Raw genomic sequence first — 115,343 nt, 5'->3', positions numbered from 1 at the left:
GCTACCCGGATTTACGCGAAGCGTTGCTCCAGCTCAAACTATAGGGGCGCTGCAATGCGCCCTTTCGTTACGAATAAATTGCCCGACGCATTAACACCGAGCTTTGGATGGCAAGCAATTGCCGCAACTGCCACCAGCCGAGCAATGTAACCACCAGCATGCCAAAACCAGGACCAATCCACCACAGGTTCCAGTGCAACTGAAATGGCAATTCAAATAAGCGGAATTGCAATACGCCTAACACGGCTTCGGCCAGCACGGTTGCCAAAATACCGGCTAAGGCGCCAAGTGCAGCAAATTCCAACAACATAGCGTTACGTAAAAAAGCATAGCGGGCACCAAGGGTACGTAAAATCGCCAACTCTTGCTCTCGCTGTTCCATAGTAGCCTGTACCTGCGCCACCAATACCAAGACTGCAGCGGCAAAAACCAGCAACAAAATACTGCTGAGCGCTATTGTAACCTGGGCAATAATATCCTGTACTTGCTGGATAATGGCATCCACATTCAGCACAATCACCGTTGGGAATTCGCGGTTTAACTGGTTTAGCACCTGCGCTCGTTCAGCTTCCAGATAAAAAGCGCTCAAATAACTGGCCGGGAAATCGGCCAGCAAATCGGCACTTAAGATCATGTAGAAATTTGGCTGCAAGGTATTCCAATCCACCAGCCGGATACTACTGACACTGGCAGATACTGTGCGCCCGCCGATAGAAAATTCAAGTTCATCCCCCAGCTCTATGCCAAGACGCTCTGCCAGCTCGGATTCGACCGATACTTCAGCAGTCGTTTGTGCATCAAACCAACGTCCGGCAAGTACACTATTATTGGCCGGCAATTGCTCCGTCCAGGTCAGATTCAACTCTCGGCCAACACCAACCCGTTCTGTATCCTCCTCTTTGCTGGCCCTCTGACGCAGCTGTTGCTGATTGGTGGCCGTCAAACGACCGCGAACGATCGGATAAAAGGCATCCAGTTGCAGTTGATGCTGCTCAGCAAAGGCTTCTATGCCAGGTCGCTCAGCAGCTGAGATATTCACCAAAAACTGGTTCGGTGCACCTTCAGGGATTTGCTGCTGCCATTGATCCAACAATTCTACCCGAAGAAAATACAACAGTAGGGTTAAAAACAACGCCATACTAAAAGTCAGCAACTGGAAGCTATTTTGCCACAACCGTCGGCGCAAATTGGCCAATGCCAACTTAAGCGCCGAACTTTGACCTGCCGCCATTGGCTTAGCCACCTTTACCAGCACAGCAGCCAAGGCCATCAACACCAAGGCAAACACCACACAAGCAGCGAACAGTATAAGACTAAGCACTAGCTCTCGGCTAAATAGCCACATCAGCAACCAGACAGCCAGCGCGCCAGTTGCCAGATGCCAGACATCAAAACGCCATGCAGGCAACTGCCGTAGCACAGCTATTGCCGGCACCGCCGCCAATTGCCAAACCGGTCGGGCAGCAAAAAGTCCGGCACAAATCAATGCAGTAAGCAGCCCCATCCCAAATGGGCGGCTGCTAAATGCCGGTTGGTAATCCTCCATCCACAGTTGGATCCCCTGCTGAATAAAGACCACCAATACAATGCCAGTAGCTATCGCCAGCACTGAACTGAAAACACTTACCAACAGCAAGTGACTGCAATAGATTTTACGGGCAGTCGCTGTGGTTGCTCCCAGCGCTTTAATGACGGCCACTGCTTCTGCATGCCGCTGGCGGTAGCGATTGGCCGCTACCGCCGAGGCACTGGCTGCTAGTACAATACCGAGTAACCCCGCCAGCAGCAGGAAGCTCTCTGCCCGCTGCATCGCAGCACCTATGGCGGTTTCCGGGTCCAGCTCTTGCCACTGCTCATGCACCGACAACTGCGGATCCAGTTGCTGCCGCAGCTCAGCCAGTTGCGCAGCACTGCCGGCAAACAAGTAGCGATAGCCGATACGACTGCCAGGTTGTACAACTTCGGTTGCGGCTACATCATCCAGGTGCATCAGCACTCGTGGATTACCGCCAAATACATTGAGCGGCGCATCGGGCTCCGCTTCAATGACACCGGCAACCAGCAGCGATGCCATGCCAAGTTCCAGGCTATCACCGGGGCTGACCGCCAATAAACTCAGCAAGCGTGGCTCCAACCAGATCTCACCTTGACGGAAACTGGCAAGGTCGCCCTGCCCAGGCTGGCTACTACGTCGCAACAGCAACTCACCACGCAATGGAAAAGCACTGGAGACTGCTTTTACCGTCACCAGTTGCATTTCATCTGTAGAAAACAGCATGGAATCAAACAACATTTGCTGTGCTTGTTGCAGTTGTAACTTGTCGGCCGTATCGATTAATTCCGGCTGAAATGGCCTGCTGGAACGCAGCACTAGATCGGCAGCCAGAAAGCTGGCACTGCGCTGGTACAATGCGGAGCGCACACTTTCAGTAATGCCGGTCAACATCACCACTGAAAATACAGCCAAAAACAATGCAAAGGCAATCACCCACAGCTCACCGCGCTTTAGCTCACGCCAGAATAAACGCCAGGCAATACTAGCCCACATGCCGCTGCTCCTGAAGCTCAGACTGCAGTTGTTGCTCCAACTGGCCATGATGCATCAAATACTGTTGCTGACAACGCTCTGCTAACTCTGTCTTGTGTGTTACCAACACCAGGGTAGTTCCTTGTTGCTGATTCAGATTAAATAGTAAATCCTCCACCAGCAAACCAGTTCGTTCATCCAGATTGGCAGAAGGCTCATCTGCAAACAGGATTTTTGGTTGCGTGATAAAAGCCCTGGCAATAGCAACCCGCTGTTGCTCACCACCTGACAACTGTGTTGGATAAAAATCCCGCCGCTCGGCTAGCCCCACTTGCGCCAACAGCGCTAGACCCCGCTCTTTGGCATTACGAATTCCAGCCAATTCTGCGGGTAAGGTGATATTCTCCAGTGCGGTTAAACCTGGCAGCAATAAAAAGGACTGAAAAACGAAACCGATATGACTGGCCCTCAAACCCGCCCTGGCATCTTCATCCAGTTGATGCAGCGGCTGCCCGGCCAGAAAGACTTCCCCCTCACTGGCTGTATCCAGACCAGCCAGTATGCCGAGCAAGGTGGACTTGCCCGAACCAGAGGCACCGACAATAGCCACCGACTCGCCCCGCTTGATTGTTAAATGCAAATCATTCAGGATAGTCAGTGATCCTTCAGTGAGTTTCACCCGTTTGGTTAAACGGGTCGCTTTAATATCAATTTCAGGTGATAACGTCATGCGTGCATTCTTAATTCTATTGTTTGTTGTTTACAGTACCACGACTTATGCGCAGCCGAAAAGGTTGTTGTTGCTGGGTGATAGCCTGAGCGCGGCCTACAACATGCAGGAGCAACAAGGCTGGGTGTATTTGACACAGCAGTGGTTGGATACGCAGCAATTGCCGCTTACGATCATCAACGCCAGCATCAGTGGTGAAACTTCAGCCGGTGGCCTGGCCCGTTTGCCCGCCCTGCTGGAGCAACATCAACCAGATTATGTGTTGATTGAGCTGGGGGGCAACGATGGCTTACGCGGGTTTGCGGTAGCACAACTTGAACAAAACTTAACGCAACTGATTGAGCTAAGCCAGGCACAAGGTGCTGATGTGTTACTGATGCAAATTCGTATTCCTCCCAATCTGGGCCCGCGCTATACCCGCCAGTTCGAAGGACTCTACCCAGCACTGGCCGAGCGTTACCAACTACCGCTGTGGCCATTTTTTATGGAGCAGATTGCATTGAATGAGGATTTGATGCTACCCGATGGCATTCACCCCAATCGTGAGGCGCAGCCTATTATCAAGCAACAGATGAAAAGCTGGTTTGCTGGGCTGGTGGCAGAGTAGTGTTGAGTGTTGAGTGTTGAGTGTTGAGTGTTGAGTGTTTTAACTTAACACTTAAAACTAATAACTCAACACTAAAAAAGAAATGGCGTCCCCTAGGGGATTCGAACCCCTGTTACCGCCGTGAAAGGGCGGTGTCCTAGGCCTCTAGACGAAGGGGACTTAGGAAGTAGCTGACTGTAAATGGCGTCCCCTAGGGGATTCGAACCCCTGTTACCGCCGTGAAAGGGCGGTGTCCTAGGCCTCTAGACGAAGGGGACGCAATACTAACAGTAGCACAACTTGATAAGATTAATTGGCGTCCCCTAGGGGATTCGAACCCCTGTTACCGCCGTGAAAGGGCGGTGTCCTAGGCCTCTAGACGAAGGGGACGCACGAAAAAATCTTTGGTGGAGCTAAGCGGGATCGAACCGCTGACCTCTTGCATGCCATGCAAGCGCTCTCCCAGCTGAGCTATAGCCCCACACGGGCGTGTTCATCGCACTGGTTTATCGCTGAACACGGAGCGCATTCTAGGGATACCCCTCTCAGCTGTCAACAGTTTTTTCAGCACCTTGTTTTGTTCGCGTATTTTTTAAACGTGACGTTGAATTTTGCAGCAAATTACGGCCAGTGTTCACGCTTTCATGCAAAAGTGGTAGTATGCAACTTGCATCAGGAACTTTTTGCGATTTCACACAGGAATGGACTATGTACGAGAAGTACTACGGGTTTAAGGAGCGCCCTTTTCAGCTTACCCCCAACCCAAACTGGTTTTTCGCCAGCAAATTGCATAAAAGGGCCTTGGCTTATTTGCAGTACGGTCTGAGCCAGGGGGAAGGTTTTATCGTGATTACCGGAGATGTTGGTACCGGTAAAACTACCATTGCCAATCAACTAGTTAGCCAGTTAAATCAGGACGAAATCATTGCCAAGCAAATTGTGACGTCCCGTTTATCACCGGACGACCTAATTCGTATGATAGCCTCCAGCTTTAACCTGGTAGTTAGCGAGCAAAGCAAAGCTTCCTATTTAGACGCCATTGGTAGCTTTTTAAAGCGCCTGCACGCTCAACACAGGCGTGCACTGCTGTTAGTGGATGAAGCACAAAATCTTCCATTGGAAGCCATTGAAGAGCTGCGAATGCTGTCCAATTTTATGGCAGATGGCAAGCCGCTGCTGCAAAGCTTCTTGCTTGGACAAAATGAACTAAATGCCGTGATACAAGCTCCAGATATGGAGCAATTCCGCCAGCGCATTATCGCTTCGAGTAATCTTACACCTTTGCAGCTTGAGGATACCCGTGCTTATGTGGAATACCGGATCCGACAAGCCGGTGCCACTGAGCCTGTGCTGGCCGAAAACTGCTTCCCCTTGATCCAAGGATTTAGCCGTGGCATTCCACGTAAAATAAATACCTTGATGGACAGAGTGTTCTTGTACGGCTATTTGGAAGAGAAGCCTTTTATTGAAGCAGCCGATGTACAGGCAGTGATTGATGAAATTATGGATGAAGTGGCAAACTTAACGCCCATTTCTGCCACCCAGCCTACTCAAGAGCTACAGGCAACACCTCAGGATGGCAGCAAATCTGCAATGCTGACAGAAATCAATCAGCTACTCGACAGCTCATTGGAAACCAAATTAAAACTTGCCAAAGAGCTGGACCAACTGATCCAAAGACAGCAAAGCAGCTTGCAAAAAAAGCATCCACCGGAAGAAAATTAATTGAAAGCCCGTTACTGTCATTAACGGGCTGCTGAGGCTTTAAAAGCGATACATATAGCTTACTGACAAGCGGTTTTCACGGTAGTTAAAGCTCTCGACAGTTGAGCTTCTCCGGCTGTGTCGTGCTGTCAGGTTGATATCTGAAGCGGATGATAAATCCCGTCCCCAGCCGATTTCATATTGCCAGCTTTTATCGTCGCGATCGCTTGCACCAAAGCTGTACTTATAACCTCGTACATTTGTACGTAAACGGCTGTGTGGTGTTAAACGCCAGGAGGCCTGCAGCCTGGCATTGTGTCGCCTATCTACCCGATTTTGTTCCACATAGCGCAGCTCGCTGCTGGACAGCTCCAGGCTGCTAGTTAGCCGGCTCCTGTTGTAGCCAAGTGCAAAAGCCCCTTGCCGATTTAAAATCACATCATCCCGAATATTCAAATCAAGATCAAAGAACTGCTGCAGTCGTTCATTGGCAGCAGGCTCATAACCCGGACCAGGCAGGGTGAAACAATCGCCAATATCAGCCGCCCCATCCGGACAGACAAAAATGCCCAGATTCACCAACTCAGCCTCTAAAAAGCTACGGGCGGTCAGTTGATCGGTGTAGGATAAACGCATGGTCAAAAAGCGCAGACGATAATCACCGGCCAGTTGTACGGTACGGCCAAAATAGCGCTTATCCCAGGAACCAGATAAAGAAGAGCGACGCGAGGGTGCCAGATAAAAGTCAGCTCCGACAAAGTCGGCTTGCTCGCTATCACTTAATACAGTGTTGTAAGTAAAGTTAAGCCGAGAAACCCGACCAAAGTACCACTCAAAGCCAGTACCCACCGAGCTGAATTCATTGGTGAAGTCTGAGTTTTGAATGCTATTTTGCTCATAATTTCCTTTTAGCATCCATGCCAGTCCTGGCAATACCGGGATCCCAATCTGTAATTGGCCGTTATCCCTTATCAAACGATCTCTATCATCGCGGTGGGTTCGGAAAGCTGAGCCACCACCACGCCAGAATACCCCACCGTGTTGATGTGCTTTCGATGTCGTAAAGCTGACACCGAACTGCTCATTGTCAATATTTCCGAAGAGATCATCTTGCTCAGGCCGTCTTGATTCCAGTTTATTCGCACTCAAATTGAGTGCGAATTGTGCCTCTTTATGGCGGGCATTGCTAAATCGGAGATTGCTGGCATAGCGATTGGTTCGACTTAAACTTCCCACTGTTGTAATGCGATCCTGAAATAAACCAGCCCCCTCACCTCCCCCGCGAATTTGATGATTCTGACTGGCACTCAGTGTCCACACCAAACGACGGTCAAAGCCGGAGAGGCTATTGCTTGCATCAAACTCATTCAAGCTGTAGGGGCTACGTTGGCTATCCTTATACCAAACACGCTGATGGTTAAGATCCACCCGACTTTGCATCCTTGGTCCTTGATAGCGCCAGCCAATAGAAGGTACCACTTCCAATGCAGCACCTTTATCGGTTGCCATAGCGGGTGCTGATTTCAACTGATAGCCATGAGAGCTGAGCTCCAATGCCGGACTGAAGCTGCTATCAGCACGTAAAGCCGAAGGTAGACAGCAAATGGCAATGATCGACATTGCCAGCACATTGTACTTGAGTATGAACGGCTTAGTTGCTGTTACTGTAGTAATAGCCATATCCTTTGCCTTGATTACGATGCGCTTTATTGATGACAAAGCCGACCGCTAACTCCTCCGGCAGCAATGCCACAGCCTGATCAATTTCAGTAATTTTGGTTTGATTCTCTTCCACTACCACCACGGCCTGGCCGCACATCGCTGCCAATACTGATGTTTCATTCACGCCGAGCAAGGGTGGAGCATCAAAGATAACCACCCGATCAGGGTAGCGGGTAGCGAACTCTGTCGCAAGCTGCAGCATTTTCTCACTGGCAAGTAGCTCGGTAGATAAATGATGAGGCTTACCCGCGGAGATAATTTTCAAACGATCGATATTGGTGCTGAGTAATACATCCTCAACATTCAGATCATCTGTCGATAAGTAATCGGTTAAACCATTTTCGGTAGTAAAGCGTAAAGTTTTTGCCACCATCGGCCGCAGCACATCAGCATCGACCAACAGCACAGTTTTATCTTTTTCCAACGCCATGCTGAGCGCCAGATTGACCGCTGTGAAAGTTTTTCCTTCCCCCGGCCTCGAGCTGGTCACCATTATAAGGTTCGGATGCTTCAGACTGTTGCTCAAACCACCAAAAGCGTTGTTAAGTAATTTACGTTTAATGGAGCGGAACTCTTCATTAATAATACGCCGCTCAGGGCTAAGGGAGACAAAGTTCAGCGACTCCAAATGTTCTAAATCAAGCTGAATAGTGGCATTTGCCAGGTAGCTCTGCCGTACCATCTCTGCCTTGTCCGAGGCTTCGCGACGCAGATTTTTGTCTGCTCGCTCATCAGCAACTTTACTACTCGCTACATTCAACGCTTCCTGTGTGCTTTCGCTGCCTATACTCTGCTCTTGTTGTGCATCCAATTCACTTTGCTTTTTTACAGCTTTTTCAATGGTACTCATTGCAAAACCCTCGACAACATGGCTGCAGGTTGACCAACCAATATCTCATTTCCAATTAAAGCAAGATAAGCTGAAAACAACAAACCACTCAGTAAAACGAAGTACAAAAAGTGCAAACGAACCTGACGGACAATTGCATTTTTATTGGTGTGCGACACAACACCAAAAACCGGGTAACTTGAAATAGCTCTTAACTGCAATCTGTTGGTGAGAACCGGTGATAACAAATTTCGGAGTAAAGCTATACCAATACCAGCCCCAACCCCAAGCAGTAACACTGCGGTGTAGTACAGCAGGCGGTTTGGCCCGGCTGGCAACATTGGTACTCGGGGTGGATCAATGACACGAAATTGTAAATCCGACTCCGAAGCATCTACACGACGCGCCATGTCTGCAGCCTCCCGGCGGGATAACAAGGCTTCATAGTTTGACTTATTGATCTCATAATCCCGGTTCAAGGCGGCATATTCAGCTTCGATTTCAGGGATTAAATGCAATCGGCTGCGCAAGGTTGCAATCTGCTCTTGAATGGCGCCGGCTCTTAATTGACGGGATGCAATTTCACCTTCCAACTCAGAAATAGTGGTAACCAATCGCTCATACAAAGCACTCTGCATCAGCGCAGGGTTATTGCTGCCGCTGGTACTCAACTGGCGCAACATGGCCAGCTCTTCATCCCGCTGCTGCTGCAGTCGCTCAATTAAACGGCTGGTCTCAATCACATCCGGGTGATTTTCGGTAAAACGCATCAACAACCCATCCAACCGCTCTTGCTGCTCTGCAATTCTTGCATCATATTGGGTACTGGGTTGGCGCCCCTCACTGCTCATTGAGGTTAGATTAGCCAGCTCGCGTCGCATACCTTCCAACCGAACCTCTAACTCCTGGATCTCTAACATAGTTGCAGACAACTGCGATTCCTGATTGCTGATGCGGGCATAATAGCTAGCCTCCCCACCAGACAAAACATTCATTTGATTACGTCGAAACTCAGAGCGTTTGCGCTCCGCGGCAAGCAAACGGCGCTCGTAATCTGCAATTTGCTGATTTAAAAAGCGCTCGGCAGATAGCTGATCCGCTCTACTGGTCCCTAACCGGCTTTCAATAAAAACATTGAGCATTTCCTGCACAACACGCAAAGCCACACGAGGATCACTATTGGTGTAATGCAGAGTATAAATATTGTCGCTCTGACGCCCCCGGGCATTGAACCGAAGTGATATATTCCGTTCAAGACCATCAATCAAACGTTCAAACTCCTGTGCTGTAGGAGCATGACGGTCCAGGTCAGCCTGGCGAGCCACTTTTTCCAGGTTTGGCCGCGTCAATACAGTTCTGGCCAATGCCTGCACCTGCTGCTGTTGATTGGTAGACACCGTCAACCCACGTAACAAAGGCTCCAGAATGGTTTGGGTATCAAAATAAACTCTTGCTTCGGCTTGATAGACTGGTGGCATTTTGTACACATGGTACCAGCCAATAGGACATAACAACCAGGCAGTAATAATAATATAACGTCGACGGATCCAAATACCATGCAACTGGATCATCAATTGCTCAATCGCGAGATTCAGCTCCTTCATGTACAGCTCCCTGCTTTCGCGGATACAACCAATAATTCGATGTGATTTTCCATCAGATGAAAGCCCGGCTTAAAACCAGGCTTCAGGAATAATAACTATATCACCGGGCAAGATATCGACGTTGGCCCGAATATCACCATCGCGGATTAAATCATCCAACCGCACCCGATAACTCACCTGGCGGCCATCCACTGTGCGCACCAACTGAGCACGATTTCCACTGGCAAAATCAGTTAATCCGCCCACCTGAATCATTAAATCAAGCATAGTCATGTATTGGCGGTAACTGACTGCTCTGGGGTTTACGGCCGCACCAATGACTCTTACCTGTTCGCTGTAAGGACCAACGAAACCAGCAACAGAAACAGTGACTATCGGATCCCGGATAAACTGACCCAACACCTGCTCCATATCACGAGCGACTTGGGTGGGTGTTTTACCACTTACCGGTATATCTTCAACCAGTGATGTTGAAATCATCCCATCAGGCCGCACCAAAAAGGAACCGGATAGCTCCGGATTACGCCAGACAAAAATTGTTAAACTATCACCCGGACCGACCAGGTATTGGTAGTTTCCGACCGATGTTGTTAATGAGTCATGGACAGTAGCGGATGGCAAGCTATTGGAGCTGCCACAAGCGCTAAGAAAAAACGTGACTGCGGCCAACAATAGACCGCGAATTCCTTGTATTCGTTTTACTTTCATGGATTTGGTCCCTCGATTCCCTAACCAGGCGCTACTACTATAACGTATTTTTTTAGCTGTGATGTAGGAAATGCAAAAAATTATTTCCGTTTCACAGTGGAAATAGTATACTTAGTGAGCTAGATTTTAAAGCCTGCAATTTACCTCGCCAGGTTCTGATGTATTAAATGCATAGGATGCACAAGGACGATTAATTATGAACAAGGCTACCGGTTACGGAAAAAATTCGCTTGCTGATCATTTGTTTTTGCTCGGTGAGTTAGCTCTGTTGCTACTTGCCAGCTTTGCTGCCAGCTACCTGTCCCAGCACTTTATCAGCCCTATCCCTTTTGATGTACGCCTGATTAATGCCGCTATTTTCGCATCTGTGGTTATGCTGTGCGCGCTCTCTGTAGGGCTTTACGACCAGCAGCTCAGAGAAAGTCATCGCGGTGTTTTGAAACGCGTTATCATCACCATGTTGTTCAGTGCATTTCTGCTCGAAGTCGTGGTGTTTAACCTATTTGACTCCATCGCAATTAATAGCTGGTACATGCTGATTGCTACCACGATTTCGATTGTCCTGATCAGCAGTTTCCGGGCCTTTTTTCACTACCATGATGTCACGCGGATAAGTCGTCGTCGGGTGCTGATCCTGGGTGCGGGTGAACGTGCCTCCATCATCGAAAAACGCATGCGCCGCACAGTAGACAGACGGAATTTCGAGATTGTTGGTTTTGTCCGGGTTGATGGCGATAAAGATGGTGCTTTGCAAAATGAAACCATTCTTGACTTGAACGTACAAGAAGACCTCTTTCAATTTGTGATGGAGAATGCCATTGACCAGATGGTGATTGCTTGTGACGAACGACGCAATATGCTGCCGGTGGAGCATCTTTTTAAGTGCAAAACTCGTGGTATTGATGTAGTAGAAATTTTGGATTTCATTGAGCAAGAAACCGGGCAGATTGCGGTAAACCTGATTTACCCAAGCTGGGTGATATACTCCAATGGGTTTGATAACAAAAAGTGGTTAAAAACCAATCTTGATTACCGTCTTAATTTCCTACTTGGACTATTCGTATTAGCCTTAACCTGGCCGATTATGGCTATTACTGCTCTACTCATCTATTTAGAAGATGGTCGTCGTACTGGCGCGCCTATTTTTTACAAGCAAGTTCGGGTTGGCATCGATGGAAAGCCTTTTCATATCATTAAGTTCCGTAGCATGCGGACCGATGCGGAAGCTGGTGGAGCCAAGTGGGCCACCAAAGACGATGATCGTGTCACCCGGGTGGGTCGTGTTATTCGCAAGTACCGCATTGACGAATTACCACAGCTTTTTAATGTGTTCCGTGGTGAAATGGGCTTTGTCGGTCCCCGCCCGGAGCGCCCGGAGTTTGTCTGTGAGCTGGAAAAAGACATTCCTTATTACGCACAGCGCCACAATGTAAAACCTGGCCTGACCGGCTGGGCTCAATTAAAATACCCCTATGGCTCTACTACTGAAGATGCGCTGGAAAAGCTAAAGTTTGATTTGTATTACATCAAACATCGTAGTTTGTTACTGGATCTGGTGATTCTGGTGCGCACCGTTGAGATAGTTTTGTTCGGTAAAGGCCGATAACGATAAAAATAAACTTAGGGCGTTATTCTTGAAAGTATTGCACATACTCGAATACTCACGACCAAATATCAGTGGGTACTCACTTCGTTCAGACGCCATTATCCGTCATCAACGTATGCTGGGCATTGAAACAGTCCAGCTTACCAGTCAGCGCTACCAAGAATTTTCAGCGTTGTCAGAGGATGTGGATGGTGTTTGCTATCAGCGTACCCCGGCTTCATCATCTTTCTTACGTCGCATACCCTTTGTCAATTATATGCACCATGTCAGTTACCTGGCTAAGCATATTGATGCGATGGTGCAACAACACAAACCAGATATTATCCAAACGCACTCTCCCATGTTTAATGCACTGGCAGCTTGCAGAGTAGGAAAAAAATATGGCATTCCGGTGACCTATGAGGTTCGGGCTCTCTGGGAAGATGCGGCCGTTGATACAGGTAAAACCAAAGAAGGTAGTCTACGTTATAAACTGATTAAGCACATCGAACAGATGGCGTTTGAGCGGGTAGATGCCATCAGCTGCATTTGTGAAGGTTTGCGCAGTGACTTAATCCAGCGGGGCATTCCCGCAGAGAAGATTTTTGTGACGCCAAATGCCGTTGATATTGAACGCTTTAAGCCCTTGACTGAAGCAAATTTACTGCTGCAACAGCAGCTTAAGTTGACCGGTAAAAAAGTGCTTGCCTTTGTCGGCTCATTCTTTAAATACGAAGGTTTGGCTACGGCTGTAGAGGCCATGGCCATTATCAGCAAACAACGTCCTGATATACATTTACTATTGGTGGGGGGCGGAAATGAGCAGGCCGCATTAAAACAGCAGGTCGCCCAATGCAAACTCCATGACGTCATTACCTTTGTAGACCGTGTGCCATTTGAGCAAGTCAGTCACTACTACAGCCTGGCTGATGCGCTTATTTTCCCGCGCGAAAGTATCCGCTTAACCGAGTTGGTGACACCATTAAAACCTTTGGAAGCTATGGCGCAAGGCAAAGTTGTCTTTGCTTCCGATATAGGTGGACATCGTGAACTGATTCGTCACCAGGAAACAGGTTTATTATTTAAAGCAGATTCAGCCGGGGATCTGGCCAAAGCTATCTTAGACCACATTGATCAAGCAGCTCTCTTTGAGCAGCTCATCAGCAATGGCCTGGACTTTGTCCACAATGAGCGCAATTGGCTGAACACAGCAAATGCTTATTTGCCAGTTTACCGGAGCTTAATCGGTGAGCGATAAGCCTATTTCCATCCTGGCCATTACCAATTTGTACCCTGTGCCCTGGGCGCCTCACAGAGCCAGTTTTAATAAACAACAGTTTGAGCTGTTGGCGCAGCAGGTAGCACTGCGAGTTTTGGTCTTAGTGCCTTGGCGTGAATGGCTTAAACACCGTCATGAATGCCTCGAAACCGAGAGCATTAGTTATGCGCCCTACTTTCAGCTTCCTGGCTTTGGTCGCTCACTGACACCATGGTTCCAACGATGGGCGATTGCCAGAAAGCAATATTGGATTGACCAGGAAAAACCAACGCACCTGCTTGCTTCCTGGGCGTTTCCTGATGCGGTCGCTTGCCTGATGTATGCCAAAAACAAGGCGCTCCCTGTTCTGGTTAAAGTTCATGGCACTGATGTCAACGAGCATACTCTGTATCCGAAGCGCCGGCATCTGATGACAACCTGGCTAAGCCAGGCAAAAGCCATATTCTGCGCCAGTCAGGCTCTGCAACAAAAGCTAATTGCCATCGGGCTAGATAAAGATACCGTTTGTACCAATTACAATGGTGTCCATGCTGAGCTGTTCTACCCGGAACCAACAGGGGCAACTGATAAAAAGATTTTGTTTGTTGGTAATTTACTCGATACCAAAGGTGTTTTCGAGCTGGTGGATGCCTTTCACCTGGCGCATAAAGAAACGGATTGTGATTTGCATTTTATTGGCCAGGGCCCGGCAACCGATGCACTGAAAGCACGGGTTCTGCAGCATGGTCTAGCTGAACGGGTAACCTTTCATGGTGCTTTACCCATTCATCAAGTTGCAGAACACATTCGTAAAGCACAACTGCTTGTCCTTCCCAGCTATCGGGAAGGTGTTCCTAATGTGCTGCTTGAAGCCTGCGCCAGTGGTACCCCCGTTGTTGCAACACGTGTTGGCGGCATCCCGGAAGTGGTCACAGAGCAAACCGGGATCTTAGTTGAACCACAAACCAGTACGGCTTTAGCTGAAGCTATACTTGCTGCGCTGACCAAATCGTGGCAAAAAGATGTTATTGTACAACATGCTACCCGGTTTAATTGGCACCAGAATATTCAGAACGTTCTGGCCAGGATTTGATATGAAAACTTTTTGGCTGGATCTTCGTCAAAAGCAGAACTTTATGCAGCAGCAGGGCTATCAGGTATCCATGCTGCGCACCCTGCTCAGCGATGGCAGCAGTGCCAACTTCCTTTACCGTCTTACTTCTGCGCTTATCCGCTACCGGCTTACCCCATTGGCTTTTATCACTCTCTGGTTGAATAAGTTTATCAATGGATGCGTGCTCGGGGCTGGTTGTCAGTTTGGCAAAGGACTCATTTTGATGCATCCTTGCGGCGTCGTCATCAACTCCAAGGTACGGGGTGGCGACAATATTGTCATTGAAAGCGGTGTAGTCATCGGCGATGAAAAAGGCAAAGCTCCGACACTTGGCCACAATATTTTCATCGGTGCAGGGGCAAAGATTATCGGTGGTGTCCGCGTCGGGAACGGCGTTAAAATTGGCGCCAATGCTGTAGTGGTGAAAGATTTACCGGATCATGTAACCGCGGTTGGCATACCGGCCAGAATCATCAAACAGGAAGATCACCCATGATGGCCGCAGTGTTCTGGCTTGCTATTTTTTTGCTGGTGTATAGTTATTTTTTGTACCCACTCTTACTTAAGCTGTTCATCACCCCGAAAACTCCGACACAACAGCAGCCTGAACATTGGCCAAGTGTGGACGTGATCTTATCGGCATTTAACGAAGAAAGTTGCATCGCCGAGCGGCTGCATAACTTACTGCAGCAAGACTACCCCGGGCCTCTCAATATCCGCGTTGCCTCTGATGGCAGCAAGGACAATACAGGTGCTATCATTCAGAGTTTTGATGACCCAAGGATTCAAGCCGATGTGCACACCGAAAATCGGGGGAAAGTTGCTGTTTTAAATGATCTGGTTGCCCAATCTAAAGCTGATATTCTGGTGTTTACCGATGCAAATACCTTTTTTGCAAAAGATGCTATCCGCCAATTGGTAATGAGCTTCCAACAACAGATAGGCGCGGTTTGCGGTGAACTCCATCTGCACACAGACGATGGTAACGCTAATTCGGATGGTCTTTACTGGCGCTACGAACAATTTTTAAAAAAAAGCGAGTCAGCATTAGGCGCTTTACTCGGTGCCAATGGCGCTATTTATGCAATCCGCCGCACGCTGTATCAACCCTTGCCAGCCAGCACCGTAGTGGATGACTTTTGCATCGTGATGAATATCAAACGCCAAGGGTATGACGTTGTTTACACTACGAATGCTCAGGCATCCGAAGAGGTTGCACCATCGCTGCAGGATGAGTATGGCCGGCGGGTACGGATTGGTCTCGGCAATTATCGGGCTTTTCGCCAGCATCTTTGGGCGCTTTCCCCATTAAGAGGCCCTCTAAGCTGGTGTTATTGGTCGCATAAAGTCCTGCGTTGGTTTGGACCACACCTGATGCTGCTGGTCTTGCTGAGCAACTTATTTTTACTGTCTTCTGCCTGGTATCAGGCGGCCTTAGCCGGCCAGTTACTTTTTTATGGACTGGCCTGGGTGGGTCACCTCAGGATCCAACAAAAACAACCCACCCCATCCTGGCTGGCGATCCTCAGTTTTTTTGTTTCAATGAATGTGGCCCTGGCCCAAGGTTTCTTGCGTTTTTTGCGAGGCAACCAACAGGGGGCATGGAAGCGTACCGCACGCCATGGAGATGCTAAATAATGCTTATCATGATTGTATCTGTTCTGCTGCTTTTGTTTATTGGGCTCTTTGTATTGGTATTGCGCAAAAAGCATATGCATCTGTGGCTTGGCAGTTATCTGCGCCAATGCCTGACACCAAGACCTAAACACCAGGGACCAAAACACATTTTGTTTTGTTTCGTCGACCACTTTGAACCGCAGTGGAAAAACAAAGATTTAGCACGCGAGCGTGCCAGAGTGGACCGCTGGTATCACGACTATCCGGCGATGGCCAGCCAACATCAGGATGCGGATGGTCAACCTCCGAAGCATACCTTCTTTTATCCGGAAGAAGAGTACCGGCACGAACATCTGGCAAAACTATCTGATCTGTGTGCCCGCGGCTACGGTGAGATTGAAATTCATCTGCATCATGATGATGATACGGCAGAGAACCTGTATAAAACCCTCACAGAGTTTGCCCAGGTCCTGCACCATGAACATGGCGCTCTGCCCTTGCACCCGGAAACAGGCCAAATTCAGTATGCTTTTATCCATGGCAATTGGGCGCTTGATAATTCCTTACCTGGTGGCAAACACTGCGGCGTAAACAATGAATTAAAGGTCTTAAAAGACTCAGGCTGCTATGTAGATATGACGCTGCCTTCAGCACCAAGCCCGGCCCAAACCCGTAAAATAAATAGCATTTATTACGCTACAGGCCGGGATGGTCAGTGCAAATCGCATGATAGCGGTGTGGATGTGGAAGTTGGTAAGGCCGCCAGCGGCGATTTAATGATACTGCAAGGCCCACTCGGGCTTAACTTCAGCTGGCGTACCCAAAGCGGTATGCCGCACATTGAAAACAGCGATGTGCGTAAAACCATGCCTCTCCTCAAAACCCGTATTGATCAGTGGGTGAACAGCAATATTCACGTGAAAGGCCGCCCTGAATGGGTGTTTATCAAAGTACATACCCACGGTGCTCAGGAAGGCGATATGGATACCTTGCTTGGCGAACCCCGCCATTTTTTGCATGGCTATCTGGAAGAGCAATACAACGATGGTAAGCAGTATGTACTGCACTATGTATCTGCCCGTGAGATGTACAATATAGCCAAAGCAGCTGAAGCCGGAAAAAGTGGCAACCCGAATGACTATCGGGATTACTTTTTACCGCGCCCACAGTTTAAAGCCCTGGTTAAGGCGTCAGAGCAATGAAGCGACGTCTAGGCCAACTGCTTAGAGATTATCTGAGCAACTCATCCATTGTCAGCCGGCTGTGGCAACGACTGCCGCATGGCATCTATATTTTTAATTACCATCGAATAGGTAATAAATTCGAATGCCCTTATGCTCGTGATGTATTCTCATGCAGTGCCGATGCCTTTGAAAAACAAGTTGAGCAAATAAAATCAAACTTCCAGGTTTTAAACAGCCAACAGCTTTCAGCTGTGCTGGATGGTCAGCATTTATCAGAGCGGTACGCCATGATTACCTTTGATGATGGCTACAAAGACAATTTTGATACCGCCTTTCCTATTCTTCAAAAACACCAGTTACCTGCACTTTTTTTGATCCCAACAGACTTCATTGATACTGATGCTATTCCGTGGTGGGATGAGCTAAGCTTTATTTTGCGCAATAATATCGGTAAAACTCTGGTCACACCTGCCAGTGGCGAAGCATTGCACTTAACACAGGACTCCATTGAGCACCAAATAAGGATCTTCACCCGGCAAATCAAGCAAATACCCGAAGAGGAATCCTTAGCATTCATGGCCCGATTGCGTGATAGTCATGCCGGACTTTGCGAACAATTGCGCGAGCGTCATCAAGAGTTGTTTGTGAACTGGCATGATCTGCAAGTTATGCATTCAGCAGGAATGGATATTGGCTCTCATACCCGCAGTCACAAAATCCTTTCCAAACTGCCCGTACTTCAGCAAGCAGAAGAGCTGCAAACCTCCAAGCAAATCATCGAAGAAAAGTTGGGAGCCAGCATTGTCGCAGTTGCCTACCCGGTTGGTAGTAAGCATTGCTATACCAGTGAAACAAAACTCCTCGCCCAAAAAGCGGGTTACCGGTTGGCGTTTAACAACACTTCAAGCATTAATAACCTGCTCAGCGATCGACATGACATGAACAGGATTTGTGTTATTGACGATGAGGTAAACAAGCTGAAAGCTACTACGGTATTCCATGCATACCTAAGAAAAAGAAAATGAAAGTTATACACTTTACGTCAAGCCTTAACTTAGGAGGAGCAGAGCGTTTTGTGATAGATTTAGCACATACGCAACTGCTTCAACACAACGTGACTCCTACAATCGTGAGTTACGGTACCATGGAAGACAGCCTTAGCTCAGAGGCGCACAATATCGGTCTTAGCTGTTACCATCTAAACAGCGGTGCAGGCAGGCTGAGTCTATTACGCCGACTGCATGCACTACTCAAGCGTATAAAACCTGATGTGCTGCATGTGCACAGTCCTGCAGTGATGAAGTCTCTTGCTTTGCTGTTATGGCTTCAGCCCAAACAATACCAAGTTATTTACACCCGCCATGGTGCCAACCCATATACCCATGGCAGCTGGAAGCTGATGCACAAGCTATTTAAACCAGTGACTGACGTTGCTACTTTTGTTTCTGATGATGCACGAACGAGCTTCTTGCAACACCACAGCTGGGCACCAGAACGTTGTATCACCGTATGCAATGGCGTTTTTGTACCTGCTATCACTGCGCGTGCAAAAGCCGATGAAACCAAATTGAACATAGGTGTGGTTGGCCGGCTCGAACGGATAAAAAGCACTGAGCATCTTTTTGAAGCGCTGAAGATACTACCAGAGCGATGTCAATCTGATATTACAGTTCATATCTTTGGTACTGGCAGTCAAAAAGAGCCTTTGCAAAAGCTGGCGGCAACTCTGGGGCATATCAAAACTGAGTTCCATGGTTTGGTGCTTGATCGGGAAAAAATCTACCAGACCATTGATGTGCAGGTGGTCTGCTCAAAATCTGAGGGCCTTTCGTTGGCGATCATGGAGGGGTTAGCTCGCGGAGTCCCATGCATCGCAACCAAGGTTGGCGGTAATCCTGAACTGATACGCCATGGAGAAAATGGTTACTTATACGACTATGGTGACCAGCAAGCCCTGGCAGAGCATCTGCGCAAATTCTTACTGAATGACTATCCATATCATCAACTCAGTCATCAAGCTCAGCACCGTATCTCTGCCAATTATTCGCTGACCAACACCCAGAGACAGTATACTGAGCTGTATAGCGTCAAGAGGCCACATCAAGCTTAGAAATCGTGACCCGGTGTTTACCACTGGCGGTTAGAGCAATAGCGTCTACATAATGAAAGAACACACTGAGCTCTTGCCCCACAACAGCTTTCACTGCGGATTGAATGCTGTGCTCCATGGCCGCGCTATCCAGCCCAGGCAAGGCCACAATGTTTATTTCTATCCTATCAAGGTGTTCCTGTACCACTTGATAACGTTCCACTTCACGCATTTCACGGAACAATCTGGGGAAAAACTCTCCAGGTATGATTTTCCCCTCCCGGGTAACGATTTTATCCAGCTTTCGACCTTCCACACTTTCTAACAACGGAAAAGGTAAATCACAACTGCAAGAGGTTTGCTTCAGTTTGCCAAGATCGCCATTGACGAAACGAATCAACGGCATGCCATAATTATGCAAATCGGTGATGGTCATATTACCAATACCTTGCGTACCCTGGCCAAAATCATCCGTCACTTCAACCACCAAATGATCTGTATTCAGATGAAGGCCTTGCTGATGGGAACACTCAGCACCAATTAAAGTAAACTCCCGGCAGCCATAGGTATTGAATACCTTAGTAGCAAAGGCTTGCTCAATGATTTCACGCTGACTTTCATAAAGCGGCTCTGCTGCCGAAATAATCCAACCAAGTGATGGTACTTTGATGTTTTTCTCAAGGATATACTGGGCTACTTCAAACAAGGGGGATGTGTACCCTACAATCCCGTGCGGCTTGAAACTGAAGATCTCATCCACAAAACGATGAATATTGTCTTTATCCATGTAAAAAACATTCAGGACATTCCGCCCCAGCATCATATTGTAGAGCTTATCCTTCAAAGCTGCTTTCTTGGCTACACGGCCAATGGCGCCTCCCCAATAGTACAAGGACTTATCACCTAACTCATAACCTGCCCAACCGTAACCTCGCCAGGCGACCCCTTGCCGACGATCATAGTTCTCTCTGTCATGTTCAAATCGAAAGGGCTCCCCCGTTGAACCACCCGTGGTTTTGGTGATGTTTTTACCACGAAAATTAGAAGCGATGAGCTCATCGTAATGCTGTCGCACCAGGCTTTTGGTCAATAACGGTAGTTGATTAAGATCAGCGACAGATTGCACACTGGCAGGGTCAAACCCAAGCTCACGCCAGCTTTTCTGATAATAAGGGACATGCAACTGGCAGTGATGCAGCAAGGCTTTTAATTTTTGCAATTGGATGGCCGCAATTTCATCCGGAGTTTTGTGTTGATTTGCCAGGTATTCTCGATAGTAAAGATGCGTTTTTCTACCACGCAACGATTCGTACAATGGGTACAGGTGTTTGCTTAGAAATGAAAAGTACAGCATAGTCACGCTCCCTGTCAGTAAATGCTATCCTAATGAATATTGTAAGCGAAGGCGCACGCATAAGATACAAGATTCATGGCTGACTGGAAGGAGGAAACATTGGTTAAAAGTTGCATAGCACTCGTACTCGTCTGGAAAGTAGTACTGGCGGATGCGCTGGCGCAAGATATCCTGCTCACACTGCATGCGGATCCTTATATCACACCCAGCCAAAAAGAACTGGTCACCTTTGGTCTCCCGCTGGCACCAGGAATACTGACCGATCCTAGTCAACTTCATATATACCAAGATGGGCAACCGCTGGCAAGAGCGGCAAGGGCGGGCTTACTGTGGCATTGGCGCGATCAAAGCATACGTTCCTTGATTATACAGCTCCATCAGATGGATATGACTCAGGGCGCTGTACAGCTCACACTTACAATAAAAGCATCTCCGGTTGCAGCAGACCTTATTGTTGAAGAACAGCCACATTCTCTTGGCTGGGCTAAAGCCGATCCCATCAATTCGGGTATCTTCCACCCGCGCGTCTATGCACTTCACAGCCCGGATTATTTAGCAACGACAGCTTTGATCCCTCCTTATGCCCCAATCTCAGGACACACCCACCTCACTGAGTTCTTGTCCGGTCAGTTCAGCCACTGGGCCGGCTCACTGAACTACCAGGAATCACGTGCTGCAGACTGGCTGTTTGACCGGCCAAGCGCTTTTTTTAAAGCCTACATGGCCAGCGGAGAGTTGCGTTATTTAAGGGAAGCTTTTTTATCCAAACAATTTTATTTTCAATATGTTCGCAATGACGGGAGTCTACCAAGCCGCGGTGGTGGCTCAGGCTGCTGGACCTTTAAAACGGTATCTTGTGCCGATGGTAAATACATTTACGCTCAGCCAGCAAAGCTTGCATTGGCGCTCAGTGGCGATGACTCACAATGGGATCCTCCCCTAATCGTGAATATGGCCTTGCAAGCAGATCTGGGTAACCATCAACCCAATACCCGACAACGAATTTATCGAGAGAACCAGCCTTTTACCGAGCGTGCCGCTGGACTGGTGGGATTAACAGAGGTGCATGCCTTTGAAATCACCGGTGAAGAACGCTTGCTGTATCACTTCAATGAACGGCTCGACCATTTGTATGCAATGCAGAACGAAACAACCCGATGGGAGCGTTTTAATAACTGGCTGCCTAAAAGCGGTGCCTTTGTTCATGCCTGGAGCGTGCATGAAGGGCATGAACGGGAAGCTCAAGCGGCTACCGGCCAAACCGATAACCGTCGTTTCTCCCCCTGGATGTCAGAAAATATTGCCGACTTTTTATGGCACAGCTTCCAAATAACCCAAGACGAGCGGATACCCGGGATGCTAAAGCGCCTGGGAGATGCCATTGATCGTTACGGTTTTCGCAGTCGGTATCTGAGTGGTGAGCAGTTGGAAGCTCAGTACGAAGCCAGATTCGATGCACAGGGCAGACGAGCCTGTACAGGTGCCTCTGATTTGGCCACCGATTTACTGTACTCCGCCTCCCCTTTTGCTTCCGATAAGGCCATGATCGCAGCGCACGAACAGTATCACTGGACTGACAAACATAACATTCAAATCATTTTGCCACTGGCTCTGGCCTATCACTTTTCCGAGGATACGTCAGACAGAAAACGTTTAGCCGCCCGTATAAGCCACATTCAAGCGCAGTGGACACAAAATGAAAGCCAGAACTGTGCAGGCGTATTTGGCAATACCTATCGAATGTGGAATTGGCAACATCGTTCGAACTCGCTTGCCACCTGGTTGTGGGTACAAAACCACTAACGCTGCTTCGAGATAAGTTCCTGCAAGCTGGCTTGCAACCTGCCTCGAAGCGGAGCTCGAATGAGCGAGTAGTAACATACCAGGGCCGCGGTAATCACAATGACCGGAGCTTTTACCAAAAACTCCAGCCAACTGGCTTCAGGGCGCCACAGAGGCAGATGCATGCTTAACAAAAACGCCAGGGTGAATAACACGGACAAACTTAACAAACCAGGCAACATTGCGGTCCATGGTAATTGCAATATTCTGTTTGCCTGCACACACAAGCCTGCCGTAAACACCAACGCATTGATCACAACCGCAGCCCAGGCTATGCCCATCAGACCGAATAAGCTCCCCAATAACAGCATAAAGCCAACTTGTAAAACCGCACCTATCAGATGCAGCGGCACCAGTTTATGATGACACGCATGAGCGATAAACAACTGGCTGAGTGGTATGGTATATACTTTAAACAAAACCGCCAGAAATAACACAGGCAACAACTGCTGTGATTGCCCAAAGCCCTGCCCCAGCCACAGCTCAATGAAAATCGGGCCACAAACCAGGCCTGACAGCAACAACACACCGTGAAAAAACAAACTTAACTGAATGCTGTGTGCTGCGATCTGTTCAGTGAGCATACCGCTATGCTGCTTACGAATTAAAAATGGCTGTAAAGAGCCGAGTACCGATCGGGTCAGCATCTCGGCCTGCCGAACTAATCTATCGGCTACTGCATAAAAACTTACGGCACTGAGGTTTAACAAGTGACTGATTAGCAGTGGCTCTGAGTTGGTACGAATAATCCTGCTGGCATCCAGCAAAAAGACATGCCGGCCGAATACATACAACTCCTTGATTGCACGCCAACTCACCAACTGCCATGAACAACGTAAATCCGGTTGTAGCCTGTATCCGAGCACAAATCGAGCAATATGCGCCAACAAGTCTGTGCCAAGAGTAGCGAATACCAGCGTCATTAAACCAAACTCAGTGACAAACACAACCATCAATACTGAGCGTAGAATGGTCTGCACGATGGAAATCTTAGCATCTAAGTCAAATCGTAAGTGACCACTGTAGATCCCATGCATTGCATTTGCGATCATATCGGTGACGACTTTGATTAATAGGATTAGCAGGGCAAAGGTCGCTAATGCCCGGAAATCAGGCTCTACCCCTAGCCAAGCAGGATTAGCAGCCAACAGAAAAGTGCAGAGTAACGCAGGGACAGCTAGACCGGCAAACAGCAGCATCCCGGTTGAAAACAAGCGCTGAATTGAGCATGCGTCCTGTCGTTCAATGGCCTGTGCCATAGCTCGTTGAATTGCAGTAGCAAAGCCAAAATCAAATACCGGGAAAATAAAGATAACGGACAACAGCAACAGCCATAAACCATACTGGCTGGTCCCCAATGCCGCAAGCAGGATGGGAGTCAGCAGCAAGGCAGTGGCAACGTTTATCAGGTTTTCAAGCACCCGATAAAATGAACTACCAATCAGCTGGCGCTTCATACCGGCTCGCTGCAACTTTGACTCATTACAACGACACCTTCAAGGTGCCATAGACCATGAAGACCAAAATCCAGGATGCAAGCCCGCAATAAAGCGCTGTTTTATAAGTGAGTAAGGCCTTAATTTCAGGCGCCCATTTCATTACCCGGTAATGTGCAGCAATATTCATACCTATAAAGATGAATAGCAACAATATGTAAGAGCGGCTTAGGAAAAAAGCAGTGACAAGATAAGCAATCATCGAGAAAAACAAAGCCGTACTGATTTTAATTTCATTCAGGATCAGTTCTTTTTGAGGATGATTGGCAAAACGCTCTACTGGTAGTTTAAAAATTTTATAACCAATATAAACGGTTAATGCTAAAGCCCCTCCCCACAAGGTATAACCCAAAGTTCCTAACTCGGAAGCAACGAGGATGTAGGAGTTATGGGCCGTCCGGCCATGCCAGTCCATAAAATTGCCTTTACCGATACCAAACACCGGGTTCCCAAGCAGATAATGTACACCATCGTACCAAGCATAAAGGCGGGAGCGAGCCGAAGCCTCATCAGAACTTAATCCACCAAACTGGGACAACAAGGTCGCCACAACAGGGCCAAATGTAATACCTGCCAGAATCATTCGAGTGCCACCGTAGCGCAATAACAGATAAAAGCCAAACAAGGCGGCTGTGCCCAGTACAGTTCCACGGGAGCCTGTAATATAAACACCATACATAAACACCGCAAAAACACCCAGGCAAAGTAACTTCATCATCACCCCGCCCCGGTGAAAAAAGTAGGCCACGAAAGGAAGGTTCATCACGATCAGCATGCCTAAATCATTCGGATCCTGGAAAATTCCAACGTAAACAATACGGCGCAAATCACCAGCAACAGCCTGGGTACCCGTCCAGCCAAAAGCATCATAGCTTGTGTACTGAACCCAGCCATTATGAATCATGATTAAGGAAGCCGTGATAGACAACAGCATCAACTTGGTTTGCCGCGAGGCAGTACTTACGACTGAGGCAAACAGAAAAAGAGGCAAAATCGATGATATCAGCATACCCTGGGACTCAACCAGTCCCTTGGTACCCCAACCATTGAGCAAAGCAGAAACGCTGATCACAGGAAGCATCAGCAATAACATGGTTTGCTGTATGCTCCAGCGTAAAGGCCGGTGCACCAGCAAAGCAGTAGCGGTTGCCAAAATGGTAAAAATCATAATAATCGGAAAACCGATTAAAAAACCGATGAATTCCTGTGGCCGAATCAACACGAAAGTGGCATATAGAAACAGGAAAAAAAACACAATGGACGAGCTCTGCTCTTGTGGCAAAGTTTGTTGCTGCGCCTGTTGGACAGCTTGTACCCTAACGTGCGTCATATCGTCGCCTTAATAAATCCGCTTCTTTGCAAAGCTGCCCTACCATTATACATCCTGGGCATGATCCAGGTATGTTTCTACCAAAGCCGCAAACTGTTCACCAACTTGTCGGCGTGTGTACCTGAATCTATCTACCGCCACAACCTGATGCTGACTCGCCTGCGCAATCCCTTGCCGGATGGATTCTTCATTGCCGTATTCCGCAAACACGACATTCGGTTCATGCTTTAAAAGCTGGTGGGTTGCACTGCCCTGATTGGTGATTAAAAGTATTGTTTTTTGCAGCGCAAGATACTCAAATACCTTACCTGGCACCTGGTTTTCAAACAAGTCTCCCTGGATTACCACCAGCACAGTAGTTTTAGCAGCATAACTAAGTGCATCAGCTGCAGGCATGTATGGGGTAAACCCAACAAAGTCAGTATTCGGCAGTGTTGCCAACAACTCTTTGGTAGATTGATACGGCGGGTCGCCTATAAAGTGCAGCTTAATGCCAGGCTGCATCTTGCTTACAACCCGAATAAGCGCATTGATATCCCGTCCAACTTCATAAACCGAGCCAGTATGCAGCAGTTCAATGTTGCCATCGACTGGCAATGAGGTCTGAATACTGGCTGCGATGTCATCACAACCATTGCTGATGACCTGCACAGAATCAGGCAAGATGCCAAGCTTTTCACAAATCAAGGTCTTACTTCGCTCTGTGGTAGTGATGGTCTTCACACTGTACTTTGCAAAATCAAAGAACTCTGGCTGAATTCTGTGTTTGCTACTGTACATCCACCAGGGCGGATCCCGGTAGTCGGCAATCCACGGTAAACCAAACTGTTTTGCAATGCTGTATGCTACGGCATGATTGGAAAAAAATGGATAGCTGGATATCACCAAATCAAAAGACGCTTTCCGGTGCAAGTTATTGGCTTTTTTTACGGCAAGGTGACGCCAGAGGAAAAACCGGTCTGCCGGATTAAAAGACTTAATCAGCGTTCGAATTCTGCGGATCCAGTGTCTGAGCTCGGGCGTCCATACTTGAATGACAGCAACCTTTGCATGCGGTGCAGGGTAGGAAGGATCAATAAACGAATAGCTGTTTGCCGAAGCACACAAAACTACGACCTGATGCCCTGCCTGAGCAAGCGCATTGGCAGCAGTATAGGTTCGGCCGACGCCGCCGCCGCCGCCGGGAGGAAACTCAGCAGTAATAAATAAAATCCGTTTTGGATGCATAAGACTCACCTGATAATGCTTTGCTTAACGTTTTTCAGTTGCCGCACGAGTGACCATGCTTCTGAAAATAAGCTACCTGCCGGCGCGACAACATGTTGCAGCAACAGGATCGCCAGATAAATAAAAGCCCCTATCATGACTTTCAGCAATAGCAACAACCATAATGGCTCTACAAAAGCAGCCGTATAATCCCCCAGAACCCTTACCCCAAAGAACATCAGAATCGCTGCGCCTAAAGGCAGGGCATACACACGCAAAACGGAAGTTAACTTAAACTGCAGCAAGTGTGCCAGGAAGCTATAGGACACCACAGAGTAAACAATCGCATTGGCTATCATGACATAGGCGATCCCTTGAAGGCCAGCAAACTGAAATGCCAGGTACAAACAGGGAATATAACCAAGCGTTAAAACGAACATGATAAAAAAGCACAGTCTTGGCCTGCCTAACGCAACAAAAATACTTTCTACATTCTGGCTGCCGGCCCTGACAAAGCCATAAATAGCCAATAAACCCAGCAATGGCGCAGCAGACATCCACTGACTGCCAAGCAAAACGGCTACCAACTGTTCTGAAACAGCCGCCAGGCCAAAAGAAACCGGAGCAACCACCAGCACAATCAAACGAGACATTCGAAGAAAAAAACGGCTTAACTCGGCCGGCTTTTCGTTCAATTTCACATAACCAGGGTAAGCGGCCCGCGAAAGAGGATAAAGCAGCTCGGTCGTTGGCAAGTTGGACACCTCATAGCTTATCGAATAAAAACCAAGCTGTTCAGGCGTTGATAAACGGCCAATCATTAAAGCGGGTGCATTGGTATTAAAATACACGGTCACATTTCTAAGGAGCAACCACTTTGAAAATGAAAACAACTCTCGGGCTTCACGAAGACAAAACCATGGCCGATACGGATGCATCCAGAAACTAAGCACCAGCTTTGCCAGCACATTACTGTATATGCCAAGCAAAAGGGCCCAGTAACTTTGCATCCATAATGCTAAGCTCACAGTGACTACAAATGATACCGCTTTCGCATAAGCATCGAGTTTAAACTCACTTTTCAGGTCCAGCTCTTTTCGATACAGCACAAAGCCAATGTTCTTTGCACTTTTTAATAAGGGCAATAAAGCAATTGCTTGCACTACCTGTACAAGCCGGGGGTCGGCAAAGTAAAGAGCAATCGCATGACTACCAAAGAACAGCAACAAGGTTAAAACGAGACCTGACAGCAACTTACAAGTCCAGGCACTGTTTAAGGTGGTACTTGTCACCTCTTTTTTCTGAATAATGTTGATATCAAAGCTAAAGTTAAAAAGGATTTCCAATAAGCCAACCATGATCATGGTTGCAGCAATCACACCAAAGTCATCAGGTGCCAGGATCCGGGCGAGGATAAGAATACTGATAAAACCAAGACTTTTAACAATGAAACGACCCGCTATCGACCAGATCGTTCCTACTGCCACTTTGCGACCTAACTGATGCTCTCCAGAACTCAAAATTTGTGCTCCGATCCTGTGAAGGCAGCAATTCTGTATAGGGATAAGGCTTCAGAGCAGAGAATCACAGTAATTTCCTCCATGAAATAAGCTTGTGACGAAATAATGGCAATAGTAAGCTGTGTCCAAAGCTAGGAGCAACAATTGTGAGCAGGTTATCCTAAAGCTTTGTGGTAACTATGATGCCATGAGCCCTCAAATTGAACAACTCTCTTTCGCACAATGAGCCGCTAAATGACGCAATTGATATGCCAGATTGTCCACTCACGTACTGAATTTACTTCGGTCATGCAGCAGTTGGAGCTTTTTCTTGGAAGTCAGCCAGAGTACCCGCTGTGTTGCTCTTTGGATTGGCTGGATGCATGGCTGCAGCATTACTCCATGGGTGAAGATACATTGTGGATGCAGTTGCATTACGCGAGCGACCAACTGGTTGCCTTCTACCCATTGTATTTAAAAAAAACACCACTTGGGACTGAGCTCAGATTTGTAGGAACCGGAGAACCTGAAATCGCTGAGGTCTGTAGTGAGTTCCAGGACTTTGTAATTACCAAAGGTTTTGAGCAATCCAGTTTGACGCTATTCTCTGCCAGCCTGAAACCTATAACATCCATTAAAAGAATCATCTTTGACAATGTACTGGCAAATTCGATTAGTCTTCACTGGTTGCAACAGCACCCTCCTAAGAACTGGCACTACCATCAACAGTATCACGGTGAGCGTTTTGTATTACCCATTCTGGCGGAGCAGCACCAGCAAATTGACGCACTGCGGCAAAGTACACTACGCCGCTACGCCAGACGTTTTTTTGAGCAAACCGCCATTGAAATGGATGTCTGTACTGAACATAAGGATATCATGCTTTTCTTTGCCGACTTGACCCGGCTGCATCAACAGCAATGGCAACGTAGAGGAAAGCCGGGCGCATTCAGTACGGATGTGTTTCAGCAGTTTCATCAGGTTCTGGCTGCACAACTTCTGGAGCGTGAACAGCTGCTGTTATTTCGTATTCATCTACACGGCAAGTGCATCGCAGCCTATTATGGTTTTTACCATCAGGAATGCCTTTACTACTACCAGAGCGGTATTGAGCCGACGCCAGGCCTCCAGAACATTGGTGTTGGCATGCACCTGTTGGCCATGTCCCATGCTCGCAATAAAGGATGTAGCCATTACGATCTGATGCGGGGTAATCCTACCGGCTACAAAAAAAACTACAGCAATCAGACGCAGCAAGTTTATACCGCAGAGGCAACAACAGCCATACTGAGCACACTTCGCACCTGGAAGAAGCAGTTAAAACAGATTTGCCACAAGATACTGCCTTGATATAATGCAGCAACCGTGCAGATATGAAATCTGGAAGTGCTCGGAAGCATGCGTGCAGCGTCCGACACCCCTTAAAAGGAATTTATGAAGACTCGTTTGCAACAGCTACTGAATAGCTGGAAACTGTTTAAAGCCATGCCGGTGGTCACCATTTCACTGCAACTGGCTGCAACAGATAACACCCATGCCTTTTACCGGACTATTACCGAGCAGTTTTTTAAAGATGCCAATCGTCGGCATCGAAAGTTTCCTTTATTTAAAAGCATGGTACATGGTGTCGCCATGTGCGATATCTCGAAAGGGTTTGAGCATTACCTGAGCAGTATCGAGAGCTCAGCCAGGCGCAACTATAAAAAAGCCTTGCGCAACGGCTTCACCTCCCGCCCTATTGATTACAACCAGCATCTGGATGAAATCTGGGCTATCCGACGCTCGACCCCGGTGCGCCAAGGCGAGTTACCAGACTCTTTCTTGAACACGCCCCCAAAGAAGCGTACCGACCCAGCCAGCACCAGCCCCACCCACGATTATCGTTACTTTGGGGTGTTCGACAAAGAGGGTAAGTTAGTTGCCTATGCGGGTTGTTTCATTGCCGGTGAGCTAATGATGATTGAACACATCTATGGTCACCACGAATTCCAGCCTTATGGTGTTGTGCCAATGTTGCTCATCGCCATGGCGCGTCATGCAGAAGAGGAGCACCCCTCCGTGCGCTATTACGCCTACGGCACTTTTTTTGGTGCCAGCCAGAGCATGCAGCGATTCAAAAAGAAGTTTTGTTTCTACCCGCATAAAGTCAGCTGGCAACTGTAAAATTTCAGCGCGTGAAATAACCGATAGCCTCAGGAAAGCCAGACTTTCGAATGACCTGCTGCATGGGGTGATTGAGCTCGGAGGTATCAATATAAACGGCTTGGCATTGGCGCTCAGTGAACAGCCAATGCACGGCTGCTTTCAACGTTTTGGTTGCAAGTCCTTTGCCTTGAAAAGAGGCCAGAGTATTGACAGGGCCAATGACGGCATCGGTGTTATCTACCTGATATAATTTACAATAACCAAAGGTAATGATGCCGTAACTTTGGATCTGGCCGGCCTGCTGGTAAAAATAAATCGCTTTGTCACCGCGAAGCAACTTAATAGCAAACTTACAGAACTCTTTCGTACCTAGTACCCGTAGCAACGACGGGCACCATCGTACAAGCTGGCCAAACGAAGTCAGAACCAGCACAGGCTCAACTTCAGCCGCTGACCACGCCTGTTGACGCACACAGTAAATAAACTGCTTCATGGCAAAGCTATAACTGCGACTGCAAGCTAAACTCCTGCAGGATTTTTGGCATGGTCAGTTCCAACGGAATTGGTTCCGCGACTTTCTGATGACTTCGCCCCTGTTGCGATACCCAAAACACACCATGCGGATGGTGCATGCCACTCTTTAGGCTATCCGCCAGGTAGAATACCTGATGAAAGGACTGACTACGCCCATCCTGCTCAAAGGTAGCTTGCTCAGGTACCAGGGTAGAAATACGACAACCACCAAACACATCATGGCCTTCAAGCCGTAATGAAAACAAAGGTCCACCATTGAACGTCATGGCTTGCAAGCGCTCAAAGTTTGCTTTCGCTGAAGCGGCATCATCACACAGCAAATGAAATTGATGCGACATCACAGGGCTTACTTTTTGCACACCGCTTAGGCCAAACACTGCTGGGATTTTCTGCATATCGTGTGGCCGGTAGAAACGCTTGCCACCCTCTTCATCTTTCAAGGTGTAGGGTTGCTGGCTCAGAGCTGAAGATAAAATCACCACGGTATCTTTATCCGCCAGCTTGAGTACCTCACCTATCAGCGCATCGTGATTTTTGTAAGCATAAAGCACTGCTCCACCGTATTTTTTTATCTCGGTGTCAGAGGGCTTTAGTGGAAACTTTTCTGGCTCCATGTAACGCCAAAACTTGTGCTGAAAATGCGCCGTACTGTTGGAAAAGAAGGTAGCAAAGTGTGGCTTTTGCCGCTGATACACGTGTTTAAACACATCGAACTGCAACCAGTCGAGCACCGTGGCTTTTTTCCAGCGGTCTTCGGCTTTGGTCAGTTGCTTCCACAGCATGCCTGCTAACTTTTTGCTGGTTGTTAAGCTCAGACCATGGCGCAGCATAAACCACAGAAAACGCACATAATCACCGGCAGATAACTTAAAGTTGGTATTGCTGTGCTCCTGCACATTGGCACGAACAAATTGATAAAATGGCTGCAGGCTGTGCGGCGATGCCATCACATCGATGCTCCATGGGTCAGGCAGCGCTGTGATCTTAGTATCACTGGCATCCCATTTGGTATTCATGCTACCACACAGCCAACTGGTTTTATTGTGCTTGGCCAACACATCCCAAATAGAGTCATGCTGTAGATTTTGTGCTTGCCCTAAGCGAAACACCTGATGCTTTTCATATGGCAAGCCAGTATGCAGTGTTACCCATTGGATCCATGGCTCTAAATATTCCACATCGCATTTGGCGTCGGTCACATAGACATCGGCACTTTGGTGCAGCTTAGAAAAGTTCGGTAACTCACCGGCTTGCATAAAGCGGTCAAGTAATTGAGGGCAAAGTTCATTGAATTCAAGCAGAATCACGCGCTTACTATCATCCATAATAGAGTCCTACTGATTTTTGTCATTTAGGGTGCACTTCATGGTTTATTTTACACCAATCAGCCCTGGATGCACCAAATACTGGCGCATTAAATAAGGAATCTTTGAGCTGGCGCAAAAGATACGTGGATTGATCAACAGACGACAGACACCAGCATTTAAGCTAGACTAGCTCTTTGACTATCCGGTTTCCAGAAGAGGCTGCTATGACCAGATATTTTTTACTGTCAATGCTTATTCTGACAATGATGCAACTTGCAAGCTGTACTGATGAGTCTGCACTTGCCGCTTCTACAAACACGGAGGTACCACCGTCAACAGGTGCCGAAGGTAATAACGGGAATAGTGAAACATCACCGGATTTTAGGGCAGATGCAGCAACTACTTTGTTCTTATTACCAAACCGAATCGACAGAATCAGAACTCTGATAACCAACGATGACAGTGCCTTAAGTGCAATGCAGCACTGGTTGGATACCTATCTGGGAAGAACGCCCTACAACAGCGGAGAATATGCCAAAGCCTATGCTCTTGGCTATCATCTGACCGGCAATGAAGCCTATCTTGAGCAAGCCAAAACCTTGCTATGGCAACGTTATTATGCGGATCCTGAAGTCGGCTGGGCTGAATACAAAAACCGCAATAGATTTCGTACCGATGGAAACAGAGCTGCTATCGGCTACGCCTGGCTTCGCTTTGCATTCTCAAACGAAGAACAAGCCATTGCAGAAGCACATATCGCAACATGGGTACAGCATTGGTTAGATTACACCCATCATAACAATGATTTTGTAGGATTGCGCATCACAGATACCGACGAAATTACCTCAATTGCAGGTAACCTCACTATGTTTGGCTACTTATTGCAACAAAGCCCTGCTCATGCTGAGCTGGGAGAGCTAAGCCTGGCTGTCGCTGATACCATGTTTGACCGCTTCATCGTCGATTATTACATGAATGATATTATGCAAGGTGGAGCCTGGGCTGAGGGGTCTGCCTATAGCCAGGGCACGCAAATCCACTGGATGCGTGCTGCTTTAATCAATAAAGATCTGCGCGGAAAAGAGCTTCCTTTGCATTATATTGAAAAAACAGCAGAAGCTTTACTGCACTTTAATTTAGCCGGCTTTACCGGTGTCTATCAGTATGGCTCGGTAGAACAGGGGCAAGACTATCAACCTGTCTTGCGGGATAAACGCTATCAGTTTTCCATGTATCTGTTAGAGCTCCTGCAGGAATCACCACTGCAAGCCACATTCCAAGACTGGCTTGAGCATCTCATAGAGCTGCAAGGCCATAAAATCACATCGTTGTACCCAGGTATAGAGCGAACTTTATTTTATCAGCCCCCGGGCTCAGGAGCCGTCCAATTAATACCAAGCATGCATCTGTCCAAAGGGGTGGGTTTAATTAGTGCCAGAACAGGCTGGGACTCTGATGCAACCAATCTATTCTTTATCAACCGAAGACACCGTGTCGATCACGAACATTCAGATGCACTTAATTTTGACCTGGCACACAGAGGTACTTGGATCACCAAGCAGGTCACAGCCTATAGTGCCGCTGGGGCTATTGGTAATGCCCATAACACCCTTTTGATTGAGAATGCCAGCCCTGTGGGCTCATCCAACCCGACCATGAGAGCTTTAGCCGATCCTTTTTATCGCAGTTTGCATCAGGATCAGAAGACGATTTTGATCTCGGCCGAAGCAGCCGGTGCTTACAATATGAGAGGCTACTTTGGCACTGTCTATGCGAAGTCCGTCAACCGACAACTGGCTTTGATTGGCGAACAGACCCTGGCGATCTTTGATACCGTGCATACATTGCCGGAACAAACTCGTGACCTGATACGTTACAAACCTGAGTTAGGGTTGCAAGAAGGCGATGAGTATATCCGGCAAGTAACAGTCAATCAGCTATTTCAGGGCCAACCGCTGCCAGAAACATCCCGGCTACAGAGCTTTCGTATCCAGACTAATGAGATGATCGGCTATTATCAGGTTGCCTGGCCAGAACAGGCTAGTATCCAAGTCATCGATGGTGAAGCATACTGGGCCAATGAGCCACAACACTCGGTACCAGATAATCAACGTAAGTGGCGTTTGAAAATAAGTCCATCACAACCTCAGGTCCATACGGAAGTTCTAACCTTCTTTGAATTCGAGGGAGGAGCCGGCAAAGCACCATCAATATACAGCAATGCCGCTAGCACTGAACACCTGTTGTTTGACACGGCGTTCCAACCACAAGAAAAATTCTTGCTCACCAGTGAAAATGGTACCCTTAATTCCGATCATTGGTTTGGAGCCGGTTTTGTGAACGAAGGCACGTTAATCTTGTTCAGCCGCCATCCCGACCAGCCTAAAGAAAGCTTTCTTCAACTAAGTCTTCCTGACGGTGTTTCGATCGAGTCGCTGTATATTCTTGGTTGGCAACCGGAGGCCATGATTCAGTTTGATGTCACTCAACAAGGGCGCATCATCGAAATCACACCTACAAACAGTCCAGCCAGCAACACCTATCAGGCCACAACAGATGGCTTACTCAGAATAGAGCTATAGGATGAACGGGCGGCTGCCCCTTTCCTAAGAAAAGCCAGCGGAAAGTAAGCAGCCGTCGCAGTATCAATAAACGGAATGAGTTAACGACTTAGTTGCAGGTACCAGCTCATCGCTTGCGCCAGCCCTTGCTGAACTTTGTACTCCGGCTGATAACCCAGCATTGTTTGTGCTTTGCTAATATCAGCCTGGGAGTGGCGCACATCACCAGCCCTGAAATCCCGGTACACCGGTGCTTTGCTATAGCCCACCCCATGTTGCTGTAAACTTTGCTGAATCGCGCTAAACAACTGATTCAAACTGGTGCGATCACCAACAGCCACATTAAATACTTCACTGCGCTCTAGCTGGGTCACTGCCGCCAGAATGTTGGCCTGCACCGCATTGGCAATAAAACAAAAATCGCGGCTGGTTTCACCATCGCCATTAATCGCCACATCATCGCCGGCAATCATAGCAGCAGTCCACTTCGGGATAACAGCCGCATAGGCACCGTTTGGATCCTGACGCGGGCCAAACACATTGAAATAACGCAGACCAGTGCAATGAAATTGATAAGTGCGGGAAAATACATCCGCATAGAGCTCATTGACAAATTTGGTCACGGCATAAGGAGACAATGGCTTGCCAATGGTATCTTCTACTTTGGGCAACGCCGGGTGATCGCCATAGGTCGAGCTGGAAGCAGCATAGACAAAGCTCTGCACCTTCGCATCGCGGGAGGCAATCAGCATGTTTAAAAAGCCGGTAATATTGGCAGCGTTGGTACGGGCCGGATCTTCAATCGAGCGCGGCACCGAGCCGAGCGCCGCCTGATGCAGCACATAATCCACTCCTTCACAGGCTTGCTGGCAATGATCTGGCTGGCAGATATCACCTTCGATAAATCGAAAACGCTGCCATTGCTCTGGTGTTACCAGCGCCTTAACCTGATCCAGATTGCGCTGATAGCCAGTCGCGAAGTTATCCAGGCCAACCACGTACTGATCATGCCGCAGCAACACCTCCAACAAATTGGAGCCAATAAAGCCGGCACAGCCTGTGATCAGCCATCGTTTCGGTGCTTGTTGTAAAGATTCCAGCGTTTCCAGATACACACTCATGGTTCTCATCCTTGGGTTAAAAGCGCAGTTCTACCTTGGCAGGGTCCAGCACGTATTTCAGGTCGTACAACACATGGTTATCTTTAGCAAAGCTCAGGATCTGCTCGGTTCCCATGTCTTTAAATGCCTGGTGGGCAACAGCCAGGATCACTGCATCATAGGCTGAATGCTGTGGTGTAGCACAAAGTTCAATGCCGTATTCATGCCGTGCATCCTCGGCGGACACCCAGGGATCGTACACATCAGCCTGCATACCATAATCCTGCAGTTCGTGCACCACATCGATGACTTTGGTATTGCGAATATCCGGGCAGTTTTCTTTAAAGGTTAACCCTAACACCAATACCCGGGCACCCTGTACCTGAATGCGCTTTTTCAGCATGGTTTTGACCAGTGAGGATACCACAAACTTAGGCATGCCATCGTTAATGCGCCGGCCGGCCAGGATCACTTCCGGATGATAGCCAATCGATTGTGCTTTGTGCGTCAGGTAATATGGATCCACACCGATACAATGGCCACCAACTAATCCCGGACGAAATGGCAGGAAATTCCATTTGGTCCCGGCAGCCAGCAAGACTTCCTCGGTATCAATATTCAACTTACTAAAAATGACTGCCAGCTCATTCACCAGCGCAATATTTAGATCGCGCTGCGTGTTCTCGATCACTTTTGCCGCCTCGGCGACTTTGATGCTGCTGGCCTTGTAGGTGCCGGCTGTAATGATGCTGGCGTAGACCTGGTCAATAAAATCAGCTACCTCTGGGGTAGAGCCAGAAGTTACTTTTTTGATGCTGGTTACCCGGTGCTCTTTATCACCTGGATTAATCCGCTCCGGGCTGTAGCCGGCAAAGAAATCCTGATTAAAACGCAACCCTGAAATACGCTCAATCACCGGCAGGCAGTCTTCTTCCGTTGCGCCGGGATAAACGGTCGACTCATACACCACGATATCGCCGGCTTTGATGACCTTACCCAGGGTTTCAGAAGCTTTAATCAATGGCGTTAAATCAGGCTGGCGGTGCCGATCAATCGGGGTAGGAACCGTGACAATAAAGAAGTTGGCTTGTGCCAGTGCAGCAGGATCGCTGGAAAAACTCAAATACTGAGCTTCGGCCAGTTCCGCTGTATCTACCTCCAGCGTATGATCAATCCCCTGCTGTAAGGCTTCAATCCGTTTCGGCTGAATATCAAAACCCAGGGTGCTAAATTTTTTACCAAACTCGACTGCCAGAGGCAAGCCAACATAGCCCAGACCAATAACGGCAATTTTCAGGTTTGCAAGTGAGAATCCGTGGTTCATAGTTCATCCTGATGTGGCAAAAATTACTAACCTGGCTGTACATTGCCGGCTTGATGTTGCTGCACGATAGCTTCAACAATCCGTTGGCAAGCTTGGCCATCACCATAGGGGTTGTGTGCTACACTCATTTGTTGATACCAGCTTGCATCATCCATTAACCGGGAAACTTCCCGAATGATGGTTTCTGTATCCGTCCCGACCAATACCACAGTTCCCGCTGTCACAGCCTCCGGTCGCTCCGTAGTATCACGCATCACCAGTACCGGCTTACCCAGCGATGGGGCTTCTTCCTGGATCCCACCTGAGTCGGTTAATACCAAATACGACTGGCGCATTAAATAAACAAATGGCAGGTAATCCTGCGGCTCTATCAAATGCACATTGCTTTGTTCGCCGAGTAAACGAAACACTGGCTCACGCACGTTCGGGTTTAAATGGACCGGGTAGACAAAATCACACTCTGGATAACGGCTTGCCAGCACTTTAAGCGCAGCACAGATATTTTCAAAACCAGAGCCAAAGCTCTCGCGGCGATGGCCAGTAATAAGCACCATCCGCTTTTGCGCTCCCCCCCATGGCAGTTGTTTAGCCAGTTCGGCAAAGTCTTCTGGGGTCTCATCAAACTTTGCCACCACGGATAACAGTGCATCTATCACTGTATTCCCGGTGACCCAAATGGTACCGTCGTCTTTGCCTTCGGCTAACAAATTCTGACGGGCAGTTTCTGTGGGGGCAAAATGCAGCTTAGTAATAACCCCGGTTAACTGACGGTTGGCTTCCTCCGGCCAGGGACTGTAAAGATTACCGGTACGAAGGCCAGCTTCCACATGACCGACCGCTATCTTTTCGTAATAACAGGCCAATGCTGTGGCAAAGGTGGTACTGGTATCGCCATGCACCAAAACCAAGTCTGGCTTGAACTCGCGCAACACAGCTTTAATGCGCTCAAGAATATGCATGGTGACATCAAACAAATCCTGCCCGGGTTTCATGATATTGAGATCATAATGAGGCTCTATTTCAAACAGAGCCAGAACCTGGTCCAGCATTTCGCGGTGCTGCCCCGTCACGCATACTCTGTTATCAATATGAGCAGCAGCATTGAGCGCATTGACCAAAGGTGCCATTTTAATGGCTTCCGGGCGGGTTCCAAACACAGTTAAAGTTTTCAACATCAATTCAGCTTCCTTGTTGGCGACTTGCAATCAGCCAGTCACAGATGTTAAAGGCTATCCAATTGATACAGCGGTAAGCTGTGCAAGGCATCTGTAATAGCTGTAACCAATTGATTGTATGCTTCTGACTCGATTGTATCAAAGTCTTCTCTAAAAGTATCGTAAGCAATCCCCTCAGGAAAGGCTCTGAAATCGGGCAATACATCAGCGTCGGTCAGATGTGTCGCCACAATAAAGCGCTGCAAGGCTGCTGCACTTTGCTCCGAACCAAGCGCAATTTCTGCAAAACGCACCCCTGCAATATCTGCCAGAAGATCAACAAAACTAAAGCCGCTACCGCCAGGGTTTGCATCCAGTAACTCTTTCATTTCTCCGGCTAAATACCCAATATCCTTGTTGGTAAGGGTTTTTATCGCGGCAGAATACACAAAGTGCTGCTGTAGATCGAGTCGACCAGCTAAAGTGACTCGTGGTGGTGCCGTTGCATAGCGATTGTTGCTTCGTATATCCCCTAATAAAAGCTCAAACTTGGATGTCCCAAAAAACACAGCCAGTGCCAGCAGTGCGGCCTGATTCTCGGCTACTGCCGAGCCTTGCTGGGCGCGCCTGGCGGCTTCGATAAACAGCACATTTAAATAATCAGACAAGTTTGCGCTCTCTGCATGGTGTCTCGCCAGGAGCTGATAATAATGTTGGATATGTTTAGGATCACCATAAGGTTGCCACTGCTCACGCAGCCTGGCAACTTGTCCAAGCTGCAATTGCTCTGGTAACTGGTAGCGGACCATCAAAACATCTTGCTCAAAGGATACTTCCTGAATGGCTGCAAGCAGCTGGGTTGCGCCAACTGGCTGCAGGTAATAATTACCAACCCACTCAACCAGACGCAATGTCAAAGCCCCCGAAAGCCGTAACTGCCCTATCCGCACCTCATGCACTGCAAGTCCTTGCTTTGATGGTAGCAACAACGCAGACACATTCAAAAACAGCCTGTCTTGCATCACTGGCATGCTGACAGCAGCCAACAATTGCTGGTTGCCGATATTCACCCGTCCATGAACTGCAGGGTAAAGTCGCCTGGCAATGGCAATTAAAGCATTGGCTTCATCCGAGGTGATTGTTAGCTCCGTCTTGCCATAAGCTTGACGTAAACGCAGTGCGAGTTGCTCCGCACTATGCGCAGTTTCCGGTGTAACACTATAACTACTAACGACCAAAGGCCTGGTTTGCAAAGCAAGTACCAACAGCGCCAACAGAGCAATCAATACAGCAAGAAAAAACCAGCCACAGATTTTGAGTAACTTATTCAAACATATGCTCCAGGCTCTAAATACATCTATTTGTTTGTCATTAATATACTTTCATGCCCGTTGCGACTACAAAGCACAGTGAATGTCTGAACGCTTTAACAGGGTTATCATTGACCTTTGACAAGCGATAGTTTAGCCTAATCCAACGCTGTTATTAAAGGATTAATACCGTGGTTCAAAAGGAGACTTCCAACAGTGCACCTCAGGCATTTGCTGTTCTCATCCCTGCTATCTGCATTTTCCTGCTTTTTTTCCTGGTAAACCCAACAATTCTGGCAGATTTTCGTACATACAGCTTTGATGATGGCACCTATTCACACGCTTACCTGATTCCGTTCGTGATAGCTTACCTGTACTGGCGGGCCTGGAAACAACAACAACTGGTACTAAGCTGGAACAGTGTTTTTTTTGCGTTGTTTATCAGCAGTCTTTTTGTGTTCTTGTTACTGCAATTAGCACAGCAAAACATTGTAAGCCGGCTGCTACTCCCTCTGGTGCTCATCTTTGCTTTGCTAAGTCTGTACCGACGAAATAGCAGTGTTATCGTACCTGCTGCTTTAGTTTGGTTTATTACGCCAATTTGGGGAGCTATTAACGGTATTTTACAAAAAATATCGGTAGTAGCTGTGACCGAAATTATGCGCTGGACTCATGTGCCAACCTTTGTCGACGGCAACTTCATCCATATTCCTGCTGGCACCTTTGAGATTGCAGATGGGTGCAGTGGCTTGCGCTACTTTATTGTTTCACTGGCACTTAGTGTTATTTTTTCATTTTTAAATTTAAAAAGGGCTCGCAGTATCCTGCTTTTTTTTACCGTAGCAATTCTGGGTTCATTAATCACCAATTGGATTCGCATTGTCTTACTGATACTGATTGGCGATTATACCGAGATGCAGAGCTCACTGATGGAGGATCATAATACCTTTGGCTGGTACCTCTATGTTCCCTTTATAGCATTACTTTTTTATTTTGGCAGTTTTTTGGACCGTGACAAGGCACTGCAGCCATCACCACAAGCTGCGTCAACTCTGACGCTGCAACGAGGTCACTATGTACTGCTATTTACTCCCTTGCTTGTACTTTCAACACTGATGGTGAATTTGGTGACACAATCGTCACCTTTGTATAGCGTAGCAGCTATTGATGTGACTGCAGAGCCACAAAGCCATTCGTTCAAAACCATTAGCCCACAGATTTTTGTAGCCGATCATCACGTTCATAAAGAGCAGCAAGCTGGTTTGCATAAGGTATTTTTCCAACACTACAGTTTTAGTGGCAGCGATGACGCGCGCCGCTCGAATTATTACCTTAACAACATGCTTCCTGCAGGCTGGAGGCAGCAAAAGTTGATGGCAACAGCAGAAGGGGCATGGCTATGGGCCCAAGCTCCATCTGGGCAGACTGGCCTGATCTATTACTGGCACCAAATCGGTAATCAAAGGACTGTTTCAGGATTAAAAATGCGGCTGTACCGGCTACAACAAGCACTCTGGTTGAATCAGCAAACAGAGTTATACTGGTATTTCATTTATTGTGACAATGACCAATGTGTGACAGAGCAACAGATCCTGTCGCAGCTGATTCAGTCATAGATCAAGTACGTATCATCGTTAAGAATAATTTTAAGGAGCAGTATCATGCAGTTAGTTTCGAAAGTGGCAGTTATCGGCTTAGGTTACATCGGACTACCTACTGCTGCTGTCATTGCATCGAGAGGCGTACAAGTCCACGGTGTAGACATTTCCCAACATGCTGTTGATACCATTAATCAAGGCAAAATTCATATTGTTGAGCCTGATCTGGATATGTTGGTTCAAGCTGCAGTATCGACCGGCAAACTGCGCGCTGCCACCACTCCTGAAGCAGCTGATGTCTTTATGATTGCAGTACCGACCCCCTTTAAAGGCGATAAGAAACCAGATTTAAGCTACATAGAAGCGGCAGTACAAAGCATTGCACCTTTTATTGAAAAAGGCAATTTGGTGATACTGGAGTCTACATCCCCGGTGGGGACAACAGAAAAAATATCGCAATGGCTGGCCGATCTGCGGCCGGATCTCACCATGCCACATCAGAATGCAGATCAATCGGATGTAGCCATTGCACATTGTCCTGAGCGAGTGCTGCCTGGCAGAGTACTGCAAGAACTGGTAAGTAATGATCGTATCATTGGCGGTATCAGTGACCGTTGTGCACAGCAGGCCATGGCACTCTATCAGCTTTTTGTTCGAGGGGAATGCTTACTGACGGATGCCCGTACTGCTGAGATGGCAAAACTAACAGAAAACTCATTTCGCGATGTCAATATTGCCTTCGCCAATGAGTTATCCATGATCTGTGATCAACTAAAAATTAATGTCTGGGATCTTATTCAATTGGCAAACCGCCACCCTCGGGTGAATATCCTAGCTCCCGGCCCAGGAGTCGGTGGGCACTGTATTGCAGTTGATCCCTGGTTCATAGTCGATTCAGCACCAGAACAAGCAAAAATGATTCGATTAGCTCGTGAAGTGAATGATACGAAACCACACTATGTGATAAACCGGGTGAAAAAAGCCGCTGATGAATTTAAAAAACCAGTGATTGCTTGCCTGGGCCTTGCTTTTAAAGCCGATATTGATGATTTACGTGAAAGCCCGGCTTTGGACATTGCAATTGAGCTCACTGAACAACAAGTTGGTGAGGTTTTATGGGTCGAACCGAATATCCACTCATTGCCCAAACACTACCAAAAATTTAGCCAACAAGTAGTGAGCCTGCATGAAGCGTTAGAGCGTGCACACATTCTGGTAGTATTGGTCGATCACAAACAATTTAAGTCGTTAAAACCTGGCGATGTAGCGGCCAAAGTCGTTATTGATACCAGAGGCTTGTTCGGATAACTGCCTCCCAAAGGAGAACACAATGAAAACAACAAGGTTAATCCCAAGTCTGGCACTGCTGGCCGTACTCACTGCTTGCAGCAAAAAAGACAGTGCAGAACATTACCTGGATGCACAAAACTACATTGCCAGCCATCAGTACAGCGCAGCCATCATCGAGCTACGCTCAGCTATTCAACAAGACCCGGATAATTACCGCTTCCGCTTAGCTCTTGGCCAGGCATTACTACTTAGCGGTGATGTCGCCAGTGCAGAGCGTGAACTGGAACGGGCACTGCGCTATGGCGCTCCGGCAGAAGAAGTCGCTTTTGATTTAATGCATACTCATTATTTGGTAGGCAATTATCCGGCGGCCATAGAGCTATTAGCGGAGAACCACGAATTATCTGCTCGCACCCGGGGCTTACTCGACAGCTTCCGAGCTTTATCTGAAGTCGAGTTAGGAGACTCGCCAGCTGGTTTATTGCATTTTGAGCAGCTATCCGGCTCGACCTATGCCGATATTGCTGCTTTTGCTAACGCCCATCTAAAGCTGGCTGCAGAGGAAACTGAGCAGGCGCTGACCCAACTGTTGGCTATTGATGATAGCAGTGAGCTGTATGCCGAAGCGCTATACCTGCAAGGTAAAATCCACCTCGCCAGCAATGATATTTTATCGGCCATTACCCACCTGAAGCACTATACTGAGCGCACGCCTACCGCTCACCTTGCTCGCTTATTGCTGGCCCAGGCTTATGTCCGGGATGGTCAGTTTGCCGAAGGCGAACAGCACCTGAAAAGTATTTTGCGTATTTTCCCTGAACAACCGATGGCCAACTATTTACAGAGTATTATCAGTTTTCAACGTGAAGACTTTGCCGCAGCCAAAGAGCAAAGTGAAAAAGCCATTCGTTCACCACAAATAAGTAGCAGAGCCCGTATTATTGCTGCCCTATCCTCCGTGCGTCTTGGCCTGGAGTCTCAAGCACTGAACTTTCTGACGCCCATTCGTGATCAGCTGCATTCGGTGCCAGATGCGCAGCGCTTGTATGCTGTTTTGCAGTTGCGTGTTGGCGAAACGGAAGAAGCGCGCAGGATCTTAGCCAGCTTGCCTGAGGAAGAACAAAACCTGCAACTGATTGCCAATACCGCTTTTGAACTGGTACGAAAAGGTGCGACAGATTCGGCGCAAGACTTAATCAGCCAATACGAGCAACACTCAGCACGCGATGCAGCCAGCTTAACCACATTGGGTACCATAAAACTTGGCATTGACGGACAACGCGAGGCCGGCATTCGCGATCTGGAGCAAGCTCTGACACTGGATCCATCGGTGAACCAGACTCGTCTGGTGTTAGCCATGACCTACCTGCAGCAAGGTGACTTTGACAAAGCATCTGAGCTGGCTGAGCAGTGGCTTGAGGATGAAGAAATGCAGGTTGCGGGTTATAACCTGCAAGCCTATGCGTTATTCCTGCAACAACGTTTTGATGAATCCTTAGCTCGCTCAGGCAAAGCTCTGGCGGTGAAGCCATTGAACCCTTTCTCCTCCTTGCTCCAGGCGATGGTCCGGGTGCAGGAAGGCAACCTTGAACAGGCGCAGCAACAACTAAGAACCATGCTGGATGAATATCCGGAATACCTGGCAGGATTAGAGCAGTACTATGCCATTAGCAGGGCGCGTCAAGACACGACCGATGCCACCCGGCGTATTGAGCGGTTATTTGCACAAAATGAAAACATCTACCCGGTCCGTTTATTGCGGGCTCGTGTGGCTCATGATCAACGAAATTTTCAGGATGTTATTCGCATCCTTGAAGGTGCCTCGATTCAAAGTCAGGATATCCCTGCCCTACACCATTTAATTTTGATCGAATCACAGCAACAACAAGGCAACTTGTCTGCTGCTGTCCGACTGGCTGAGCGCTGGCACCGCCAACAACCAGGCAATACTCAGGCTGGCTACGCTTATGCCAACGCGTTGGCGCTAAATAATGAGCGCGAGTCTGCACTGGAACTATTAAACCGTCTGCTGGTTGATCATCCGGGGCATCCCTCCCTGGTCGTCGCACAAATTACCTTACTGGCCCAGCTGGACAGGCTGGATCAAGCCATCGCAGTGATCAATAACCTACCGTCGGCAACAGCACAGAGCCCACAACTCCAGTTTGTCAAAGGCAGGCTGCTCCTGATGAAAGGCGACCGCCCCGCCTCACTGCAAGCCTTTCAAAACAGTTATGCAGCAACGCCTACCCATGAAACAGCTGTATTTATTGCGCTTAATATCGTTGCACTGCAATCAGAGCAACAGGCCGTGTCTTTTTTACAGCAACACATGGATCAACACGGCTCTGATCAGGGATTGGATACTTATTACGCCACTCTGCTGTTAAAAACAGATGCTGAGCGTTCAAAAGCAATGTATCACCAGTTATTACAGACTGAGCCGAATAACGTAGTAGCCCTGAACAATTATGCCTGGCTGCTCAGTGAAAACAATCAACCAGCCGAAGCAAAACCCTATGCTGAACGCGCTATGGAATTGGTGCCAAACCATCCGGATATCATAGATACTTACGGTAAAATATTGATGAAATTGAACCAACCCGAAAAGGCTCTGGCTCAATTTGAGCGTTCTTTGGATCTTCGGCCAGCTCATGCCGAAGTAATGCTTAATTATGCAGAAGCGCTGGGCAAAACCAATCAGGCCAGCAAGGCACGCGATGTGCTATCGCAAGTACAAAGTGAGGATCCAACCATCATTGAACGTAAGTCACAATTGCAGCAACAACTGCAGTAATCATTTACCCTTTACGTATTAGGAAAAGGGCCGCTTGGCCCTTTTCCTCTTCCAGCCAGCATGGTGTAGTTTTGCAGTCAGTCAGCGCGGTTTCTACGATTTAAGCAATCTCAAGAGCCAGTGGAGTTTCTGATGCCAGTTCAGCATCAACAATTTTACGCACTCTTTCAAAAAAAGGCTTGAACAGCGGCTTAATGTTTGTAAGTAAATCGTCTTTGTACAATATAAAGGCCTGCCGCGAGCCATGGTAATCAATCAGCTGTCCAGCTGGCTGAAAATAGATCCCAGCCCGGTTCAGATGCTTCATTAATCTGGGCTCCATCATCGCTATCATGGATTGAATGGCATCACACTGTTGATAAAAAGCGGCCAAAGCGAAATATAGGCAGGTAGCAATGTGAGGAAAGTTTACCCGTTCCTCCGGGCTGAAATGACAAACTCGTTGTTCCAGGTTCATCGGATGGTCAACAGGAATACACCGTCTAAATACAGCAGGAATCGCAATACGGGATACCTCAGCATAGTCACCACGTCGCAAGCCCATGGCTGTGATCACGCTTGGATCCAATGCGTGCCGACAAAACAGTTCCGATGGTAAGGGTTGTTTATGCCCAAACATATCAAAGGGCACAACACATCGGGCAGTACCAGCAGCAAGACCAGTACGCTTGTGGCGAATCAAAAAATGCTGTGAGTGCGGGTCAAAGCGATCACGCTCCAGTGGCTGCAAAAACTGGCTTTTATCTTCATAGCCAAGCTCATCGCAGTACACTTGATAGCGCACTTTGTAGACCTCACGCTTTAATGCAGGTGTCGTTGCCAACACCAGCTCAAAGCAATCAAAGAAGTTGCTAATAACTTACCCCTCAAAGAATTCCGTAAGTACCCGCTGAATAACTCGCTGCACCGGCACAATGCATAAAGCCAAAGCACCTTATCGGCCCGTTAGGTACCAAATCAGTCTCTTCCCTGAGGTTTCTTGTTGCGCTACTTTTATAAGAGGTCACAATATAACCTAAAGCTTTATATAAAAAAACACTTTTGATGGTTGCTTAAAACGTCTAATTTTTTTACACCTCCCACCCCAAACCCTATAATACTGCAGCAAAATCAAGCAATTAAATATTGGCACAGTGCATGCATTGTTATTAATGAAGTTCGGATAACTAATTTGTTCAGGAGAACACCATGAAATTAAAAATAGCTTTAGGTTTAGCTGCTCTGGTCAGCACCTCTGCCGCAGCAACCCCCTTCTTTCTTGATATGAATGTAGATTACGGCGGCAATGCCAATACTGCCAATGGTGCCACCACCACTGGTTGGCTGGACGAGCTGCAGTTTGCATACAACTCTTGGTCAACTGTCGTCGATAGTAACGGCAACGGTACCATTGATGCAGGTGATGTCATTACCTCTACCGGCGGTTTGCTGGGTAGTGGCTTTAACTTTGGTTCAGACTTCAGCAATAACATGTTCACCTCGTTATTGCCAGTTCAAACCGGTCCTATTGGCCCAAGCAACAACAACTACCTGAACTCATGGAACCTGGCTTTTGGTTTCAATGATCTGGTAGGTACAGTTCAGGGCGATGGCAGTGTAAACTGGAACTCTGGTACCATCTCCATGTTCGTGACCACTGACTTAGGTGGCTGCATCGGCAGTGCCAGCCTGAGTTGCTACACTCAGGTGTTCGATATGAACGTTACTTTTGGTGGTGATATTGGTAACGGCACCATCATTCAGGGCTACCTGGATAACTTTAACAAAACCGATCAAATCAATGGTGTCGATGCAGGCAGCATCTTCTGGACCGACTACCAGGGTGCCAATACCAGCTTCTCTGACATTTACGATGATCAGTTCCTGGCTGGTATGGCTGAAATGTTCCGCTTCATTGTAGACCAAAACACTCAGGCCCTGCCAAATGTGATTGGTTATGATGGCACCACCTTCACTTTGGCAAAAGCAACCCACAGTGGTCGTGTCTCTTTCTCTGTACCAGAGCCTACCTCACTGGCCATCTTAGGCTTGGGTTTATTGGGTATGGGTTTCCGTGGTCGCATGAAGCGCCGCGCTTAACGATTAAACTCCATTTCATGGTGACTATAAAACCCCGCAGTGCGGGGTTTTTTATTAGCAAGATGCCAGGTAATACAAAATGGCATCGCAATAAACATCTGATGGATAGACTTACAAATAACTGGCAAGCAACTGTAGACAGAGTTAGTCGTGACTAACCAAACGTTTCAAGGTACGGAACATAAACTTTTGCAGTGGGTTCCTGTTACCCCCTGGGCGCCAGGTTTTAATTAACTTATTTCGATACGCATCAAAGTGCAAACCACGAGGTGCATAGATCACATCACCACGCTGTAGCAACAGCTTTAATACATTGGTGCAAAGCACACCAGCAGCAAGAGAAATGCCCATACAAGTAGAAGGGACCTTTTTACGCAGGAAGTTGACTGAGGAGCGCTCAACCAAATAGTGGCGCTGCTGCAACGATGGCGACACCCCGATCACAAAGCGAATAATATTATCACGGAAAATCTCGTCCTTGCGCTGCTGACTATCACCGGGTTGAGGATCCTGAATATGAAAGTAATCATCAAAGCTCATACCGCCAGGCCTGAACACCAACATGGATGTTCCCATCCCCATAGGGGCGGCAGTGATCGCTGGAATGCCTTTTTCGTAGCAACGTCGGAAAACTTTACGGCGTATCTCAAGCGCAAAAATATCAAGGCTATCAATGTATACATCCACACCATCAAGAAAATCTTCTAAGTTGTCATCCGTTACACCCGAAGTAAAGTTCTTAATCTGGGCATCAGGGTTAATACCACGCAACGTTTCTTCCATTACCTCCGCTTTAGCACGACCAACGGTTGCCATGCAGGCTCCGGCCTGACGATTAAAATTGGCGATATCGTAGTGATCTAAATCGGAAATATGGAAGCTGCCAATGCCTAGCCGCGCACAAACAATCGCATGATCGCCACCAACGCCTCCCAATCCACCAATAGCAACTTTGGACTGACGTAATTGCTCCTGCTCTTGCTGTGTCACCCAGCCTATATTGCGGGAAAATGCTTCCTGATAGTTAAACATAGAGTCCTCTTTATTCGTTCACACGAAACGAAGCCTTCACGAAGGCGATAACCGCCAGCCTAAAGCCAAATCCCCCTCCGGCTGATTGAGTGTACCCGGCATTCCTCCACTCTGAATTAAGTCATGTTCCACCGACTCCAGTAGCTTGACATAACCACTACTAAGCGTATTAGGCAATTCACGCGCATCAATGTAATAAGGCGCCCGCTTGCCATGAAACTCAATCAACTTGCCGATGGATTGAAATTTAATGCCAACGAAGGTCAAGCTTCTGGCCAGCCTTGGCTCCATCATCACAAAAACATGGTGGCGTTTACTGCGAATGGCCATGGCCGTCGCCGCCATGTACAGACAAATCGCAATGTAAGGGAAACAACGCAGTTCAGTTTCGGAGAAAACCTGCTCGTTAATAGCACCGGTTGCAGCGCCTTTAAATTTATCAATGGCACGCTTTCGAAACCCCTCAGGCACAGCAAGTCTCGACATTTCACAAATAGAATCACGAGGAAAACACGAGGGTGCTAGTTCTGGATGATCAATCGCATGGCTGCAAAACTTTTCCAGAGGTAAAGGTTGGTGTTGATCCTGAGTAGTGATTAAGCGGACGGTACCGGCCATTTTTTTCGAGCTCAGGTGACGTATAAAGCAGTGTACCGCACGATCATCAAACTCGTCACACTCCTCATAGCTGTCTTTAATATCCTCAAAATGAAGCTCTTCGCAATACACCTGATGCCGTAGCTGATACACTTCGTGCTTCAGTTCGTCCGTGGTGGCTATTTGTGGCTTTAAATACTGCGAAAAATGCCGTGAAATGACTTTAGCATCATTACTTGCTAATGATGCCATCGCTTTTTTCACCACCCCACCAATCACAGGCTTGTCCGCCAGGCTCTTTAACTTTTTCATTGTCCGTAATTTGTGTTTTGCATTCAGTTAGGATTCATCTAAGTATGGCCTGAGTTTATTGCCGAAGCCAGTTTAATTTTACAGGAATAACATCCATCGTAGTCTGGTAGCCAAGTCGTAGCAAATGCAGCTTGGTTTCCAACGATAAACTAAAGTCGACCGATGAAACATCACCCGTATTGATCAGTACGGTACTGTGCCAGTACTCGGCGTGTACATACTCTCTGGACACAGCATTCATAAAGGTTTGGATTAGCATATTAATGTACGAAACGATTGGGAAAAGTCTATTCTTCTGGACCGGTTTTTCCTCAGCATCGCTTTTTAAACGAAAGCAAATTGCCGGGACATGACGGCCAGACCAATCTTTATGCAGCGCATCTTCAGACAAGATCACACCATCGGCCATCACATGATGTTGGAAATCTTTAAAAGAGAACAGCAGAGGTATCGACATGGAATAACGAATCGCCTGGGATACTTTAAGAGCTGGCGTCAGTGCTTTGTTAAATACCACAGGACCACCACCGTTAATATCAGTGGCAAGCACATGCAGATCCAGCTCCAGATCTGCGAAGGTTCTGCCTGCCAGTTTTTCATCCAGCCACTTTTCGAAGCGATTGCCATCAGACAAGCCTCCGGTCCGAAGCAGCGACCAGAAAGAGATTTCTTTAAATTGACGGAAATCGGTGTCCATGGCCAGCACTTTGATGGCATCCAGCTTCCAACCGGCAGCATACAAGGCGGCTACGATGCTGCCACCAGAAACCCCTACTAAATGATTAAAATGCAATCGCATCTCTTTTAAAGCCATCAGAATGCCAATGTAGCAACAAAGGCGGGTACCTCCACCAGAAAAAATGGGCACAATTTCACGCTCTAACGGCTGTACCAGCATGCTGACATCCTGACTTGGTGATGAATAATGTTGGTCTCTTTGGGCAAAAGTGACACAATGGGATACACTGTTCACTGTGTATCTGCATAACCAGTTTAGACCAAGGATGATAAAAATGCGTTTGCTGCTCGTTGGGATTTTTTTTATTAGCTGCTCGCTTCAAGCTTCGCAGTTAGTTGACCTCATACCTCAAGTGAAACCCTCGGTTGTTGCCATCGCCATTCATAATCCAACAGCCTCCCCCAGAGTCAACTTTATTGGCACAGGCTTTGTGGTGGGTAATGGTAAACAGGTAGTCACGAACTATCATGTGATTGGCAGAACCTTGGATGAGTCACGTCGCGAAGAGTACGTTGTCATTTCCGGCTCTGCGCGCGATATCACCATGCATCGCATGGTAAGCCGGCGCAATGCCCCACAGTACGATCTGGCAATTATGGAAATAGAACAAGCCTTACCTGCTCTGAAGCTTGCCAGTGATGCATTGCAACCAGAAGGCAGCCGCATTGCTTTCACCGGTTTCCCCATATCGAGCGTGTTAGGGATTTATCCGGCAACGCATCAGGGGATTATATCTGCCGTCACTCCCGTAGCTATCCCTGCAGACAACTCACGTGATTTGCATATTCAGGCTCTGCGGCAGTTACGGGAGCCATATTTGGTTTATCAATTGGATGCGACTGCCTACCCGGGCAACAGTGGCAGCCCACTGCTCCATCAGGATACCGGTGAGGTGATTGGTGTTATCAATATGGTGCATGTAAAGTCAACCAGAGAAGCCGTTCTGAGCGATCCCAGCGGGATCAGTTACGCCATTCCGGTGCAGTATGTCCGGCAATTGCTGCAACAGCCCTGAGCAGCGGGTTGCTTATGCAGGAGTTCTGGAGTCAGCTGGCGCTGGATAAAATTGGCTTTAGCCTGACCGCTGCCGGATATTTGTTCTTTTTCGCGTTATTACTATCCGTCAAAGCACGCAATGTACCCAGAACATTGCTGATTGGCTATACCCTGGTCACAGTCTGCTGGGCCTTGGTTTACGCTCTGGCGGCGCATGCCCCTTACCAATCAAGCTGGTCTATCTGGCTGGAAAACAGCCGACTGCTGTTACTGATTTTATTTCTCTACGCAGCCTTGCACAACACCCACGCTTTACTTGCCACCTTTTTTCAGCGGAAAGTGGTTTGGCTAAGTTGTCTGCTGCTTATTAGTTGGACCCTTCTGGCTCAGCTAGAAATCCTGCCACTGCATTTGTTGTTGAGCGGCCAATTACTGATATGTATTTTTGTACTGGCTTTGTTAGAGGCTTTGTACCGGCGATCGGGCGAAGCTCGCTGGCAATTTAAGCCTCTGATCATTGCACTGGGCGTCGTTATACTGTTTGATTTTGTGTTGCTGGCGGAAGGCAGCTTGTTCCGTCAGGTAGATGCTCAACTCTGGTCAGCCCGAAGCTTTATCCAATTGCTGATGCTGCCTATGCTGGTCATTGCTGTGCGTCGCATTAAAGCCTGGAATATCCGGGTGTATATTTCACGGGATATTGTGCTGCAAAGCTCATTAGTATTTGGTGCAGGCGCTTACCTGTGTTTACTGGCACTGGCAGGCTTTTATATTCGTTACAGCGGTGGTGCCTGGTCCGAGTTGCTGCAAGCAATATTTATTGTACTGGGATTTGCCTTACTGACAGCTCTGGTGCTGTCCGATGGCGTGCGACGAAAACTGCGGGTGTTTATTGAGAAACACTTCTTTGAAAATACCTTTGACTATCGGGTCAAATGGCTGGAGCTTACCCATCGGCTACGGCAAATCGATGTCAATAACGACAAGGTGCATCAGGAAACTCTGCAAGCATGGCTACAAGCTATCGGTTATACCCGGGGGATCTTATTACGGTTGGATCCTCAGCCTCGAGCTCTGGCCCGCATAAATCGACCGGAGTTAACGGCTGAAGAGTACCGTATCATAGACGGATATATCCGCGATCATCAGCACAGCAACTGGATCATTGATTTACAGCAAGGCCATGATCCCTTTGTTCAAGCGATGAAGCTGTCAGCAGCAAACATTGATACACAACTCATTATTCCTATCCGGGCAAAAGATGGTTTGTGGGGACTTTGCCTGTTGAATGCCGAAGCAAACCTACAACTAAAACTAAACTGGGAATTAAAGGATTACCTGATAGCAGTGACCGAGCAAATTGCCAGTTATTTGTTTTTACTTGAGGCCACCAAGCAACTGATGGAAAATGCCCAATTTGCAGCCTTTAGCCGGATGTCTGCCTTTGTGGTCCACGACTTGAAGAATATTACCGCACAGCTTGGTTTATTGCAGAAAAACGCCGAGCGGCACAAAAACAACCCGGAATTTATTGAAGACGCTTTCGAGACCATAGCAGCCAGCAAGCGCCGAATGGATAAAATGCTGGCCCAACTAATGAATAAAGAGCGAACGGATGAGACAGACTCACGTTTTGAAGTAGGTGAGCTGATTCAGCAGTTAATTCATAATCGCTGTCAGGGCCAACATCCTATTCCAACCCTGGCAGAACATGCTCCGGTTTCAATTAGACTGGATAAAGAGCGCTTTGCCAATGTGTTATTTCATCTGATTGATAATGCACAATATGCAACCCCAGAGAATGGCAGTGTCAGCATTGAACTAAGTCAGAAACGGGACTTCCTCGTTCTTACTATCACGGATACGGGCTGCGGCATGAGCCCTGACTTTATTCAGCAACGATTATTTAAGCCTTTTGACTCTACCAAGGGCAATGCCGGCATGGGCATAGGTGCTTACGATGCCCTGGTATTTGCCCAGCAATCGGGTGGTGCTCTGGAAGTACAAAGTGAGGTCGGCTTGGGGACTACCTTTACCATGCGACTTCCATTAAACTACTAGGTAATAAAGACAAGGATTGTGCAATGAAAACACTGTTAATCGTCGAAGATGATCTCGGTATTCAAAAACAACTAAAATGGAGCCTGCCCGATTACGAGTTGGTATTTGCTGAAGATCGAAGCTCAGCGTTAACTCAGGTGCGCCGCTACGAACCGGCTGTGGTAACCCTTGATCTTGGCTTACCGCCCGATCCCAGCAATGCCAGTGAAGGGTTAGCCTGTCTAACCGATATCCTGGCAATACACCCTGACTGCAAAGTCATTATTATCACCGGCAATACCGACAAAGAGCACGCATTAAAAGCAGTGAATCTGGGTGCTTACGATTATTACCAGAAACCCATCGATCCCGATGTACTGAATGTGATCCTGGCCAGAGCATTTAAACTAAGTACGCTGGAACAAGAGAATCGTTACTTGCGGCATTCCGGGCTGCATCAACAGGATATTATTGGCAACAGCGATAGCATCTTAAAAGCTTGTCGCATGGTAGAAAAGATTGCCCCAACTGAAATTACTACCTTATTGCAGGGAGAAAGTGGTACTGGTAAAGAAGTATTTGCACGCAGCATTCACAAACAAAGTCCTCGCGCTGAAAAACCTTTTATTGCTATTAACTGTGCTTCAATCCCTGAAAACTTGCTGGAAAGTGAGCTCTTTGGCTATGAAAAAGGGGCCTTTACCGGCGCCAATAAGACCACGCTGGGAAAAATTGAGTGTGCCAATGGCGGTACTTTACTGCTGGATGAAATTGGTGATATGCCACTAAGCCTGCAAGCAAAGATGTTGCGTTTTTTACAAGAACGGGTTATCGAGCGCCTTGGTGGCCGGCAGGTAATCGAAGTGGATGTACGGGTGATTTGCGCAACCCATCGCAATCTGGCAGAAATGGTGGCTGAGCAAACTTTCCGGGAAGATCTCTATTACCGTATCAGTGAAATGACCCTGTTTATTCCGCCATTACGGGACCGTGGCCAGGACGTGGTGATCATCGCCAAGGCCTTGCTGCATAAATTCAATCAGGAGTTTAAAACCCAGGTCCACTCGTTGTCGGAAGATGCCATTCAGGCACTGCTTAGCCACCGTTGGCCTGGCAATATCCGCGAGCTGCAGAATAAGCTGAAATCTGCCGTCATTCTGGCCGACAGCAAACAAATTACCGCAAGCGACTTAGGGCTATTACCATCGACAGAAGACCTGGCCCCAAGAACACTGCGCAAAGTACGCGAAGATGCCGAAACACAAGCCATTCGGGAAGCTTATGCTTTGAGTAACGGCAATCTGTCCAAAACAGCCGACTTACTTGGGGTCACCCGCCCGACCCTGTACTCATTGATCGATAAGTACCGGATGCTTGATCTACGCAACAGCGAAACTAATAATGAGCACTAACCACAACCATGCTTTTGCTTTTGAATAAAAAACCCGCCATTTGGCGGGTTTTTTATTCAAAAGCAAAAGGTTATAGGTTTACACCTTTTTGCTTGGCTTTTTCGCGAATGTAATCTTCCCAGCTACGGGCCTGCCGTGCTAATGAAGCATCACGACGGGCTTGTTGTGCCGATGCCAAAGCTTGCGGATACTGCTCCAGATAAAAATGGGCATTAACCAAGCTCATATGCACCCGAGCTGTATTTTCTACATTTAACTCCAGAGCACGATTAAACGCAGTGATCGCATTACGATAACGCTGAATATTCAGCAAAGCTTCGCCTTGACGACGGTATGCTTCTGCATCGTTCTCGAGCTGCCCCAAACGGCCATAAAACTCAGCCGCTTTTGCATATTCACGAGCTGCTTGATAGTTGCTGGCAGTTGCCAACAAAATCTGGCGATTCTCTGGAATAACACCGGCTTTCATTTTCTCTTCAAACAATGAGGCTGCCTTGTATGGCATTTCGTTGTTTGCAAACATCTGACCGTACATTTGAAAATGAGAACGGGAGTCGAGAAAGCCCAGGATATTCGCTACCCTTAATACAGAAAGAGATTTTTGAAAATCTTCCTGCAACTGATAGGTATTACCCAGGTAGAACCACCACTGACCGCTGTCTGGAAACAATGTTACCATTTCTTCCAGCACTGCCGTTGCCTCAGGAATACGCTGCCCTTCAAATAAAGCGGCAAACTTTAGCGTGTAGTAGTTTTCACGAGGTACATCAGACAACGCAATTGCACGATTGATCGGGCTGATCACATTGCCATATTGTTCCATTTGCTGATAAGCGGCAGCCATCCGGAAATAGACATCGTGTTTTTCTTCCCCAGTAAAATGCATCCATTGCTGGTACGCATCAATTGCTTGCTGATAAGCCTCATTCTGCAAATGCAATTGAGCAATGGTCTCAAGCAAACCAGCCTGATCATTAAAGCTTAAAATATCCGGCTTTGCGGCCCGTTGCAGGTACTCCAACGCTTTTTGATTATCTTCACCAATGTACAACTGGCCGATATAGCGATCAACGAAAGCCCGGTCGAAATCAGAACTGGTTCTGGTATCGAGCAAGACTCTCAAAGCTTCGGCAGTTTTGTCTTCCTGGTACAGATCAAAAGCATTCGAGACCGAACGGCCTGTGCGCTCACTGACGACCTGACTGCGACGATCTTTACGCTCCTGAATACGCTGTTGCTGTTGTGCAGCAGTTTCTGCCAGACTGGCCGGAACATAGAATGAGCCTGCCGTCAGTGCAAGAGCGATTGCCAGAGCTGAGCTGAGTTTTGTTAACTTAGTCATCATCAACCTCCGGCCATATCAAGTGAAAAGTCCAACTGTACCTGCAGACCATGCTGCTGCTGTGGACGACCATCAACAATCTTAGGTTGGTAGCGCCAACGACGAAGTGCACGAATGGCTTCACGGTCAAATACCCGGCGAGGCTCCGCTTCAATTACTTCGACATTATCGACACTACCGTCTTCCATAATGCTAAAGCTTAAACGAACCCACCCTTGCAAACCATCACGAGCCGCTTGCACTGGGTAACGAGGTTCAATCCGGACGATAGGCTGTGCATCACCATCACGCATCAATGAACCTGAAGGGTCACCAATACCACCGGTAGCACCACCTAGATCGATGCCAGGCATATTAAAGCCAACGGCTCCAGAAACATCGGTTTGATCCGGTGGCGTCTGTGGCGTTTGTGGCGGTTGTGCCGGTGGTGGTGGCGGTGGCGGCGGTGGTGGTCGCCGTACCTGCACATCCTGATCCGGCGGCGTGGTATTAATTTCTACAACAATCCGCTCTTGCTCGTTATCACGACGCTCCCCGGTCCCTTTGACCAGGGTCGCCATCAACAAGAACAATAGAAACGTTACCACAGCACCAAGAAATAGCGATGTTAGTAAACGTGCCATAGTATCACTGCTCCCCGGCGATTGTGATGATGTAATCACCTGCCGCTTTGATTTGATCCATGACTTCCATTACCCGACCATGCTGGGTTTCTTTGTCTGCCTGAATGATGATGGTATCAGTCGGCGACTCAGCTACCAGACGTTCGATGTTCGCAGCAACCCGCTCTACATCAACCATCCGGCGATCCATCCAGATCTCACCATTCGGACGAATGGCAATAAAGATGGTTGCACTTGGTCTTTGCTCTGCCTGAGTCGACTCAGGTTTATTGACATCAATACCCGCTTCCTTGACGAAGGAAGTAGTCACGATAAAGAAGATCAACATAATGAAAACGATATCCATCATCGGCGTAATGTCGATTTGGGCCTCATCGTCTTCACGAATACGTTTACGTGCCATAAAAATCTCTCTTTAATGATGCGGTAAGCTATCAATCAAGCTTGCTTTTTCCCGCTTTGCTCTGATCTCTAACCGCGAGCTGAAAAAGACCCCGGAAAGTGCAGCCACCATTCCTGACATCGTCGGGATAGTCGCCATGGAGATACCAGACGCCATGGTTCTTGGGTTACCTGTGCCCTGAGTGGCCATCACGTCAAAGACGGAGATCATCCCGGTTACAGTCCCAAGCAGTCCAATCAACGGACACATAGCGACCAGTGTCTTTATCAGCAGCATATTCTGGTCAATTTTTGTTGTAGCTTCAGAAATCCAGGTATCACGGATTTTATGAGCATACCAGGAGGTGGTGTCCTCGCGCGCATCCCAACGGGAAATAATGGCTTTCTTTTCCTTTGGAAACACCGCTTTCAGATACCAGTAGCGCTCTAACATCAGAAACCACATGATGAAGAGCACCAGGGCGACAATGTACAAGACATTGCCCCCGGTATGAATAAAATCCTGTACCGATTCCCACAGCTCAATCAGCTGGAGCATCATTAGGCTTTCTCCTTCTCCGCATGAGCAGCAATGATACCTGCGCTTTGCTCATCCAGAACGTGAAGTACAGACTTAGCTTTTGAAGCAACAATGCTATGAGCGAAGATCAGTGGCAATGCCGCGATCAAGCCAAGTGCAGTGGTCACCAAAGCCAGAGAGATATCACCTGCCATCAGTTTCGGGTCACCAGTACCGTACAGCGTGATGGTTTGGAACGTCATAATCATACCGATAACAGTACCCAATAGACCCATCAAAGGTGCTACTGCTGCGAACAACTTGATCATACCAATACCACGCTCAACTTTTGGTGTTTCACGCAGAATGGCTTCGTCCAGTTTCAGCTCCAGGTTTTCCACATCTGCAGTTTTGTTGCTGTGGTATACCTTCAGGATACGGCCCAACGGGTTGCCATCAGACGGATTAGACAGGTTCTTCAACTGAGTACGGATCTTACCACCGACCAGAGTCAATACGACAAAACGCTCAATCGCAATCAGCAGGCCAATTACCAGTAAAACAGTGATGAGGTAACCAACAGTTTTACCCTGGTGGTAGTATTCAGACAAAGTCGCGCGTTGCTGGTTCAAACGCAAAATGCTGTTGCCTTTGGTTGGGTCAACAAACAGGTTGGTCAGGTTACCGGCACGGGCACTGTGGAAATCAGATACTGAGTTGTGTACACGTGAAATAGGAGCACGACCTAAAGGTTGTAGCTGGTTGGTGTCGGTATTGAAATACAGATAGTCACGATCTGTAGTCACATGGAAAGCACCGAAACGTGTAACACGTTGCGTCGAGCTACCACCTTCCAGGTTCACAACTTCCGCATCAAAGCTGGCAATTTTTGCCGACTCGACCATCTCGGTCAGCAATGCTACCCACAGGTCTTCCATTTCTGAAATGGTAGGTAATTCAGTTGCTGCCGCCAGACCACGCAATGGCTCATCACGGCCTGGGTATTGTGCACTGATGATAGAGCTGGATACCAGACCAATGGCATTGCTGGCACTACCACGCACCATACCAAACAACTCACCCAGGGTACCCTGAGCAGCAATCAGTTCCTGTTCTTTTTGCGCAATCAAAATATCGTTATCGGCATATTCTTTTTGCAAACGCTCACCGCGAGCTTCCTGGTTAGCCAGCTCACGACGCGCTTCATTGAGCAGACGTTGTTGATCCTGGCGGGCATTGATAAAAGCTTGCTCACGCTGCTGATTAACACGGCCTTCCAGTTGACGCTCGCGCTTCACTTGCTCGAGAATTTCATCCAGCTTGGTGCTGGCAGAAACATTGAATGCCAGGCTGGCAGTAGCAGTTACCGCAACAGCAACGATTAGTGATTTAAATAAGGTTCTCATGTTCGTCTTACTCCGCTGCGATTAGTGGTACGCGTGCCATATCAGGGTTAATTTCCCGGCGCGCCATTTTGATGAAATCGCTAACACCATTTAAATAACTATCTGGCAGTTTATCCCAGCTGTTGGTTTGACGGTTCCAGTGCCAGGCATTGTTGCCATCCAGTGACATCGCCATCAGAGCCAGACGACCCAGGTGAACATAATCCACCGTCAGTTCATTGCCAGCCAGGTTCAGAGTACCCTGGAATGAAGCTAGCTCAGAACCGTAACCGGCCTCAATGCTGTAAGCTTCCATAATCTGGCGGTACTGCTCAGACAATTGCACATCAGAGCGGGCCATGGAATCACGTAAGCGCTCAACACGCTCCATACGGCGCTCAGTGCGAAGCGGAATATCGTTTTTAACGAATTCTTCCAACGCATCAATCATTTTAAACATCAAAGGTACCGTGCCACGGCGGGTATCTTCAAGGGTATCGATTTGACGTTGGATGGAGTTGATTTGACGCTGTTGATCATTGACCAGAGTCTGCAGGAAGTCATTGTATACTTTCAGGCTATCGGTTTGATCAACGACTTGACGATATTGGCCAAGCAACTCTTGGGTTTGTTCGTAGATGGTGTTGATGCGTTCCTGTGACCGCACTGCTTCACGGACGATCTGGCTATTTTCCTGATGAATTTGCTCTAAGCCGGAATTCGCCATCGCTCCGCCGGAAAAGGCGAAGACACCGGCAAAAGCCGATGCGATAAGACTTTTACTCATTTTATTGTTAAGCATAGTTCCCAACCAATAATTGCTGATTAACGTAACCTGGAGTTTTAGGGCTTATCTCATACTACCCTACAGTCAATGGCAGTAAGCACTTCAAGCCATTGCATCGACCACGAATAGAGAGCCCTGGTTAGAGGGTAAACCAACTGCATCATTGCAGCTAAAAAGCCCATTGTCAATACGACAACGGGCTTTGGCATGAATTCAAACAGTGCTTATTTATGCAGCTTTTAGCGTCATTTATGCGCTGTTAAAGCTCTGCTTTTTTTATTGTCAAACTTTATTAAATTAAACGAGCAAAAAAGCAGCGACCTACTATTTAATTGTAGAAGTCCACCATCTTTTCCAAACTGATGGGCTTGAGCTTGCTGGCGTTTCCTGCAGTACCAAAAGCTTCATAACGAGCCACGCAAATCTCGGTCATGGCTTTGGTGGATACCTGCAGGAATTTGCGCGGGTCAAACTCAGCCGGATGCTGCGCCAAAAAGCGCCGAATCGCTCCGGTAGATGCCAGACGCAGATCGGTATCGATATTCACTTTGCGCACACCGTGCTTGATACCTTCAAGGATCTGCTCAACCGGTACACCGTAGGTTTCCGGGATCTCACCACCAAACTCGTTGATGACTTTCAGCCACTCTTGCGGCACCGACGACGAACCATGCATCACCAGATGGGTATTGGGAATTTTGGCATGAATGGCTTTGATGCGATCGATAGCGAGAATATCGCCTGTTGGCGGCCGGCTGAACTTGTAAGCACCATGCGAGGTGCCACAGGCAATGGCCAAGGCATCCACACCGGTGGCTTTCACAAACTCAAAGGCTTCATCCGGATCGGTCAGCATTTGCTCGTGGGTGAGTACCCCTTCCGCGCCAATGCCGTCTTCCTCACCGGCAGTGCCGGTTTCCAATGAGCCTAAACAGCCCAGTTCGCCCTCGACGGAAACACCACAGGCATGGGCAATATCGACCACACTCTTGGTAACCGCAACGTTGTAGTCGTAATCCATCGGTGTTTTGCCATCTTCACCCAAGGAGCCATCCATCATTACAGATGAAAAACCCAGCTGGATAGAGCGCTGACACACAGCCATCGAGGTGCCATGATCCTGGTGCATTACCACCGGGATATGGGGAAACTCTTCCACCGCTGCCAGGATCAGGTGACGCAGAAAAGGCGCACCAGCGTATTTACGCGCCCCGGCAGATGCCTGCACAATGACCGGGCTATCGGTTTGATCCGCAGCCAGCATAATAGCGCGCATTTGCTCCAGATTGTTGACATTAAATGCTGGTACTCCATAACCATGCTCTGCAGCATGATCCAGCATCTGACGTAATGAAATAAGTGCCATGAGATCCTCTCTCTGTTAGGGTACAAAGTTATCAATGCTCTTTGAGCTTATGGTTGTAATGTTTTAAAGCGCTGACCGCGCCCGTTCTTCCAGTATAGCGACTGCTGGCAGGGTTTTGCCTTCCAGGAATTCCAGGAAAGCACCACCACCAGTCGAAATGTACGAAATTCTGTCCGCAATGCCGTATTTATCAATGGCAGCTAAGGTATCACCACCGCCAGCAATAGAAAATGCCGGGCTATCAGCAATGGCTTTAGCAATGGCTTCGGTTCCAGCGGCAAACTGATCGAACTCAAATACACCCACCGGGCCATTCCAGACAATGGTGCCGGCATTTTTCAGCAACTTAACCAAAGCCGCTGTAGTCACGGGCCCGATATCAAATACCATATCATCGCTGGCAATCTCATTCACGGCTTTCAGTTCTGCGGCTGTATCGGCACTAAATGCTTTGCCGGTTTTCACATCCGATGGAACCGGGATGCTGGCACCTCGCTTCTCTGCTGCAGCCATCAAGCGTTTGGCTTCCGGAATCAACTCATCTTCACACAAGGACTTGCCAACACCATGGCCTGAGGCGGCAATAAAAGTATTGGCAATACCACCGCCAACAATCAGTTGATCGACCACGCCAGATAATGATTCCAGCACCGTGAGTTTGGTCGACACCTTAGAGCCACCAACAATGGCAACCAGCGGCCGTTTTGGATTTTGCAGCGCTTTAGCCAGGGCATCCAGTTCGTTCGCCAGCAAAGGGCCGGCACAAGCAACAGGCGCATATTTGGCAACACCATGGGTAGAAGCCTGAGCCCGGTGCGCCGTGCCAAAGGCATCCATCACAAAGATATCGCACAATGCCGCCAGCTTTTGTGCCAGTGCATCATCGTTTTTCTTCTCACCGGCGTTAAAGCGGACGTTTTCAAATACCACCAGCTCGCCTGGCTTGGCATCCACTCCGTCCAGATAATCGCGCGCTAAACGTACCGGAACCGTCAGAGCTTGTTGCAACCAGGCCACCACCGGCTGCATCGAAGCCTCTTCACTGTAAACGCCTTCTTCCGGCCGGCCCAGATGTGACATCACCATCACAGCAGCCCCTTGGGCTAAGGCCAGTTCAATGGTGGGTAACGCCGCTCTTAAACGAGCATCAGAGGTCACGGCGCCGTCTTTCACCGGTACATTCAAATCCTCCCGGATCAGCACTCGCTTGCCGGCAAGATCCAGCTTGGTCATCTGTATCACTGTCATCTGTTTCTCCCTATGAAATAAATTGTCTTAGCAGGCCATCATGGCTCTGGCTGTATCCAGCATCCGATGGGCAAAGCCCCATTCGTTGTCACACCATAGCAAACACTTTACCAGCCGTTTGTGACTGACCCGGGTCAGGGAGCCATCAACGATGCAGGAGTGTGCATTGTGATTAAAATCCACCGACACCAATGGCTCTTCGGTGTAATCCAAAATACCGGCCAGCTGCGCCTTGCCGGCGCGTTGCAACACCTGATTGATTGCGGCTGGGTTTACATCCTGATGCAAGGTAAGACTGACATCCATCGCCGTGACATTGACCGTTGGCACCCGCACAGCAATGGCTTCAAAGCGCCCGGCCAATTGCGGCAAAATACGCTCAATGCCGAGCGCTAACTTGGTATCGACCGGAATGATGGATTGACTGGCCGCTCTGGTGCGGCGTAAATCGGTATGGTAAGCATCGATCACCTGTTGATCATGCATCGACGCATGGATGGTGGTGATGGTGCCACTTTCAATGCCATAGGCATCGTCCAGCAGTTGCAACACCGGCACCACACAATTGGTGGTGCAGGAACCATTGGAAACGATCTGCATCGCTGGCGTCAGGTGTTGCTGATTGATACCAAAAATCACCGTAGCGTCAACATCGGCATCGGCCGGATGTGAAAACAGCACCTTTTTGGCACCGGCTTCCAGATGCCAGCTGGCATGCTGCCTTGAATGAAACACTCCGGTGCACTCCAGCACCACATCAATGCCCAGCTCTTGCCAGGGCAGTTCAGAAGGATCCGCTTCGGCAAAGAGCTTGATCACATCGCCATTCACACTGATGCCCTGCTCCACCCGCTCGACCACAGCAGCAAAGCGACCATGTGAGGTGTCGTACTTTAATAGATGTGCCACCCCTTTGGCATCGGCCAGCTCATTGATGGCTACCACCTGAATATCTTGCCGACCCGATTCGTACAACGCACGGACAATGTTACGGCCAATACGACCGAAGCCATTGATAGCAACACGAATAGGTTCTTGCACACTGGGCATCCGTTTCATGCTCCTTAGAAAAAAGGACAGCCCGGGCTGTCCTTGTTTTATCACTGGGTCAATAGTTCGCGGGCAGCAGCCAGCACCTTGTCACTGGTGATGCCAAAGTAAGCAAACAACTGCTCGGCAGGCGCCGACTCACCGAAGCCGGTCATGCCAATGACTTTGCCGTTCAAACCCACGTACTTGTACCAGCCATCCATAATACCCGCCTCTACGGCGATACGACGGCTGACGGCAGCCGGCAGTACCTGCTCGCGGTAGCTGGCATCCTGCGCATCAAATACATCGGTCGATGGCATCGATACCACTCGTACCTTGCGGCCTTCTTGCTGCAGTTGCTGCGCAGCACTCATCGCCAGTTGCACCTCTGAGCCGGTCGCCATCAGGATAAGTTCCGGTGTACCTGCACAATCCAGCAACACATAACCACCCCGGCGAATCGCTGCCAGTTGCTCTGCATTGCGCTCTTGCTGTGGTAAGCCCTGACGGGTAAAGATCAAGCTGGTTGGGCCTTCCGTGCGTTCAATGGCCGCTTGCCAGGCAACGGCGGATTCGACCTGGTCGCATGGACGCCAGTTCATCAAGTTTGGCGTGGCACGCAGTGCCGCCAATTGCTCCACCGGCTGGTGAGTCGGGCCATCTTCGCCCAAACCAATGGAGTCGTGGGTGTACACAAAGATCACTCGCTGCTTCATCAGCGCAGCCATCCGCACCGCGTTACGGGCGTATTCCATAAACATTAAGAAGGTAGCACCGTACGGCACAAAGCCACCATGCAACGCAATACCATTCATAATGGCCGACATGCCAAATTCGCGCACACCGTAATAAATGTAGTTGCCACTGGCATCATTGTGCGTTAGTGGCTTTGAACCTGACCAAATGGTCAGGTTGGAGCCGGCCAAATCGGCCGATCCACCCATAAATTCAGGCAATAAAGGACCAAAGGCATTCAGCGCATTTTGCGACGCTTTGCGTGTTGCAACGTTCGCTGGGTTCGCTTGCAGTTGTTCGATGTAAGCAGCACTTTGCTCGGTCCAGTTGGCAGGCAGCTCGCCACTGGTACGACGCTCAAACTCAGCGGCTAATTCAGGATGAGCAGCGCGGTAAGCAGCCAGTTTTTGTTGCCAGCTTTGTTCTGCTAACTGACCTTTGGCTTTTGCATCCCATTCGGCGTAAATATCGGCCGGAATTTCAAAAGGCGCATGCGGCCATTGCAAAAATTCGCGGCTGGCAGCAATTTCAGCATCGCCCAGTGGCGCACCGTGGCAATCATGACTGCCACCTTTATTCGGTGCACCATAACCAATTACGGTTTTGCAGCAAATAAGGGTTGGTTTGCCGGTTTCAGCCTGCGCCTGTTCAATGGCGGCTTTGACCGCAGCCGCGTCATGGCCATCCACCGACTCAATCACCTGCCAGCCATAAGCTTTGAAGCGTGCTGGCGTATCGTCAGTAAACCAACCTTCGACTTCGCCATCAATGGAAATACCATTGTCGTCCCAGAAGGCAATCAGTTTACCCAAGGCTAAAGTGCCGGCCAGCGAGCAAGCTTCGTGCGATATACCTTCCATCAGACAGCCATCGCCCAGGAACACATAAGTAAAGTGATCGACCAAATCATGGCCTGGCCGGTTAAACTGGGCCGCCAGCGATTTCTCCGCAATGGCCATGCCCACCGCATTGGTAATCCCCTGACCAAGCGGGCCTGTGGTGGTTTCTACGCCAGGAGCGTAGCCATACTCCGGGTGACCGGGTGTTTTAGAATGCAACTGTCGGAATTGTTTTAAATCGTCAATGCCAAGCTCGTAACCTGATAAATGCAACAACGAATACAGCAACATGGAGCCATGGCCGTTCGACAGCACAAAACGATCACGATCAGCCCAATTTGGATTCTCTGGATTGTGCTTTAAGAAATCACGCCACAGCACTTCAGCAATATCCGCCATGCCCATAGGGGCACCCGGATGGCCTGAATTGGCTTTTTGAACCGCATCCATGCTAAGCGCACGAATAGCGTTGGCGAGTTGTTTACGAGAAGGCATGCTAACTCCTGGGTAGTTGGTAAAAATTGACTTGAGTCATGGCAAAACCATCACTCTGAGTAGTGCTGTTATACCGTGAGTATGCAACAGGGTCTGACTGCCCTGCTTTTTGTGCTGCGTATTTTCGCCCAGCCATCGGCCAATGGCAAATTTAAATCACACCCCTGGCCGTTAAAACGCTCCTTCAACGTCAATCCTGCGCCTGCCAATACAGCGTCAAAGACGTCTGGCCGTCAATTTTTCCTAGCCAAGACTGATCGATTTCACTAAAATAGCCGTTATAACTCGGCACCCGCACTGGAGAACTCCTTTGCAGCGGGCGCTTTGTATTTAACTTTTTGATGGATAACAGGCCCATGGCACAACATATCTTTACTTCTGAATCCGTATCCGAAGGGCATCCGGATAAAATCGCCGATCAGATCTCTGATGCGGTGCTGGATGCCATTCTGGCACAAGATCCAAAAGCGCGGGTTGCCTGCGAAACTTTCGTTAAAACCGGTATGGTGCTGGTGGGTGGTGAAATCAGTACCAGCGCCTGGGTCGATATTGAAGAACTGACCCGCAAAACTGTACGCGAAATTGGTTATGTGCATTCCGATATGGGCTTTGATGCCGACTCCTGTGCTGTACTCAATGCTATTGGTAAGCAATCACCGGATATCAATCAGGGGGTTGATCGCGCCGATCCAAAAGAACAAGGTGCCGGCGATCAGGGCCTGATGTTTGGCTACGCCAGCAACGAAACCGACGTGCTGATGCCAGCGCCAATCACCTATTCGCATCGTCTGGTGCAGCGCCAGGCACAGGTGCGTAAGAATGGTACCCTGCCCTGGTTACGCCCGGATGCTAAATCTCAGCTCAGCTTTATCTATGAAGATGGCAAGCCGGTAGGTATTGATGCGGTGGTATTATCCACCCAGCATTGCGATACCATCAGCACCGAGGATCTGCGCGAAGCCGTGATGGAAGAAATCATCAAACCGGTACTGCCTGGCGAGTGGCTCACCAGCAACACCAAGTTTTTCATTAACCCAACCGGCCGTTTTGTAATTGGTGGCCCCATGGGCGACTGTGGTCTGACTGGCCGTAAAATCATTGTCGATACCTATGGCGGCATGGCTCGTCACGGCGGTGGTGCTTTCTCTGGTAAAGATCCATCCAAGGTAGATCGCTCGGCGGCTTACGCAGCCCGTTATGTGGCAAAAAATATTGTAGCTGCAGGTTTGGCCGATCGCTGTGAAATCCAGGTATCTTATGCCATTGGGGTGGCCGAACCTACCTCCATCAGTGTTGAAACCTTTGGCACCAGCAAGCTGGAAGAAAGTCAGTTGATTGGTTTAATCCGTGAGCATTTTGATCTGCGCCCATACGGCCTGATTGATATGCTGCAACTAGAGCGTCCTATCTACCTGCCAACCGCAGCCTATGGTCACTTTGGTCGCGATGAGTTCCCATGGGAGCAAACCAACAAAGCTGAAGCGCTACGTCAATACGCCAAATAAGCCCGTATAAACACACTTAAGGAGAGCTCAGGCTCTCCTTTTTTCTGGCTTCAGTACCAGTAAAGGTACACAGTCAACAGTTTCACCAAACTGTTTTTTGTGTATGATAAGGCAGCCTTGTCTGAGAACTGATGTTCAGACCGCTATTACAATCAAAGTTTCAGGGGAACATGGCGCACGCTCGCCCCATAAAAATTACAAGGAAAACCTATGTCCGCACAACAGGCCGCTCCAGCTGAAAAGCAGAGCATGCTCAATCGCGCTCTGAACGCGATTGAAGTGGTCGGGAATAAACTGCCCGATCCGGCTATTTTATTCGCCCTCTTGATGGTATTTGTCTGGGTCGCTTCCTGGCTGCTGTCTGGCGTCAGCTTTAATGAAGTGGATCCCCGTACTGGCGAATCCATTCAAATTGCCAACCTGCTGGCAGGCAGTTCGCTCACAGAATTTACCTCCCGCATGGTCAATACCTTCGTTACCTTTGCCCCTTTGGGAATTGTGCTGGTAGCCATGCTCGGTCTGGGTGTTTCTGAGCATACCGGCTTTATTAATGCAGGCCTTCGGTCTATTTTAAGTGTCACGCCCAAAATGCTGCTTACCCCTGTGCTGATTGCGGTAGGTATTCTCAGTCATGTCGCGGTCGATGCCGGCTATGTACTGGTGATCCCACTAGGAGCCGTGATTTTCTACGCAGCGGGCCGCCATCCGTTGGCTGGTATTGCCGCCGCTTTTGCCGGTGTGTCTGGCGGCTTTTCCGCAACTTTCTTTATTCCATCCAGCCTGGACCCGATGCTGGCTGCCTTTACCCAGGAAGCGGTGAATTTATCCGCCCATCCGGCGGCAGCCGATCTGGTGATCAACCCGCTAAACAACTTTTACTTCACCACGGCTTCCACCTTCCTGGTGATTCTGGTTGGCTGGTTCCTGACCGATAAAGTGATTGAACCACGGCTGAAAAACACTCAGGTAGATGCCGATGCGGCCGACTTACCAGTGATGGATGAGCTGAGCAGCCGTGAGAAAAAAGGTTTGATGTGGGCTGCCTTTTCTATGGTAGCTGCTTTTGTTTTGCTGGTGATTTCCGCCCTGCCGGAAGGCTCTGCCTGGCGCACCGACACAGGTGAACTGGCCGATGCAGCTGCGCCACTGATGCGCTCTATCGTGTCATTGATCTTTATTTTCTTTTTAATTCCGGGCGTCGTCTACGGCTATGTCGCTGGTACAGTGAGAAGCCACCGCGATGTCGTTGAAGGCATGAGTAAAGCCATGAGCGGTATGGGCTATTACATAGTGATGGCCTTTTTCTGTGCTCAGTTTATCTATGCTTTTGGCCAGTCCAACCTGGGAGCTTTGATGGCCATTAAAGGCGCCAACTGGTTAAAAGAAATGGCCTTCCCGATGGGCTTTACCCTGATTGGCATCGTGCTGCTGACCGGTTTTGTCAATCTGATGGTCGGCTCTGCTTCCGCCAAGTGGGCTTTAATTGGCGCCATCATGGTGCCGATGCTGATGGAGCTGGGCGTATCACCAGACTTAACTCAGGCTGCTTATCGAGTGGGTGACTCCAGCACCAACATCATTACGCCACTGCTGCCTTATTTCCCACTGATCGTGGTGTTCTGCCAGAAATACGTCAAATCCAGTGGTATTGGTACCCTCATCTCCCTGATGCTACCCTTTACCGTGACCCTGCTGGTTTGCTGGACCGCTTTCCTGTTGTTGTTCTGGGGCTTTGATATCCCACTCGGTGTCGGAGCCAGCCATAGTTTCCCGGCAAAATAAGCGATCGCTTGCCGAATACCTTTTAGCCACTAAACCCGCTACGGCGGGTTTTTCTTTGGCTATGCGCTGCAAATTGCTACCATAGAGTAATTCGCACTAACCTTAACATCCTATGCGCATACCCAGAATCTTTGTCGACTTACCACTGAATACCTCGTCTTTGTCTTTACCTGACGAAGCCGCCGCTCACGTTGGCCGGGTGCTAAGAATGCAACCAGGTGATGCCTTGCAGCTATTTAATGGTGATGGCAAAAATTACTCAGCCCAGATTGAGCACCTCAGCAAAAAGCAAGTGCAGGTCTCTGTTACCAGTTCAGAGCCAAATGCAACCGAGTCCAACCTACACTTGCATTTGGGGCAAGTGATCTCGCGTGGCGACCGGATGGACTTTGCCATCCAAAAAGCGGTGGAACTAGGGGTAAGTGTTATAACACCTTTATTTTCAGAGCGCTGTGGCGTGAAGCTGGATGGTGAGCGTTTGGAAAAAAAGCAGCAGCAATGGCAAAAAATTGTGCATTCTGCCTGCGAGCAATCAGGCCGCAGCCAGGTACCTAAGATCCAGCCAGCATTACCACTGGCAAGCTGGCTGGCCGAACCAACAAAAGATGTGAAGCTGACCTTGCATCCGTGGGCCAGCGACACCATAAAGACATTAGTGCCAGCCCAAAGCATTCGCCTGATGATTGGCCCTGAAGGTGGTTTTAGTGAGCAGGAAATGGCAGCCGCGCTGGCAGCTGGTTATCTGGGCATTCGGCTTGGCCCTCGCGTATTACGTACCGAAACAGCTGCCCTAACGGCCATCAGCGCCCTGCAGCTGCAATTTGGCGATCTCGCCTGAGGATCTTATGACAGCACTTAGTATCGGTATTGTGATGGACCCCATAGCGGACATCACTATCAAAAAAGACACCAGTTTTGCCATGCTGCTGGAAGCTCAGCGCCGTGGCTACACCATCCATTACATGGAAATGGCAGACTTGTATCTGCTGGAAGGACAAGCACGGGCTCGTACCCGGCTGTTAATGGTAGAAGAAGATCCAACCAACTGGTACCAGTTTGGGCAACAACAAGATATTGCATTAGGGGATTTAGACGCCATCCTGATGCGTAAAGATCCGCCCTTTGATACCGAGTACATCTACGCTACCTACATGCTGGAGCTGGCCGAGCAACAAGGCTGTTTAATTGTCAACAAACCGCAAAGCCTGCGCGATGCCAATGAAAAGCTTTACACCAGTTGGTTTAGCCAATACACCCCTAAAACGCTGGTAAGCCGCGACTCAGCCCGGCTCAAAGCCTTCTGGCAACAGCATCAGGATGTCATCATCAAGCCACTTGATGGTATGGGCGGCGCTTCGATTTTCCGTCTGAAAGCCGATGATCCAAATGTTGGCGTGGTACTGGAAACCCTGACCGGCCACAACAGCCGTTATGCCATGGCGCAACAATTTGTGCCGGCCATCAGCGAGGGTGACAAACGCATTTTAATGGTCAATGGCGAGCCTATCCCCTATGTGCTGGCCAGGATCCCAGCCAAGGGTGAAACTCGTGGTAATTTAGCTGCCGGCGGCCGTGGTGAAGTGCGGCCACTGAGCGACACTGATCGTGCCATTGCCGAAGCGGTGGGCCCAACGTTAAAAGCCAAAGGACTTATTTTTGTCGGTTTGGATATAATTGGTGATAAACTTACAGAGATCAATGTCACCAGCCCCACCTGTGTACGGGAAATTGAAGCCGAAGCTCCCGTGCATATCACTGGTCAGTTGTTTGATGCCATCGAACAACTGCTCGGTCAATGAAGTACCTGGTCTGTTCCCTGCCAACAATAAGGTCGGCAGGTAGCGAATGAAGGAGCGCAGCATGAATACCTTTGAGCATCACTTTTTGATTGCTATGCCATCGCTGCAAGACCCATTTTTCCAACGCAGCGTGACCTATATCTGTGAACACAATGCCGAGGGTGCCATGGGCATCGTCATCAATCACCCACTAAAAGCAACTATAGGCGATTTACTGCAACAACTGGATATCGAGTACGACCCAAAAAATCCGATCACAGAACAAGCCGTCTGTGCCGGTGGCCCTGTACAGGCTGATCGCGGCTTTGTGCTGCACAAAGCACAGCCAGGCTATCTAAGCAGTATGCAACTGGACGATGATCTGATGATCACCACGTCTAAAGATATCCTGCAAAACCTGACTACTAGCGAAGGCCCGGACAAGTTTTTATTGGCTTTGGGGTATGCCGGCTGGGTGGCCGGTCAACTGGAGCAGGAAATCGCCGATAACTCCTGGCTGGTGATCCCAGCCGATAGCAGCATCATTTTTGACCTGGCCCATGCCTACAAATGGCAGGCAGCCACCAAAAAAATGGGCATTGAAACCTGGCAACTGAGCAGTACCGCAGGACATGCTTAATGAGTACAGATAAACACCGCTCAGTATTAACCTTTGATTACGGCACCAAAAGCATTGGCGTTGCTATCGGTCAGGAACTGACCGGCAGCGCCAGTGTACTGGCTGCTTTGAGGGCCCGCGATGGTATTCCTGATTGGGACCAGATTGAAAAAATGCTGAAAGAGTGGCAACCGGATCTGTTACTGGTTGGCCTGCCACTGAATATGGATGGCACAGAACAAGAGTTTACCGTGCGCACCCGCAAGTTTGCCAATCGCCTGCATGGACGCTTTGGGCTGCCAGTAGAACTGCATGACGAGCGTCTTACCACTGCCGATGCCAGACAACAACTCTTTGCTGAAGGTGGCTTTCGTAACCTCAGTAAGGACAAAGTCGATAGCGTCTCGGCGGTGCTTATTTTTGAGAGCTGGTATGAAAACCAGGCCTGACAATCCCCTTATTCAGCCTGGCTATTACCAACACTACAAAGGCCCTTATTATCAGGTGCTGGATGTAGCCCGTCACAGCGAAACTGAAGAATGGCTGGTTATCTACCGACCACTGTATGATGCATCATCACTGTGGGCCCGGCCACTAGCGATGTTCAGTGAACAAGTGCAATACCAAGGTACACAGCTACCTCGTTTTCGCTACCTGGGCGATACCCCTCCAGCCTGACTCTTGCAACCTGCGGCATTGACCGAAAATCCCTTTATTTAGCCGCTCATCACTTTTCTTCCAGCTGTTTTTTTGCACATGACTATCATTTGTGGCATCTACTGCAGCGATTGTAAAAAATCGTTACCAATATTAATTTAGCTGGTTGCAAGGAGAATGCTATGTTTGATGCGACTGAGTGGGCACACGTACTGGAGCAAAGTAACCTGATCTTTTTGCTTTGGTTTGTCCCCCTGTTTTTAGCGATTTATTTTATCCCGACCCTATTGGCGTTGATTTTTAATCGCCGCCATCTTGGCAAAATAGCCATCGCCAATATTCCGACGGGTTTTTCTATGCTTGCCTGGTTTGCCCTGATGGGGGTTGCCATTAGTGGGAAATTGTTAGCATCAAAACAAGGAGCGAAAAATGAGTAAAACAATGTCACAGGGGCTACTGGATATCTACGTAGCACCCAAGCAATTATTAGATGCTCTGCCAGCAAAGAAAGGCTGGAGCTGGCTTCCTTTTATCCTGCTGCTGGTTAGCAGTGCTTTTGCTTCCTGGTGGCTTTTTCAGGGCATGAGCCCAGAGTGGCTGGTAGAACAGCAAATCGCTGCCAGCGCTCACAAGATGACACCAGCAGAGATAGAGCAAAGCCGGGCACTCTTCGGTCAAATGGCCGACAAAATGCCACTTATTGCCTTAGGCAGCGCTATCGTGATGACGCCCATCATACTGGCTTTACTCGCACTCTACCTCATGTTGGTGGGGAACCCTGGCACCAAACGCGCTTACGGTGACTGGTATGCACTGGCAGTATGGAGCTACATGCCCTATTTGCTGGTGATGCTTGGACTGATGGTGTTGATTGCCGTAAGCAACGATCCCAATCTGCCACTTAATGCGGCTAACTTTTTGTCCATCAATCAACTGCTGCTGGGCCTGCAACCTGGCGATGCCTGGTTTGCCTGGGCAGATAACCTGAACTTAATTTACTTCTGGATGGTTGGTTTGATGGCCACTGGTTTACACAGCTGGAGCGGCTATTCGCCGGTTAAAAGTACCTTACTCGCGGCGCTACCATTGTTGATTATTTTTGGTCTTTGGGCTGTCTTTATCTGACTTAGTTGGGGCAACTATGAAAAAGTTGGTTATTTTACTGCTGATTGCTACGCTGCTGGCTGGACTGGTAGCTCTTAGCAAATACCGGCAATCGCAACAAGCTATTAGCGTCAGTACTGTGCTGGTAACCGAAGGTGCTTTAGCCGATAGCATTCTTGCCTCGGGCAACCTGGAGTTTAATACTCAGATCCAGATTCGTTCCGAAGTCACCGGCCGGGTGCTGGAAGTACTGGTAGAAGAAGGTGATACGGTAGCAAAAGGCCAGATGCTGATGCGGTTGGATCCCACGGCTTTTGAAGCCGATGTCAACCGCAGCCGCGCCATGGTGCGCAGTCAACAGATTGATATTGAACGGGCCAAAGCACAACTGGCTGATTTAGAGCGGCAGTTTTCCCGGCAACAACAACTGCATCAAACCGGTCTGGTGCAACAGGAAACCATCGATAGTTTGCAGAGCAAACTGGATATTGCTCACATTAATATAGCTGCCGCCAAAGCAACATTAGAGCAAGGCAAAGCCAGCCTTGCCATGGCAGAAGATAACCTCAGTAAAACTATCTACCGCTCCCCAATTGCTGGCTTGCTTTCTACCGTCGATATCAAGCCAGGTGAAACCGTAATTGCCGGCAGCACCAATATTATTGGCTCACCTTTAATGACACTGGCCGATCCCAGCGCCATTCTGGCAGAGCTTCGGGTTGATGAAGCCGATATTGCCAATGTCCACCTTGGGCAGCGAGCAGAGACTTTCGCCGCTGCTTACCCGCATCAGGCCATTCCCGGCGAGGTTATTCAAATAGCCACCTCAGCCCGTAATATGAACCAAAGCCAAAGCCTGTCATTTCGGGTAAAAGTGCTGCTTCAGCCGGGGGACATCGCCCTGTATCCAGGCATGAGTTGCCGGGCTGAAATTATTTTATCGGAGCAAGATGCCGGCATACAGGTACCCATTGCAGCAATACAGCAGGATGGTGATAGCGCCTTTGTCTGGAAGGTAGAAAATGGACAAGCCAATAAGCAGCCTGTGACACTTGGGCTTGCCACCGACATTGCTCAGGAAATTCTATCTGGCTTAACGGTGGGAGAGCAGGTGATTATTGGCCCGGCCCGTACTCTGCTGCGAATTCAGGATGGCAGCCGCATTAATGCCAGCCTGCAGGAGCCATAAGATGCCAGCATCTGTGATTGAGTTACAGCAAGTCAGTAAAAGCTACCCTATGGCTGGTGAGACCTTTTACGCTTTGCAGCACATTAACCTGAGTATTGCTGAAAACGACTATGTCGCCATTATCGGCCCTTCAGGTTCCGGCAAATCTACCCTGATGAATATACTTGGTTGCCTGGATACTCCCAGCAATGGCCACTATCAGTTGGCAGGTCGGGATGTCTCCACCCTGAACGAAGCAGCACTGGCAGCACTGCGCAATGAAGCCGTAGGGTTTATTTTCCAAAGTTTTAATCTGTTGCCAAGAGCCACTGTGCTAGCCAATGTCATGCAGCCTTTGGTGTACCGGATCATGAGCAATAAAAAACGACAGGCTATGGCACTCGACGCTTTGCAACGGGTTGGGTTGGCCAATAAAACCGGCCACTTCCCCAACCAGTTGTCCGGTGGCCAGCGCCAGCGGGTTGCTATTGCCAGAGCTTTGGTGACCAAACCACGTATTTTGTTAGGCGATGAGCCAACCGGTAACCTGGACAGCAAAACCAGCAGAGAAATCATGGCGCTATTCGATCAACTGCATCAGGAAGGCCATACCATTATTCTGGTCACGCACGAGCAAGACATTGCCGATCACTGTCAGCGGGTTATCCGGCTGGTCGATGGCGAGGTCGAACAGGATGTGCGCAATGAACAAGGAGCACGCTTGCATGTTTAAGTTAATTCATGCCAGTTTTGAAGGCAGTAAAGCTGCTTTTTCCTCCATTCGGGCTCATGCATTGCGCAGTGCCCTGACAACTCTGGGTATTATTATCGGTGTAGCCGCTGTTATTACGGTGGTAGCCATTATGCAAGGCCTTAGCCACAGCATCACCAGCCAACTGGATGATTTAGGCAGCGATATGGTGACCTTGCGGGCCTACACCCCTACCAACCAACAAATGCTGGGAAACTTTAACTACTTGCATCATGATGATTTTCTGGTCTTGAAAAACCGGGTGCATCAGGTCGAAGATATGACCGCTACCATGCAAGCCTTTAGCATGGGCTCACAGGTGTACTATGGCCGCAACAGCACTCAAACCCAGATCATCGGTACCGACAGCAGCTATCAGAATGTCGTACGGGTCTATCCGGAGCTGGGCCGGTTTTTATCAGCTAGCGATGATGACCGTAGGCGGCGGGTGGCTTTTATTGGCGTGTCGCTGATCCAAAAACTGGATCTGCCCGCCAACCCGGTGGGGGAATTTATCAACTTATCCGGCGACTGGTTTCGCATTATTGGTGTGGCTGAAGCGAGAGGCAGTCTGTTTGGCTTTGATCAGGATAACTACATCATTGCCCCTTTCAGTACCATTCGGGCATTAAATGGTGAACGGGCAGCGCGTAACATTGATATCTTGTTTCGTCCTGCAGCAGGTGCAGATCCAGAGCAAGTGCAACAACAAATGCGTACCATCCTCAGACAGCGGCATAAACTGCAAACCGATGAGCCGGACCCTTTTGAATTTGTCAGCGCCGAGCGAATGATAGAGCAATTTAATACCATCACCCGCAGCATTACGCTGGTGGCTGGTGGTGTGGTCGGCATCAGTCTGTTGGTCGGTGGTATTGGGGTTATGAATATTATGCTGGTGTCGGTCACCGAGCGCACCCGTGAAATAGGCATTGTGAAGGCGCTGGGCGCAACGCCGCAATTTATCCTGCTGCAGTTTTTGGTGGAAGCTTTGGTACTGTCTTTATTTGGCGGTATTATCGGCCTGGCACTTGGGGCTGGTATTGCCAGCTTTATTGGTTTAATGTTACCTGCCATGCCAGATGCCTTGATCCCGCTATGGGCCATACTCCTGTCAATTGGTTTTACCACCCTGATAGGAGTGGTTTTTGGCCTGGCCCCGGCCATTAAAGCATCCCGATTAAACCCTATAGACGCCTTACGTTATGAATAACCCAAGCTCTATCTGGCAACACCACTGGCAGCTGTGCTGGCAAAGCAGTAAGCCGTACCGGCTTGGCCAGGCGCTCAGTTTTGTGCTGTTCCTGTTGTTTTATATGCTCTATACCTTGCCTTTTTTTCAGGTTGAACAGCCGGAGTTGGTGCTCATCTTTTTTATTCGCTTCCTGCTGGAAGCCAGTGTCTTTGTGATCCTGAGTCATTTTTTACTACGACCACCACTGAAAATTCATTACCAGCGCGGGTTCTCTCTGTCTGCGCTACTTCAGCTGTCAGGCTGGCTTTGTCTGGCGGCACTGCTATTGGCCACTGTGAGTACTTTTGCATCCTATCTTCCGGCTCTAAGTAAAACCGATATGCAACAAATCACTCTGGTGCAAAAAGATAGTATTGAAGGCCTGCAGATGCAGTTTACATTAACCACGCTCATGATCATGATGTGGTTGATGTACCTTAGTTTGTTTCTCTTTTGGAGCTTAATTTATCTGGGCTGGCAAATGCTTCAAAGCCGCAAAGCGCTGCAGCAGGAAATGCAGCAAGCCCGTTTGCAGCAACTGACCAATCAGCTAAGCCCACATTTTTTGTTCAATACCTTAAACAGCATACGGGCGCTGATTTTTGAAGACCAGCACAAAGCCGCCGATACCCTGACGCAGCTATCGGAATTATTCCGGGTGCATTTGCAAGCCCATCTGCGCCCCACCAGCAGCTTACAAGAAGAGTGGCAGCTGTGTCAGACCTATCTGCATATTGAGCAAATCCGCCTGGAGCAGCGGCTGCAACTTAGTGTCCAGATAGATGATAGTCTGCTGCAACAGCCTTTACCTACCCTGATGCTGTTGACCATGCTGGAGAATGCTATCAAGCATGGCATTAGCCCAAATCCGGAGCCTGGCTTTATTGAATTAACCGCTCGCCGGCAGAAAAGCCACTGGCAACTGTCGCTGCGAAACAGCGTCGGAGCCCAATCCAACCAAAGCTCTACCGGTACCGGATTAAACAATTGCCGCAAACGACTGCAACTGATGCATGGCGATAAAGCCCGGATTGAGCTTGAACAAAGCAGTACTTTCTTCCACCTTACGTTGGAGTTGCCTTATGCTACGCACCCTGATCGTTGACGATGAGCGATTGGCCCGCAGCGAATTAAAACGTTTGCTAAAAGCTCACCCGGAGTGTCAGCTTATTGGTGAAGCAGCCAATGCCAAAGAGGCCCACCAGTATCTGCAGCAGGAGGAGCTGGACCTGGTTTTTCTGGATATTCAAATGCCGGAAGTCACAGGTCTGGAACTGGCGGCAACCCTGCCAGCACAGATCCGCTTTGTATTTTGCACCGCCTATGACAGCTATGCGCTGGATGCCTTTGGCCTGAATGCGGTCGATTATCTGCTTAAACCCATAGCACCAGCACGGCTGGCTCACACCATGCAACGCTTACTGGCAGACAAACAACCGGAAACCAGCAAACCAGCAAGCAACCAGCACTACCTGCCCGAACAGCATGGTATCTTGCTGAAGTTTGGCGACATTAACCGTATTGTGCGGCTGCATGAAATTGTCCGCTTTGAAAGTATTGGCAATCATGCAGCTGTCTATACGCCGCACGGCAAAAGCTTTCTGCACAGCTCACTGGCTCGTATCGAACAAAAGCTAAACCCGGAGCATTTCTTTAAAGTCAGCCGCTCCGATATCATCCGTATTGATGCCATCGCTCATATTGAACCCGGCATGGCAGCGGGCAGTCTGTTGGCAGTACTCAATGATGGCCAGCAGATTGAAGTCAGCCGGCGTCAGGCACAGCAACTCAAGCAATGGTTTTCGGCGTTCTAAAGCCAGGCTGCACAAAATATCACCACTTTATATGATGCAGCGCAAAGCAATTCTGGCAGTTTTTGCTATACCTACTAGTCCATCAACGACAAATTGACCGGAGTAGCAGCATGCCAAAGCAGCATCAACGGATGGGGTGCATTATTCTGGCCGGAGGTAAAGGCAATCGCCTGCGCCCCCTGACCAGTCACTGTGCCAAACCTGCTATTCCATTTGCCGGTCATTACCGGGTGATTGATTTTGTGCTCAGCAACTGCATTAACTCAGAGTGCGATGAGATTTGGGTGTTGGGTCAGTATCAGGTTGATGGGTTGCATCATTACCTGCATCAACAGTGGTCCAAACACCGCTGCCCAGCCGATATGCACCTGGTGAAAACCCGGGATACGCAATTACCAGGCACTGCAGGGGCGATTTACCAGGAATTGCAGCAACTGGAGCACAGCCTGGCCACTCACTTATTGGTGCTAAGCGCTGATCACATTTACAAAATGGATTTCCGTCCCCTGCTGGAGTTTCACCTGGCACAGGATGCCTGCATGACCATAGCGGCCATGCCGGTACCACTGGCGCTGGCACCACACTTTGGGGTGCTGGCGATGGATGATAACCACCATCTGACGGCTTTTTACGAGAAACCGGCCTTGCATCAAATCTGCCATCTGGCCGATGCCAACGGTATGGTGCTGGTATCCATGGGCAACTACTTGTTTAATCGTTCTTGTTTATTTAACGCCTTGCTGGACGATGCCGAGCACCCCTTATCCAGTCACGACTTTGGCAACGACATTATCCCCAGCCTCTTTCGGCATGAGACTGTGTGCGTTTACGACTTTTCCAATCACCTGATCCCTGGTGAAACCAAGCCTTACTGGCGGGATGTCGGCACCCAAGATGCATTCTTCCAGGCGCATATGGATTTACTGGGAGCAAACCCGGCCGTGCGACTGCACAATGAGCATTGGCCGGTCTTTGGTAAAGAACCGGTGGCACCCAGCTATTTTGCTGGTTCGGAAAAAAGCAGTATCCAGGACAGTCTGATAGGTGCTGGTTGCGAGCTGTCGGCTGCCAGCATCCGGCATTCGGTCATTGGCAGCCATTGCCGCATTCATCAGGGTGCAGAGCTGGAGGATTGTGTGCTGATGGGGCAGGTTGAAGTGGGTGCCAACAGCAAATTACGAAAAGTGATTGTCACTGAGAACTGCCGTATCGCTGAACACAGCAGCATAGGTTTCAATGCCCGGCTCGATAGTCAGCGCTATCAGCGACTGCCGTCCGGGCTGGTGATCGTCAGTAGCAGTCAGCTAGGTATCAGCACTTTGCATGATCTGCACTAGCCAGCATGCTGGCGGTACCACTCGCCAATAATCAAGGCTGCCGCTACACTCACATTCAACGATTCAACCTGATCTGTGCCGGGGATCCGCAGCAGGGTATCGGCTTTTTGTGCCACCGCTTTGGAAACACCAAACATCTCTTCGCCAAACACCATCACCGCTTTGGCTGGCAAAGTCGCTTGATACAAAGACTCGCCCTGGTGACTGGAGGTGCTCATCAGCTGATAACCAGCCTGACGGCACAGCAGCAGCGCTTCAGGTAGCTTTTCACAGTGCACCGCCTGCACAAACTCGGCGCCACCGGCTGCAGTGCGTACCGACGCACCCGAATACAGCAACTGCGCCTCCGGCAACAGGATGGCTTTGACACCAAAATGGGCGCAGGTACGGGCAATGGCCCCCAGGTTATGCGGGTTGCTAACACCATCCATCGCCAGGATCAAATCACTGTTGGCGTCTTTTTGCTGACGCAGGTAACGATGCAGCGGCAGCGACTCGGGCTGCTGCACCAGCATCACGATGCCACCATGGTGCTGACTACCAGCCAGCTTATCCAACTCGGCATCCTCCACCAGGTGATAAGCCTTTTTGGCTTTGGCCAGGTACTTCATCATGGCGGCACATTTTGGCGCCTGCTGTTGATTCAGATACAACCGGATAATGGCTTCCGGCCGCCTGGCAAACAGCACCTGACAGGCTTTTTCACCATAAATTTTTTGCTCGGCCGCCCTTGGCGATACCGCCCGCTCTGGCGCTGCTTTCGCTGTTCTGGCAGCCGCTGGCTGCGTAGGCCGCTTGTTTTTTTGGGAGGCATTTTTGCTGGATTTCTCGGCCCAGGGTTTTGCGCTCTTGGCTCGCGCGGGGCGGGCAGCAGGACGTTTGGAAGAGGGGGCGCCGGACATAAACAACCTTGCGATGCATAAAAAACGCTATTGTAGCAGCTGGCATGACAAAACCACCAGAACAGAGTATGCTAGCGCCCCCTTTTTATCACTGGTTGTTTGCCATGCTCAGCTATCGCCACAGCTTTCATGCCGGCAACTTCGCCGATGTGCTAAAACATCTGGTGCAGGTTGCTATTCTTGAGTACCTAAAGCGCAAAGATAAGCCGTTTTGTTACCACGACACCCACTCAGGTGCCGGCCTGTACAGCCTGAGCGGCGAGCATGCCAGCAAAACCGGCGAGTACCAGAGCGGTATCGGGCTGTTATTCAACCAGGCGGTGCCAACCGCATTGGAAGATGGCCCGGTAGGACGTTATCTGCGTCTGTTGCACCAACTGAACCCAGATGGTGCGCTGGAGTTTTACCCAGGCTCGCCATCCATTGCCGCTCAGTTACTCAGACCGCAGGATGCGCTGCAACTGACCGAGCTGCACCCAACCGATTACGGCTTGCTGAGCCAGCATCTGGGCAAACGCAAACACAGCCGGATTGAAAAAATGGACGCCTGGGCCGGGATCAAAGCCATGCTGCCGCCATTGGCTCGACGCGGCCTGGTATTGATCGACCCACCCTATGAACTGAGCCATGAGTACGATGACGTGGTCAAAGGTCTGCAACTTGCCCTGCAGCGATTTGCCACCGGTTGCTACGCCATCTGGTACCCGGTGATTGACCGGGCTCATATCGAGCGTTTTGTGGCCCAGGTTGCCGCCCTGCCAGTGACAGACCTGCTGCGGATTGAGTGGTGCCCGAAAGCAGACAGCGCAGGTTTTGGCATGACTGGCAGCGGAATGCTGGTGATCAACCCGCCCTATCTGCTGGCAGAGCAATGCCGGGCCTTTCTACCCTGGCTGCAACAACAACTGGGCGATGCCGGCCCGGCTCAGGTCACTCAATTGATTGCGGAGGCATAACCGAATGCGTGTTTTATGGGGACTCTTTGTACTGCTATTTTCCGGTGCCAGCCTGGCTTTTGGTCAGATTGGCCATCGCATGATTTGCGAACTGGCCTATGAGCAACTGTCTGTCAGCCAGCAACAACGGCTGGATGCGTTGCTGGCGCATACCGACTTTGACAGCTTTCCGCCTGCCTGCGTTTGGGCCGATCAACTGCGTGGCCAGGAGCAATACGATTTTGCAAGGCCGCATCATTACGTCAATATCCGCCGGCAAGACCAGGCCGTGAGCATGGAGCATTGCCCGGACTATGGCTGTGTACTCTCGGCCATTCACGATCACTATGCCTTGTTGCAACAAGACAGCCAGTCGGCCAAAGCAGCTGAGTCGCTGAAGTTTCTTAGTCACTTTGTCGGTGACTTGCACCAACCCTTGCATGTTGGCTACGATTTTGACCGCGGCGGCAACGACATCGGGGTAATTTTTATGGGGGAAGTACGCAACCTGCATGGCATCTGGGATACCGGTATCTTGCTGCAGCTGGGCTTTCGCGATTACCAGGCCAGCATCGACCGGTTACGCCCACGCTTGAATGAAACCAACTTGCAGCAATGGCAACAAGGCGATGTACTGGACTGGGCAAATGAGTCGGTTGTCATTGTGCAACAGATCTATGCAGAGCATCAACCTGGCAAACCTTTGGATGAACGTTATGCCCTGCATCATCAGCACACCATCGAAACCCGCTTGCTGCAAGCTGCTGCCCGGCTGGCTTGGCTGCTGCAGCAACTTTGGCCAGAGCCTGAGGCAAATTAACCTGCGATAGCAGGGAATAACAGTCCCCTGCCCGCCTTGCTTTGCGGGCAGTGCAATACCTGCTCAGTGGCCCGGATCGCCAAAACCTGACCCGTTGCCGCCAACTCCAACTCTACCCACTGCGTGCCTCCATAAGCTGGGATGCTTTGCCCCAGCTGCAATTGGGCTACCAACTCCTTGCTTAGATTCAATTGCAATTCATCACAAATCGTCAGTTGCCAACTGGCTTCCTGCTGCTGCAACTGCGCTGTGCGGGTATGAATAACATGGCCTCGCTGCAATTGTTCCTGCTGACGTTGCCACAGCTGCTGCAACCGCTCTTCCCGCACGGCCTGGCTGGTAAGCACGGCTCTGGGCTCCGCCAGTCGGTGATACTGCACCTGCTGGTAATCCGCACTGGCCGTCAGTTCAATCTGATACAAGTCAGAGCTGGGGGACCACTGCATCCAACTTAACAACAGCAGCATGGCAGCACAGCCCATCACCAACTGTGAGAGTTGCCACCAGCTTCGCCAGGCTGCAGGTGTTTTATCCCTGGCTTCGCACTCTGCAATCAGTTGGCGCTTTAAAGCTGCTGGCATCTTATGCCCGTGTTTAGCCTGTTGATACAATGACTGCAGCGCGTCATGCTCTGAAGGTGTCTGCTTACTCATTAGACTCTCCCAAACGCGACTGCAAGAAGCGACGCGCATAACGTAGCCGGCTTTTCACCGTTTCTTCCAACTCACTGGTGATACCCGCAATTTGTTCAATTGAAAACCCTTCCAGTTGCAACATCAATGCTTCCCGCTGCAAGAATGGCAAGAATCGCAAGGCTTGCTCAAAACGCTGCTGCCGCTCTTCAGGCCAGCACTGCGGTGTTGCAGGCTCAGGCAACAGTTCCGGGCAAAGCGACGATTGCCAACGTTGCTGGCGCTTCAGCTCATCCAGTAAGGTATGACGCGCTATACTAAACAGCCAGGTTTTGAAGCGACTGTCAGCCCGAAAGTTGTGCCGTTTTTCCATCACTTTCAGCCAGGTTTGCTGGCAAATATCCTGCGCCAGCACAGGATCGGACTGACGCAGTAAAAAATGATACAGATCGTCACCACATTGCTGAATTAAGCCTTCCAACCATTTTGCGGCACCCGTTTTTTGATAATGCTGCATCAAACTATCAGGGCAGGAAGTCATCTCCCAGGGAGCTGAAAACGACAGCATAGGCACACTCCTCTTACCAGTCTGCTAACTACAGCTTAGTCTGCCTGTAAATTAAAATCGAGCTGCACTTGCAGGTTAGTTTGCTTAACCGCTTTGCCAGCAATGATTTTTGGTTGATACCTCCACCGCCGTAAGGCTCGGATAGCTTCCCGGTTAAATACATTGGCCGGCTCTGCCGCCAACACTTCCACATCCTGCACATTGCCGGTTTCATCCACGGAAAAACGCAACTGCACCCAGCCACTGATGCCCTGGCGTGCAGCCTCCACCGGGTATCTGGGCTCTACCCGAACCAGAGGATTGGCACTGCCATCTCTCATACCCACCCCATCCCGGCTTGGCGGATCCACTTTGAATCGCTCAAGACCTGGCGTAAAGCGTGAGGTCAGATCCACCAACTGCTCTGTTGGCTCAGTGGTAAAGGTCATTGTCTCGGGTTGGGTCATTTCTGGCCGTTCCGGCAAGGGTTGCCGTAGCACCGTTGGCTGCTCTTCCGGTGTTTTAAACATAGCTACAGGGATACTTGGTGCCGGCTCAGGCCGCTCACCGATCGGCGCTTTGATGAGATTGTGCATCAGTAAAAAAAGACCAAAAGTCACACTAATCGCACTCATGCAACAGATGGTGAAACGGGATACATTGCTTACAACCGGATGTTCTGAATACGTGCAGCTCGTCATAATAAACTCCTCAGGGTGGTGTTAATACTTAGACGACTGAGGAGTCCAGAGGGGGTTAAATTTTTTTAACGGATCCAGCCCTGATGAATGCGCTTAAAGGTTTCGGTACCGGCACATTCCAGCCATTCAAAGGCCAGCATTTCGCGGTTAATAATGACAGCGCCAGCTTGTTGCATCCGCTGCAATCCTTGTTGTTTATGCAAGGGTTCGCGCGAGCCTACCGCATCGTCTACCACATACAGCTGAAAGCCTGCCGCCAGCATATCCAGCACGCTTTGCAGCACACAGACATGGGTTTCAGTACCCAGCACAATGATCTGCTTACGCTCTAATTCAGTGATCCTTTGCCGTATGGCCGTTTCTTTGTAGGCACTAAAATGCATTTTCTCCAGCACCGCATCATCGGGCAGCAGCTCCGCCAATACCGGGACCGTATGGCCTAAACCGGCCGGATATTGCTCGGTAGCCAGAATCGGCACATCCAGCTGCAGTGCAACTTGCAGCACCCAGGCCGCGGCATTTTCCACCTCACGGTTATCGGCAATGGCCGGTGCCAGCCGCTGTTGAATATCGATCAGCAGTACCAGGCTTTGGTCACGGTCTATCAGCATTGCATTCTCCTAAGCGACAGGCTTCATAGTGACAAAGCCTGTAGCCAAATGCCAGCCTACCTTGGTCGAAGCGGTCGTTTGGCGTGATGACTAACTCTGACCGCGCCACTGGGCGAAACACTCGGACTCGTCTTTGTCTTTATTCAGCAGCAAGCGGGCCAGTACTTTATCGGCCTGCCCCTCCTCACCCGATAAACCAATCCAGGCTTCGACATAATCCCCATCAGCAAGCGCCACCGGGTACAAATCTTCCCAGCTGTCATCCGGTGTTTTTAAATCGACAAAACCCCGGCTCAGATGCTGTTGCTGGTAGTCGGTGTAATCGGCTGGACTCAGGTTGTCTGAAGCCAGCTCTTCAAAGATATCAAAGGCATGATCGCACAGCTCATCCAGCGACCACTGCAAGTTATCTGACATAATGATTTTCCAAAGAATTGCTCTATCGCTATGATAGCAAGTTTCCCGGCAAGGCACAGCCTGATACTATAGACATATTGTTGTTGCTTTGAAAAACCCGATGACCAGCACTCAGCCTGACGTAAGTTCCTTGTACCGCTGCCCACTTTGCAAAGAGCCGCTTATCCCTGAACCAAGTGAGCCAAAGCAAAGTTCCTATCGTTGTGTGAACCGGCATCACTTTGATGTGGCCAAAGAAGGCTACCTGCATCTGTTGCCGGTGCAGCACAAAAACTCCAAGCAACCGGGCGATAGCAAAGCCATGTTGCAGCAGCGGCGACAGTTTTTAGAGTCCGGTGCTTATCACCCCTTGGTCGCTGCGCTGTCGGAGCAGCTACAGCATTTAGCGCCTACCCGCCTGCTCGACTCCGGCTGTGGAGAGGGGTATTACAGTGGTCAGTTGCAGGCAGCTCTGCCAGACACCGAGTTTGCTGGCATGGACATCTCCAAAAGCGCCATTCAACTGGCCGCAAAACGCTACCCGGATATCGCCTTTTGCGTGGCCAGTGCCAAAGTCTTGCCTTATCGCGATCAGCAGTTTGATGCCATCCTGGTACTGTGCGCCCCTTTTGAACTGGCCGAGGTAAAACGTTGCCTGCGCCCTGGTGGCTATCTGCTGCTGGTCACCGCTGCTCCTAAGCATTTGCTGCAGTTCAAGCAAGCTATTTATTCTGAAGTTCGACTGCACAGCGATGCCATTCAGCTGTTACCCGGCTTTTCGCACCAAAGGCGGCAGCATTGCCATTTCATGCTGGAGCAACTGGGTGCGGAGGCTTATCTCAGTTTGCTGGAGATGACCCCACTGGGCTGGAAACTGCCGCAGCAACAGAAACAACTGCTTTGCCAAAGCTTGACGCAGCTGCAGGCCGATTTCTATATTGATAGCTACCAGTATGGATCCTGATCTCACTCAGGACCGTATGGAACCATGAATCGTTTAGACAGGAGCACGCAGTGACCTACCCCCGCATCCTTGGATTTGCCGGCATTGTACCATTTTATCTAAGTTTGATTGCCGTGCTGTTATGGCCACAAAGCCAGTTAGCGCTGGTCGCCCTGATTGGGTATGGAGCCGTTATCTTAAGCTTTTTGGGAGCTGTGCATTGGGGCATGGCCATGCAATTGCCAGAGCAAACACAAGCCTGGCGCAGTTACGTCTTTAGTGTAGTACCCGCTTTGCTTGGCTGGTTGGCACTGATATCGCCGTACCAGCCAGCACTGATTGTACTGGCGGCAGGTTTTGGCTGGGTTTGGTTACGTGAATACCAGAACCCGCCGACTACCATGCCAGCCTGGTATCGACAACTGCGCGGTATGCTGACTGCAGCCATCCTGCCGGCGTTAATCTTAGGGGCTATTTTTAGCGGCTAGCTGAATTTAATCGTCTTCGGTGCTGTGTAGTTCGCTGAACTGCTCAGCTTCAGCTATATGAATGGCGTCAAACACCTTTGACCAAAAATAGGTGCTTAGCTCACTGACAATATTGCTTTCAGCATTCAGCAAGATCACCAGGCCAACCTGGCGATCACGTGAATAAGCCACATCGGCTCGAAAGCCACGTACCCAGCCACCATGATACACCAGCTCTTCATCACCAAACTGGTAGACCCGCCAACCCAGTGCATAGTGTGCATCGCGGATAAACTGCCGCCAATGCCCACGACGTAAGTCCCTGACCGTGCGTACCCGTTTGTCGGTAATGGTTGCCAGCAAGTGCTCAGGCATTACCTCGGGATAATGACCCAACTGCGCCATCACCCAATGACTCAAATCCATCGCACTGGCGTTTACGCCAGCAGCGGGAGCAAAGCGATAGTAACTCGGCACCACGGTACTTTGATACCAGCCCCCCCGCGCCCGCACGTGGGGCATGGCTTTGTTGGCACTGTTCATAAAAGGCTCCATGCCAACAGAGGCGGTAGCCATCTGCAACGGATCAAAAATCAGCTCCTGCATCAGGGTGGCATAATCTTTTTGCGTAGTCTGCTGCACTATGGGCTCGATCAGGCTGAACAACACATTCTGGTAGCCATAGCACTCGCCAGGGGTACACATCGGGTCCAGCTGTCTGAAGTGAGGCAGAATTCGGTCCGGTAGCACATTGGCTTCGATCATATTATCGTAAGCGTTAGGTATAACCCCTGTGGTTTGTGCCAGCAGATGCTCTACCTGCAGGGCTTTATTGTAACGAGCCGAGCGAAACGAGAAATCCGGCACATAATTCACTACAGGATCATTCCAGCTAAAATACCCCTGCTCCGCCAGCACAGCAGCTAAACCGGCGGCAAAGGTTTTAGAGACTGAGGCAATACGAAACACTGTATAAGGATCGACCGGTTCATCCCCTCCCCGGGCGCGCACGCCAACACCACGTACCCGCACAATCTGATTGCCTTCAATCACCGCATAGACACCACCAGGGATATGGTGTTCAGCCAGTTGTTGCTCAAAATGGCGGTCAAACTGTTCAGCAACCTCTGATACAGGGGCTGCTGCCAGCGAGGAAACAACAAAACACAGCCCAGGCATCAGCAGCTTTAGAGCGGCTGATCCGGTTGCTGCGATGCGTTTTGCTGTTAATGGATTCACGTTAAAAACTAACCCGCTTGTACTGGCGATACTCCGGCCGCCAGAAATTCGCTTCGATATTATCCTGCAACTGATTATCACTAATTTCAAGCGCTAATCCCTGTTGCTGTGCAACTTTACCTACCGCAAAAGCAATGCGTTTACTGAGCTCAGCCAGAGCGGTTAGTGATGGCAACAACTCCCCTTCACCGGTATTGGCCAAAGGCGAAGCTGCAGCCAAGGTTTCACTGGCGGCCATCAGCATTTCATCGCTAATGCGTTTGGCTTTCACGGCTATGACTCCCAGGCCAATACCCGGGAAAATATAGCTGTTGTTGCACTGCGCTACAGGGTAACTTCTGCCTTGATACTGTACCGGTTTGAAAGGACTGCCGGTGGCAATAATCACATCCCCTTCCGTCCAGCTAATCACTTGCTCTGGTGTTGCTTCTACTTGCCTTGATGGATTACTTAGCGGGAAAATAATTGGGGTTTTACAGCCTTTATGCATGGCCCGAACCACCTGCTCACTGAACAGGCCTGGTTGGCCAGAGACACCAATCAGCACGGTAGGTTCTGCGCAGTGCATGACATCCAGCAACGACGGATAATCACCGCTGTAGCTCCACCCGGCTAAGGCAGCTTTGGACTGAACCAGCTTTTGCTGGAAATCCCGCAAATCGCCCATCCCCTCGGCAAGAAGCCCAAAACGATCGACCATAAAAATACGACTGCGGGCTTCCTCATCGCTTAACCCTTCGGCCATCATCTGACTGATCACCTGTTCTGCAATGCCACAACCAGCGGAGCCAGCACCAACAAAGACCACTTTTTGCTCAGACAATTTCTGCCCTTTTGCCCGGCTGGCAGCCAGTAAAGAGCCTACAGTCACAGCAGCCGTGCCCTGAATATCGTCGTTAAAGCAGCAGTAACGCTCCCGATAACGCTGCAAGATCGGCATGGCATTTGGCTGAGCAAAGTCTTCAAACTGCACCATCGCATCCGGCCAACGTTTGTACACCGCTTGCATAAACTTCTCGACAAAGGCATCGTACTCGGCCTGATCGATGCGTTTATGCCGCGCCCCCATGTACATAGGATCCTTGAGTAGTTTTTCATTGTTGGTACCCACATCCAACGCTACCGGCAATGTATAAGCAGGGCTTATGCCACCACACGCAGTATACAGTGACAACTTACCGATAGAGATCCCCATACCACCAATCCCCTGGTCACCCAGGCCAAGCACCCGCTCACCATCCGTCACTACGATGACTTTTACCTTGGACTTGGTGGCGTTACGCAAAATAGCATCCAGTTGATCGCGCTCTTCATACGAGACAAAGAGTCCACGCTTGCTGCGGTAAATATCGGAGAACTTTTCACAGGCATCGCCCACCGTCGGTGTATAAATGATGGGCAGCATTTCAGGCAAATGTTCCTGCACCAACCGGAAAAACAAAGTTTCGTTTTTATCCTGAATCGCCCGCAAATAAATGTGCTTGTTAATGGCACTTTCAAAACTGGAGTACTGCATGTACGCCCGCTTTACCTGCTCTTCTATACTTTCATAACGCGGTGGCAATAAGCCGGTTAGGTTAAACGCTTCCCGCTCTTCTTTGCTAAAGGCACTGCCTTTATTCAACATCGGAGTTTCCAGCAGAGCCGGACCAGCGTAGGGAATATAGAGCGGACCTTGCTTCTTGGGCGTCATTACTGCAGTTCCTTATCCTGAAAATATGAACACAATTTGGTGGCGGCGAAGTATACCTGATCACGCCTGTTGCGGCCAATCATCAGCAACAGCACGACGGGCAACAACCAAAGTACTGCTCCCCCTGAGGATCCTGATGGCTCCGGACTTGTAGCCTGCCCCTGCACGGTAATGACGACCGTATCGCTACTGCTGCTACGAAGATCACTGGCCGTTAACTGAAAACGCAAGCTTTGTGTCTGCGTCAAAGTTGGGCTAACAAAACTGCTATGCAGACTATCAGCATGACTTAGCTGCACCGGAGCTCCCTCTAATTGCAGCCAGCGATACTGTAAAATTTCACCATCGGCATCACTGGCACTGCCTTGCAATTGCACCTGGCTACCTGCACTGACGGTACGATTCTCTCCGGCAGACACCACCGGCGCCTGATTAGAGCAATCCTGGTTTACCTCAAGAAAGCTAATCGCTTGCAACCACTGGTAGTAGTCGCTGTTGCGTGGTTCACACAAGCGAGTTTCAACGTAACTGAAGCCTTGCAATTGACTGAGCTGAGTCAGGCTTTGCGGCAAACTGCCTTGCAAGTTGTTATTGGACAGATCCAGCCAACGAAGGCCATTTAAATGACTTAGTGTCGAAGGCAGGCTGCCACTGAAAAAATTATTCGACAGGGCCAGTTGCTGCAATGCACTCAATTGCCCCAGCGTTGCTGGCAAAGCGCCACTAAAGCCATTGTGACTAAGATCAAGTTGTTGCAACTCTCTAGCGGTTCCTATCCCGGCAGGGATAGGCCCTGTCAGGCTGTTACCAGCCAGATCAAGCACAGCCAGTGCCGGCAGCGCGCTGTAATTAAGCTGCAACTGCCCACTCAGGTTATTCTGTGCCAGCTCCAGCGCTGTCACATCCCCGCTCTGGCAACGAACACCGTACCAGCTACATATTGCACTGTGCTGTAACCAGCCATTGCGCTCAAACCAGCCGGGTCCCCCTGTTTGATAAAAAAATGCCAATAAGGCTTCACAGCTTTCCAGCGACACTTCACTGATATTGTTCTCAGCACAAAAGTTCGCTTGCTCTGTCTCTACCCGCACATCCCCATCTGGAAATCGCAAGGTAGCTGGCACACCATCAAACCACCAGCGCCCACTATGAATGCCATCACCCGCAAAACGATCCGGTGCCTGACCCGCATCATTCAACACAACCAAATCACCGCTTGGTTGCACCCGCAACTCAGGAGTCGGTTCGGAACCCAGGCAATTCATCCCTAATAACTGAATATCCAACCAACTGCCGGCTTCCAGAAACACTGTATCGGTTGTCGGTTTTAGCCGCCGGAACAACTGCTGCGTCGAACAGTGAAAAGCACCGTTGGCACCGTCTGCTGCCAAGACCAGCTTACCGGCCATGGTATGATGTTCAATTCGCGTATCCATAGCTTCGGCGCCAGCCACCAGCAGATGGTGTTTCAGTGCTTGGGCATCCAGCTCAGGCTTAGCAGATTTTAGCAACGCTGCCAGACCTGAAACCACAGGTGCTGCCATTGAGGTACCGGATGATAGGGCATATTGATCATCAAGAAAGGTACTCAATATTCGAACACCAGGAGCAGACAAACTTACATGATCGCGACCAAAATTACTGAAAGTGGCCAGTTGGCTTGCTTCATCATGGGCCGCCACACTAACCACATTGGGTAAATCAAAGGCTGCCGGGTAAAACGGCAAGCTGCTGGCACTGTTGCCCGCACTGGCGACAAACAAAATGCCAGCCTCATGATGCTGTTGCACCGCCTGGTACAAGGCTTCAGAAAAAGCAGAAGATCCCCAGGAGTTGTTGGTAGCTACAATCGGAACGCCATAATTTAGTTTTAAATCAAGAATATAATCCAGGCACTCGATAGCATCGCTGGTAAAGCCATCGCCCATATCATCCAGAAACTTACACGGCAAAATTTGCAGCTGCCAGTTTACCCCGGCGATGCCTCTCTGGTTGTTGCCAGCGGCAGCAATAATGCCTGCAACCAGAGTACCATGACCATCATCATCCATCGGATCAGATGTCTTGTTAGCGGTATCAATACCACGCACATCATCGATGTAACCATTGCCGGTATCATCCTGACCATTAACTTGTTCGAGTGGATTGTGCCAGATATTAGCGGCCAGATCCGGATGGTTGTAATCAACCCCCGTATCAATCACCGCCACTACCAACTGCTGATTGCCGGTGGTTTCTGACCAGGCCTGCTCGGCCTGAATACCTGGTAGCGCCTGCAAATACCATTGTTGGGAATAACGGGGATCATTCGGCTGTTGGGTTTTACGCACTTTGTAATCCAACTCAACCGAGCGAACGCCAGGCATTGCCTGCAGTTCTGCTTTAGCTTGCTGCAAACTGATTCCTGCCGGACGACGTACCACAGCTTTTCGCGGAAGTTGCGAGAAGCGTGAGGCATCTTTTAAATAGTGTTGCAAGGGCCCGGCTGATTCAGCCTGAGCCGACTGGGTTTGCACACGCTCGGAGCCAGAGGTAAAGGTTACGATCAATCGTTCAGGATGATAATCCCTGGCCAGCGGCTCAGCTTGAACCGATGCCAGACTTACCCCCAACATCAGCCCACCAAACAACCATGCACTTTTACTCATCAGCAACCTCTTTCAATCTACCACTCTGTAATCATAGTACCTCAGTATGCGACCAAGCGATCATTTTTCAGGGTAAAGCACGCAGCTTTACACAACCTTTACGCTGTATGGTATTGGCGCAAAAAGCAAAGCTTTCTATAGTTTGCATATCAACCAAGTTGCTCGAATGAGGAGAAGTCTGTGCGCTATTGGATCAGTGCGGCTGTGGTAGTCGCTGTTGTTGTTTTCTTATGGTGGCCATCGTCCTCCAGTGAGCGATTAGTCTATCAAACCCAGGCGCTGAGCCGTGGGGATATCGAAAGCGTGGTCAATACCGCAGGCACTACCCGGGCCGTGGTCACGGTGGAAGTCGGCTCGGAAGTATCCGGCCTCATTACCGCAATTTACGCTGATTTTAACGCCGATGTCGAGCAAGGCCAGTTGATCGCCCGGTTGGATGATCGCAGTTTTCAGGCCCGGGTGCGCCAGGCCGAAGCCGATATACAGATGAGCGAAGCCAATGTCATTCAGCAAGAGGCCAATGTAGTAAAAGCTCAGGCCGAACTGTTGCGACTGGAGCGGGCCTATCAGCGCCAGTTGCAACTGATGCAGCAGAATCTGACCAACCAAACCGAGGTGGACAATGCGCTGGCCAATTATGAAGTGGCCAAAGCACAAATTCTGGTCAGCCAGGCTCAGCTGCAAAGCGCCAAAGCCCAGCTGACACAGCGCCAGGCGCAACTGGAGCAACACCAACTGGATTTGGATCGCACTCAAATCCGTTCACCGGTCAATGGCACTGTGATTGACCGTCAGGTGGATGTTGGTCAAACCGTGGCCGCCAGTTTATCGGCTCCCACCCTCTTTACCATTGCGCAGGATTTATCGCAGATGCAAATCGAAGCCGATGTCGATGAAGCCGATATCGGCAAAATCGAAGCCGGCCAGCAGGTGCGCTTTCAGGTCGATGCCCACCCGGACCGGCAGTTTCAGGGTGTGGTATCGCAGGTGCGTAAAGCCGCTACCAATGTCGCCAATGTGGTGACTTACAAAGTGATTATTGATGCGCCTAACCGCCAGCAGTTGCTGCTGCCGGGGATGACGGCAAACTTAAACTTTATCATTGGTCAGCAGCAGGATGTACTGCGTATTCCGAATGCTGCACTGCGTTTTCGCCCGGCGGGTGCGCAGCAAAGCGGCCAGCAGCCGGCTGATCGCACTGCCGAGCTGTTGCGACAGCTGGATTTACCGGCCGATAAAGAACGCCAGGTACGTCGTATGCTGCAGGAGTTTAATCAGAATCTGCAGCAACTTCGCAGCCAGCAAAACAACAACCCAATGAGCAATCCCCGCCAGGCGTTTCAACAAGCAAGGCAAGCGCTGACCAATGAGCTACGGCTGGTACTTAACGAGGAAGAATTCAGCCGTTATCAGAGCCTGATGGCCGAGCAGCGCCAGCAAACGCAGGGCCGCGGTGAACAAGGCCGCATGGCCGAGGTTTGGGTGCTGAATGCCCGCCAGGAGCCTGAGCTGCGCCGGGTACGGGTGGGCCTTGCTAATGATGAATTTACCGAGCTGCTTTCCGATGAGCTTGCTGAGCAGGAGCAAGTGATCGTGCGAGCGGTGAGGACAGAGCGATGAGCCTGCCGGTCATTGAAAGCCTGGGGCTGACCAAGACCTACCGCATGGGCTCGCAGCAAGTACAGGCGCTGGCAGGGGTGGATGTGCACATTCAGCAAGGCGAATTTATTGCTGTGATGGGCCCTTCGGGCTCGGGTAAATCGACCTTTATGAATATGCTGGGTTGCCTGGACTCACCCAGCTCAGGGGAAATCCGCATTCAGGGTGAAAACGTCACCCATTTATCCGCCGCCGAGCTGGCCCGTATTCGCAACCGTTACATCGGTTTTGTCTTTCAGCAGTTTAATCTGTTGCCCCGCACTACTGCGCTGGATAACGTGCTGTTGCCGCTGTTGTACCGCAAGGATCACGATGGCAATCAGGATTTTGCCACTGAGTGTCTGCGCCGGGTTGGCCTGGAGCAGCGGATGGACCATCACCCATCGCAGCTCTCTGGTGGTCAGCAACAGCGGGTGGCGATTGCCCGTGCCTTGGTTAATCAACCCGCTGTGGTGCTGGCCGATGAGCCAACCGGCGCTTTGGATACCGAAACCGGCCTGGAAATCATGCAGTTGTTTCAACAGCTCAATCAGGAAGGTAAAACCATTGTGCTGGTCACCCATGAACCCGAGGTGGCCGCTTTTGCCAGCCGACAACTGATCTTCCGCGATGGTCGTTTGCAAAGTGATAAGCAGGTAAAAGCCGAGTCTGCCAGCGAGCATTTAGCCCGCTACCGGACACAGAAACAACAGGAGGGGCTGGCATGAAATGGTGGATGCTTTGCAAAGTGGCCTGGGTGGCCCTGCAGGTTAATTTAATGCGCAGTATCCTGACCATGCTGGGCATTATTATCGGCGTTGCCGCGGTCATTATTATGCTGGCGTTGGGGGCCGGTGCTCAGCACGAGGTCGATCAGCAAATTAAGAATCTGGGCGGCAATGTGTTTGTGGTGTTCGCCCGCGGGCGTGCCAGCTCGGGGGCCCGTGGTGCCAGCGGCTCGGTGCAGACCTTAACCGAAATGGATGCCGAGGCCATCGAGCAGCAAATTCCCCAGGTCAGCGTAGCAGCCCCAACCATCTGGGCCAATGCTCAGGTGATCTACGGCAATATGAACTGGGCACCGAGCGTGCGCGGCGTCGATAACCGTATTTTCCCGGCGCAAAACTGGCAACTGGCGCAAGGCCGTGAGTTTTCAGCTGCTGAGCTTAGCAGTGCTGGCCGGGTCGCCATTATTGGCGCCACCGTGCAACGTGAGCTGTTCGGTGCTTCCGATCCGATTGGCCAGACCATCCGGGTCGATCGAACGCCAGTCACCGTGATTGGGGTGTTGGAAGCCAAAGGCCAAAATACTCAGGGCAATGATCAGGACGATTTGATTTTTATGCCGCTCGATACCGTGCGTAAACGCATTGCCGGTATGACCTTAGCCAGCCCACGGGCTGTACGATCGTTAATTGTGCAAGTGGCCGATGAGCGTGATATGGAGCTGGTAGAGCAAGAGATGGAAGCCCTGCTGCGCCAACGGATGCGCACCACCGGCACCGATGCGCCTTTTCAGATCCGCAATTTATCGGAAATGGTGGAAACCCGTGCCCGCACCATGCAAATTTTTAACGGCCTGCTGGCTGCCGTGGCCTCAGTGTCCTTGCTGGTCGGCGGCATTGGCATTATGAATATCATGCTGGTGTCGGTCACCGAGCGCACGCGCGAAATCGGCCTGCGAATGGCGGTGGGCGCTGAGCCCGGCGATATTATGCGGCAGTTTCTCATTGAGGCCATGCTGCTGTGCAGTTTAGGCGGCACTCTGGGCCTGAGCATTGCGGTACTGGTCACCCGCAGCCTGGAGAAATTCGCTGGTTTCACCGCCATTATTCAACCGGAGGTGGTACTGCTGAGCATCGGCTTCTCGGCACTGATTGGCATTTTCTTTGGCTACTACCCGGCCCGCAAAGCCTCGCAGCTGCAGCCGATTGATGCGCTGCGGCATGAGTAGTTGGTTGAAGGCCGCAACCTGGTTGCGGCCTTCACGGTAATCATCGCCAATTCCCACAACTTAATCCCATTTCCTGAGCCTGCGGCTTAACCTGCTGCAGATTTTGTGGCATGGTTGCTCTATACCCATATATAACCAAAATAAAATAGAAAACCAACTCAGGAACCTGTTATGACCACCTCTAAAACTCTGCTGGCGCTGGCCGTCAGTGCGCTGCTCGGTAGTGCGCCGCTGCTGGCTGAAGAAGCAAATAACACCGCAAACGATGCAAACGAAACCAAAGGCTGGCAAGTCAATCAGCCGATGGGCGAGTTTAAAACCGTTAGCATTTCCACCAGCCAGGGGACCTGGATGAATGTCGATGTCAGCCCGGATGGCAACACCCTGGTGTTTGATTTGCTGGGCGATATTTACACCATACCGATCAGCGGCGGTACCGCCACAGCACTGACCAACGACATTGCATGGAATATGCAGCCGCGTTTTAGCCCCGATGGCAAGCAAATTGCCTTTACCAGCGATCAGGGCGGTGGCGATAACCTCTGGATCATGGATCTGGATGGCAGCAATGCCCAGCAGGTGACCAACGAGAGCTTCCGTTTACTGAACAGCCCGGCCTGGAGCCCGGACGGCGAGTTTCTGGTCGGTCGTAAGCACTTTACCGGCACCCGCTCCTTAGGTGCTGGCGAAATCTGGCTGTACCACAAAACCGGCGGCAGCGGCGTGATGCTGACTGCACGGCCTAATCAGCAAAAAGACCTCGGCGAGCCGGCCTTTTCGCCCGATGGCAAGTACGTCTATTTTTCGCAAGACGACACCCCGGGCCAAACCTTTCACTACAGCAAAGACTCTGAGTCTGGCATCTACAGCATCAAGCGCTTTGAGCTGGAGACCGGTGAAATAGACACCATTATCGGCGGCCGTGGTGGCGCTATCCGGCCAACGCCATCGCATGATGGCCGTTATCTGGCGTATATCAGCCGGCGTGATTTTCAAAGCACACTGTTCTTGTACGATAACAGAACTGGCGAGCAAATTGAGCTGTACGGTGGTTTAGAGCGCGATATGCAGGAAACCTGGGCCATTCATGGCGTTTACCCCACGCTGAGCTGGACCCCGGATAACCGCCATATCGTGTTTTGGGCCGGTGGCAAGCTGCATAAAATCGATGTGCGCAGCCGTGAACTGGCTGAGATCCCTTTCCAGGTTGATACCGAAAAGCAAATCCAGACCGCGCTGCGGGTACAACAGGATCTGGATAAAACCGACGTCGATGTGAAGATGCTGCGTTTTGTGCAGGTCTCGCCGGATGGCAAACGGGCAGTATTCTCAGCGCTTGGGCATTTGTACCTGACCGACATCGACAACCCACGGCCACGCCGGCTCACCCGGCAAAACGACGAGTTTGAATTCTACCCGCAGTTTAGCCGCGATGGCCGCCAACTGGTGTACACCAGCTGGAACGACCAGCAGCAAGGCCGGGTTAAGCTGCTCAACCTGCGCAACAATCGCGTCACCGAGCTGGTGTCCGAGCCTGGCAAATACGTTGAGCCAACCTTTAGTCCGGATGGCCGCACCGTGGTGTACCGCAAAGCCGGCGCTGGCAGTATTCTGCCCAGGCAGTGGTCACTGCATACCGGCTTGTATCAAGTGCCGGTCGGCGGCGGTGAGCCACAGCTGATAAGCCGTCAGGGCAGCATGCCGATGTTTGGTGAGCGCAGTGACCGGGTGTACGCCATGGCCAACCGCAGTGGCCCGGCGTTGATCAGCATCGATTTAACTACGCAGGAGGAGCGGGTACTGTACACCGCAGCGCACGGTACCGAGTTTCAGCTATCGCCCAATGGCAAACTGCTGGCCTTTACCGATCGCTTTAAAGTATTCGTCACGCCTTTTGTCGAACGCGGCAGCGTGATCAACATCAGCGGCAGCGACCGCCAGTTCCCGGTACGGCAGCTGTCGGTGCGGGCCGGCGAGCATATCAGCTGGACCGCCGATAGCCAGCACCTGTACTGGACCTTAGGCCCGGAGCTATACCACACTTCAGTAGCCGGCTTGTTTGATCAGCAAAAGCCAACCGACTTTGCCGCCGAAAACGGCACCTCACTGGGCTTTACTGTACCGGCCGATATCCCGCAGGGCTCCGTGGCTTTTGTCGGCGGTCAGGTCATTACCATGAATGGTGATGAAGTGCTGCAGGATGCAGTGGTACTTATCACCAACAACAAAATTGCCGCTGTCGGCAGCCGCGATGCAGTCAGCATTCCGCGCGGCGCCAAGGTGTTTGATATCAGTGGGAAAACCCTGATGCCAGGCCTGTTCGATGCGCATGCCCACGGCGCACAGGGGGCGAATCAGATCATTCCACAACAAAACTGGATGAACTACGCAGGTCTCACCTTTGGCGTGACCAGCATTCACGACCCGTCCAACAACACCCGGGAAATTTTTACCGCCAGTGAAATGCAACAGGCCGGCCACATCGCCGGGCCGCGTATTTTCTCGACCGGTGCCATTATTTACGGCGCAGAGATCCCAGGCTTTACCTCGCACATCGATAGTCTGGATGATGCCAAATTTCATCTTGAGCGGTTGCAAAAAGTGGGTGCCTTCACGGTAAAAAGCTACAACCAGCCGCGGCGTGATCAGCGCCAGCAAGTGATCCAGGCTGCCCGTGAGATGGGCATGATGGTGGTGCCCGAAGGCGGCTCCTTGCTGCAACACAACCTGACCATGCTGGTCGATGGCCACACCACACTGGAGCATGCCCTACCCTCGGCCCGGGTGTACGAAGATGTGCTGCAGCTGTGGGAAGCCAGCAGCATGGCCTACACCCCTACGCTGAACGTCGCTTATGGCGGCATCTGGGGGGAAAACTACTGGTACGACACCACCGAAGTCTGGCAGCATCCACGGCTAAGCCGTTACGTGCCGATGGACCGACTAGCGCCACGCAGCATGCGGCGGGAAAAAGCCCCTGAGCATCACTACAACCACTTTGCGGTGGTAGAAACCGCCAAGCAAATGTCCGATCGTGGCATCCTGGCCAATATCGGTGCCCATGGCCAGCGCGAAGGCTTAGGCGCGCACTGGGAGATCTGGATGTTCGCCCAGGGCGGCATGACACCCCTGGAAGCGCTGCGTACCGCCACCATCAACCCGGCCATTACCTTTGGCATGGATCATCAACTAGGCAGCATTGAAGTCGGCAAGCTGGCCGATTTGATTGTGATTGATGGCAACCCGCTGGAAAACATCCGCGTCAGTGACCAGGTAGAATACACCATGGTCAACGGCCGTTTGTTCGACGCGAAAAGCATGAACGAGATAGGGCTACGCGAACGCGCCCGCCAGCCGTTTGAGTTTGAGCCGCGCCGTTAACACGACGCTTTCTGCGGTAGATTCAAAGGTCAGCACTCGCTGACCTTTTTACTTGTTCAAATCCGATACAGCTGCCCCCCGCGTGTTCTACACTTCTTAGACAAAAATTCATTCGACAAATCCAGCAAGCCATGCTTAAAATCTGCAACTTTTTAACTTGGTGAAGATGTATGTTAATGAAAAAATCAGCACTTGCTATCAGCCTGCTGTTACTGGCGGGCTGTGGTGGCTCCGGCGGCCCGGGCAGTTCAGAGCCGCCCATACCACCACTGGCGGTAGAAAACTTAAGTCATCCCGACAGCCAGCATTGGCTCCCTTTAACCGGTAGCTTTGCCAGTGCTTTAGCCACAACAGGCGCTGCCCAGTTGCTTCGCATCGAACAAAACGGCCAGTTGATACAACCGGTACAGGGTCGCTATACGCTGAATGGTGCCGTGCTGGAAGTCGATGGCCTGAATTATCGGGTCACACCCCTTAGCAACAGTGCTGTCAGTTTTCGTTTTACCCTGCAGCAGGGTGGACGTCAGGGCAGTGCCATGGTGCAGCTAGCCGCACCGCTGTCGGATCCTTTGGCGTCAGAGCAGTGGCACCTTCGCAACAACGGCCAAACCAGCTATGCCCAAAGCGATAGCTTTCGTCGGGCACTCATTGAACTGCTGGTTCAAGATCCGGATGAGCCAATGTCCCGCAGTGAAGCCACCAGCCTGGTGAATCAATTGCTAAATGACTACCGCAGTTTGCTTGCTCCCGGTTTTGATGTGGATCTATTACCACTCTTTGCAGCAGGTATCTTTGGGCAAGGCTCAATCAGTGTTGTGGTTGACAGCGGCCTGCAACTGGCCCATGAGGATTTGGCTGCCAATATTCTGACTGGCCGCTCGCTGAATCTGGTCGATGGCAGCAACGACCCGACGCCTGTTTTAACCCCGTCACAGCCCAATGCCGGCGATCACGGCACCAGCGTAGCCGGTATTATTGCTGCCGAAGGCTGGAATAATCTAGGGGGGCGCGGCGTTGCACCAAAAAGCCAGTTGCTGGCCATCAATTTGCTGGCCGATGACTATGCCGCCGGGTTGGATGATGAATGGCTGGTACATGGTCTGGATAACACCATCATTAGCACGGATGACAACATCAGTGCCTTTAACCGCAGTTATGGTGTAACCTTACCTGTGATGCAAGGCTATTCACTGCTGGAAGAAGAGCTGCACCGTTTTAGTGTCGAGAAATTACGCTCAGGCAAAGGTAGCCTGAACGTCAAATCTGCCGGCAATGAGTTTGAAGGTTACTTCTACGAGGGCGACTTTTGCCAACACAACGGTGCCTATGAATTAGGACTTACCTGCTACAACGCCAATATGGAATCCGCTCAGCAAACCCCTTACTACACCATAGTGGCTGCCATGAACCCCAATGGCCATAAAAGCAGCTACTCCAGCGCTGGTGCCAATTTGGTGCTGACCGCACCGGCCGGCGAAGATGGCGATCTGCTGCCTGCTATTGTCACCGCCGATCTGATGAGTTGTCTGTACGGCTACAGCGGTGATGCAGCCGCCACAGATTTTGACAATGCCATCGGCGAAGGCGCATTTGCCGGTTTCTATCCGTTTGATAGTGGCAACCACGCCGATAACCGCGAATGCAATTACACTGCCCGCTTTAATGGTACCTCCTCGGCTGCACCTATGGTCAGTGGCGTTGCCGCCTTACTGCTGGAAGCAGAACCTGCTTTAACAGCACGCGAGTTGCAACATCTGCTAATTAGCACCGCCAAACGAGTGCACCCAGAGGATCCGGTGATTCGGTTAAGCCTGCCAAACGGCAGCTTTGAAGCACACAGCGGCTGGGTCGAAAATGCCGCCGGTTATGCTTTCAATAACCATTACGGCTTTGGCCTGGTACAAGCCGGTGCCGCTTTTCAGCGCTTGCAGCAAGGCAACTGGCGACTGCCAGCCAAAACTTACAGCCCCTGGCATGGCACCGGCCTTTATGGTGATGGTACCCCAGCCAATCTGGTTATCCCGGATCACAGTGCCAGCGGCGTCAGCACCACGCTGACCATGCCAGAGCAATTGGTGATTGAAACAGTACAGCTCAAACTCACCGTGCGTAACCCGGAGCTGCTGGAGTTCGGTCGCATCACAGCACATGGCAGCACCCAAACCAGTGCCGGCAGTGATCTGGCAGTGGTACTAACCTCCCCGTCCGGTACCCGCAGTGTGCTGCTGGCATCCCGCCAGGCCTTGCTGTTGCCAGCTCTGGATGAAGACTGGGCTGCCCAGGATGGCTACATTCTGAAAGACTCCGTCTTACGCAGCAATGCTTTTTACGGTGAAACCAGTACCGGCAACTGGACAGTACAGCTGTTCGACCTGGCTGCCGATAGTTTTGCCGTAGCAGACACCGAGTTCGATTTCGACTGGATTGAAAACAACACCGTGCCATCACGATTGGACGGTGCCGCCCTGCGTATTATTGGCCACAGCAAGGAGTAATCACCGATGACTTACGCCAAACAACTCTGTCTTATCGCTTGCCTGGCGGCCTTTTCAGCCTGCAGCCTGGCTGAAACCACCTTTGGTGCCTACCGCTTGCTGCAACCAGAGGCCACATCTTCGTTCAGCGGTCCTAACAACCGTCAAAGTAAATCCCAGCAGGCCAATGCCAGTACAGGCACGCCTGCGGCCCCAACATCAGCCGTGGTCCGCGCCAACAGCCTGGTGGTCAATCGCTACAGCGGCCAGACCGGCCAGGTTAGTGGCCGGCTTTTGCTGTTGCTTGAAGATCAGGCCGACACGGCCAGTCTGCTGGCCGAGTTTCCGCTGACGGTGCTGCAACAACAACGGCAATTGCTGTTGCTGCAAGCGGACAGTGAAACCGATCTACTGGCATTGCGTGCGCAATTGCTGCAGCATAGCGCAGTCAAAAATGTCCGGCTTGATGTGCGCGAGCAGCGCTATAAAACCAGATAAAGCGCAGTGTATGGGTAAGGCCAGCCTCGGCTGGCCTTTTTCGCCTAAATCAGTGTCACATTTTTGTCATAGTCCCACCAGTAAAAACCGCTATACTGTTGTTTTTAAAAAGCGAAGAATCCTTAGCTGATGTTGGATATCTCCTTTCGTGAAGCCCTCGCCGTCTGGTGGCGCATAGGCTTGCTTAGTTTTGGCGGCCCGGCCGGGCAAATTGCGCTGATGCACCGCATTCTGGTGGAAGAAAAACGCTGGATCGATGAAGACCGCTTTTTGCATGCGCTCAATTACTGCATGATGCTGCCCGGGCCCGAGGCCCAGCAGCTGGCGACTTACATCGGCTGGCTGTTGCATGGCGTTAAAGGCGGCCTGGTGGCCGGTATTTTGTTTATTGTCCCGGGCGCTGTGCTGATTTTGCTGCTTTCCCTGCTCTATGTGCTGCTGGGCGATGTCTCCCTGGTGCAGGGACTGTTCTTTGGTTTAAAAGCGGCGGTACTGGCCATTGTGCTGCAAGCCTTGTTTCGCATCAGCCAAAAAGCACTGAAAAACCGGCTGGCTTGGGCTCTGGCCATCGGCGGTTTTATCGCCCTGTTTGCGTTTAACCTGCCGTTTCCACTGGTGGTGCTTGGCGCTGGCTTGGTGGGTTACCTGAGTGCCAGGCTTTCCCCGGCAAGCGCAGCACCTGAACCAGCCCAATCGTTATCGCCCGAGCTTCGCCCCGGCACCAAAACCGCGGCAGTGGGCTGTGCGGCGCTTTGGACCCTGACCGTCTTTGGCCTGTTATGGCTGCTCGGCGGCGATCAGGTATTCAGCCAGTTGGCGCTGTTTTTTTCCAAGCTGGCCGTAGTCACCTTTGGCGGTGCCTATGCGGTGCTCGGTTATGTCGCCCAACAAGGGGTTGAGCACTACGGCTGGTTGCAACCGGGTGAAATGGTCGATGGCCTGGGCCTGGCCGAAACCACGCCCGGCCCGCTGATCCTGGTCACCCAATTTGTTGGTTTTCTGGCCGGTTTTCGTGAGTACGGTATTGGTGGTGCTGTGCTGGCTGCCATTCTCACCACCTGGGTCACCTTTTTGCCCTGCTTTGTCTGGATCTTTGCCGGGGCACCCTACGTCGAAAAGCTGCGCCATCATCAGGCGCTGTCCAAAGCGCTGGCGGGTATTACCGCCGCTGTAGTGGGGGTGATTGCGAATCTGGCGCTGTGGTTCAGTCTGAATGTGCTATTTGCCGAGCGCCAGGTTCTGGAAGGCTATGGCCTGCGCTTGCTGCTGCCAGAGCTAGCTAGCATCAATCTTGCCATGCTAGCGCTGACGCTTGTCGCCTGCCTGCTGTTGTTTGGCTTCAAACGTGGGCTTTTTACTCTGCTTGGCAGCTGCGCTTTGCTGGGCATGGGCTGGCAATTGCTGGTTGGTTAACGCAGGCTGGTAGATTATCACCTTTGCATCTTATCTAGAACAAAACAGACTAGCATTTCGTTTTGTGGTAACTGCAGCGCATATTAAACTTAGCTGAATCAAAGCCTATTTCGGAGTTGCTATGCGCGCTATTTTACTGACTGCTGCCCTGCTCGGATCCCAACTGGCGCTGCCATTGCAGGCCAAAGAGCTGCTGAACAGCAGCTACGACATTGCCCGTGAACTGTTTGCCGACATTAATCCACTGTTTGTGCAGCACTGGCAGCAGCAAACCGGCGAAACCCTCACCATTAATCAGTCGCATGGTGGCTCGTCACGCCAGGCCCAAGCCATTATCCAAGGGCTGCGTGCCGATGTGGTGACCTTTAATCAAAGCACCGACATCGATATTTTGCACCAGCGCGGCAACCTGCTGCCGGAAAACTGGCGTGAACGCCTGCCAAACAATGCCTCGCCTTACTACTCCACCATGGCGTTTTTAGTGCGTAAAGGCAATCCAAAAGGCATTCAAAGCTGGGAAGATTTGACCAAAGAAGGCGTCAGCCTGGTATTCCCTAACCCGAAAACTTCCGGCAATGCCCGCTACACCTATCTGGCCGCCTATGGCGACGCCCTGCAACGCTTTGGCGATGACCGTGAGGCTGCCCGTGGCTGGATGACCGAGTTTTTAGCCCGGGTCGCGGTGTTTGATACCGGCGGCCGCGGTGCGACCACCTCTTTTATTGACCGCAATCTGGGCGATGTCTTGATCACCTTTGAATCCGAAGTGAACAACATCATCAAGCAATACCCGGATCTGGGCCTGGAGCGGGTGGTTCCACCAACCAATGTGCTGGCCGAATTTCCGGTCGCCTGGATTGATCGCAATGTCCGTCGCAACGGCACCGAAACCCAGGCCAAAGCCTATCTGGAGTTTTTGTACAGTGAAGCTGCGCAGCGGCTGCTGGCCAGCTACTATTACCGGGTACATCACGACACGGTGAAAGCCGAAGTGGCCGAGCAATTCCCTGTCACCGAGCTGTTTACGGTGGAAGCCGTGTTTGGCAGTTGGGAGCAGGTCAATCGTGAACATTTTGCCAACAATGCCGAGCTGGATCGGCTGCTGGCTGAAGGCCGTCGGCGTCGTTAAGCGGAGTGCGTTGCTAAGATGCTAGGATCTGTGGCGAATCGCAGCAAACGGGTGCTGCCAGGCTTTACCATCAGCCTTGGCAGCAGCTTGTTTTTTATCAGTCTGGTGATTTTATTGCCCATCACCGGCTTGGTGGTGCAAACGGCGCAGCTGAGCTGGGCCGAGTACTGGGCCATTATCAGCGATCCGCGGGTGGTCGCCTCCTACAAAGTCACAGCCTCGGCCGCTCTGGTCGCCAGCATCTTTAATTTGTTCTTTGGCCTGTTGATGGCCTGGATTTTAACCCGTTACCGCTTCCCCGGTCGGGTACTGCTGGATGGGCTGATGGACCTGCCCTTTGCCTTGCCTACTGCTGTAGCAGGCCTGACGCTGGCGGCTATTTTCTCCACTCAGGGCTGGCTCGGCCAGTACCTGGCGCTGTGGGATATCAAGGTGTCTTACACCTGGCTTGGCATTGTGCTGGCGATGATCTTTACCAGCGTACCCTTTGTGGTGCGCACCGTGCAGCCGGTGCTGGAAGAGTTTGGCCCCGAGTACGAAGAAGCCGCGGCTACCTTAGGCTCCAGCCCCTTTCAGACCTTTTTCCGCATTATTTTTCCGGAAATTAAACCAGCTTTACTGACCGGCACAGCGCTGGCCTTTACCCGCAGCTTAGGCGAGTTTGGTGCGGTAATTTTTATTGCCGGCAACCTGCCATGGCAAACCGAAGTCACCTCGCTGATGATCTTTATCCGGCTGCAGGAATTTGACTATGCCGCTGCTGCGGCCATTGCCAGTGTGGTGCTGCTAGCCTCTTTGCTGCTGCTCTTTATCATCAATGGCATTCAGCAGCGCTACCAGCACATCACCGGGGGCTTAAAATGAAGCCCGCTAACCAACTGAATAGCCAGCAGCGCTGGTTGCGTCCGGTGCTGATTGGCACCGGCGTTACCTTAACGGTGCTGCTGCTGGTGATCCCACTGGTGTTTATTTTTGTCGCCGCCATGTCGGCCGGCTTGGGTGGGCTTTGGCACAATCTGACCGAGCCGGATATGTTGCACGCCATTGGTCTGACCTTGTTTGTCGCTGGCCTGACCGTGCCGATTAATCTGGTGTTTGGCACCCTGATTGCCTGGTGTGTCACCCGTTTTACCTTTCCCGGCCGCCGCTTGCTGCTGACGTTGATTGATATTCCTTTTGCGGTCTCGCCTGTGGTGGCCGGTTTGCTGTATTTGCTGTTGTACGGTGCCAACGGGCCTTTTGCCAACCTGCTGGATCAATACGACTTGCAACTGATGTTTGCCTGGCCCGGCCTGGTGATGGTCACCGTCTTTGTATCCTGCCCCTTTGTGGTACGGGAGCTGGTGCCTTTGATGTCTACGCTTGGTACCGAACAGGAAGAAGCCGCCGTACTGCTGGGCGCCAGCGGCTGGAAGGTGTTCTGGGACATTACCCTGCCCAATATCCGCTGGGCCCTGCTGTATGGTGTGATTCTGACCAATGCGCGCGCTGTCGGTGAATTTGGCGCTGTGTCGGTGGTATCGGGTACTATCCGCGGCCAGACCAACACTTTGCCGCTGCACATCGAGCTGCTGCAGCAGGACTACAATACCGCCGGTGCCTTTATTGCCGCGGCCATTTTGACCCTGATTGCCATCGCCACTTTGGTGGTGAAAGCCTTTTTGCAGTGGAAACTGTCGCGGGAAAGCTCCTGACAGAATTGCTGCTTTAGGTTGCCTCAGACCGGGTAAAGCGGAAACAGCAAAGGCACCAGCAGCACACTGACCACAAGCACCAAGACAGTAAACGGAGTGCCAATCCGCACAAAGTCGAAAAAGCGGTATTTCCCTGGCTGCAACACCAGCGTATTGATTGGGGAAGAGACCGGCGTCATAAAAGCCGCCGAAGCCGCTACAGCCACCATCATGGCAAAAGGATACGGCGAAGCCCCCAGACTGTTGGCCAGGGATACCGCCACCGGGGCCATTAGAACCGCAGTCGCCGTATTGGAGACAAAGGAGCCGGTGACAGCAGTCAGCACAAAGAGTGCTGCCAGCAGCGCATAATCCCCCCGCTCACCGACCAGGTAGAGCAGACTGCTGACTGCCAAATCAATGCCGCCGGTTTGCTGCAGCGCTAACGCAAACGGCAACATCCCCACAATTAAGATCAGGCTGGGCCAGTGGATCGCCTTGTAGGCGCTGTTCAGATCAATACAGCGCAAAGCACCCATCAACAAGCAGGTGAGCAGGGCAGCTATCACATTAGGTACCACACCGCTGACCATCAGCAGCACCATCAAGGCCAGACAAAACAATGCGTGCGGCGCTTTACGGGCAGCCGGGGTGACTTCATCCACTTCGGCAGGCAGGCTGAGCACCAGAAAATCCCGGCTTTGTTGCTGCAGCTGGTGAATATCTTTCCAGTTGCCGGCGACCAACAGCTTATCAGCAGGCTGCAATACCTCATCGACCAACACGCCCAGCAAAGCTTCCCCCTTGCGGCGCAGCCCCACCACATTTAGTTTGTACTGGCTACGAAACGCCAGTTGCTGGATGGTTTTGCCCGGCAACGAGGACTCAGGAGGAAAAGCCACTTCGGCCAACCCAAGCTCATGGGCATGAAACGAAAAGTACGAGTGACTGAGCGGCTGCGGCTCCAGGCCCAGATGCTGACAACTTGGCAGCAACTCCATCGAAGGATCGGCCAAATCCACCAGCAAGATATCGCCGGCTTGCACCAGCGTATTACCGGTGGCATTTAGCAGCAAGGTACGAAAGCGTTGCTGGCGCTCAATAGCCACCACGTTGATGCCAAACTCTTTGCGCAGCGCCAGCTCATTCAACTGCTGCTCCAGCAAAGGGGAGCCAGGCAACACTTTCAGTCGCAGCTCACGCTCTTTTAAACGGTAGTTCCGGGCCAGATCACTCAGCTTTAAGCGTGGCGCGCCGCTTTGTCCGGCTTCCAGCTGGGGGTTTAACCAGCGGCGGGCCAACAGCATGTAGCCCACTCCCATCAGCAGTACCACCAGGCCTATCGGGGTAAAACTAAAGAAATGAAAACCATCCATGCCCTGGCGCTGCAGTTCGCTTTGCACCACCATATTGGGCGGTGTCGCAACCAGAGTTTGCATACCACTGATCAGGGCTGCAAAAGCCAGCGGCATCATCAAGCGGCCGGGCGCAATATTGAGCCGGGCACAGATGCTCAGCACCACCGGAATAAAAATCGCCACCACGCCGGTGGAACTCATAATGGAGCCCAGAGCCGCTACCGACAGCATCAGCAAGATCAACAAACGGATTTCGCTATTGCCCGACACCCGGACCAGCCAGTCGCCTAAACGGTAGACAATGCCGGTTCGGACCAAACCATCCCCCACCACAAAGAGCGCAGCTATCAAAATCACCGCCGGATCGCTAAAACCGGCCAAAGTTTGCTGCACAGTCAACAGGCCGGTTAAAGGAAAGACCGCCAGCACCACCAGAGCAACCACATCGGTTCGGGGCTTGTTGGCAGCAAAACAGCCCATGCAGAGCAACAACATAGCCAGGACTAACAGCAACTCTGCATTCATAAGTGGCAGGCTCCGATTCTAAAGCAACACTCGAAGCCTAATGGTAAACCAAAATACCTGTTAAATCAGGCTGATTTAAATGCCTTCGCCTAAAAAGACCTGGCTGTAGCGGGGCTTGATCCAGGCGGTATCGCCCTGTTGTAGGTTGAGAGCCTTGAAGTGCTCTTTCGGCAGTTCAATGTGGATCAGCTGTTGGTCATCTGTCCTAAGCACTTCCAGCCGGGCCGTTGGCCCCACCAGGGTAATCAGATCCAGGGTGACCGCAATACGATCGCTGTGCGCCTCGGTAAAGACATCAATTTCGTGCGGGCGAACATAGGCAAACCCCTGCTGCTCTTCGGCCTGGCTGTGCTCTGGCGATGGCACTTCTTCCGAGCCAATCCGGCTTTTGCCTTGCTGCACCCGGGCCCGAAACAGGTTCACATTGCCCAAAAACTCATAGACAAAAGGATTGGCTGGTTTGTCGTACACCTCATCCGGGCTCCCTTCCTGCTCGATGCGGCCTTTATTCATCACCACAATGCGATCAGCCACTTCCAGCGCTTCTTCCTGATCGTGGGTGACAAAGACACTGGTAATGTGAATTTCATCGTGCAAACGGCGCAGCCAGCGACGCAGCTCAGCGCGCACTTTGGCATCCAGCGCACCAAAAGGCTCATCCAGCAGCAAGACTTTGGGCTCTACCGCCAAAGCCCGTGCCAGCGCAATACGCTGGCGCTGCCCGCCGGATAACTGAGCCGGATAACGCTCTGCCGTCCAGCCCAGCTGCACCAGCTCCAGCAGCTCCCGTACTTTTTTATCGATCTCTGCTTTGGATGGCCGCAGCTTTTTCGGCTTTACCGTTAACCCATAAGCCACGTTGTCAAACACCGTCATGTGCTTAAAGAGCGCATAGTGCTGAAACACGAAGCCAACGCCACGCTCACTGACATGCTGACCGGTGATGTCCTGCTCATTAAAGTGCACCCGGCCGCTATCAGCCTGTTCCAGCCCGGCAATAATCCGCAGCAAAGTGGTTTTGCCAGAGCCGGACGGCCCCAGCAAGGCAGTTAGCTCACCGCTTCGAATGCTGAGATCAAGGTTATCCAGCGCGACAAAATCGCCAAAGCGCTTTTGAATACCTTCAATACGAATGCTCATGCTTACCTCATCAGTGACCCACCCATTCCAACTGTAGCTATGATAGCGGCTGCACTAAAGAAGTAAAAATACTTAAATCCGCTAAATCTATAGCTAAATTGCATATAACTGATTTAAGTCTAAAGCGGCGCTGTGGCCGCCTGTCACTACGACTGAACTTGCCACACCTTATTCGCCCAACGGCTACTGCCTTGCAGCAGCCGGCTGGTCGCTTCGCGCAGCCGAACCAGTGCGTAATAGGTCAGCGGCACCAGCAGCAAACTGGTTAAGGTGGAAAACAGCAGGCCGCCGATAATGGCAATGGCCATTGGGGCGTAGCTTGGGCCATCGCCGGCCAGCTGAGTACCGCCCAGTGCCAGTGGCAGCAAGCCAAGCACTGTGGTCGATACCGTCATTAGAATGGGCCTGAGCCGTGCAGTGCAGGCTAAGATGATCACCTCTTTCAGCGCCGTCTCTGGCTGCAATTGCCGCTCCTGATTGATGCGATCGACCAGCACGATGCCGTTGTTCACGACGATACCCATCAGCACCAGCATGCCAATCATGCCCATAATGCTCATCGAGGTACCGGTCAGCAGGAAAGTCCAGAACACCCCGACCAGCGAAAACAGCAAAGAGCCAATCACCGCATTGGGCAGCAGCAAGGACTCAAACAAGGCGGCCATTACAATGTAGATCATCGCTACCGCCAGCAGCATATTGACCAGCATCACCTGCTGCGCTTCATCGTGGCGCTGAAAAGCACCATGAAAAGACCACTGATAACCAGCCGGTAAATCAACTTGCTCCATCAGTTGGCGGATTTGTTGCTGCGCCTGCTCCATGGTAGCGCCATCGGCCAGGCTCATGCTAAGCGCGATGCCTGTTTGACGGTTCAACCGGCCAATGCGTGAAAGCCGTGGGGCTATGTTAAGCTCGGCCAACTGCTGCAACTGAATGCTGCTGCCCGCCTGTACCAGGATAGGCAGAGCTGCCAGCTCGGCCAACGACTGGCTGATGCGCTCATCAAACTGCACCCGCAGCTGCACTTCGCCTTGCTGTTCGGTGCGGTAGGTGCGCAGATTGGCACCGCGCAGCGCCAGCGCGACCCGCTCGGCCACCAGACTGGCGGGTAGGTCCAGTCGCGCCAGTTCATCTTTGTTCAGCACAATTTGCACTTCCTGCTGGCCCCGCTCCAGATCGGAGCTAACGTTATCAAGCGCAGCCAGGCTGCTGAGCATCGGCTCCAGCATCGCTGCCTGCTCCAGCAAAGCTTCAGTGGAAGGGCCCAGCAGATGCAATTGCAAACCGCCTCCGCCGCCGCCAAAACTAAAGGATGGCCGCGAGCGCACCAGCGCCGGCCAGTCGGCCTGAATTTGCTGACGCAACTGGGCCAATGGCATCGGCAAGTCGTCTTTTAACAGAATAATCGAAATGGCGTAGCCAGCCCGGTAATAGCTGTAGACCGACTCAATGTGAAAACGCTGCTGGTTGTCGTACAAGAAGGCTTCCATCTGGCTGACTTCGGCCCGCACTTCTTCCAGGCTGTAATTGCCCTGCACCCGGTAATTCAGAAAGATCCGGCTGTTGTCTTCCATATCACCATCACCACTGCCCACCTGGCCAAGCGGGATCACAATGCTGCCAAGCACCAGCAAGGCCAACAGACCGGACAGTTTCGGAAAGCGCATTACAGCGCCAAGCAGCCTGGCATAGCGACGCTCCCCAAAAGCAGATTTGGCCCCATCCTGCTCCGGTACTTTCAGCCGGGTGGTTAACAGCGGTATTAAACTAAGCGCCAGCACCAAAGAAATACCCAGACACAAGCAGATGGCAATGGCGACATGCTCAAGGAAAATAGTCAGATCCATTTTCTGGCCAATGATGTTGGGTAAAAATACGATGGCAGTAGTGGCGGTACCCGCCAGTACTGCCAGGCTGACCCGGCGCACGCCCCGCTCGGTGGCTGCCCGCACATCCCCCCCTGCGGCGCGCTCACGGAAAATGCTCTCGGTCACCACCACGGCATTATCCACCAACATACCAATAGCCAGCATCAACCCCATCATGCTGAGGATGTTTAAGCTGTAACCCAGGAAATACATTGCGCCCAATGCCATAATGATGGCTGCGGGCACCGACAGCACCACCACCAGCGTGGTGGCCAGGTGGCGCAAGAATAAGAACAATACCACAAAGGACAAGCCAGCGCCGATGCTGCCGGCCAGCAGCAAATCACGCAGCGAGGACGTCACGCCCTTTGCCATATCGTCCATCACATAGAGCTGAATGCCGGCAAAGGCCGGATTTTGATCGGCGGCGCGCACCACCGCCATGGCGGCATCAGCCACCTCGACCAGATTGGCACCGGAGTCTTTGAACACATTCATGCCAACGGCGTAGGTCTGGTTTAAATGGCGGCCATCCTCACGCTTCGGCAATTCAAGCGCCACCGTTGCCACATCGGATAGCTGCAAGCCGGGGCGAATGGGCAGGCGCTCAATTTCGCTCAGCGAGCGAAACTCACCGACCGGCTTGACCAGCATATGCTGTTCCGGGTTTTGCAAACTGCCGGCAGTGATGGCAAAGTTGCTTTGCCGAAGCTGTGCCAGCAGCTGCGCCGGATCGACATTGAGCGCATGCAACCGGGCCGGATCGAGCCGGATAATGACCTGGCGTTTATCCACGCCATAGAGTTCGACTTTCGGTACCCCAGGCACCCGCTCCAGCGGGCGCTTGATGTGCTGTTCGAGCAAATCGTAGGCCAGGGCTAAATCCCGCTCACTGGAAATGCGCAGCTGGAAAATCGGCATGTCGTCGGTATTAAACTGAAACACGAAGACCCGCTCCAGATCAGCTGGCAACTGGGCACGTACCGCATCCAGCCGCTCGCGTACTTCCATGTTTTTACTGCGGATAGGCTCGTCCCAGTTAAACATCAGCGAGATATCGGCGCTGTTTTCATTGGAGAAACTGCGCATCTGCTGAATACCTGAGACCGTTGCCAGTGCTTCTTCAATTGGCCGGGTGATCAAGCGCTCGATCTCGGCCGGGGTGGCATTGGGGTATGGCGCCTGAATGTAGATCTCCGGAATGTCGATGCCGGGGAATTTTTCCAGCGGCAACAAACGACTGGCCAGCACACCAAACAGCAGCAACGAAATGCACAGCATGCAGACGGTGATGGGCCGGCTGAGCGCCAGCCGGGTTATCGCCAATGGTTGCTCAGTCATGCTGCACCTCCGGCAAATCAGCTGCTTCGGTTGCTGCCGGCTCAGCGCCAGGCGCACGATCCGGGCTCACCAGCGCATACAGCACCGGAATAAACACCAGCGTCAGCAAGGTAGAAAGTAGCAGGCCAAAGATCACAGTAATGGCCATCGGTGCCCTGACCTCACTGCCTTCGCCGGTACCAAGAGCCAATGGCAACAAGCCCAGCACCGTGGTCAGGGTGGTCATCAGTACCGGGCGCAAACGACTCTCGCCGGCTTGCAGCACCGCATCGGCCAGCGCCAAACCGTTTTGGCGCAGTTGATTGATGCGATCAATCAGTACGATGGCGTTGTTGACCACAATACCGGCCAGCATGATAAGACCAATAAAGACAATGACCGACAAGCCGGTGCCGGTCAGCCAGAGCCCAAGAATCGCACCGGCACCCGCCAGCGGCACGGTGAACAGGATCACCAGTGGCTGCAGCAGATTTTCGAACTGCGAGGCCATCACCAGATACACCAGGAACACCGCCAGCAACAAGGCCATCAGCAAGGACTGGTAAGCCCGGCTCATTTCTTCACTTTGCCCGACAACTTCGGCCACCACGCCAAAGGGCAGCATTTGCTCGGCCAGCAGCTGACGCGCCAGCTGGGTGGCCTGCTCCAGATCACCAGAGGCCAGATTGGCGCTGACCACAGCCACCCGCTGCTGGGCAATGCGGGTGATTTCGCTGGGGCCGAGTTCACGGCGAATATCGGCTACTGCAGCCAGTGGCAGTGGCGTGGCACTGCCGGGGTTAATCACCAGCTCGGCCAGTTGCTGCTCGGTCTGACGGTAAGCCTCGTCCAGCCGCACCCGGATATCAATTTTCCGATCCTGCACTGAAAACTGCCCGGCAACATCGCCGCCAACATAGACAGCCACCCGCTGCGCCACTTCACGGGCCGTCAGGCCAAGCTGTGCCAGCCGGCTGTGATCAAAGTACAGCGTCAGCTCCGGTTGACCGGGACGCAGGCTGCTTTTCACGTCGCTAAAACGTCCTTCCTGCTGCAAACGCTGCACCAGTGCATCGGCTGCATGTTTTAGCTCGGCCAGCTCGTAACCGGCCAGCTCAATTTCCAGCGGTGTGCTAAAACTCAGCAGCTGTGGCCGTTCAAAGCGGGCCTGCACATCCGGGTAACGGGCCAGAAAGCTGCGCAGCTGCTCAATGCTGCGCGCTTCGGCCGAAGGATCAGCGCCGCCAGCCAGTACCAGCGACAGGCGACCCCAGTGACTGCCGCCAATGCTTGGATCCACCGTCATCTGACTACCAGTACCGGCCTGGCCATAACTGCGCTCAATTTCCGGCAAGGCCGCGGCAAAGACCGCCAGTTCGGTCATCAGCGCATCGGTTTGCTCGATGGCCGAGCCAATCGGCAATTGCACTTCCAAGTAAAACTCGCCCTGCGCCATTTCCGGCAGCACATTGGCGCCAAGGCGTGGCAGCACACTGTAGCAAAGCGCGGCCAGTACCAAGGTGATGCCGATGGTGGCGAGCTTGGCTTGCAACGCCAGCCCTAACAGTGTGCGATAGGCCGTGGTCAGGTGGCGCAAAGCGCCCTGCACCAGCCAGAGTAAAGGCGAGAACAGACGTCCCAATAACCAGCCAAGCGCCCGCCATAGCAGCAATAGTAAGGCCAGTACCGCTTGCAGCGTCGTCTGCAGCCCTTTCAGCGCCCAGCGCAGCGGCATCAGTGGCCACTGGTACCAGCGCTCAGGCAACCAGCGGAAACTTGCTGGTTCTGCCAATAAATCTGCATCGCCAGAAGCTTGCGGGCGGCGCAACTGCCGCGCTGCCATGGTTGGAATTAAGGTCAGCGCCACCAGCAAAGACACCAGCAGCGCAAAAGTAACGGTTAACGCCTGATCACGAAACAGCTGGCCGGCAATGCCCTCGACAAAAACCAGCGGGAAAAACACCGCTACTGTGGTCAGTGTTGAAGCGGTAATGGCCATGGCCACCTCGCCGGTGCCTTTGCGGGCCGCCGTCGGCGCATCCGCACCCAGCTCCCGGTGACGGGCAATGTTCTCCAGCACCACGATGGCGTTATCGACCAGCAAACCGACCGCCAGCGCAATGCCGCCCAGGCTCATCATATTCAGGGTAATGCCCTGGCCATACATCAAATTAAAGGTGGCAATCACCGACACCGGAATGGACACCGAAATAATCACGGTTGCCCAGACATTGCGCAAAAACAGATAGAGCACCAACATCGCCAAAGCGCCACCTATCATGGCAGCGGATTTGACATCGGCAATGGCTTGCTTGATAAAGGCCGACTGATCGTACACCAGCGTCAGTTGATACCCGGCCGGTAGCCGCTGTTGCAGCCTGGGCAGCTCGGCCAGCACCCGCTCGGCGACTTCAACGGTGTTGGCATCGCCTTCTTTGTAGATGGCGACTTCAATCGCTTCCTGGCCATTAACATAGGTGACACTGCGCCTGTCGGCGAAGGCATCGCGCACTTCTGCCACGTCTTTCAGTAAAATGCGGCTGCCATCAATGGTGGTCAGGTACAGATTTTCCATATCGCTGAGTTGCTGAAACTGATTGATGGTACGGACCAGGTAATCGTAGCCCGGCGTTTCTAAGCGGCCACCGGCCAGATTGAGGTTTTCCTGCTTCAGCCGGCTGCTGATCAAATGCACATCCAGTTGCAACTGGCTGAGTTTGTTCGGGTCGACCAGCACCTGAATTTCCTGGCTCAGACCACCATCCGGCCGGACCGCCGCCACACCTGGCAGGGCTTCCATCCAGCGGCGTAACTCTTCATCGGCAAAGGTGCGCAGTTCGACCAACTGGCGTTCGCTCTGCAGGCCTTGCTCGCGGCTTAGCGCCAGTCGCAGCACCGGCTCCAGATTGGGGTTAAAACGCAGCAACACCGGTTTGTCGCTATCGAGCGGCAGCATCAGAATGTCGAGTTTTTCCCGCACATCCATGCTGGCCAGATCCATATCGGTGCCCCAGTCAAACTCCAGCACCACATCGGAGCGACCCGCCCGTGACACCGACTGCACCCGGCGCACGCCTTTGACCACGCCAAGCGCTTCTTCAATCGGCTTGCTGATCAGCTGCTCCACTTCGGCTGGCGCTGCGCCGGCAAACTCAGTGCGTAGCGTCAGGGTTGGGTAGGACAAGTCCGGTAATAAGTTCACCGCCAAACGGCTTAACGACACCAGACCAAACAACAGGATACCAAAAGTAAACATCCAGATAGCAACAGGGCGGGCAACCGCGACATCAACCAGTTTCATAGGGCGTCCTTAGTGAAAATCGCGGGTGTGAACAACCTGCACCAGGCTGTCATTTTTCAGCGCAGCATGACCGGCAATCACCACCTGCTGACCGCTTTCAAGGCCAGATACCACTTCAACCGCCTGCTCGGCCTGATAGCCCAGCACCAGGGTTTGGCGCTGCACCCGGCCTTCGCTGTCCAGCACATAGACACTGTGCTGATTGTCGCTGCTCATCAGCGCCCGTTTCGGGATCAGCAAGGCATCGGTTTTGACATCAAACTGCACTTCGACCTGCGCAAAGAGCCCTGGGCGCAGTTGGCCATGCTGGTTATCCAGCAG

Annotated in this window: 96 protein-coding genes and 4 tRNA genes (2 of these 100 running past the window's edge); 51 read left to right on the top strand and 49 right to left on the bottom strand. The window is 50.7% G+C overall.

From position 1 onward, the window contains the following. Positions 1-44 carry the final stretch of a TIGR01777 family oxidoreductase gene (locus ABC502_RS06790; RefSeq protein ID WP_345915332.1) on the top strand. Its footprint begins 850 nt before the window's first position, so only the last 44 of its 894 coding nucleotides appear in the window; its start codon lies beyond the left edge, outside the window; its stop codon occupies positions 42-44. Positions 45-67: 23 nt separating this feature from the next. Here ABC502_RS06790 and ABC502_RS06785 read toward each other — a convergent pair whose 3' ends face one another. Both ABC502_RS06785 and ABC502_RS06780 read right to left on the bottom strand, forming a co-directional pair. Then, positions 68-2,548 carry an FtsX-like permease family protein gene (locus ABC502_RS06785; protein ID WP_345915331.1) on the bottom strand — a complete coding sequence of 827 codons (2,481 nt, stop codon included), beginning with the start codon at positions 2,546-2,548 and terminating at the stop codon, positions 68-70. Further along, positions 2,538-3,257, bottom strand: coding sequence for an ATP-binding cassette domain-containing protein (locus tag ABC502_RS06780; RefSeq protein WP_330086276.1), 720 nt, complete (start codon positions 3,255-3,257; stop codon positions 2,538-2,540). Before ABC502_RS06780 ends, ABC502_RS06785 begins: the two co-directional genes overlap by 11 nt. Between ABC502_RS06780 and ABC502_RS06775 the strand changes: the two genes are divergently transcribed. Next, positions 3,256-3,864: an arylesterase gene (locus ABC502_RS06775; RefSeq protein WP_345915330.1), complete on the top strand. Its 609-nt coding sequence runs from the start codon at positions 3,256-3,258 to the stop codon at positions 3,862-3,864. The genes ABC502_RS06780 and ABC502_RS06775 overlap by 2 nt on opposite strands. A gap of 83 nt (positions 3,865-3,947) precedes the next feature. Here ABC502_RS06775 and ABC502_RS06770 read toward each other — a convergent pair. The 4 genes from ABC502_RS06770 to ABC502_RS06755 form a co-directional block, all read right to left on the bottom strand. Further along, positions 3,948-4,023: transfer RNA gene (locus ABC502_RS06770), tRNA-Glu, on the bottom strand. A 22-nt stretch (positions 4,024-4,045) separates the two neighbouring features. After that, positions 4,046-4,121 (bottom strand) — tRNA-Glu (locus ABC502_RS06765). A 36-nt stretch (positions 4,122-4,157) separates the two neighbouring features. Further along, positions 4,158-4,233: transfer RNA gene (locus tag ABC502_RS06760), tRNA-Glu, on the bottom strand. 15 nt (positions 4,234-4,248) lie between these two features. Then, positions 4,249-4,324: transfer RNA gene (locus ABC502_RS06755), tRNA-Ala, on the bottom strand. 227 nt (positions 4,325-4,551) lie between these two features. Between ABC502_RS06755 and ABC502_RS06750 the strand changes: the two genes are divergently transcribed. After that, positions 4,552-5,568 carry an XrtA/PEP-CTERM system-associated ATPase gene (locus ABC502_RS06750; protein WP_345915329.1) on the top strand — a complete coding sequence of 339 codons (1,017 nt, stop codon included), beginning with the start codon at positions 4,552-4,554 and terminating at the stop codon, positions 5,566-5,568. Positions 5,569-5,607: 39 nt separating this feature from the next. On the opposite strand, the gene ABC502_RS06745 is transcribed toward ABC502_RS06750, so the two are convergent. From ABC502_RS06745 to ABC502_RS06730, 4 genes are all read right to left on the bottom strand, one after another. Continuing rightward, a complete protein-coding gene (locus tag ABC502_RS06745; RefSeq protein ID WP_345915328.1) occupies positions 5,608-7,227 on the bottom strand; it encodes a TIGR03016 family PEP-CTERM system-associated outer membrane protein in 1,620 nt (539 codons plus the stop codon). After that, complete coding sequence (locus ABC502_RS06740; RefSeq protein WP_345915327.1) at positions 7,199-8,119, bottom strand: XrtA-associated tyrosine autokinase; 921 nt, start codon at positions 8,117-8,119, stop codon at positions 7,199-7,201. Before ABC502_RS06740 ends, ABC502_RS06745 begins: the two co-directional genes overlap by 29 nt. Then, entirely contained in the window at positions 8,116-9,702 is a 1,587-nt protein-coding gene (locus ABC502_RS06735) for an XrtA system polysaccharide chain length determinant (protein ID WP_345915326.1), read from the bottom strand. Before ABC502_RS06735 ends, ABC502_RS06740 begins: the two co-directional genes overlap by 4 nt. A 69-nt stretch (positions 9,703-9,771) precedes the next feature. Next, positions 9,772-10,410, bottom strand: a complete 639-nt coding sequence (locus ABC502_RS06730) for an XrtA/PEP-CTERM system exopolysaccharide export protein (RefSeq protein ID WP_345915325.1) — start codon at positions 10,408-10,410, stop codon at positions 9,772-9,774. A 196-nt stretch (positions 10,411-10,606) separates the two neighbouring features. Between ABC502_RS06730 and ABC502_RS06725 the strand changes: the two genes are divergently transcribed. Genes ABC502_RS06725 through ABC502_RS06690 form a run of 8 tightly spaced genes read left to right on the top strand, consistent with a single transcriptional unit; the run spans position 10,607 to position 19,278 of the window. Next, positions 10,607-12,016 carry a TIGR03013 family XrtA/PEP-CTERM system glycosyltransferase gene (locus ABC502_RS06725; RefSeq protein WP_345915324.1) on the top strand — a complete coding sequence of 470 codons (1,410 nt, stop codon included), beginning with the start codon at positions 10,607-10,609 and terminating at the stop codon, positions 12,014-12,016. Positions 12,017-12,044: 28 nt separating this feature from the next. Continuing rightward, a complete protein-coding gene (locus tag ABC502_RS06720; protein ID WP_345915323.1) occupies positions 12,045-13,253 on the top strand; it encodes a TIGR04063 family PEP-CTERM/XrtA system glycosyltransferase in 1,209 nt (402 codons plus the stop codon). Next, positions 13,243-14,346 carry a glycosyltransferase gene (locus ABC502_RS06715; protein WP_345915322.1) on the top strand — a complete coding sequence of 368 codons (1,104 nt, stop codon included), beginning with the start codon at positions 13,243-13,245 and terminating at the stop codon, positions 14,344-14,346. The genes ABC502_RS06720 and ABC502_RS06715 overlap by 11 nt, the downstream gene beginning before the upstream one ends. A 1-nt stretch (position 14,347) precedes the next feature. Next, a complete protein-coding gene (locus tag ABC502_RS06710; RefSeq protein ID WP_330086266.1) occupies positions 14,348-14,863 on the top strand; it encodes a serine acetyltransferase in 516 nt (171 codons plus the stop codon). After that, entirely contained in the window at positions 14,860-16,005 is a 1,146-nt protein-coding gene (locus ABC502_RS06705; RefSeq protein ID WP_345915321.1) for a glycosyltransferase family 2 protein, read from the top strand. Before ABC502_RS06710 ends, ABC502_RS06705 begins: the two co-directional genes overlap by 4 nt. A gap of 8 nt (positions 16,006-16,013) precedes the next feature. Then, positions 16,014-17,186 carry a hypothetical protein gene (locus ABC502_RS06700; RefSeq protein ID WP_345915320.1) on the top strand — a complete coding sequence of 391 codons (1,173 nt, stop codon included), beginning with the start codon at positions 16,014-16,016 and terminating at the stop codon, positions 17,184-17,186. Continuing rightward, on the top strand, positions 17,183-18,193 hold the full coding sequence (locus ABC502_RS06695) for a polysaccharide deacetylase family protein (protein ID WP_345915319.1): 1,011 nt from the start codon (positions 17,183-17,185) through the stop codon (positions 18,191-18,193). Before ABC502_RS06700 ends, ABC502_RS06695 begins: the two co-directional genes overlap by 4 nt. Next, on the top strand, positions 18,190-19,278 hold the full coding sequence (locus ABC502_RS06690) for a glycosyltransferase (protein WP_330086262.1): 1,089 nt from the start codon (positions 18,190-18,192) through the stop codon (positions 19,276-19,278). Before ABC502_RS06695 ends, ABC502_RS06690 begins: the two co-directional genes overlap by 4 nt. On the opposite strand, the gene ABC502_RS06685 is transcribed toward ABC502_RS06690, so the two are convergent. Further along, on the bottom strand, positions 19,256-20,611 hold the full coding sequence (locus ABC502_RS06685) for a phenylacetate--CoA ligase family protein (protein ID WP_345915318.1): 1,356 nt from the start codon (positions 20,609-20,611) through the stop codon (positions 19,256-19,258). The two genes, ABC502_RS06690 and ABC502_RS06685, sit on opposite strands and share 23 nt — an antisense overlap. 99 nt (positions 20,612-20,710) lie before the next feature. Here ABC502_RS06685 and ABC502_RS06680 point away from each other — a divergent pair, with 99 nt between their 5' ends. Continuing rightward, positions 20,711-22,414: a hypothetical protein gene (locus ABC502_RS06680; protein WP_345915317.1), complete on the top strand. Its 1,704-nt coding sequence runs from the start codon at positions 20,711-20,713 to the stop codon at positions 22,412-22,414. Here ABC502_RS06680 and ABC502_RS06675 read toward each other — a convergent pair. From ABC502_RS06675 to ABC502_RS06660, 4 genes are all read right to left on the bottom strand, one after another. Further along, positions 22,411-23,925, bottom strand: coding sequence for an oligosaccharide flippase family protein (locus ABC502_RS06675; protein ID WP_345915316.1), 1,515 nt, complete (start codon positions 23,923-23,925; stop codon positions 22,411-22,413). The two genes, ABC502_RS06680 and ABC502_RS06675, sit on opposite strands and share 4 nt — an antisense overlap. A gap of 10 nt (positions 23,926-23,935) precedes the next feature. Further along, a complete protein-coding gene (locus ABC502_RS06670) occupies positions 23,936-25,204 on the bottom strand; it encodes an O-antigen ligase family protein (protein ID WP_345915315.1) in 1,269 nt (422 codons plus the stop codon). Positions 25,205-25,324: 120 nt separating this feature from the next. Next, a complete protein-coding gene (locus ABC502_RS06665) occupies positions 25,325-26,506 on the bottom strand; it encodes a glycosyltransferase (RefSeq protein ID WP_345915314.1) in 1,182 nt (393 codons plus the stop codon). A gap of 5 nt (positions 26,507-26,511) precedes the next feature. Further along, entirely contained in the window at positions 26,512-28,005 is a 1,494-nt protein-coding gene (locus ABC502_RS06660) for a lipopolysaccharide biosynthesis protein (protein ID WP_345915313.1), read from the bottom strand. 234 nt (positions 28,006-28,239) lie between these two features. Here ABC502_RS06660 and ABC502_RS06655 point away from each other — a divergent pair, with 234 nt between their 5' ends. Both ABC502_RS06655 and ABC502_RS06650 read left to right on the top strand, forming a co-directional pair. Continuing rightward, complete coding sequence (locus ABC502_RS06655; RefSeq protein WP_345915312.1) at positions 28,240-29,334, top strand: GNAT family N-acetyltransferase; 1,095 nt, start codon at positions 28,240-28,242, stop codon at positions 29,332-29,334. A gap of 84 nt (positions 29,335-29,418) precedes the next feature. Then, positions 29,419-30,147, top strand: a complete 729-nt coding sequence (locus ABC502_RS06650; RefSeq protein ID WP_345915311.1) for a GNAT family N-acetyltransferase — start codon at positions 29,419-29,421, stop codon at positions 30,145-30,147. A 4-nt stretch (positions 30,148-30,151) separates the two neighbouring features. On the opposite strand, the gene ABC502_RS06645 is transcribed toward ABC502_RS06650, so the two are convergent. Continuing rightward, positions 30,152-30,622, bottom strand: a complete 471-nt coding sequence (locus ABC502_RS06645) for a GNAT family N-acetyltransferase (protein ID WP_345915310.1) — start codon at positions 30,620-30,622, stop codon at positions 30,152-30,154. A 7-nt stretch (positions 30,623-30,629) separates the two neighbouring features. After that, complete coding sequence (locus ABC502_RS06640) at positions 30,630-31,988, bottom strand: alkaline phosphatase family protein (RefSeq protein WP_345915309.1); 1,359 nt, start codon at positions 31,986-31,988, stop codon at positions 30,630-30,632. A 386-nt stretch (positions 31,989-32,374) separates the two neighbouring features. Here ABC502_RS06640 and ABC502_RS06635 point away from each other — a divergent pair, with 386 nt between their 5' ends. Continuing rightward, the gene (locus tag ABC502_RS06635) at positions 32,375-34,552 is read left to right on the top strand and encodes a hypothetical protein (RefSeq protein WP_345915308.1); all 2,178 of its coding nucleotides are present in this window, start codon (positions 32,375-32,377) and stop codon (positions 34,550-34,552) included. Between the two features lie 80 nt (positions 34,553-34,632). On the opposite strand, the gene ABC502_RS06630 is transcribed toward ABC502_RS06635, so the two are convergent. From ABC502_RS06630 to ABC502_RS06615, 4 genes are read right to left on the bottom strand one after another with little or no spacing between them, the layout of a single operon-like run. Continuing rightward, positions 34,633-35,652: an SDR family oxidoreductase gene (locus ABC502_RS06630; protein WP_330086250.1), complete on the bottom strand. Its 1,020-nt coding sequence runs from the start codon at positions 35,650-35,652 to the stop codon at positions 34,633-34,635. Between the two features lie 16 nt (positions 35,653-35,668). Continuing rightward, positions 35,669-36,955 carry a Vi polysaccharide biosynthesis UDP-N-acetylglucosamine C-6 dehydrogenase TviB gene (gene tviB / locus ABC502_RS06625; RefSeq protein WP_345915307.1) on the bottom strand — a complete coding sequence of 429 codons (1,287 nt, stop codon included), beginning with the start codon at positions 36,953-36,955 and terminating at the stop codon, positions 35,669-35,671. Between the two features lie 26 nt (positions 36,956-36,981). Beyond that, the gene (gene wecB, locus ABC502_RS06620; protein WP_345915306.1) at positions 36,982-38,130 is read right to left on the bottom strand and encodes a UDP-N-acetylglucosamine 2-epimerase (non-hydrolyzing); all 1,149 of its coding nucleotides are present in this window, start codon (positions 38,128-38,130) and stop codon (positions 36,982-36,984) included. A gap of 47 nt (positions 38,131-38,177) precedes the next feature. Continuing rightward, on the bottom strand, positions 38,178-39,440 hold the full coding sequence (locus tag ABC502_RS06615; protein WP_345915305.1) for a hypothetical protein: 1,263 nt from the start codon (positions 39,438-39,440) through the stop codon (positions 38,178-38,180). 170 nt (positions 39,441-39,610) lie between these two features. On the opposite strand from ABC502_RS06615, the gene xrt reads away from it, so the two are divergent. From xrt to prsT, 3 genes are read left to right on the top strand one after another with little or no spacing between them, the layout of a single operon-like run. Beyond that, on the top strand, positions 39,611-41,035 hold the full coding sequence (xrt, locus tag ABC502_RS06610; RefSeq protein WP_345915304.1) for an exosortase: 1,425 nt from the start codon (positions 39,611-39,613) through the stop codon (positions 41,033-41,035). Positions 41,036-41,080: 45 nt separating this feature from the next. Then, entirely contained in the window at positions 41,081-42,325 is a 1,245-nt protein-coding gene (gene wecC, locus ABC502_RS06605) for a UDP-N-acetyl-D-mannosamine dehydrogenase (RefSeq protein WP_330086245.1), read from the top strand. Between the two features lie 22 nt (positions 42,326-42,347). Further along, positions 42,348-45,104 (top strand): XrtA/PEP-CTERM system TPR-repeat protein PrsT, encoded by a 2,757-nt coding sequence (gene prsT / locus ABC502_RS06600; RefSeq protein ID WP_345915303.1) that lies wholly within the window; start codon positions 42,348-42,350, stop codon positions 45,102-45,104. A gap of 100 nt (positions 45,105-45,204) precedes the next feature. On the opposite strand, the gene ABC502_RS06595 is transcribed toward prsT, so the two are convergent. Continuing rightward, on the bottom strand, positions 45,205-45,960 hold the full coding sequence (locus ABC502_RS06595; protein WP_330086403.1) for a PEP-CTERM/exosortase system-associated acyltransferase: 756 nt from the start codon (positions 45,958-45,960) through the stop codon (positions 45,205-45,207). A gap of 332 nt (positions 45,961-46,292) precedes the next feature. On the opposite strand from ABC502_RS06595, the gene ABC502_RS06590 reads away from it, so the two are divergent. Next, complete coding sequence (locus ABC502_RS06590; protein WP_330086243.1) at positions 46,293-47,183, top strand: PEP-CTERM sorting domain-containing protein; 891 nt, start codon at positions 46,293-46,295, stop codon at positions 47,181-47,183. 144 nt (positions 47,184-47,327) lie between these two features. Here the strand turns inward: ABC502_RS06590 and ABC502_RS06585 are convergent, their stop codons facing one another. From ABC502_RS06585 to ABC502_RS06575, 3 genes are read right to left on the bottom strand one after another with little or no spacing between them, the layout of a single operon-like run. Then, positions 47,328-48,215: a ThiF family adenylyltransferase gene (locus ABC502_RS06585; RefSeq protein ID WP_330086242.1), complete on the bottom strand. Its 888-nt coding sequence runs from the start codon at positions 48,213-48,215 to the stop codon at positions 47,328-47,330. Positions 48,216-48,251: 36 nt separating this feature from the next. Beyond that, a complete protein-coding gene (locus ABC502_RS06580; RefSeq protein ID WP_330086241.1) occupies positions 48,252-49,124 on the bottom strand; it encodes a PEP-CTERM/exosortase system-associated acyltransferase in 873 nt (290 codons plus the stop codon). Positions 49,125-49,179: 55 nt separating this feature from the next. Continuing rightward, positions 49,180-50,022, bottom strand: a complete 843-nt coding sequence (locus ABC502_RS06575) for a patatin-like phospholipase family protein (protein WP_345915302.1) — start codon at positions 50,020-50,022, stop codon at positions 49,180-49,182. Between the two features lie 193 nt (positions 50,023-50,215). On the opposite strand from ABC502_RS06575, the gene ABC502_RS06570 reads away from it, so the two are divergent. From ABC502_RS06570 to prsR, 3 genes are read left to right on the top strand one after another with little or no spacing between them, the layout of a single operon-like run. Further along, complete coding sequence (locus ABC502_RS06570) at positions 50,216-50,878, top strand: serine protease (protein WP_345915301.1); 663 nt, start codon at positions 50,216-50,218, stop codon at positions 50,876-50,878. 14 nt (positions 50,879-50,892) lie between these two features. Then, complete coding sequence (gene prsK / locus ABC502_RS06565) at positions 50,893-52,920, top strand: XrtA/PEP-CTERM system histidine kinase PrsK (RefSeq protein WP_345915300.1); 2,028 nt, start codon at positions 50,893-50,895, stop codon at positions 52,918-52,920. Positions 52,921-52,943: 23 nt separating this feature from the next. After that, complete coding sequence (prsR, locus tag ABC502_RS06560; protein WP_330086237.1) at positions 52,944-54,311, top strand: PEP-CTERM-box response regulator transcription factor; 1,368 nt, start codon at positions 52,944-52,946, stop codon at positions 54,309-54,311. A gap of 70 nt (positions 54,312-54,381) precedes the next feature. Here prsR and ABC502_RS06555 read toward each other — a convergent pair whose 3' ends face one another. The 10 genes from ABC502_RS06555 to tkt form a co-directional block, all read right to left on the bottom strand. After that, positions 54,382-55,653 carry a hypothetical protein gene (locus ABC502_RS06555; RefSeq protein ID WP_345915298.1) on the bottom strand — a complete coding sequence of 424 codons (1,272 nt, stop codon included), beginning with the start codon at positions 55,651-55,653 and terminating at the stop codon, positions 54,382-54,384. 2 nt (positions 55,654-55,655) lie between these two features. After that, entirely contained in the window at positions 55,656-56,276 is a 621-nt protein-coding gene (locus ABC502_RS06550) for a TonB family protein (RefSeq protein ID WP_330086235.1), read from the bottom strand. A 4-nt stretch (positions 56,277-56,280) separates the two neighbouring features. Further along, on the bottom strand, positions 56,281-56,679 hold the full coding sequence (locus tag ABC502_RS06545; RefSeq protein ID WP_330086234.1) for a biopolymer transporter ExbD: 399 nt from the start codon (positions 56,677-56,679) through the stop codon (positions 56,281-56,283). A gap of 12 nt (positions 56,680-56,691) precedes the next feature. Next, positions 56,692-57,216, bottom strand: a complete 525-nt coding sequence (locus ABC502_RS06540) for a MotA/TolQ/ExbB proton channel family protein (protein WP_330086402.1) — start codon at positions 57,214-57,216, stop codon at positions 56,692-56,694. Between the two features lie 2 nt (positions 57,217-57,218). Further along, a complete protein-coding gene (locus ABC502_RS06535) occupies positions 57,219-58,583 on the bottom strand; it encodes a MotA/TolQ/ExbB proton channel family protein (RefSeq protein WP_330086233.1) in 1,365 nt (454 codons plus the stop codon). 7 nt (positions 58,584-58,590) lie between these two features. After that, positions 58,591-59,349: a DUF3450 domain-containing protein gene (locus ABC502_RS06530; protein WP_330086232.1), complete on the bottom strand. Its 759-nt coding sequence runs from the start codon at positions 59,347-59,349 to the stop codon at positions 58,591-58,593. A gap of 328 nt (positions 59,350-59,677) precedes the next feature. After that, a complete protein-coding gene (gene fba / locus ABC502_RS06525) occupies positions 59,678-60,715 on the bottom strand; it encodes a class II fructose-bisphosphate aldolase (RefSeq protein ID WP_330086231.1) in 1,038 nt (345 codons plus the stop codon). 63 nt (positions 60,716-60,778) lie between these two features. Beyond that, positions 60,779-61,963 carry a phosphoglycerate kinase gene (locus tag ABC502_RS06520; RefSeq protein ID WP_330086230.1) on the bottom strand — a complete coding sequence of 395 codons (1,185 nt, stop codon included), beginning with the start codon at positions 61,961-61,963 and terminating at the stop codon, positions 60,779-60,781. Between the two features lie 27 nt (positions 61,964-61,990). Continuing rightward, a complete protein-coding gene (gene epd / locus ABC502_RS06515; protein WP_330086229.1) occupies positions 61,991-63,022 on the bottom strand; it encodes an erythrose-4-phosphate dehydrogenase in 1,032 nt (343 codons plus the stop codon). Positions 63,023-63,063: 41 nt separating this feature from the next. Next, positions 63,064-65,064 (bottom strand): transketolase, encoded by a 2,001-nt coding sequence (gene tkt / locus ABC502_RS06510; RefSeq protein WP_345915297.1) that lies wholly within the window; start codon positions 65,062-65,064, stop codon positions 63,064-63,066. A 356-nt stretch (positions 65,065-65,420) separates the two neighbouring features. Here tkt and metK point away from each other — a divergent pair, with 356 nt between their 5' ends. The 15 genes from metK to ABC502_RS06435 all read left to right on the top strand — a co-directional run bounded on the left by metK (position 65,421) and on the right by ABC502_RS06435 (position 78,813). After that, entirely contained in the window at positions 65,421-66,569 is a 1,149-nt protein-coding gene (gene metK / locus ABC502_RS06505; RefSeq protein ID WP_345915296.1) for a methionine adenosyltransferase, read from the top strand. 210 nt (positions 66,570-66,779) lie between these two features. Continuing rightward, positions 66,780-68,351 (top strand): AbgT family transporter, encoded by a 1,572-nt coding sequence (locus ABC502_RS06500; RefSeq protein ID WP_330086226.1) that lies wholly within the window; start codon positions 66,780-66,782, stop codon positions 68,349-68,351. A 112-nt stretch (positions 68,352-68,463) separates the two neighbouring features. Next, the gene (rsmE, locus tag ABC502_RS06495; protein WP_345915295.1) at positions 68,464-69,189 is read left to right on the top strand and encodes a 16S rRNA (uracil(1498)-N(3))-methyltransferase; all 726 of its coding nucleotides are present in this window, start codon (positions 68,464-68,466) and stop codon (positions 69,187-69,189) included. A gap of 7 nt (positions 69,190-69,196) precedes the next feature. After that, complete coding sequence (gshB, locus tag ABC502_RS06490; protein ID WP_330086224.1) at positions 69,197-70,150, top strand: glutathione synthase; 954 nt, start codon at positions 69,197-69,199, stop codon at positions 70,148-70,150. A gap of 61 nt (positions 70,151-70,211) precedes the next feature. Then, complete coding sequence (locus ABC502_RS06485; RefSeq protein ID WP_330086223.1) at positions 70,212-70,769, top strand: YqgE/AlgH family protein; 558 nt, start codon at positions 70,212-70,214, stop codon at positions 70,767-70,769. Then, positions 70,769-71,197 (top strand): Holliday junction resolvase RuvX, encoded by a 429-nt coding sequence (ruvX, locus tag ABC502_RS06480; RefSeq protein WP_345915294.1) that lies wholly within the window; start codon positions 70,769-70,771, stop codon positions 71,195-71,197. The genes ABC502_RS06485 and ruvX overlap by 1 nt, the downstream gene beginning before the upstream one ends. After that, positions 71,181-71,426 carry a DUF1653 domain-containing protein gene (locus tag ABC502_RS06475; RefSeq protein WP_330086221.1) on the top strand — a complete coding sequence of 82 codons (246 nt, stop codon included), beginning with the start codon at positions 71,181-71,183 and terminating at the stop codon, positions 71,424-71,426. Before ruvX ends, ABC502_RS06475 begins: the two co-directional genes overlap by 17 nt. Before the next feature lie 161 nt (positions 71,427-71,587). Continuing rightward, positions 71,588-71,842 (top strand): superinfection immunity protein, encoded by a 255-nt coding sequence (locus tag ABC502_RS06470; RefSeq protein WP_345915293.1) that lies wholly within the window; start codon positions 71,588-71,590, stop codon positions 71,840-71,842. Beyond that, positions 71,835-72,530 (top strand): YIP1 family protein, encoded by a 696-nt coding sequence (locus ABC502_RS06465; RefSeq protein ID WP_330086219.1) that lies wholly within the window; start codon positions 71,835-71,837, stop codon positions 72,528-72,530. Before ABC502_RS06470 ends, ABC502_RS06465 begins: the two co-directional genes overlap by 8 nt. Before the next feature lie 16 nt (positions 72,531-72,546). Beyond that, positions 72,547-73,698: an efflux RND transporter periplasmic adaptor subunit gene (locus ABC502_RS06460; RefSeq protein ID WP_345915292.1), complete on the top strand. Its 1,152-nt coding sequence runs from the start codon at positions 72,547-72,549 to the stop codon at positions 73,696-73,698. Position 73,699: 1 nt separating this feature from the next. Further along, complete coding sequence (locus ABC502_RS06455; protein ID WP_330086217.1) at positions 73,700-74,410, top strand: ABC transporter ATP-binding protein; 711 nt, start codon at positions 73,700-73,702, stop codon at positions 74,408-74,410. Continuing rightward, entirely contained in the window at positions 74,403-75,641 is a 1,239-nt protein-coding gene (locus ABC502_RS06450) for an ABC transporter permease (protein WP_330086216.1), read from the top strand. The genes ABC502_RS06455 and ABC502_RS06450 overlap by 8 nt, the downstream gene beginning before the upstream one ends. Continuing rightward, the gene (locus tag ABC502_RS06445; RefSeq protein WP_345915291.1) at positions 75,634-76,767 is read left to right on the top strand and encodes a histidine kinase; all 1,134 of its coding nucleotides are present in this window, start codon (positions 75,634-75,636) and stop codon (positions 76,765-76,767) included. The genes ABC502_RS06450 and ABC502_RS06445 overlap by 8 nt, the downstream gene beginning before the upstream one ends. Further along, a complete protein-coding gene (locus ABC502_RS06440) occupies positions 76,745-77,476 on the top strand; it encodes a response regulator (RefSeq protein ID WP_345915290.1) in 732 nt (243 codons plus the stop codon). The genes ABC502_RS06445 and ABC502_RS06440 overlap by 23 nt, the downstream gene beginning before the upstream one ends. A 110-nt stretch (positions 77,477-77,586) precedes the next feature. After that, positions 77,587-78,813, top strand: a complete 1,227-nt coding sequence (locus tag ABC502_RS06435) for a sugar phosphate nucleotidyltransferase (RefSeq protein WP_345915289.1) — start codon at positions 77,587-77,589, stop codon at positions 78,811-78,813. Here ABC502_RS06435 and ABC502_RS06430 read toward each other — a convergent pair. After that, positions 78,810-79,715: a tRNA/rRNA methyltransferase gene (locus tag ABC502_RS06430; protein ID WP_330086212.1), complete on the bottom strand. Its 906-nt coding sequence runs from the start codon at positions 79,713-79,715 to the stop codon at positions 78,810-78,812. The two genes, ABC502_RS06435 and ABC502_RS06430, sit on opposite strands and share 4 nt — an antisense overlap. A 104-nt stretch (positions 79,716-79,819) precedes the next feature. On the opposite strand from ABC502_RS06430, the gene rlmJ reads away from it, so the two are divergent. Together rlmJ and ABC502_RS06420 are read left to right on the top strand one after the other, a co-directional pair. Then, positions 79,820-80,671, top strand: a complete 852-nt coding sequence (gene rlmJ, locus ABC502_RS06425; RefSeq protein WP_345915650.1) for a 23S rRNA (adenine(2030)-N(6))-methyltransferase RlmJ — start codon at positions 79,820-79,822, stop codon at positions 80,669-80,671. A gap of 4 nt (positions 80,672-80,675) precedes the next feature. Beyond that, on the top strand, positions 80,676-81,470 hold the full coding sequence (locus tag ABC502_RS06420; protein WP_345915288.1) for a S1/P1 nuclease: 795 nt from the start codon (positions 80,676-80,678) through the stop codon (positions 81,468-81,470). On the opposite strand, the gene ABC502_RS06415 is transcribed toward ABC502_RS06420, so the two are convergent. The 5 genes from ABC502_RS06415 to ABC502_RS06395 all read right to left on the bottom strand — a co-directional run bounded on the left by ABC502_RS06415 (position 81,467) and on the right by ABC502_RS06395 (position 84,378). Beyond that, positions 81,467-82,123, bottom strand: coding sequence for a hypothetical protein (locus ABC502_RS06415; protein WP_345915287.1), 657 nt, complete (start codon positions 82,121-82,123; stop codon positions 81,467-81,469). The two genes, ABC502_RS06420 and ABC502_RS06415, sit on opposite strands and share 4 nt — an antisense overlap. After that, complete coding sequence (locus tag ABC502_RS06410; RefSeq protein WP_345915286.1) at positions 82,116-82,670, bottom strand: sigma-70 family RNA polymerase sigma factor; 555 nt, start codon at positions 82,668-82,670, stop codon at positions 82,116-82,118. Before ABC502_RS06410 ends, ABC502_RS06415 begins: the two co-directional genes overlap by 8 nt. A gap of 35 nt (positions 82,671-82,705) precedes the next feature. After that, positions 82,706-83,350: a TonB family protein gene (locus ABC502_RS06405; RefSeq protein WP_330086208.1), complete on the bottom strand. Its 645-nt coding sequence runs from the start codon at positions 83,348-83,350 to the stop codon at positions 82,706-82,708. Positions 83,351-83,415: 65 nt separating this feature from the next. Continuing rightward, positions 83,416-83,961, bottom strand: a complete 546-nt coding sequence (locus ABC502_RS06400) for a hydrolase (RefSeq protein ID WP_330086207.1) — start codon at positions 83,959-83,961, stop codon at positions 83,416-83,418. Between the two features lie 90 nt (positions 83,962-84,051). Further along, complete coding sequence (locus ABC502_RS06395; protein ID WP_345915285.1) at positions 84,052-84,378, bottom strand: DUF440 family protein; 327 nt, start codon at positions 84,376-84,378, stop codon at positions 84,052-84,054. Positions 84,379-84,478: 100 nt separating this feature from the next. On the opposite strand from ABC502_RS06395, the gene ABC502_RS06390 reads away from it, so the two are divergent. Continuing rightward, on the top strand, positions 84,479-85,321 hold the full coding sequence (locus ABC502_RS06390; protein WP_345915284.1) for a putative RNA methyltransferase: 843 nt from the start codon (positions 84,479-84,481) through the stop codon (positions 85,319-85,321). Positions 85,322-85,371: 50 nt separating this feature from the next. Beyond that, complete coding sequence (locus ABC502_RS06385; RefSeq protein WP_345915283.1) at positions 85,372-85,788, top strand: DUF3429 domain-containing protein; 417 nt, start codon at positions 85,372-85,374, stop codon at positions 85,786-85,788. A 6-nt stretch (positions 85,789-85,794) separates the two neighbouring features. Here ABC502_RS06385 and ABC502_RS06380 read toward each other — a convergent pair whose 3' ends face one another. The 3 genes from ABC502_RS06380 to ABC502_RS06370 are packed head-to-tail and all read right to left on the bottom strand — an operon-like array spanning position 85,795 to position 91,347. After that, positions 85,795-87,006, bottom strand: coding sequence for a serine hydrolase domain-containing protein (locus ABC502_RS06380; RefSeq protein WP_345915282.1), 1,212 nt, complete (start codon positions 87,004-87,006; stop codon positions 85,795-85,797). Between the two features lies 1 nt (position 87,007). After that, the gene (locus ABC502_RS06375; protein WP_345915281.1) at positions 87,008-88,699 is read right to left on the bottom strand and encodes an NAD-dependent malic enzyme; all 1,692 of its coding nucleotides are present in this window, start codon (positions 88,697-88,699) and stop codon (positions 87,008-87,010) included. Continuing rightward, entirely contained in the window at positions 88,699-91,347 is a 2,649-nt protein-coding gene (locus tag ABC502_RS06370) for a S8 family serine peptidase (protein WP_345915280.1), read from the bottom strand. Before ABC502_RS06370 ends, ABC502_RS06375 begins: the two co-directional genes overlap by 1 nt. A gap of 180 nt (positions 91,348-91,527) precedes the next feature. Between ABC502_RS06370 and ABC502_RS06365 the strand changes: the two genes are divergently transcribed. The 10 genes from ABC502_RS06365 (at position 91,528) to cysW (ending at position 105,528) form a co-directional block, all read left to right on the top strand. Continuing rightward, positions 91,528-92,967 carry an efflux RND transporter periplasmic adaptor subunit gene (locus tag ABC502_RS06365; protein ID WP_345915279.1) on the top strand — a complete coding sequence of 480 codons (1,440 nt, stop codon included), beginning with the start codon at positions 91,528-91,530 and terminating at the stop codon, positions 92,965-92,967. Continuing rightward, complete coding sequence (locus ABC502_RS06360) at positions 92,964-93,713, top strand: ABC transporter ATP-binding protein (protein ID WP_345915278.1); 750 nt, start codon at positions 92,964-92,966, stop codon at positions 93,711-93,713. Before ABC502_RS06365 ends, ABC502_RS06360 begins: the two co-directional genes overlap by 4 nt. After that, positions 93,710-94,939, top strand: a complete 1,230-nt coding sequence (locus ABC502_RS06355; protein WP_345915277.1) for an ABC transporter permease — start codon at positions 93,710-93,712, stop codon at positions 94,937-94,939. Before ABC502_RS06360 ends, ABC502_RS06355 begins: the two co-directional genes overlap by 4 nt. Before the next feature lie 171 nt (positions 94,940-95,110). Then, positions 95,111-98,320, top strand: a complete 3,210-nt coding sequence (locus ABC502_RS06350) for an amidohydrolase family protein (protein ID WP_345915276.1) — start codon at positions 95,111-95,113, stop codon at positions 98,318-98,320. Positions 98,321-98,496: 176 nt separating this feature from the next. Further along, positions 98,497-100,815 carry a S8 family serine peptidase gene (locus ABC502_RS06345; RefSeq protein WP_345915275.1) on the top strand — a complete coding sequence of 773 codons (2,319 nt, stop codon included), beginning with the start codon at positions 98,497-98,499 and terminating at the stop codon, positions 100,813-100,815. Between the two features lie 6 nt (positions 100,816-100,821). Beyond that, positions 100,822-101,292, top strand: coding sequence for a hypothetical protein (locus ABC502_RS06340; RefSeq protein WP_345915274.1), 471 nt, complete (start codon positions 100,822-100,824; stop codon positions 101,290-101,292). A 129-nt stretch (positions 101,293-101,421) separates the two neighbouring features. After that, entirely contained in the window at positions 101,422-102,705 is a 1,284-nt protein-coding gene (gene chrA, locus ABC502_RS06335) for a chromate efflux transporter (protein ID WP_345915273.1), read from the top strand. Between the two features lie 121 nt (positions 102,706-102,826). Next, entirely contained in the window at positions 102,827-103,834 is a 1,008-nt protein-coding gene (gene cysP, locus ABC502_RS06330; protein ID WP_345915272.1) for a thiosulfate ABC transporter substrate-binding protein CysP, read from the top strand. A gap of 18 nt (positions 103,835-103,852) precedes the next feature. Next, a complete protein-coding gene (gene cysT / locus ABC502_RS06325; RefSeq protein WP_345915271.1) occupies positions 103,853-104,698 on the top strand; it encodes a sulfate/thiosulfate ABC transporter permease CysT in 846 nt (281 codons plus the stop codon). Continuing rightward, entirely contained in the window at positions 104,695-105,528 is an 834-nt protein-coding gene (gene cysW, locus ABC502_RS06320) for a sulfate/thiosulfate ABC transporter permease CysW (RefSeq protein ID WP_345915270.1), read from the top strand. The genes cysT and cysW overlap by 4 nt, the downstream gene beginning before the upstream one ends. Before the next feature lie 23 nt (positions 105,529-105,551). Here cysW and ABC502_RS06315 read toward each other — a convergent pair whose 3' ends face one another. From ABC502_RS06315 to ABC502_RS06295, 5 genes are all read right to left on the bottom strand, one after another. Beyond that, positions 105,552-107,390: an SLC13 family permease gene (locus ABC502_RS06315; RefSeq protein ID WP_345915269.1), complete on the bottom strand. Its 1,839-nt coding sequence runs from the start codon at positions 107,388-107,390 to the stop codon at positions 105,552-105,554. Between the two features lie 75 nt (positions 107,391-107,465). Continuing rightward, the gene (locus ABC502_RS06310) at positions 107,466-108,530 is read right to left on the bottom strand and encodes a sulfate ABC transporter ATP-binding protein (RefSeq protein ID WP_345915268.1); all 1,065 of its coding nucleotides are present in this window, start codon (positions 108,528-108,530) and stop codon (positions 107,466-107,468) included. 146 nt (positions 108,531-108,676) lie between these two features. After that, positions 108,677-111,742, bottom strand: coding sequence for an efflux RND transporter permease subunit (locus tag ABC502_RS06305; protein ID WP_345915267.1), 3,066 nt, complete (start codon positions 111,740-111,742; stop codon positions 108,677-108,679). After that, positions 111,735-115,022 (bottom strand): efflux RND transporter permease subunit, encoded by a 3,288-nt coding sequence (locus ABC502_RS06300; RefSeq protein WP_345915266.1) that lies wholly within the window; start codon positions 115,020-115,022, stop codon positions 111,735-111,737. The genes ABC502_RS06305 and ABC502_RS06300 overlap by 8 nt, the downstream gene beginning before the upstream one ends. 9 nt (positions 115,023-115,031) lie before the next feature. Then, a protein-coding gene (locus ABC502_RS06295) for an efflux RND transporter periplasmic adaptor subunit (RefSeq protein WP_345915265.1) crosses the window boundary here: on the bottom strand, positions 115,032-115,343 show its final stretch. Its footprint extends 747 nt past the window's final position; the window shows 312 of its 1,059 coding nt (coding positions 748-1,059); the start codon falls outside the window, past its right edge; it ends in the stop codon at positions 115,032-115,034.

It is taken from the genome of Alkalimonas sp. NCh-2 (assembly GCF_039631345.1).
Taxonomy (GTDB): Bacteria; Pseudomonadota; Gammaproteobacteria; order Enterobacterales; family Alteromonadaceae; genus Alkalimonas; species Alkalimonas mucilaginosa.
The sequence above is the reverse complement of the archived record's forward strand: the minus strand, read 5'-3'. Positions and strand labels throughout refer to the sequence as shown.

What these genes read in the sequence shown, in the direction of transcription:
- ABC502_RS06785 (WP_345915331.1), bottom strand. Translation starts at nt 2,548, where the DNA reads ATGTGGGCTAGTATTGCCTGGCGTTTATTCTGGCGTGAGCTAAAGCGC.
- ABC502_RS06775 (WP_345915330.1), top strand. Translation starts at nt 3,256, where the DNA reads ATGCGTGCATTCTTAATTCTATTGTTTGTTGTTTACAGTACCACGACT.
- ABC502_RS06780 (WP_330086276.1), bottom strand. Translation starts at nt 3,257, where the DNA reads ATGACGTTATCACCTGAAATTGATATTAAAGCGACCCGTTTAACCAAA.
- ABC502_RS06750 (WP_345915329.1), top strand. Translation starts at nt 4,552, where the DNA reads ATGTACGAGAAGTACTACGGGTTTAAGGAGCGCCCTTTTCAGCTTACC.
- ABC502_RS06745 (WP_345915328.1), bottom strand. Translation starts at nt 7,227, where the DNA reads ATGGCTATTACTACAGTAACAGCAACTAAGCCGTTCATACTCAAGTAC.
- ABC502_RS06740 (WP_345915327.1), bottom strand. Translation starts at nt 8,119, where the DNA reads ATGAGTACCATTGAAAAAGCTGTAAAAAAGCAAAGTGAATTGGATGCA.
- ABC502_RS06735 (WP_345915326.1), bottom strand. Translation starts at nt 9,702, where the DNA reads ATGAAGGAGCTGAATCTCGCGATTGAGCAATTGATGATCCAGTTGCAT.
- ABC502_RS06730 (WP_345915325.1), bottom strand. Translation starts at nt 10,410, where the DNA reads ATGAAAGTAAAACGAATACAAGGAATTCGCGGTCTATTGTTGGCCGCA.
- ABC502_RS06725 (WP_345915324.1), top strand. Translation starts at nt 10,607, where the DNA reads ATGAACAAGGCTACCGGTTACGGAAAAAATTCGCTTGCTGATCATTTG.
- ABC502_RS06710 (WP_330086266.1), top strand. Translation starts at nt 14,348, where the DNA reads ATGAAAACTTTTTGGCTGGATCTTCGTCAAAAGCAGAACTTTATGCAG.
- ABC502_RS06705 (WP_345915321.1), top strand. Translation starts at nt 14,860, where the DNA reads ATGATGGCCGCAGTGTTCTGGCTTGCTATTTTTTTGCTGGTGTATAGT.
- ABC502_RS06700 (WP_345915320.1), top strand. Translation starts at nt 16,014, where the DNA reads ATGATTGTATCTGTTCTGCTGCTTTTGTTTATTGGGCTCTTTGTATTG.
- ABC502_RS06695 (WP_345915319.1), top strand. Translation starts at nt 17,183, where the DNA reads ATGAAGCGACGTCTAGGCCAACTGCTTAGAGATTATCTGAGCAACTCA.
- ABC502_RS06690 (WP_330086262.1), top strand. Translation starts at nt 18,190, where the DNA reads ATGAAAGTTATACACTTTACGTCAAGCCTTAACTTAGGAGGAGCAGAG.
- ABC502_RS06685 (WP_345915318.1), bottom strand. Translation starts at nt 20,611, where the DNA reads ATGCTGTACTTTTCATTTCTAAGCAAACACCTGTACCCATTGTACGAA.
- ABC502_RS06665 (WP_345915314.1), bottom strand. Translation starts at nt 26,506, where the DNA reads ATGCATCCAAAACGGATTTTATTTATTACTGCTGAGTTTCCTCCCGGC.
- ABC502_RS06655 (WP_345915312.1), top strand. Translation starts at nt 28,240, where the DNA reads ATGACGCAATTGATATGCCAGATTGTCCACTCACGTACTGAATTTACT.
- ABC502_RS06650 (WP_345915311.1), top strand. Translation starts at nt 29,419, where the DNA reads ATGAAGACTCGTTTGCAACAGCTACTGAATAGCTGGAAACTGTTTAAA.
- ABC502_RS06645 (WP_345915310.1), bottom strand. Translation starts at nt 30,622, where the DNA reads ATGAAGCAGTTTATTTACTGTGTGCGTCAACAGGCGTGGTCAGCGGCT.
- ABC502_RS06640 (WP_345915309.1), bottom strand. Translation starts at nt 31,988, where the DNA reads ATGGATGATAGTAAGCGCGTGATTCTGCTTGAATTCAATGAACTTTGC.
- ABC502_RS06630 (WP_330086250.1), bottom strand. Translation starts at nt 35,652, where the DNA reads ATGAGTGTGTATCTGGAAACGCTGGAATCTTTACAACAAGCACCGAAA.
- tviB (WP_345915307.1), bottom strand. Translation starts at nt 36,955, where the DNA reads ATGAACCACGGATTCTCACTTGCAAACCTGAAAATTGCCGTTATTGGT.
- wecB (WP_345915306.1), bottom strand. Translation starts at nt 38,130, where the DNA reads ATGTTGAAAACTTTAACTGTGTTTGGAACCCGCCCGGAAGCCATTAAA.
- wecC (WP_330086245.1), top strand. Translation starts at nt 41,081, where the DNA reads ATGCAGTTAGTTTCGAAAGTGGCAGTTATCGGCTTAGGTTACATCGGA.
- prsT (WP_345915303.1), top strand. Translation starts at nt 42,348, where the DNA reads ATGAAAACAACAAGGTTAATCCCAAGTCTGGCACTGCTGGCCGTACTC.
- ABC502_RS06590 (WP_330086243.1), top strand. Translation starts at nt 46,293, where the DNA reads ATGAAATTAAAAATAGCTTTAGGTTTAGCTGCTCTGGTCAGCACCTCT.
- ABC502_RS06585 (WP_330086242.1), bottom strand. Translation starts at nt 48,215, where the DNA reads ATGTTTAACTATCAGGAAGCATTTTCCCGCAATATAGGCTGGGTGACA.
- ABC502_RS06580 (WP_330086241.1), bottom strand. Translation starts at nt 49,124, where the DNA reads ATGAAAAAGTTAAAGAGCCTGGCGGACAAGCCTGTGATTGGTGGGGTG.
- ABC502_RS06575 (WP_345915302.1), bottom strand. Translation starts at nt 50,022, where the DNA reads ATGCTGGTACAGCCGTTAGAGCGTGAAATTGTGCCCATTTTTTCTGGT.
- prsK (WP_345915300.1), top strand. Translation starts at nt 50,893, where the DNA reads ATGCAGGAGTTCTGGAGTCAGCTGGCGCTGGATAAAATTGGCTTTAGC.
- prsR (WP_330086237.1), top strand. Translation starts at nt 52,944, where the DNA reads ATGAAAACACTGTTAATCGTCGAAGATGATCTCGGTATTCAAAAACAA.
- ABC502_RS06555 (WP_345915298.1), bottom strand. Translation starts at nt 55,653, where the DNA reads ATGACTAAGTTAACAAAACTCAGCTCAGCTCTGGCAATCGCTCTTGCA.
- ABC502_RS06550 (WP_330086235.1), bottom strand. Translation starts at nt 56,276, where the DNA reads ATGGCACGTTTACTAACATCGCTATTTCTTGGTGCTGTGGTAACGTTT.
- ABC502_RS06545 (WP_330086234.1), bottom strand. Translation starts at nt 56,679, where the DNA reads ATGGCACGTAAACGTATTCGTGAAGACGATGAGGCCCAAATCGACATT.
- ABC502_RS06540 (WP_330086402.1), bottom strand. Translation starts at nt 57,216, where the DNA reads ATGCTCCAGCTGATTGAGCTGTGGGAATCGGTACAGGATTTTATTCAT.
- ABC502_RS06535 (WP_330086233.1), bottom strand. Translation starts at nt 58,583, where the DNA reads ATGAGAACCTTATTTAAATCACTAATCGTTGCTGTTGCGGTAACTGCT.
- ABC502_RS06530 (WP_330086232.1), bottom strand. Translation starts at nt 59,349, where the DNA reads ATGAGTAAAAGTCTTATCGCATCGGCTTTTGCCGGTGTCTTCGCCTTT.
- fba (WP_330086231.1), bottom strand. Translation starts at nt 60,715, where the DNA reads ATGGCACTTATTTCATTACGTCAGATGCTGGATCATGCTGCAGAGCAT.
- ABC502_RS06520 (WP_330086230.1), bottom strand. Translation starts at nt 61,963, where the DNA reads ATGACAGTGATACAGATGACCAAGCTGGATCTTGCCGGCAAGCGAGTG.
- epd (WP_330086229.1), bottom strand. Translation starts at nt 63,022, where the DNA reads ATGAAACGGATGCCCAGTGTGCAAGAACCTATTCGTGTTGCTATCAAT.
- tkt (WP_345915297.1), bottom strand. Translation starts at nt 65,064, where the DNA reads ATGCCTTCTCGTAAACAACTCGCCAACGCTATTCGTGCGCTTAGCATG.
- metK (WP_345915296.1), top strand. Translation starts at nt 65,421, where the DNA reads ATGGCACAACATATCTTTACTTCTGAATCCGTATCCGAAGGGCATCCG.
- ABC502_RS06500 (WP_330086226.1), top strand. Translation starts at nt 66,780, where the DNA reads ATGTCCGCACAACAGGCCGCTCCAGCTGAAAAGCAGAGCATGCTCAAT.
- rsmE (WP_345915295.1), top strand. Translation starts at nt 68,464, where the DNA reads ATGCGCATACCCAGAATCTTTGTCGACTTACCACTGAATACCTCGTCT.
- gshB (WP_330086224.1), top strand. Translation starts at nt 69,197, where the DNA reads ATGACAGCACTTAGTATCGGTATTGTGATGGACCCCATAGCGGACATC.
- ABC502_RS06485 (WP_330086223.1), top strand. Translation starts at nt 70,212, where the DNA reads ATGAATACCTTTGAGCATCACTTTTTGATTGCTATGCCATCGCTGCAA.
- ruvX (WP_345915294.1), top strand. Translation starts at nt 70,769, where the DNA reads ATGAGTACAGATAAACACCGCTCAGTATTAACCTTTGATTACGGCACC.
- ABC502_RS06475 (WP_330086221.1), top strand. Translation starts at nt 71,181, where the DNA reads ATGAAAACCAGGCCTGACAATCCCCTTATTCAGCCTGGCTATTACCAA.
- ABC502_RS06470 (WP_345915293.1), top strand. Translation starts at nt 71,588, where the DNA reads ATGTTTGATGCGACTGAGTGGGCACACGTACTGGAGCAAAGTAACCTG.
- ABC502_RS06465 (WP_330086219.1), top strand. Translation starts at nt 71,835, where the DNA reads ATGAGTAAAACAATGTCACAGGGGCTACTGGATATCTACGTAGCACCC.
- ABC502_RS06460 (WP_345915292.1), top strand. Translation starts at nt 72,547, where the DNA reads ATGAAAAAGTTGGTTATTTTACTGCTGATTGCTACGCTGCTGGCTGGA.
- ABC502_RS06455 (WP_330086217.1), top strand. Translation starts at nt 73,700, where the DNA reads ATGCCAGCATCTGTGATTGAGTTACAGCAAGTCAGTAAAAGCTACCCT.
- ABC502_RS06450 (WP_330086216.1), top strand. Translation starts at nt 74,403, where the DNA reads ATGTTTAAGTTAATTCATGCCAGTTTTGAAGGCAGTAAAGCTGCTTTT.
- ABC502_RS06445 (WP_345915291.1), top strand. Translation starts at nt 75,634, where the DNA reads ATGAATAACCCAAGCTCTATCTGGCAACACCACTGGCAGCTGTGCTGG.
- ABC502_RS06440 (WP_345915290.1), top strand. Translation starts at nt 76,745, where the DNA reads ATGCTACGCACCCTGATCGTTGACGATGAGCGATTGGCCCGCAGCGAA.
- ABC502_RS06435 (WP_345915289.1), top strand. Translation starts at nt 77,587, where the DNA reads ATGCCAAAGCAGCATCAACGGATGGGGTGCATTATTCTGGCCGGAGGT.
- ABC502_RS06430 (WP_330086212.1), bottom strand. Translation starts at nt 79,715, where the DNA reads ATGTCCGGCGCCCCCTCTTCCAAACGTCCTGCTGCCCGCCCCGCGCGA.
- rlmJ (WP_345915650.1), top strand. Translation starts at nt 79,820, where the DNA reads ATGCTCAGCTATCGCCACAGCTTTCATGCCGGCAACTTCGCCGATGTG.
- ABC502_RS06420 (WP_345915288.1), top strand. Translation starts at nt 80,676, where the DNA reads ATGCGTGTTTTATGGGGACTCTTTGTACTGCTATTTTCCGGTGCCAGC.
- ABC502_RS06415 (WP_345915287.1), bottom strand. Translation starts at nt 82,123, where the DNA reads ATGAGTAAGCAGACACCTTCAGAGCATGACGCGCTGCAGTCATTGTAT.
- ABC502_RS06410 (WP_345915286.1), bottom strand. Translation starts at nt 82,670, where the DNA reads ATGCTGTCGTTTTCAGCTCCCTGGGAGATGACTTCCTGCCCTGATAGT.
- ABC502_RS06405 (WP_330086208.1), bottom strand. Translation starts at nt 83,350, where the DNA reads ATGACGAGCTGCACGTATTCAGAACATCCGGTTGTAAGCAATGTATCC.
- ABC502_RS06400 (WP_330086207.1), bottom strand. Translation starts at nt 83,961, where the DNA reads ATGCTGATAGACCGTGACCAAAGCCTGGTACTGCTGATCGATATTCAA.
- ABC502_RS06395 (WP_345915285.1), bottom strand. Translation starts at nt 84,378, where the DNA reads ATGTCAGATAACTTGCAGTGGTCGCTGGATGAGCTGTGCGATCATGCC.
- ABC502_RS06390 (WP_345915284.1), top strand. Translation starts at nt 84,479, where the DNA reads ATGACCAGCACTCAGCCTGACGTAAGTTCCTTGTACCGCTGCCCACTT.
- ABC502_RS06375 (WP_345915281.1), bottom strand. Translation starts at nt 88,699, where the DNA reads ATGACGCCCAAGAAGCAAGGTCCGCTCTATATTCCCTACGCTGGTCCG.
- ABC502_RS06370 (WP_345915280.1), bottom strand. Translation starts at nt 91,347, where the DNA reads ATGAGTAAAAGTGCATGGTTGTTTGGTGGGCTGATGTTGGGGGTAAGT.
- ABC502_RS06360 (WP_345915278.1), top strand. Translation starts at nt 92,964, where the DNA reads ATGAGCCTGCCGGTCATTGAAAGCCTGGGGCTGACCAAGACCTACCGC.
- ABC502_RS06355 (WP_345915277.1), top strand. Translation starts at nt 93,710, where the DNA reads ATGAAATGGTGGATGCTTTGCAAAGTGGCCTGGGTGGCCCTGCAGGTT.
- ABC502_RS06350 (WP_345915276.1), top strand. Translation starts at nt 95,111, where the DNA reads ATGACCACCTCTAAAACTCTGCTGGCGCTGGCCGTCAGTGCGCTGCTC.
- ABC502_RS06345 (WP_345915275.1), top strand. Translation starts at nt 98,497, where the DNA reads ATGAAAAAATCAGCACTTGCTATCAGCCTGCTGTTACTGGCGGGCTGT.
- ABC502_RS06340 (WP_345915274.1), top strand. Translation starts at nt 100,822, where the DNA reads ATGACTTACGCCAAACAACTCTGTCTTATCGCTTGCCTGGCGGCCTTT.
- chrA (WP_345915273.1), top strand. Translation starts at nt 101,422, where the DNA reads ATGTTGGATATCTCCTTTCGTGAAGCCCTCGCCGTCTGGTGGCGCATA.
- cysP (WP_345915272.1), top strand. Translation starts at nt 102,827, where the DNA reads ATGCGCGCTATTTTACTGACTGCTGCCCTGCTCGGATCCCAACTGGCG.
- cysT (WP_345915271.1), top strand. Translation starts at nt 103,853, where the DNA reads ATGCTAGGATCTGTGGCGAATCGCAGCAAACGGGTGCTGCCAGGCTTT.
- cysW (WP_345915270.1), top strand. Translation starts at nt 104,695, where the DNA reads ATGAAGCCCGCTAACCAACTGAATAGCCAGCAGCGCTGGTTGCGTCCG.
- ABC502_RS06315 (WP_345915269.1), bottom strand. Translation starts at nt 107,390, where the DNA reads ATGAATGCAGAGTTGCTGTTAGTCCTGGCTATGTTGTTGCTCTGCATG.
- ABC502_RS06310 (WP_345915268.1), bottom strand. Translation starts at nt 108,530, where the DNA reads ATGAGCATTCGTATTGAAGGTATTCAAAAGCGCTTTGGCGATTTTGTC.
- ABC502_RS06305 (WP_345915267.1), bottom strand. Translation starts at nt 111,742, where the DNA reads ATGACTGAGCAACCATTGGCGATAACCCGGCTGGCGCTCAGCCGGCCC.
- ABC502_RS06300 (WP_345915266.1), bottom strand. Translation starts at nt 115,022, where the DNA reads ATGAAACTGGTTGATGTCGCGGTTGCCCGCCCTGTTGCTATCTGGATG.